The sequence below is a fragment of the Pedobacter cryophilus genome (assembly GCF_005116455.1).
Classification (GTDB): domain Bacteria; phylum Bacteroidota; class Bacteroidia; order Sphingobacteriales; family Sphingobacteriaceae; genus Pseudopedobacter; species Pseudopedobacter cryophilum.
The window spans coordinates 57,672-173,014 of record NZ_SWBP01000003.1 but is presented as its reverse complement, the minus strand read 5'-3'; the positions used below and the strand labels follow the sequence as shown (position 1 = coordinate 173,014).

Annotated in this window: 100 protein-coding genes and 1 tRNA gene (2 of these 101 cut by a window edge); 69 read left to right on the top strand and 32 right to left on the bottom strand. The window is 32.4% G+C overall.

Translation table 11 applies throughout. The features are described 5' to 3' along the window. Both FA046_RS09790 and FA046_RS09785 read left to right on the top strand, forming a co-directional pair. A protein-coding gene (locus FA046_RS09790) for a YciE/YciF ferroxidase family protein (RefSeq protein WP_169303346.1) crosses the window boundary here: on the top strand, positions 1 to 350 show its 3' portion. 175 nt of this gene lie to the left of the window's left edge; only the last 350 of its 525 coding nucleotides appear in the window; the start codon falls outside the window, past its left edge; it ends in the stop codon at positions 348 to 350. Positions 351 to 486: 136 nt separating this feature from the next. After that, positions 487 to 1,161: a BON domain-containing protein gene (locus FA046_RS09785; protein ID WP_136826226.1), complete on the top strand. Its 675-nt coding sequence runs from the start codon at positions 487 to 489 to the stop codon at positions 1,159 to 1,161. A gap of 930 nt (positions 1,162 to 2,091) precedes the next feature. Here FA046_RS09785 and FA046_RS09780 read toward each other — a convergent pair. Beyond that, positions 2,092 to 2,556, bottom strand: a complete 465-nt coding sequence (locus tag FA046_RS09780; protein ID WP_136826225.1) for a hypothetical protein — start codon at positions 2,554 to 2,556, stop codon at positions 2,092 to 2,094. 218 nt (positions 2,557 to 2,774) lie between these two features. Between FA046_RS09780 and FA046_RS09775 the strand changes: the two genes are divergently transcribed. Next, positions 2,775 to 3,056, top strand: a complete 282-nt coding sequence (locus tag FA046_RS09775; RefSeq protein ID WP_136826224.1) for a YtxH domain-containing protein — start codon at positions 2,775 to 2,777, stop codon at positions 3,054 to 3,056. Between the two features lie 45 nt (positions 3,057 to 3,101). Beyond that, positions 3,102 to 4,082 (top strand): 1-phosphofructokinase family hexose kinase, encoded by a 981-nt coding sequence (locus tag FA046_RS09770; RefSeq protein ID WP_225870911.1) that lies wholly within the window; start codon positions 3,102 to 3,104, stop codon positions 4,080 to 4,082. 27 nt (positions 4,083 to 4,109) lie between these two features. Here FA046_RS09770 and FA046_RS09765 read toward each other — a convergent pair whose 3' ends face one another. Then, a complete protein-coding gene (locus FA046_RS09765; protein ID WP_136826223.1) occupies positions 4,110 to 5,171 on the bottom strand; it encodes a response regulator in 1,062 nt (353 codons plus the stop codon). A gap of 251 nt (positions 5,172 to 5,422) precedes the next feature. Between FA046_RS09765 and FA046_RS09760 the strand changes: the two genes are divergently transcribed. The 6 genes from FA046_RS09760 to ppsA all read left to right on the top strand — a co-directional run bounded on the left by FA046_RS09760 (position 5,423) and on the right by ppsA (position 12,552). After that, entirely contained in the window at positions 5,423 to 6,346 is a 924-nt protein-coding gene (locus FA046_RS09760) for a universal stress protein (protein WP_136826222.1), read from the top strand. After that, complete coding sequence (locus FA046_RS09755) at positions 6,333 to 7,169, top strand: universal stress protein (RefSeq protein WP_136826221.1); 837 nt, start codon at positions 6,333 to 6,335, stop codon at positions 7,167 to 7,169. Before FA046_RS09760 ends, FA046_RS09755 begins: the two co-directional genes overlap by 14 nt. Positions 7,170 to 7,295: 126 nt before the next feature. Continuing rightward, positions 7,296 to 7,727, top strand: coding sequence for an Hsp20/alpha crystallin family protein (locus FA046_RS09750; protein ID WP_136826220.1), 432 nt, complete (start codon positions 7,296 to 7,298; stop codon positions 7,725 to 7,727). 105 nt (positions 7,728 to 7,832) lie between these two features. Next, positions 7,833 to 9,233 (top strand): L,D-transpeptidase scaffold domain-containing protein, encoded by a 1,401-nt coding sequence (locus tag FA046_RS09745; RefSeq protein ID WP_136826219.1) that lies wholly within the window; start codon positions 7,833 to 7,835, stop codon positions 9,231 to 9,233. Between the two features lie 4 nt (positions 9,234 to 9,237). Further along, a complete protein-coding gene (locus FA046_RS09740; RefSeq protein ID WP_136826218.1) occupies positions 9,238 to 9,987 on the top strand; it encodes an LOG family protein in 750 nt (249 codons plus the stop codon). A 165-nt stretch (positions 9,988 to 10,152) separates the two neighbouring features. After that, a complete protein-coding gene (gene ppsA, locus FA046_RS09735) occupies positions 10,153 to 12,552 on the top strand; it encodes a phosphoenolpyruvate synthase (RefSeq protein WP_225870910.1) in 2,400 nt (799 codons plus the stop codon). 63 nt (positions 12,553 to 12,615) lie between these two features. Here ppsA and FA046_RS09730 read toward each other — a convergent pair whose 3' ends face one another. After that, positions 12,616 to 12,939 (bottom strand): phosphoribosylpyrophosphate synthetase, encoded by a 324-nt coding sequence (locus tag FA046_RS09730; RefSeq protein ID WP_136826217.1) that lies wholly within the window; start codon positions 12,937 to 12,939, stop codon positions 12,616 to 12,618. Between the two features lie 147 nt (positions 12,940 to 13,086). Beyond that, the gene (locus FA046_RS09725; RefSeq protein ID WP_136826216.1) at positions 13,087 to 13,311 is read right to left on the bottom strand and encodes a hypothetical protein; all 225 of its coding nucleotides are present in this window, start codon (positions 13,309 to 13,311) and stop codon (positions 13,087 to 13,089) included. A 223-nt stretch (positions 13,312 to 13,534) separates the two neighbouring features. Between FA046_RS09725 and FA046_RS09720 the strand changes: the two genes are divergently transcribed. After that, entirely contained in the window at positions 13,535 to 14,371 is an 837-nt protein-coding gene (locus tag FA046_RS09720; protein ID WP_136826215.1) for a universal stress protein, read from the top strand. Positions 14,372 to 14,407: 36 nt separating this feature from the next. Here FA046_RS09720 and FA046_RS09715 read toward each other — a convergent pair whose 3' ends face one another. Together FA046_RS09715 and FA046_RS09710 are read right to left on the bottom strand one after the other, a co-directional pair. After that, on the bottom strand, positions 14,408 to 14,710 hold the full coding sequence (locus FA046_RS09715) for a hypothetical protein (RefSeq protein WP_136826214.1): 303 nt from the start codon (positions 14,708 to 14,710) through the stop codon (positions 14,408 to 14,410). Positions 14,711 to 14,827: 117 nt separating this feature from the next. Beyond that, positions 14,828 to 16,480, bottom strand: coding sequence for a sensor histidine kinase (locus FA046_RS09710; RefSeq protein ID WP_136826213.1), 1,653 nt, complete (start codon positions 16,478 to 16,480; stop codon positions 14,828 to 14,830). Positions 16,481 to 16,996: 516 nt separating this feature from the next. On the opposite strand from FA046_RS09710, the gene FA046_RS09705 reads away from it, so the two are divergent. The 29 genes from FA046_RS09705 (at position 16,997) to FA046_RS09565 (ending at position 52,706) form a co-directional block, all read left to right on the top strand. After that, positions 16,997 to 17,764, top strand: coding sequence for a polysaccharide biosynthesis/export family protein (locus FA046_RS09705; protein WP_136826212.1), 768 nt, complete (start codon positions 16,997 to 16,999; stop codon positions 17,762 to 17,764). Between the two features lie 34 nt (positions 17,765 to 17,798). Then, the gene (locus FA046_RS09700; RefSeq protein WP_136826211.1) at positions 17,799 to 20,102 is read left to right on the top strand and encodes a GumC family protein; all 2,304 of its coding nucleotides are present in this window, start codon (positions 17,799 to 17,801) and stop codon (positions 20,100 to 20,102) included. 283 nt (positions 20,103 to 20,385) lie between these two features. Next, positions 20,386 to 20,916 carry a UpxY family transcription antiterminator gene (locus FA046_RS09695; protein ID WP_136826210.1) on the top strand — a complete coding sequence of 177 codons (531 nt, stop codon included), beginning with the start codon at positions 20,386 to 20,388 and terminating at the stop codon, positions 20,914 to 20,916. Position 20,917: 1 nt separating this feature from the next. Further along, positions 20,918 to 22,219: a nucleotide sugar dehydrogenase gene (locus tag FA046_RS09690; RefSeq protein WP_136826209.1), complete on the top strand. Its 1,302-nt coding sequence runs from the start codon at positions 20,918 to 20,920 to the stop codon at positions 22,217 to 22,219. A 28-nt stretch (positions 22,220 to 22,247) separates the two neighbouring features. Then, positions 22,248 to 23,276: an SDR family oxidoreductase gene (locus tag FA046_RS09685; RefSeq protein ID WP_136826208.1), complete on the top strand. Its 1,029-nt coding sequence runs from the start codon at positions 22,248 to 22,250 to the stop codon at positions 23,274 to 23,276. Between the two features lie 52 nt (positions 23,277 to 23,328). Then, positions 23,329 to 24,426: an acyltransferase family protein gene (locus FA046_RS09680; protein ID WP_136826207.1), complete on the top strand. Its 1,098-nt coding sequence runs from the start codon at positions 23,329 to 23,331 to the stop codon at positions 24,424 to 24,426. A gap of 93 nt (positions 24,427 to 24,519) precedes the next feature. Next, positions 24,520 to 25,962: a lipopolysaccharide biosynthesis protein gene (locus FA046_RS09675; RefSeq protein WP_136826206.1), complete on the top strand. Its 1,443-nt coding sequence runs from the start codon at positions 24,520 to 24,522 to the stop codon at positions 25,960 to 25,962. Beyond that, positions 25,959 to 27,128, top strand: coding sequence for a DegT/DnrJ/EryC1/StrS family aminotransferase (locus FA046_RS09670; RefSeq protein ID WP_136826205.1), 1,170 nt, complete (start codon positions 25,959 to 25,961; stop codon positions 27,126 to 27,128). The genes FA046_RS09675 and FA046_RS09670 overlap by 4 nt, the downstream gene beginning before the upstream one ends. Positions 27,129 to 27,159: 31 nt before the next feature. After that, positions 27,160 to 28,017 carry a glycosyltransferase family 2 protein gene (locus FA046_RS09665; RefSeq protein ID WP_136826204.1) on the top strand — a complete coding sequence of 286 codons (858 nt, stop codon included), beginning with the start codon at positions 27,160 to 27,162 and terminating at the stop codon, positions 28,015 to 28,017. Positions 28,018 to 28,047: 30 nt separating this feature from the next. Continuing rightward, positions 28,048 to 29,145: a glycosyltransferase gene (locus FA046_RS09660; RefSeq protein ID WP_136826203.1), complete on the top strand. Its 1,098-nt coding sequence runs from the start codon at positions 28,048 to 28,050 to the stop codon at positions 29,143 to 29,145. Positions 29,146 to 29,302: 157 nt separating this feature from the next. Continuing rightward, entirely contained in the window at positions 29,303 to 30,544 is a 1,242-nt protein-coding gene (locus tag FA046_RS09655; RefSeq protein WP_136826202.1) for a DegT/DnrJ/EryC1/StrS family aminotransferase, read from the top strand. Between the two features lie 10 nt (positions 30,545 to 30,554). Beyond that, the gene (locus FA046_RS09650) at positions 30,555 to 31,151 is read left to right on the top strand and encodes a sugar transferase (RefSeq protein ID WP_136826201.1); all 597 of its coding nucleotides are present in this window, start codon (positions 30,555 to 30,557) and stop codon (positions 31,149 to 31,151) included. Positions 31,152 to 31,200: 49 nt separating this feature from the next. Further along, positions 31,201 to 32,283 (top strand): glycosyltransferase family 1 protein, encoded by a 1,083-nt coding sequence (locus FA046_RS09645; protein ID WP_136826200.1) that lies wholly within the window; start codon positions 31,201 to 31,203, stop codon positions 32,281 to 32,283. 82 nt (positions 32,284 to 32,365) lie between these two features. Continuing rightward, on the top strand, positions 32,366 to 33,562 hold the full coding sequence (locus FA046_RS09640; protein WP_136826199.1) for an O-antigen ligase family protein: 1,197 nt from the start codon (positions 32,366 to 32,368) through the stop codon (positions 33,560 to 33,562). A 19-nt stretch (positions 33,563 to 33,581) separates the two neighbouring features. Further along, positions 33,582 to 34,370, top strand: coding sequence for a glycosyltransferase family 2 protein (locus tag FA046_RS09635; protein ID WP_136826198.1), 789 nt, complete (start codon positions 33,582 to 33,584; stop codon positions 34,368 to 34,370). A gap of 24 nt (positions 34,371 to 34,394) precedes the next feature. Then, complete coding sequence (locus FA046_RS09630) at positions 34,395 to 35,459, top strand: glycosyltransferase (RefSeq protein WP_136826197.1); 1,065 nt, start codon at positions 34,395 to 34,397, stop codon at positions 35,457 to 35,459. A gap of 47 nt (positions 35,460 to 35,506) precedes the next feature. Beyond that, positions 35,507 to 37,354, top strand: a complete 1,848-nt coding sequence (asnB, locus tag FA046_RS09625; protein ID WP_136826196.1) for an asparagine synthase (glutamine-hydrolyzing) — start codon at positions 35,507 to 35,509, stop codon at positions 37,352 to 37,354. Positions 37,355 to 37,392: 38 nt separating this feature from the next. Then, positions 37,393 to 38,481, top strand: coding sequence for a glycosyltransferase (locus FA046_RS09620; RefSeq protein WP_136826195.1), 1,089 nt, complete (start codon positions 37,393 to 37,395; stop codon positions 38,479 to 38,481). A 148-nt stretch (positions 38,482 to 38,629) separates the two neighbouring features. After that, on the top strand, positions 38,630 to 40,522 hold the full coding sequence (asnB, locus tag FA046_RS09615; protein WP_136826194.1) for an asparagine synthase (glutamine-hydrolyzing): 1,893 nt from the start codon (positions 38,630 to 38,632) through the stop codon (positions 40,520 to 40,522). A 92-nt stretch (positions 40,523 to 40,614) separates the two neighbouring features. Then, the gene (locus FA046_RS09610; protein ID WP_136826193.1) at positions 40,615 to 41,688 is read left to right on the top strand and encodes an NAD-dependent epimerase; all 1,074 of its coding nucleotides are present in this window, start codon (positions 40,615 to 40,617) and stop codon (positions 41,686 to 41,688) included. A gap of 508 nt (positions 41,689 to 42,196) precedes the next feature. Further along, the gene (locus FA046_RS09605) at positions 42,197 to 43,570 is read left to right on the top strand and encodes a pectate lyase family protein (protein ID WP_225870909.1); all 1,374 of its coding nucleotides are present in this window, start codon (positions 42,197 to 42,199) and stop codon (positions 43,568 to 43,570) included. 473 nt (positions 43,571 to 44,043) lie between these two features. Next, a complete protein-coding gene (locus tag FA046_RS09600) occupies positions 44,044 to 45,132 on the top strand; it encodes a glycosyltransferase family 4 protein (protein ID WP_169303353.1) in 1,089 nt (362 codons plus the stop codon). A 47-nt stretch (positions 45,133 to 45,179) separates the two neighbouring features. After that, on the top strand, positions 45,180 to 46,247 hold the full coding sequence (locus tag FA046_RS09595) for a GNAT family N-acetyltransferase (RefSeq protein WP_225870908.1): 1,068 nt from the start codon (positions 45,180 to 45,182) through the stop codon (positions 46,245 to 46,247). Between the two features lie 118 nt (positions 46,248 to 46,365). Continuing rightward, a complete protein-coding gene (locus FA046_RS09590; protein ID WP_136826190.1) occupies positions 46,366 to 47,172 on the top strand; it encodes a phytanoyl-CoA dioxygenase family protein in 807 nt (268 codons plus the stop codon). Between the two features lie 91 nt (positions 47,173 to 47,263). Continuing rightward, the gene (locus tag FA046_RS09585; RefSeq protein ID WP_136826189.1) at positions 47,264 to 48,235 is read left to right on the top strand and encodes a hypothetical protein; all 972 of its coding nucleotides are present in this window, start codon (positions 47,264 to 47,266) and stop codon (positions 48,233 to 48,235) included. Continuing rightward, the gene (locus FA046_RS09580) at positions 48,232 to 48,780 is read left to right on the top strand and encodes a GNAT family N-acetyltransferase (RefSeq protein ID WP_136826188.1); all 549 of its coding nucleotides are present in this window, start codon (positions 48,232 to 48,234) and stop codon (positions 48,778 to 48,780) included. Before FA046_RS09585 ends, FA046_RS09580 begins: the two co-directional genes overlap by 4 nt. 84 nt (positions 48,781 to 48,864) lie before the next feature. After that, positions 48,865 to 49,941 (top strand): GNAT family N-acetyltransferase, encoded by a 1,077-nt coding sequence (locus tag FA046_RS09575; RefSeq protein ID WP_136826187.1) that lies wholly within the window; start codon positions 48,865 to 48,867, stop codon positions 49,939 to 49,941. 249 nt (positions 49,942 to 50,190) lie between these two features. After that, a complete protein-coding gene (locus tag FA046_RS09570) occupies positions 50,191 to 52,140 on the top strand; it encodes a polysaccharide biosynthesis protein (protein WP_136826186.1) in 1,950 nt (649 codons plus the stop codon). A 212-nt stretch (positions 52,141 to 52,352) separates the two neighbouring features. Next, a complete protein-coding gene (locus FA046_RS09565; RefSeq protein ID WP_136826185.1) occupies positions 52,353 to 52,706 on the top strand; it encodes a helix-turn-helix domain-containing protein in 354 nt (117 codons plus the stop codon). 132 nt (positions 52,707 to 52,838) lie between these two features. Here FA046_RS09565 and FA046_RS09560 read toward each other — a convergent pair whose 3' ends face one another. Both FA046_RS09560 and cobA read right to left on the bottom strand, forming a co-directional pair. Next, on the bottom strand, positions 52,839 to 53,909 hold the full coding sequence (locus tag FA046_RS09560) for a response regulator (RefSeq protein WP_136826184.1): 1,071 nt from the start codon (positions 53,907 to 53,909) through the stop codon (positions 52,839 to 52,841). A gap of 360 nt (positions 53,910 to 54,269) precedes the next feature. Beyond that, a complete protein-coding gene (gene cobA, locus FA046_RS09555; protein ID WP_136826183.1) occupies positions 54,270 to 55,004 on the bottom strand; it encodes a uroporphyrinogen-III C-methyltransferase in 735 nt (244 codons plus the stop codon). Positions 55,005 to 55,297: 293 nt separating this feature from the next. Between cobA and nirB the strand changes: the two genes are divergently transcribed. From nirB to FA046_RS09535, 4 genes are all read left to right on the top strand, one after another. Beyond that, complete coding sequence (gene nirB / locus FA046_RS09550) at positions 55,298 to 57,793, top strand: nitrite reductase large subunit NirB (RefSeq protein WP_136826182.1); 2,496 nt, start codon at positions 55,298 to 55,300, stop codon at positions 57,791 to 57,793. Between the two features lie 52 nt (positions 57,794 to 57,845). After that, positions 57,846 to 58,229: a nitrite reductase small subunit NirD gene (gene nirD, locus FA046_RS09545; protein ID WP_136826181.1), complete on the top strand. Its 384-nt coding sequence runs from the start codon at positions 57,846 to 57,848 to the stop codon at positions 58,227 to 58,229. Positions 58,230 to 58,394: 165 nt separating this feature from the next. After that, positions 58,395 to 59,345 (top strand): bifunctional molybdenum cofactor biosynthesis protein MoaC/MoaB, encoded by a 951-nt coding sequence (gene moaCB / locus FA046_RS09540; RefSeq protein ID WP_136826180.1) that lies wholly within the window; start codon positions 58,395 to 58,397, stop codon positions 59,343 to 59,345. Between the two features lie 108 nt (positions 59,346 to 59,453). After that, the gene (locus FA046_RS09535; protein WP_136826179.1) at positions 59,454 to 60,629 is read left to right on the top strand and encodes a molybdopterin molybdotransferase MoeA; all 1,176 of its coding nucleotides are present in this window, start codon (positions 59,454 to 59,456) and stop codon (positions 60,627 to 60,629) included. 1 nt (position 60,630) lies between these two features. Here the strand turns inward: FA046_RS09535 and FA046_RS09530 are convergent, their stop codons facing one another. Next, entirely contained in the window at positions 60,631 to 61,326 is a 696-nt protein-coding gene (locus tag FA046_RS09530; protein WP_136826178.1) for a Crp/Fnr family transcriptional regulator, read from the bottom strand. A gap of 504 nt (positions 61,327 to 61,830) precedes the next feature. On the opposite strand from FA046_RS09530, the gene FA046_RS09525 reads away from it, so the two are divergent. The 13 genes from FA046_RS09525 to mobA all read left to right on the top strand — a co-directional run bounded on the left by FA046_RS09525 (position 61,831) and on the right by mobA (position 76,444). Beyond that, entirely contained in the window at positions 61,831 to 63,429 is a 1,599-nt protein-coding gene (locus FA046_RS09525) for an alginate export family protein (RefSeq protein WP_225870907.1), read from the top strand. Between the two features lie 22 nt (positions 63,430 to 63,451). After that, on the top strand, positions 63,452 to 64,660 hold the full coding sequence (locus FA046_RS09520) for a CmpA/NrtA family ABC transporter substrate-binding protein (protein ID WP_136826177.1): 1,209 nt from the start codon (positions 63,452 to 63,454) through the stop codon (positions 64,658 to 64,660). A 4-nt stretch (positions 64,661 to 64,664) separates the two neighbouring features. Beyond that, complete coding sequence (gene ntrB, locus FA046_RS09515; RefSeq protein WP_136826176.1) at positions 64,665 to 65,453, top strand: nitrate ABC transporter permease; 789 nt, start codon at positions 64,665 to 64,667, stop codon at positions 65,451 to 65,453. Between the two features lie 25 nt (positions 65,454 to 65,478). Further along, positions 65,479 to 66,354 carry an ABC transporter ATP-binding protein gene (locus tag FA046_RS09510; protein WP_136826175.1) on the top strand — a complete coding sequence of 292 codons (876 nt, stop codon included), beginning with the start codon at positions 65,479 to 65,481 and terminating at the stop codon, positions 66,352 to 66,354. Between the two features lie 358 nt (positions 66,355 to 66,712). Then, the gene (locus tag FA046_RS09505; RefSeq protein WP_136826174.1) at positions 66,713 to 68,014 is read left to right on the top strand and encodes an MFS transporter; all 1,302 of its coding nucleotides are present in this window, start codon (positions 66,713 to 66,715) and stop codon (positions 68,012 to 68,014) included. Between the two features lie 44 nt (positions 68,015 to 68,058). After that, on the top strand, positions 68,059 to 71,580 hold the full coding sequence (locus tag FA046_RS09500; protein ID WP_136826173.1) for a nitrate reductase: 3,522 nt from the start codon (positions 68,059 to 68,061) through the stop codon (positions 71,578 to 71,580). A 3-nt stretch (positions 71,581 to 71,583) separates the two neighbouring features. Next, a complete protein-coding gene (locus FA046_RS09495; RefSeq protein ID WP_136826172.1) occupies positions 71,584 to 73,059 on the top strand; it encodes a rubredoxin domain-containing protein in 1,476 nt (491 codons plus the stop codon). Between the two features lie 7 nt (positions 73,060 to 73,066). Continuing rightward, positions 73,067 to 73,798, top strand: coding sequence for a sulfite exporter TauE/SafE family protein (locus FA046_RS09490; RefSeq protein WP_136826171.1), 732 nt, complete (start codon positions 73,067 to 73,069; stop codon positions 73,796 to 73,798). 1 nt (position 73,799) lies between these two features. After that, positions 73,800 to 74,744, top strand: a complete 945-nt coding sequence (locus FA046_RS09485; RefSeq protein ID WP_136826170.1) for a GTP 3',8-cyclase MoaA — start codon at positions 73,800 to 73,802, stop codon at positions 74,742 to 74,744. Between the two features lies 1 nt (position 74,745). Further along, complete coding sequence (locus FA046_RS09480) at positions 74,746 to 74,973, top strand: MoaD/ThiS family protein (RefSeq protein ID WP_136826169.1); 228 nt, start codon at positions 74,746 to 74,748, stop codon at positions 74,971 to 74,973. Further along, positions 74,933 to 75,433, top strand: coding sequence for a molybdenum cofactor biosynthesis protein MoaE (locus FA046_RS09475; protein ID WP_136826168.1), 501 nt, complete (start codon positions 74,933 to 74,935; stop codon positions 75,431 to 75,433). Before FA046_RS09480 ends, FA046_RS09475 begins: the two co-directional genes overlap by 41 nt. Before the next feature lie 162 nt (positions 75,434 to 75,595). Beyond that, a complete protein-coding gene (locus FA046_RS09470) occupies positions 75,596 to 75,874 on the top strand; it encodes a SelT/SelW/SelH family protein (protein ID WP_136826167.1) in 279 nt (92 codons plus the stop codon). 6 nt (positions 75,875 to 75,880) lie between these two features. Beyond that, complete coding sequence (gene mobA / locus FA046_RS09465) at positions 75,881 to 76,444, top strand: molybdenum cofactor guanylyltransferase (RefSeq protein WP_136826166.1); 564 nt, start codon at positions 75,881 to 75,883, stop codon at positions 76,442 to 76,444. Here mobA and moeB read toward each other — a convergent pair. The 10 genes from moeB to FA046_RS09415 form a co-directional block, all read right to left on the bottom strand. Beyond that, positions 76,432 to 77,499: a HesA/MoeB/ThiF family protein gene (gene moeB, locus FA046_RS09460; protein ID WP_136826165.1), complete on the bottom strand. Its 1,068-nt coding sequence runs from the start codon at positions 77,497 to 77,499 to the stop codon at positions 76,432 to 76,434. The genes mobA and moeB overlap by 13 nt on opposite strands. A gap of 269 nt (positions 77,500 to 77,768) precedes the next feature. Next, complete coding sequence (locus tag FA046_RS09455; RefSeq protein WP_136826164.1) at positions 77,769 to 80,177, bottom strand: outer membrane beta-barrel family protein; 2,409 nt, start codon at positions 80,175 to 80,177, stop codon at positions 77,769 to 77,771. Positions 80,178 to 80,318: 141 nt separating this feature from the next. Next, positions 80,319 to 81,707, bottom strand: a complete 1,389-nt coding sequence (gene omp85, locus FA046_RS09450; RefSeq protein ID WP_136826163.1) for an Omp85 family outer membrane protein — start codon at positions 81,705 to 81,707, stop codon at positions 80,319 to 80,321. A 148-nt stretch (positions 81,708 to 81,855) separates the two neighbouring features. Further along, positions 81,856 to 82,278 carry a PepSY-like domain-containing protein gene (locus FA046_RS09445; protein WP_136826162.1) on the bottom strand — a complete coding sequence of 141 codons (423 nt, stop codon included), beginning with the start codon at positions 82,276 to 82,278 and terminating at the stop codon, positions 81,856 to 81,858. Between the two features lie 54 nt (positions 82,279 to 82,332). Next, complete coding sequence (locus FA046_RS09440; RefSeq protein WP_169303345.1) at positions 82,333 to 83,619, bottom strand: sensor histidine kinase; 1,287 nt, start codon at positions 83,617 to 83,619, stop codon at positions 82,333 to 82,335. Next, positions 83,616 to 84,293: a response regulator transcription factor gene (locus tag FA046_RS09435; protein WP_136826160.1), complete on the bottom strand. Its 678-nt coding sequence runs from the start codon at positions 84,291 to 84,293 to the stop codon at positions 83,616 to 83,618. The genes FA046_RS09440 and FA046_RS09435 overlap by 4 nt, the downstream gene beginning before the upstream one ends. 12 nt (positions 84,294 to 84,305) lie before the next feature. Further along, positions 84,306 to 84,899, bottom strand: a complete 594-nt coding sequence (locus tag FA046_RS09430) for an HD domain-containing protein (RefSeq protein ID WP_136826159.1) — start codon at positions 84,897 to 84,899, stop codon at positions 84,306 to 84,308. Between the two features lie 72 nt (positions 84,900 to 84,971). Continuing rightward, entirely contained in the window at positions 84,972 to 85,628 is a 657-nt protein-coding gene (locus FA046_RS09425; protein WP_136826158.1) for a phosphatase PAP2 family protein, read from the bottom strand. An 18-nt stretch (positions 85,629 to 85,646) separates the two neighbouring features. Beyond that, positions 85,647 to 87,311: an LTA synthase family protein gene (locus tag FA046_RS09420; protein ID WP_225870906.1), complete on the bottom strand. Its 1,665-nt coding sequence runs from the start codon at positions 87,309 to 87,311 to the stop codon at positions 85,647 to 85,649. 1,024 nt (positions 87,312 to 88,335) lie between these two features. Further along, positions 88,336 to 88,422: transfer RNA gene (locus FA046_RS09415), tRNA-Ser, on the bottom strand. A gap of 282 nt (positions 88,423 to 88,704) precedes the next feature. Here FA046_RS09415 and FA046_RS09410 point away from each other — a divergent pair. From FA046_RS09410 to ligD, 3 genes are all read left to right on the top strand, one after another. Beyond that, entirely contained in the window at positions 88,705 to 91,293 is a 2,589-nt protein-coding gene (locus tag FA046_RS09410; RefSeq protein WP_136826156.1) for a phosphoenolpyruvate carboxylase, read from the top strand. Positions 91,294 to 91,613: 320 nt separating this feature from the next. Further along, positions 91,614 to 92,381, top strand: a complete 768-nt coding sequence (ku, locus tag FA046_RS09405) for a non-homologous end joining protein Ku (protein ID WP_136826155.1) — start codon at positions 91,614 to 91,616, stop codon at positions 92,379 to 92,381. A gap of 1 nt (position 92,382) precedes the next feature. After that, the gene (gene ligD / locus FA046_RS09400) at positions 92,383 to 94,881 is read left to right on the top strand and encodes a DNA ligase D (protein WP_136826154.1); all 2,499 of its coding nucleotides are present in this window, start codon (positions 92,383 to 92,385) and stop codon (positions 94,879 to 94,881) included. A gap of 57 nt (positions 94,882 to 94,938) precedes the next feature. Here the strand turns inward: ligD and FA046_RS09395 are convergent, their stop codons facing one another. The 3 genes from FA046_RS09395 to FA046_RS09385 all read right to left on the bottom strand — a co-directional run bounded on the left by FA046_RS09395 (position 94,939) and on the right by FA046_RS09385 (position 97,582). After that, positions 94,939 to 95,424, bottom strand: a complete 486-nt coding sequence (locus tag FA046_RS09395; protein WP_169303344.1) for a phosphatase PAP2 family protein — start codon at positions 95,422 to 95,424, stop codon at positions 94,939 to 94,941. Positions 95,425 to 95,666: 242 nt separating this feature from the next. Next, complete coding sequence (locus FA046_RS09390; protein ID WP_136826152.1) at positions 95,667 to 96,797, bottom strand: DEAD/DEAH box helicase; 1,131 nt, start codon at positions 96,795 to 96,797, stop codon at positions 95,667 to 95,669. Positions 96,798 to 96,856: 59 nt separating this feature from the next. Beyond that, positions 96,857 to 97,582, bottom strand: a complete 726-nt coding sequence (locus FA046_RS09385) for a ThuA domain-containing protein (protein WP_136826151.1) — start codon at positions 97,580 to 97,582, stop codon at positions 96,857 to 96,859. A 58-nt stretch (positions 97,583 to 97,640) separates the two neighbouring features. On the opposite strand from FA046_RS09385, the gene FA046_RS09380 reads away from it, so the two are divergent. Next, on the top strand, positions 97,641 to 99,761 hold the full coding sequence (locus FA046_RS09380; RefSeq protein WP_136826150.1) for an FUSC family protein: 2,121 nt from the start codon (positions 97,641 to 97,643) through the stop codon (positions 99,759 to 99,761). Between the two features lie 66 nt (positions 99,762 to 99,827). On the opposite strand, the gene FA046_RS09375 is transcribed toward FA046_RS09380, so the two are convergent. After that, positions 99,828 to 100,052, bottom strand: coding sequence for a CDGSH iron-sulfur domain-containing protein (locus FA046_RS09375; protein WP_136826149.1), 225 nt, complete (start codon positions 100,050 to 100,052; stop codon positions 99,828 to 99,830). A 238-nt stretch (positions 100,053 to 100,290) separates the two neighbouring features. Between FA046_RS09375 and FA046_RS09370 the strand changes: the two genes are divergently transcribed. Continuing rightward, positions 100,291 to 100,833 (top strand): STM3941 family protein, encoded by a 543-nt coding sequence (locus tag FA046_RS09370; RefSeq protein ID WP_136826148.1) that lies wholly within the window; start codon positions 100,291 to 100,293, stop codon positions 100,831 to 100,833. 687 nt (positions 100,834 to 101,520) lie between these two features. Here FA046_RS09370 and FA046_RS09365 read toward each other — a convergent pair. The 7 genes from FA046_RS09365 to FA046_RS09335 all read right to left on the bottom strand — a co-directional run bounded on the left by FA046_RS09365 (position 101,521) and on the right by FA046_RS09335 (position 108,353). Next, on the bottom strand, positions 101,521 to 102,402 hold the full coding sequence (locus tag FA046_RS09365; protein WP_136826147.1) for an SDR family oxidoreductase: 882 nt from the start codon (positions 102,400 to 102,402) through the stop codon (positions 101,521 to 101,523). Then, positions 102,399 to 103,049: a DsbA family protein gene (locus FA046_RS09360; RefSeq protein ID WP_136826146.1), complete on the bottom strand. Its 651-nt coding sequence runs from the start codon at positions 103,047 to 103,049 to the stop codon at positions 102,399 to 102,401. Before FA046_RS09360 ends, FA046_RS09365 begins: the two co-directional genes overlap by 4 nt. A 62-nt stretch (positions 103,050 to 103,111) precedes the next feature. After that, the gene (locus FA046_RS09355; RefSeq protein ID WP_136826145.1) at positions 103,112 to 103,597 is read right to left on the bottom strand and encodes a GNAT family N-acetyltransferase; all 486 of its coding nucleotides are present in this window, start codon (positions 103,595 to 103,597) and stop codon (positions 103,112 to 103,114) included. Between the two features lie 296 nt (positions 103,598 to 103,893). After that, positions 103,894 to 104,886 carry a biotin synthase BioB gene (gene bioB / locus FA046_RS09350; RefSeq protein ID WP_136826144.1) on the bottom strand — a complete coding sequence of 331 codons (993 nt, stop codon included), beginning with the start codon at positions 104,884 to 104,886 and terminating at the stop codon, positions 103,894 to 103,896. 61 nt (positions 104,887 to 104,947) lie between these two features. Next, positions 104,948 to 106,297, bottom strand: a complete 1,350-nt coding sequence (gene mgtE, locus FA046_RS09345; protein WP_136826143.1) for a magnesium transporter — start codon at positions 106,295 to 106,297, stop codon at positions 104,948 to 104,950. A 257-nt stretch (positions 106,298 to 106,554) separates the two neighbouring features. Further along, the gene (gene corA, locus FA046_RS09340) at positions 106,555 to 107,697 is read right to left on the bottom strand and encodes a magnesium/cobalt transporter CorA (RefSeq protein ID WP_136826142.1); all 1,143 of its coding nucleotides are present in this window, start codon (positions 107,695 to 107,697) and stop codon (positions 106,555 to 106,557) included. A 44-nt stretch (positions 107,698 to 107,741) separates the two neighbouring features. Next, the gene (locus FA046_RS09335) at positions 107,742 to 108,353 is read right to left on the bottom strand and encodes a WbqC family protein (protein WP_136826141.1); all 612 of its coding nucleotides are present in this window, start codon (positions 108,351 to 108,353) and stop codon (positions 107,742 to 107,744) included. Between the two features lie 39 nt (positions 108,354 to 108,392). On the opposite strand from FA046_RS09335, the gene FA046_RS09330 reads away from it, so the two are divergent. Both FA046_RS09330 and FA046_RS09325 read left to right on the top strand, forming a co-directional pair. Next, a complete protein-coding gene (locus FA046_RS09330) occupies positions 108,393 to 109,277 on the top strand; it encodes a lysophospholipid acyltransferase family protein (RefSeq protein ID WP_136826140.1) in 885 nt (294 codons plus the stop codon). After that, on the top strand, positions 109,270 to 110,286 hold the full coding sequence (locus FA046_RS09325; protein ID WP_136826139.1) for a glycosyltransferase family 2 protein: 1,017 nt from the start codon (positions 109,270 to 109,272) through the stop codon (positions 110,284 to 110,286). Before FA046_RS09330 ends, FA046_RS09325 begins: the two co-directional genes overlap by 8 nt. Before the next feature lie 212 nt (positions 110,287 to 110,498). Here the strand turns inward: FA046_RS09325 and aroQ are convergent, their stop codons facing one another. After that, complete coding sequence (aroQ, locus tag FA046_RS09320) at positions 110,499 to 110,915, bottom strand: type II 3-dehydroquinate dehydratase (RefSeq protein WP_136826138.1); 417 nt, start codon at positions 110,913 to 110,915, stop codon at positions 110,499 to 110,501. A 36-nt stretch (positions 110,916 to 110,951) separates the two neighbouring features. Here aroQ and xerD point away from each other — a divergent pair, with 36 nt between their 5' ends. Beyond that, entirely contained in the window at positions 110,952 to 111,851 is a 900-nt protein-coding gene (gene xerD / locus FA046_RS09315) for a site-specific tyrosine recombinase XerD (RefSeq protein WP_136826137.1), read from the top strand. On the opposite strand, the gene prmC is transcribed toward xerD, so the two are convergent. Beyond that, positions 111,836 to 112,591 (bottom strand): peptide chain release factor N(5)-glutamine methyltransferase, encoded by a 756-nt coding sequence (prmC, locus tag FA046_RS09310; protein WP_136826136.1) that lies wholly within the window; start codon positions 112,589 to 112,591, stop codon positions 111,836 to 111,838. The two genes, xerD and prmC, sit on opposite strands and share 16 nt — an antisense overlap. A gap of 177 nt (positions 112,592 to 112,768) precedes the next feature. Here prmC and ribD point away from each other — a divergent pair, with 177 nt between their 5' ends. The 4 genes in view from ribD to FA046_RS09290 are tightly spaced (at most 11 nt apart) and all read left to right on the top strand, a layout consistent with a single transcriptional unit that may run on beyond the window. Further along, the gene (ribD, locus tag FA046_RS09305; protein ID WP_136826590.1) at positions 112,769 to 113,821 is read left to right on the top strand and encodes a bifunctional diaminohydroxyphosphoribosylaminopyrimidine deaminase/5-amino-6-(5-phosphoribosylamino)uracil reductase RibD; all 1,053 of its coding nucleotides are present in this window, start codon (positions 112,769 to 112,771) and stop codon (positions 113,819 to 113,821) included. Continuing rightward, positions 113,818 to 114,675 carry a DMT family transporter gene (locus tag FA046_RS09300; protein WP_136826135.1) on the top strand — a complete coding sequence of 286 codons (858 nt, stop codon included), beginning with the start codon at positions 113,818 to 113,820 and terminating at the stop codon, positions 114,673 to 114,675. The genes ribD and FA046_RS09300 overlap by 4 nt, the downstream gene beginning before the upstream one ends. Beyond that, complete coding sequence (locus FA046_RS09295) at positions 114,665 to 115,279, top strand: IMPACT family protein (RefSeq protein WP_136826134.1); 615 nt, start codon at positions 114,665 to 114,667, stop codon at positions 115,277 to 115,279. Before FA046_RS09300 ends, FA046_RS09295 begins: the two co-directional genes overlap by 11 nt. 11 nt (positions 115,280 to 115,290) lie before the next feature. Further along, a protein-coding gene (locus tag FA046_RS09290; RefSeq protein ID WP_136826133.1) for a nucleoside phosphorylase crosses the window boundary here: on the top strand, positions 115,291 to 115,343 show its start. Its footprint extends 814 nt past the window's final position; only the first 53 of its 867 coding nucleotides appear in the window; the start codon lies at positions 115,291 to 115,293; its stop codon lies beyond the right edge, outside the window.

Genomic DNA, 115,343 nt, shown 5'->3' with positions numbered 1-115,343 from the left:
TTAAAAAGATGGAGAAATTTTTTGAAGACGAGCAAATGAGTTCTCTAAGTCTTAACAATCCAGTAATGCAGGCTTTAATTGAAGATGCTGATGAAAAGCTGTCTTATTGTACAGATGCTGAAGTAAAAGATGCTTGTATTTTAGCTTTTATTCAAGTAATTAATCATTACAAAATTAGCTTATACGGTACTGCAACAGCTTACGCCAACATGTTAGATATGGAAAGAGCTGCTGTTGTTTTTCACGAGGCCGAAATTAATGAAAAGCAAATTGACGATCGTTTATCTCAACTGGCCGAGTATGAAATCAATCGTAAAGCTAAAGCGCCTATTAAAATTGATCAGGTTTAAGAATTTCGCGAAACAGAATCAGCGATATTACCTATCACAATCAACAATCAGTTTGATTCTGATCATCTCGCAAAAATTCAATTAACTGTTACTTTGTTCAACAAAATAAATTAACAAAATTTTAAAATTTCAGATTATGAAAACTGATATCGAAATCCAAAGAGATGTAATGGAAGAAATTAAATGGGAACCATTCTTAAATGCTTCGGAAATAGGAGTGGCTGTTAAAAACGGTATCGTAACCTTATCAGGAATGGTTGATAATTATTCTAAAAAAGCATCGGCAGAAAAAGCCGCTAAAAGAGTAGTTGGCGTAAAAGCAGTGGCCGAAGAAATTCAGGTTGGTCTTTCTCCAAGCTTTAAAAAATCAGATACTGAAATTGCCGAAGCGGTATTAAATGCTCTAAAATGGCATACAGCAGTACAAGAAGAAAAAATTAAAATTAAGGTAGAAGATGGTATTGTGAAGTTAGAAGGAGAGGTAGAATGGGAATACCAACGTACCAATGCCAAAACAGCTATTGAAAACTTATCTGGTGTACGGTCTGTAATTAATTTAATTAACGTAAAACCTAAAATTACATCTACAGATATTAAGCAAAAAATTAACGCTGCTTTTCATAGAAGCGCAACTATAGATGCTGGAAAAGTAACGGTAGAAGTAGAGGGCAGTAAAGTTACCCTTACCGGAAAAGTAAGATCATTTGTGGAAAAAGAAGATGCCGAAAGAGCCGCTTGGGCTGCACCTGGTGTGATCAGTGTGATCAGTAAAATAGAAATTGAAGTTCCTGAATTTGTTTTTGAGGAATAAAGAAACATTCTACCTATGAATGAACAGGCAGGGAGTTGGCTTCCTGTTATACATGGAGCTAATTCCCTGTCGAAAAGCTGTCTCATTAGATTGAGGCAGCTTTTTTATGGATTTGCGGTGAAAATTAACCACAAAGTAATCCGTGAAATCCTAATAATCCGTGTTAAAAATTAACCACAAAGCCCACAAAAAATTCACAAAGAGAACAGAGGAAATGTCGGCAATTTAGCATTCGTGAAAATTCGTGAAATTCGTGGCAAAAAATAACCAAATAGAATTAACTCAATAATCTGTGAAATCCTTATAATCTGTGTCTAAAATTAACCACAAAGCACCCAAAGAATTCACAAAGAGAACAGAGGATATGTCGGCAATTTAGCATTCGTGAAAATTCGAGTTGAAAATTAACCACAAAGTACACAAAGAATTCACAAAGCCCACAGAGGGAATGTCGTCAATCTATCATTCGTGAAAATTCGTGAAATTCGTGGCAAAAAATAACCAAATAGAATTAACTCAATAATCTGTGAAATCCTTATAATCTGTGGCAAAAAATCAACCACAAAGCCCACAAAGAATCCGCAAAGCCCACAGAGGGAAGTCGTCAATCTATCATTCGTGAAAATTCGTGAAATTCGTGGCAAAAAACAACCAAATAGAATTAACTCAATAATCTGTGGCAAAAATTAACCACAAAGCCCACAAAGAATTCACAAAGAGAACGGAGGAAATATCGACAATCTAGCATTCGTGAAAATTCGTGAAATCCGTGTCTAAAAATTAACCACAAAGCCCACACAGAAAAAATATATTGCTATTTATCAAACTCAATTTATTTCAACATCTTATCAAATAATAGTGATTTACATCATAAGACGCCAAAATAAATTAAGCTTGATTTATAAATTTGATAGAGAATTAAATACTGATTTATGCGTTTTCTTTGATGCCTAAATTTAGCCTTCTTTTAGTATCTTCAAATTTAAGGCTCCTAAAAAAATCTTTAACTTTTTGTATTAATTGGTTAGGCGTTAATTTATTAGCACTTTCTAAACCTACAATTTTGCATGGAAAATGCCGACCTTCTTTATCAATCAAATTCACTAAGCCTTGTTTTGCTTCACCAGGGCCAAAAATATAGGCGTATTCTTCTTCTTTTAAACGATTGATAATCTTTTTTAAAAATTTATGCTGATTAAGTCGTTCATGGTTTTGTTTATCAGCCTGACTAAAAGGTATATTATTAAGGCGAGTGATATTATTTTCGCCTGTTATATGTTCTTCTGATTTTAACTCTTCAACCAATACTTGATCTGTTAATTTAACTAAATAGGCATGTTTGTAATCCATCCAAACTCCTACAATTCTGTCAGGGTGATAGGTATTTCTTTTCATTTTCTATACTCTAATTAAATGCTAATTGTATTGAATATAAACTTATCATATAGTTAAGATATTGGTATTGATGCAGATCAAATAGACGGTTGATTATGATTTTAAAAAGCATTTTAGCTTAAAAAATCAAAACCATTTTAAATCAAAATTGAGTAAAATCAAATTAACGCTTGATGTAAATCAGCGCTATAAAAACCATCAATCTTTATGTTTGTAACATGAAAAATAACTTAATCACCATGAAAAATTCAGGGAAAATATTGTTGGGTTTTATTATTCTTTTTGCTGCAGGGGCAGCTTTAGGAACTTTGTTTGCTCCTGATAAAGGAAAAAGAACCAGAAGAAAAATTGTTAAAAAAGGTAAAGGACTCTTTAATTCTTTTAGTAATAGTTTAGCCGATGGAAAAGAGAATTTAGAAGAAATTAGAGATGTTTTAAAAGATAATTTAGAACAAGTGAGTAATAAGATTCAGCGTTTTCCAAATAAAATTAATTCGTAAAAACAAGACACTATTTGATTTAAACCCAATAAAATAAGGTGCTTTATGCGAGGTGAAATTTTAACCACAAGACACACAGAGGTTACAAAGCCAGAAATGGCTGCAATTGTTACCATCACCTTTAGTCCGGCAATTGATAAAAGCACTACTGTGGTAAAATTAATTCCCGAAAAAAAATTAACCTGTTCAAACCCAGTATATGAACCCGGTGGAGGTGGTATTAATGTAGCAAGAGCCATCCATAAACTTGGCGGAAACGCCACCGCTATCTATTTTGCAGGTGGCTATACCGGTAAAACATTTAGTAAATTATTGGCCAATGAGCTGGTAGAATCTATTATTATAGAAACTAAAGAAAATACCCGAGAAAATTTAATGGTTTTAGAAACAGCATCTAACCAACAATTTCGTTTTGGTATGCCTTCTACAAAACTGTATAAGCAAGAATGGTTAACTTGTTTAAGCATCATTAAAGGTTTAAAAAATGTAAAATACATTGTCTCTAGCGGCGGCTTATCTCCAAATTTACCCGATGATATTTTTGTACGGTTATCAAAAATTGCTCGTAAAAAAAATGCAAGGTTAATTATTGATACCTCTGGTGAAGCTTTAAAAAAGGCCATAAAAGCAGGCGTTTATTTAATAAAACCCAATTTAAAAGAACTTAGTTCTTTGGTAGGTAAAGAGGAGATAAAAGTGACTGAGGTAGAAGAAGTAGCTAAAGAAGTGATTAATAATAGTAAATGTGAGGTGGTGGTGGTTTCTTTAGGTGCCTCTGGAGCGTTATTAATTACTAAAAATGAAACCATTAGGGTAATGCCTCCAAAAGTTAAAATTAATAGTACCGTTGGTGCCGGTGATAGTATGCTGGCTGGCATTGTTTTAAGCTTGGCTAATCATAAAAATTTAACAGAGGTTATGCAATATGGAGTGGCTTGTGGCACCGCTGCCACCATGAATTTAGGTACACAGCTTTGCAAAAAAAAAGATGTTTTAAGCTTGTTTAAGATGATACAGCTTAAGTAAGCGTTAGAATAACAAAATAGTGAAATTTTAATAGAGTAGATTTCTCAATCTTGCCTCATTTAAAACAACAATTTTGCCTCCATCTTGTACGTCTATCAGTTTTTCGCCTTTAAATTCTTTAAGTGTTCTTATCATAGATTCTGGTGCCGAGCCAATTACATGAGCCAAATCTTCTCTCGACATTTCTATCACAGACATTCCCTTAATCTTATTCTTAAATTTATCTGCTACTTCTATAATACCAAATGCCACTTTTTTTCTTAGCGAATTATAAGCCATATTTAGCAGCTTATCTTCTTTTTCATGTACGTTATGCGATAGCAATTCTATAAATTTTCTGGCTACATTAATATCATGATTAATCAATTCAATAAAATCATTTCTGGGAATTAATATCAATTCAGCATCTTCAATTACCTGAACACTTTCTGTATAATTTATCTCTTCAATAATTGCTCTGTAACCAATAAAATCTCCGCTGGTGTACATGTTGGTAATTAATTCTTTTCCATCCTCATGCAGGCGGTATTCTTTAAGTTTTCCAGAAACCACATAATAAACCACTGAAGGACGCTGATCTTCTGAAAAAAGTAAATGCTTTTTAAGATAAGTTCTTATTTCTCTGTTTTCGGTTTTATGCTCTTTATCTCTTGCACCAACAAGATGTTCTAAAACCTCGGTACTTTTAGCATTATTAGAAAAATTGCTTCTTTTATTGGTTTCAGCTTTTTTCAATCTTAATGATACAGCGTTTAAAAGATCCACCTCATTTAAAGGTTTTACTAAATAATCATCGGCACCTAACTCCATTCCCTTACGTATGTCTATCAAATCTTTTTTTCCACTAAGAAATAAAAAGGGGATAAATTTAGTTTCGGGGTAGCGGCTTAAAATATGTAAAACTCCATAACCATCAATGCCAGGCATCATCACATCACATAATATCAAATCCGGACTTTCTTTTAACGCTTTTTCAATTCCTGCTTTTCCATCTGCAACGGTTATTGCAGTATAATCTGATAATGAAAGTATTTCGGCAATATTCTCTCTCAAAAAATCATCATCTTCTATAATCAGTATTTTTTTCATCAGGATAAATATATTAGGTGACCAAGAATTTCAAATATTTTAAATCCATTTAAATGATTAATTGATAGCATTTTAAAAGAAATATGTCAATTAAAAGATTAATCGTTTTGTAAATAGATAGAAAGAATAAGAATGTTGCAATTTCCTAATTTTAATATCCCTTTAGTTTAATATGAATCAATAGGATGATTGATTTTGATCAATAAACAAATGCTTAAGCTGATAGAACTTTATAGAAAATAATAAGAATTATGAAAACGATATTGTTACTAACAGATTTTTCTGAAAAATCACAAAACGCTGCTGAATTTGCATGGCAATTAGCTTCAAATGCAAATGCTAATCTTATTTTTTATAATGCCTATTACGTTCCTCAAGGGACAGTTTTTGCCGGAATTTATACCTCTTATTATTCAGATTTTACAGGCTTTAAAAAAGAAAGCATGAAAAAACTAAAATTTCAGGCAGAAAAAGTGAAAGAAAAATTTGCACACACCAAAGTAAAGCACATTCCACAAATTAAATGTGAAAATGAAATTGGCGATTTAGGAGATAACATTCATAACTTTTTAGATAAAAAAGATATTTGGATGATTGTTATGGGTGACAAAAGAACTGATGGTTTTTTAAATCATATAATATATACCAGTGATACCAGAGAAGTTATTGCTAAAGCTAAATGCCCAATTATGCTGGTTCCGCAACATGCACAATTTACAGGATTTAAAAAGTTAGTTTTTACCTCGGCAGAATTTGACCAAAATGACTTAAAAACGTTAGATTTTTTAGCCGAATTAGCCGATCCTTTTAAATCAGAAATTATTGTTACTCATGTTTCTCCAAAGCATAAAAAAGAAGATGAAATAACTAAACTGCCAAAAGATGTTTATACAGCTTGGTCTGAAATGAAATATAAGAAACTGTCTTTTCATGAAATGAAATCAGAAGAGGTAACAGAGGCTATTATGAAATATGCTCATGTTGAGGATATTGATTTAATTACCCTTATTCATAAAAAATATCCATTTTTTGAAGATTTATTTCATACCAGTACCACCAAAAAGATGTTAGACTATCATAAAATACCTTTGTTAGTTTTTCCGTCTGATTTTCGTTTAGAAGAAGATACAAAACAAAAAACAACTAAGAAAAAGCTCCAATATGAAAAAAGTTAGTGCTGCTTTTGACGGTTTAAAATTCTCTGAAGGTACACTTCAACATGCAATAGAACTGGCTAAACAAAGTAAATCATTACTTTCTGGAGTTTTTTTGGATGATTTTACCTATCACAGTTATAAGCTATTTGATATGGTTGGTAGCCAAGGTGTATCTAAAGATAAAATGAAACATTTGCTTACTGCTGATAAACAAACCCGACAAAAAGCAACCGATCATTATGAAAATGAGTGTAAAAAGGCTCAAATTAATTATGTTATTCATCATGATAAAAATATAGCCATACATGAATTAATTAAAGAGAGCATTTACTCTGATATAGTTTTAATTAGTGCAGACGAAACACTTTCACATTTTGAAGAAGAGCCACCCACAGGTTTTGTTAAAGATTTTTTAATGCATGTAGAATGCCCGGTAATGATTATTCCTAGAACGTATCATAAAATAGAAAAAGTGGTATTGCTTTATGATGGTAGCATTGCGTCTGTTTTTGCCATTAAAATGTTTAATTATATGATGCCTTGGATGCAAAATTTAGGTACAGAAGTTGTCACCGTTTTAGATCCTGAAAAAGAAAAACATATCCCTCAGGCTAATTTAATTAAAGAATTTGTTGATTGTCATTATCCAAAAGCCATATATACGGTACTTAAAGGTGATGAAAAGAAAGAGATTCCCGCATATTTAAAGAAAATTACCAATAATACACTGGTTGTTTTAGGTGCCTACCAAAGAGGGGCTATTTCTATGTATTTTAAAGCGAGTATGGCAGATTTACTGATGGAAGAATTAGATATTCCTTTATTTATTGCACATAAATAAACATTCAAATAACTCTTAAATTGATCAATATCAGGTATAAACACAACCTCAATCAACTTGGTTTTAAGCTTTACTTAGCAACTTTACATCAATAATAAAATATTAAAAATTCAAAATATTAGAACTATGAACACTTTAATGAAAACATCCACTATGCCTACGTTTAGGTCGCTTTTAGAAGACTTTTGGAACACTGAAAATTTATTTGACCTATCCCTTTTAAGAAAGGATTCTTTACCGGCGGTAAATATTAAAGAAAACGACCAAAGTTTTGAATTAGAAGTAGCTGCACCCGGCTATGAGAAAAAGGACTTTAAAATTGATGTTCAAGATGGTATTTTGAATATCTGTGCTGAAAAATCAGAGGAAAAAGCCGAGGAAGACACCAATTACACCCGAAAGGAGTTTTCTTATTCGTCTTTTAACAGATCTTTTACCCTTCCTGAAAACGTAAATTCAGAAAAAGTACAGGCTAAATATGAAAATGGACTTTTGTATTTAACCTTAAAAAAGGCCGAAATTAAGGAAGCAAAGAAAAACTTGATACCTATTGAATAACATCCAAAATTTTGTGATTAATTTTTTTTAAGGATAGAGTTTAACAGCTTTATCCTTATTTTTTTTATTCAAAAATGAAAATTATACAAACTTGTTTTTTGATACATGGAAACCCCAAATTGCTATTTATCATCCCTAAAAATATTGTGGATTATGGTTTTGTTGCTCACACAAAACTTAATTTCAATACCTGCCCAAGGTTTTCAATTTAACGTAGAAAATCAATTAAATAAAGCTGTAAAAGAGCATCAATTAAAGTTTCCAATACTCACTCAAAAAATTTACCGAGATAGAAACTATCAATCTATTTGGTTTAATATAAATGGTAAAACTCCATTAATATGGGATGCTGTAAATTTATTAAAAGCAGCACCTCAATACGGTTTAAACCCAACAAATTATCATTGCAACCAGCTTTCTATTAACACTATAAATAACGCTATACAAATACCTATTAATGATGATGTTAAACCTATAATTGATGTGTTGATTACCGATGCTATGTTAGCTTTTACAGCGCATTTACGTTATGGAACAATCAACCCATCTACACCATTATTAGCTATAGATAAAGAAACATTTAAGGGTTTTAAAGTAGATTCTGTTTTAGAAGTAGCTATTAAAAATCCAAATTTTAAGAACACCATATTAAGTGCACAACCCAATTATTTAGGCTATAAAACACTTCAGCAACAGCTAGAGAACTTAGTAAAAAACCAAACTGGCGATTGTGTTGGGATAACAGATCATCACATTCAACTTTTTTTTGCAAATATGGAAAGATGGAGATGGTTAAGTCCGGTAAAACAACCTTACATTATTATTAATATCCCTGCTTTTAATCTTACTTATTATGATGGAATTACCGAGCAAAACTTTAAAGTAATTATTGGAAAATCAAATACAAAAACCCCGGTTTTAAGCAGTAAAATCAGATTTTTTACCACCGCCCCAGATTGGACAGTTCCACGAAGCATTCTTGTTAAAGAGCTTTTACCAAGTGCTATCAAAAATAATTCTTACATGGCAAATAATAATTTTAACATCTATGATAAATATGGAAATTACATACCAGCAACCCATAATAATTTGTTAAAGGTGAGGGCTAATCCGTCTGAATATACGGTAAAGCAATCTCCCGGACCCGATAATGCTTTAGGGCAAATTGTATTCAATTTTGATAATTCTTATGCTGTTTATTTACATGATACGCCAAACAGAAGTTTTTTTGATAAATCAGAAAGAGCTTTAAGTCATGGCTGCATAAGGGTAGAAAATCCGGATAAACTGGTAGAGTTTTTTTTAAAAAATGATCAGGCTACTGAAATATTACCCGAGGTGTTAAACGCTATGGAAAAGTACAAAAGGAAAAGGGTTTACCTAAAAAAACCTATTCCAATTACGGTAACCTATTTAACAATGGAGGTGAAAAATGGCGAACTACAAACTTATAAAGACTTGTATCAAAAAGATAAAAACCTAATAAAAGCATTAAAACTTAATTGATTTTATGAAAAGGCAACAACATTCTACTAGTGAAATTAAGTTTTTAGCAGGTCCACAATCCAGATGGAGGGATTTTAAATTTATTGTTGTTACCTTTTTTCAATTTGTAAGAGGATTTAGAATCTTACATTTTGTTGGGCCTTGTATTACATTTTTTGGATCGGCAAGGTTTAAGGAAGACCACGAATATTATAAATTTACCAGAGAAGCAGCCGGAGAAATGGCTAAACTAGGTTTTACTATTCTTACTGGTGGTGGCCCTGGTTTAATGGAAGCCGCCAACAGGGGAGCAAAAGATGTGGGCGGACGATCTGTTGGTTGTAACATTAAATTACCTTTAGAACAACATAGAAACCAATATTTAGATAGATGGGTGAGTATTAAATACTTTTTTATTCGTAAAATATTATTGGTAAAATATTCTTACGCCTTTGTGGTAATGCCTGGCGGTTTTGGTACTATGGACGAATATTTTGAAGCGCTCACCTTAATGCAAACTAATATTATTAAAGATTTTCCGGTAATTGTTTTTTATAAAGATTTTCATCAAGAATTGGTGCAACACATGGCTAAAATGGTAAAAGAAGGAACCATATCAAAACAAGACAGGGAACTTTACCTCATTACAGATTCTTTAGAGGATGCTGTTGCACTGGTGAAAGAAAAATGTATAAAGAAGTTTAAATTAAGAGAAGAGAAAAAATTTAGACCAGCAAAATGGTTATTCGAAAAAAGATTTACCAAACAAGCTTGATTAGAATCATTTTAGTGCTTGATGCCCATCAACACTATAAAAGCTTTAAAAATAGACTTTTATAGTAGAATGTTTTAATGATATCATTGCTTTAAATTTCATCATCAGCCCTTATAAAACATTTAAAAAATCACCAGAAGATATCATTCTACAATTCTAAAAATTTTGAAAATTAAACTTTCTATGATGAGTTATATCAAAAAATTCTCTGAAATTTCTATTAAAGATTTAAGTGAAGTAGGTGGAAAAAATGCTTCATTAGGTGAAATGTATAATAAGTTGGCATCGCAAAATATTGCCATTCCTAATGGTTTTGCAGTTACATCCTCTGCATTTAAGCATTTTATAGCATACAATAAGCTTGATGGAGTACATACCCGCCTGATGGCAGATTTAGATCGAAAAAACTTTTCTAACCTTAAGCAAATAGGAGAGAAAGCCAGAGAATTAATACTACATGCTAGAATATCTAATGATTTGATAGAAGCTATTTCTTTTGCTTATTCAGAAGTTTTTGCAAATAATGATCCGGCTGTAGCAGTAAGAAGTAGCGCCACAGCCGAGGATTTACCCGAAGCAAGTTTTGCCGGTCAGCATGAATCTTATTTAAACATCAGTGGAAACGAAAAATTAATATTAGCGGTAAAAAAATGCTTTGCCTCTTTATATACAGATAGAGCCATAAAATACCGAGAAGATAAAGGTTTTGACCATTCTAAGGTGTTTTTATCTGTTGGTATACAAGAAATGGTAAGGGCTGATAAGGGCTGTTCTGGTGTAGGATTTACTTTAGATCCAGATTCTGGATTTGCCGGGGTAATTCATTTTGAAGGCGTTTGGGGTTTAGGAGAAAACATGGTGCAGGGTACGGTTAACCCTGATGAATTTTTGCTGTTTAAAACATCGCTTAGAAAAAAGAAATTTCCAATTATTCAAAAAAAACTAGGTTCTAAGCAGCAAATGATGGTTTATGCTGATGATACCGCTCAAAATACAAATAACATTACTACACCAAGTGAACTCCAAAATCAATTTATTTTAAATGATGAGGAAATCACCTTATTAGGGAATTGGGCGCTTATTATTGAAGATTATTATAAAAAGCCAATGGATATAGAGTGGGCAAAAGACGGTTTAAGTGGCGAATTATTTATTTTACAAGCCCGACCAGAAACTGTTCACAGTCAAAAAAAATCTTTAGAGATTACAGAATTTAAGCTTTTAGAAACCAAAGAACCTTTGTTAAAAGGACAAGCCATTGGCAGTAAAATTATTTCGGGAAAAGCCCGAATTATTCAGTCTCCAGAAGAGTCTGATGATTTAGAACCCGGAGATATATTGGTTACCAATTTAACCAGCCCAGATTGGGATCCCATTCTAAAAACAGTTTCGGCAATTATTACCAATAAAGGTGGGCGAACCAGTCATGCATCAATTATTGCCCGAGAATTAGGAGTACCCGCAATAGTTGGTACCGCCAATGCAACTGAGCTAATTAAAGATGGCCAAACCATTACCGTAAACTGTGCCGAAGGAAACACCGGATTAGTTTATGATGGGGTTTTAACTTGGGAGGAAAAAGTACTGGATTTTAAAAATGTGCATCTTCCAAATCATCCTCAAATATGTTTTATTCTTGGCGACCCTGAAAAAGCTTTTAACCTCTCATTTTACCCAAATAATGGGGTAGGCTTAATGCGAATGGAGTTTATTATTAGTCATCAGGTTAAAATACATCCAATGGCCTTGGTTAATTTTAATACCTTAAAAAATTTAAAGGATAAAAAAGTTATTAGAGATTTAACGCAACAATATCCAGAAAAGGGCACTTACTTTATTGATAAACTTGCAGAAGGAATAGCCATTATAGCAGCCGCATTTTATCCTAAAGATGTAATTGTAAGGATGAGTGATTTTAAAACTAATGAATACGCTAATTTATTGGGAGGCAAAGAATTTGAACCAGAAGAAGAAAACCCTATGCTTGGTTTTAGAGGGGCATCCCGTTATTATAATGATTTATATAAACCCGGTTTTAAGTTAGAATGTGAAGCTGTTAAACGAGTACGAGATGATATGGGATTGGATAATGTGAAGCTAATGATTCCATTTTGCCGAACCCCAGATGAAGGTGAAAAAGTGATAGAATTAATGAAAACCTATGGCTTGGTAAGAGGAAAAAACAAGCTAGAGATATATGTAATGGCCGAAATTCCTTCTAATATTTTACTTGCGGAAGAATTAGCTGGTTTATTTGATGGATTTTCTATCGGATCTAATGATCTTACTCAACTTATTTTAGGTGTAGATAGAGACTCGGCATTGGTGGCTTCTTTATTTGATGAAAATAATTTAGCCAGTAAAGAGATGATTAAATTATTAATTCAAACAGCGCATAAATGCGGTTCTAAAGTTGGTATTTGTGGCCAAGGACCTGGAGATTCTGTAGAATTTGCACAATTTTTAGTAGAAGAAGGGATAGATAGTATTTCTTTTAACCCTGATATGTTTTTGAAAGGGTTAGATTTAGTTTCTAAACTAGCTTTACAGCATGAAATGAGGTGAAAAATTAGGAGAAAACTATAATTAGTCTTCTCCTAAAATATTCATCCTTCGGTTTAGTTTATGTTAAATTGATAGGTGTAAATGATGGGTTTGCATAATAGTAAAGCTAGGTATGGGTTGATCTTTACTTTGTGTGTTTTCCTTAAAATCGTACAAAATTCCTTTTGTTCCGTCTTTGGTGGTAAGGGCATATAAAATGCTCATGCTCCCTTTTTGATGTACTGATGGAAAAGAATGAGTTTCTTCAATAATAATATCTTTAAAAGGGATTTTTAATCCAAGCGCTAAACTTATTAAAAAATCATTTTGGTGATGAAAAAAATTTAATCTATAACCTCTTTTTCTTAGATCATAAATGGCAGTGTTTAAAGATGAATAAGTTTTCATTATAGTTTTAGGGTTTGTTTTAAACAAATATGTAGAAACCTACTGTCTAATTAAATGATCTTTATCAGGTATTTTATTGATTTTAGTTGGATAATAATCTGCTTAAAATCAATTAATTACATAATTTACTGTCAAAAAAAAGTATAATTAAGAAATGGTAATATCTTTTTTAAACACAAACTCTCTTCCTTCATGTTCCCATTCTAGTAAAATTTTCCATTGTCCTTTTTCAATCCCATCTAAAGGAACCTCTATTACATCTTTTCCTTGGCTATCTACCGGTAAAATGTGTTGAATATTTTTAGCATCTACGCCCATTAAGTGCATGGTTCCTTTTATAGGATGGCAAAATTGCATTTTAAATATGTTCATGATTTCTAAATTTAAGTAAGGTGATTTAATTATTCACTTTTTCAATCTTGTTCTATTAACTAAAAATAACCATCTGCTTTTATATATATTTTGATAAAGATCACGTCATAGATTGATTATGATTGAATTTTAAAGTTTTTTAGAAATCACGATCAACTTTGTAATTGATATTATTCAGCACATTTTTGTTTAAGATTTAAGAAATTTGATTAAAAATTTATTTATGAAAAATATTTTTGTTTTCACTGATTTTTCATTCCGCTCATTTAATGCCGCCAGGTATGCATTAATGTTGGCCAGTACTTTTGAAAGCGCAAAAATTGTACTTTATCATTCTTATGTGTTTAGCCCAACAGATGAAGGTTATTTGCCCTATCCGGTAGATTTAGAAACATTAAGGGCCGAGAGTTTAGCTAAACTTAATGACTTAGAAACTTCATTAACACCATTTATAACTAGCGGAATTACCATGATGAGTGTAACAGACGGTAATCCATTATTAGATGCGGTAGATTTATGTAAAGAAGAAGAAATAGATTTATGCGTAATGGGATGCAAAGGGCATTCTAATGCAGCTCAAATATTATACGGAAGCCAAACTTCTGTACTTATTTATAGGTTTCCACTTCCTTTATTAGTAGTGCCGGCTGAAGTAGTTTATCACCCCATACAATTGGTGGCTTATGCCTGCGAACTTAAAAATATAGAACAAATTCCTGCCGATACTATTATCTCTTTTATTAAGGCTTTTCATAGTAAATTTTATGTGCTAAACGTTGATCCTCATAAAGAAGAGAGAGCCGATATTGAAACCATATTGGCACAAGAAAAATTACATCAATTATTAGATGAAATTAATCCCGAATATTATTATACCAGTGGTAGCCATATTGCAGAAAACATCGAGAATTTTGCGAAAGAAAAAAATGTAGATGTTTTAATAGCCGTTCATAAAAAACATGGGCTATTTCATGATTTATTTTATAGCAGTACCACTAAAAAATTAGCCTTAAGTGGCGTAAAGCCTTTATTAGTGCTCAAAGAAAACAGTTTCACCTAATATCTAATTTTAGGCTGCTAATAAATATAAAATGTTTTAATGATTTTCTTGGTGATGATTATCTTCAGAATCAACTGTTGATTGTAGGTTCACCTCGCCGCTACAATCAAAAAGTATCCCATGTTGTCCTTCTTTAATGCTAATTGCATAAAGCACACTTTTTTTTTCATTTTCATCTGATACTGGGATAGTATGTACCTCATCAATATTAACGTTATCAATAGGCACTACCAACTCTAAAGGGAAACAAATAATATTATCTTCATAATAATAAAAGTTTAACCTATAACCTCGTTTACGAAGATCAAATACAGCATCATTAAGAGTTAAATAGCTCATCTTATTCAAAAAATATCTTTTATCAAAAATGCGAAAAACGAATGCTCCGCTTACTGATTACTGTCAGAATACTAAATGATTATGATTTTTTGTTAGAAATATAAACGGTAAAAAACGCTAGTGATGATCTATTTCGTGGAATGAAACTTCAATTCTTGTACCTATGCCTAATTTGCTTTTACACTCTAATTTACCATCCATTTGTTCTACATATTTACTTACAATGTGTAAACCCAAACCGGTACCTTGTATCTGACTAGCATTAGAACCTCTAAAAAAACGATCGAAAAGATGTTCTTTATCTTCGTCAGAAATACCTACGCCTCTATCTTTAACCACAAGTGTAAATTCACGATCGTGTTTTTTTGTACTTATTGTAATGGCAGATCCTTCTTGAGAAAATTTAATAGCGTTTGATAGTAAATTAATTACAATATGTTTTAGCATACCTGCATCTAAAAATAGGTTTACATCTCCTTCATGCCTGTATATAATAATTTGATCTTTTTTAAGCAAACCATTTAACTCATTAATAATTTCTTTAATATGAGTTTTTAAATTAAATGAGGTATTACGTACTTGTATTTTACCTTCTTCTATTTTACTGATTGATAAAAAATCATTTAAAATATCTTTTAGCAAGTTTGTAGAAGAAACAATACGCTTTACATGTTTTTCTCTTTTATCATGATCTTTGGATTCTTTATATTGAGAAATAATAAAAGCGGAAGAAAGAATAACACTTAACGGGGTTCTAAATTCATGAGAGGCCAGGGAAAGAAATTTAAATCGGAGATCGCTAAGCTCTTTTTCTTTTTCAAGAACTTTTTTCATTTCAATTTCTGCTTCTTTACGTTTAGAAATATCTTTACAAAAACCTATATAACCTTCTTTAGATGAATGAGAACCGCATCCGCCTATTCTGTTTAGGGTAAGTAATACCGGAAACTTAGATCCATCTTTACGTACAAAAGAGAACTCGTACTCGTTTGGTAGTCCCATATCTGTTTTGGCAAATAAAGTAGAAAACCCAGTACCTATTTCCTTTTTAAATTCTTTAGTTAATTCTTTTTGCCTTTCTTCTAGTTCTTCTTTATCAAAAAATATAATAGGAGTAGTTTTATCTATCACTTCATTTGCGTTATAACCTAGGTGTGTTTCTGCACTAGTATTAAACATTTTAATAATACCTTCACTATCTGTTACAAATAAAATAGCTTCTGTAAAGTTTAATATGTTTTTAAGAAAACTATTTACCCTCTTAATTTCTGCGTCTTTAACTTCAGTTTCGGCAATTAACTTGGCCAGGGTTTTAACAGTTTGACTCATGGATTGAGTTCTTTCTTCAATCTTTTTTTCTAGCTCGGCATTTAATTCTATTAAATCCAGTTCTGCTTTTTTACGTTTAGAAATATCATTAACAAGTACAATAATATAATTGCCTTCATTAGAGTTAGAATAATCAAATGAGATTTCTACAGGAAATTGAGTTCCATCTTTTTTAATGGCAGTAACCTCTATTTCTAGTCCAGCATAATCATCAATAAAATTTTGTTTGTTTGTTTTAGCTTCTCTAGGATCGAGAGCTAAAAATTTGTTGGGAATTAGGTTTTCTATAGTTGTATTAATTAACTCATCTTCTGTATATCCAAATTGCTTGAGTAAAAAACGATTCACCATAACAATGACCCCATCATCATTTGTTACAATTACGCCCATAGATACATTTTCACATAATGTACTTAAGCTAAGTTCTATTTTTTTATTCATAAGATATTATAACGGGTAGGTTCTATCAAATTTAATAAAAAAACATTTAAATAATCTAATTTTTAAGGATTGAATACGTACCTAATTACATCGTTTTTAATCATTTATAAATAAGCCAATAAATAAAATACTAGTTTCTTCTTTGGTTTGCTTTTTCTAATAAAGGCTTGTAATAATGTTATGAGTACTTCTCTATAGCTTTAGGTACACCATTAAGAATGATATTCTTATCAAACTGAAATAACCCTCAGAAAAACATCTTAACAATCTATTTACTTTGAGTTAAATGTAATTGGGTGTAGAAACCACGAAAAATTTTTATCGAAAACTTATTTTGGTAAATATTTTTTGTGGGATGTGTGAAATGCAGTACTCAAACCTGTAAAAATACCTGTAAAAATTACACAATTCGATTTACAACCACCTAAAGTCTATCATTTTTCTTGTGATAAGTCTATACATTTAAATCATAATATTTAATAATAGGTTGTTTAATTTTAAATAAAAGTAAATTTTATGAACAGATTTTATATTTTTTATTCGTTCTGCTTAATTTTATTAAGCTCATCATGTGCTCCGAGGAGAAACCTTGTTTATTTTAGTGATTTATCTAACAAAACTGGAAACGACCAGTTAATTATCGCTGATACAGAGCCAAAAATCCAAACCAATGATTTATTAAGTGTAACCATTAATACACTTAGTAGCGAGTCTAACATCTTATTTTCATCAAACACCAACAACATTAACAAAAGTGGTTATTTTGAGAAAGACGGTTATCGGGTAGATAAGGAAGGCAATATCAATTTGCCAGTTGCCGGTCTTATTCCTTTAAAAGGTTTAACCTTAGAACAGGCCCAACAACGAATGGTTAAAACACTAAGTAATTATGTGAAGAACCCCATTGTTAACATCCAATTTCAAAATTTCAGAATCACCGTTATTGGTGAAGTGAATAACCCCGCAACATTTAACATCCCTAATGAACAAATTAATTTATTAGAAGCATTAGGCATGGCCGGAGATTTAACAGTTTACGGAAAACGAGAAAATGTATTAGTCATAAGGGAAATAGATGGTAAACGAACTATCGTACGTATGAACCTTAACAACAGAGATGTCCTTAATTCGCCCTACTTCTACCTAAAGCAGAACGACGTAATCTATGTGGAACCAGACAAATCTAAATCAATAGAATACAGCCCAAATAACCGTTTAATGCCACTTGTAGTCGCCACAATATCTGCAATAGCAGTATTATCTACAGCATTATTATCAAACTAAATTTTTTATTAAAGTACCATTAAATTAAAAAATCATGGCTTTACCATCAAAAAAACATCAGTCTTTTTCAACAAAAGAAGACACCACAGAATCACTGCTAAAATATCTTAAATACTGGTATGTATTTGCAATTGCTATTGTATTATGCCTAAGTGCAGCTTATGCATATATTACTTACGCAACTCCTTTTTACAAAGTAAGCAGCACTTTATTAATCCAAAACGATTTTAAAGGTGATGGATTATTAAAAGGAACAGCTTTTAGCGATTTAGATATGTTTCATGCTGCCAGAACCGTTGATAATGAAATGGAAGTATTAAGATCAAGAGATTTGATCTATAAAACTTTAAAAGATCTTTCCTTAGAAACACGCTATCACCAGGTAGGAAAAATTAACGATAAAGAATTGTATGATCAATCTTTACCCATTAAAGTAGTTATTTACAACTTAAATAATAAGGCCTATGCTCAAAAATTAAACCTTATTATAAAAAATGAAGATACTTTTTCTATCACTAATAATGGAAAAAGAGTGACTTACAGATTCGACCAACTCATTACCGGACCAGGTTATAGCATAAAAGTAATTAAAGGCCCTGCATTTAAAACCAATTTTGAGCCTATTGATATAGCTTTTAAAGATTTATATTCTATGGCAGAATATTATAGCTTAACATCACTTACTATTTTGCCAATTGTTAAAGATGCCAACACCATTGTAATTAGTCTTTTAGATAATGTACCGCAAAGAGGGGTAGACATTTTAAATAAATTGATTGAAAATTATAATGGGCGAAATGTTGATACCAAAAACATAGTTGCAAGAAATACCATTCGCTTTATTGATGATCGTTTAAGAAGTCTTTCTAGTGATTTATCTGTAGTAGAACAAGATGTAGAAGATTACAAACAACGCAACCGAGTAACCAATTTTAATGCTGATGCTGAGATAAATTTAAAAACATCAGGTAATTATGATCAAGAATTATCTCAATCACAAATTCAGTTAGATGTTATACAATCTTTAGAAGAATACCTTAACCAAGAAGATAGCAAATATGAAATTGTACCTAGCACACTTGGTATAGGAGATGTTACTTTAACCAACCTGATAAACAGGTATAATGACATGCAAATAGACAGGCAACGTTTATTGCGTAGTAATAAAAGCAGCAATCCACTTATTGTAAATATTGATGATCAATTGGTAGCGTTAAAATCTAACCTAAAAGAAAACCTAAGAAATGTAAGAAGAGGACTTTCTTTAGCCAGAAACAATTACTTATCAAAATCTAATCAATATGAATCTAGAATAAGGAATGTTCCTACTATTGAGCGTGGTTTAATGGAGCGCAACAGAACGCAAGCTGTGCAGGCTGGTTTGTATGAATATCTTTTACAAAAACGAGAAGAAACAGCCTTGTCTTTATCTGCAACTATTCCAACTTCTCAGGTAGTAGATAAACCAGCTTATAATACCAATCCGGCTAAGCCAAAAGAAGCTTTAATTTACTTATGCTCTTTATTTGCAGGTTTCCTTTTACCATTATTTATATTCTTTGGTAAGGATAAGTTAAATACAAAAGTGCAAGATGTAAATGATGTACAATTGATTGGAGGCACAAGAATTTTAGGCGAGTTAAGCCATAAAGAAGAGAACAATACAGTTGTGATTAAAAAAGGTAGCCGTACCACCATTTCAGAATTGTTTAGATACATCAGATCTAACCTGGGTTTAATGAATAACCATTTACCTAGTCAGGTTTTATTGGTTACATCAGGAAGCAAAGGAGAGGGTAAAACATTTTTCTCTATAAACTTAGGTGTTACCCTTTCTATGGTTGATAAAAAAGTAATCATCATAGAATTTGATTTACGCAAACCCGATTTAATCAAAGGCATCAACATGAAATATGAAAAAGGCCTAACTGATTATTTAGATGATGATAATATGGATTTATCAGAAGTAATTAAACCCTCTGGAGTGTCACCAAATATGTTTGTAATAGGCTGTGGTAAATTACCTGATGATCCATCAGATTTATTACACAGTAGAAAAATAAAAAGCATGTTTGATGAGCTTAGGAAAAAGTTTGATTACATCATTGTAGATACCTCACCGGTTGGCTTAGTATCAGATGCGTTTAGCCTTGCCCAATATACTGATGCTAGTATTTACTTAATCAGATACAATTTTACCAGAAAAATGCAATTAGGTGTATTAGAAGATATTTGTGAAAACAAAAAGCTTAAAAACTTAATGATTGTATTTAACGATGCTAAGAAAGAAAACATGAAATCTTACGGATACGGTGGATATGCTTATGAAGCTTCCTAAAGTTTAAAAAGATTATTCAAAACATTAGACCTGTGAAAAAGCCAGACTGGTAAACCTTATTTGTACCAGTATAGAAATATAATTTACCCGATAGATGCTGTTTGTTTAACAAACAGACGGAAGATAAGTGCGCTAGATTAAAACATGAAAACAGAAGTCTCTACAATAAAAAAGAGGTTTCTAAAGCTAAAAAGAACAAATTTTTAAAAAAAAATAATCATGTAAGTGAGTTAGCGAAGCTGTATCTGAACCACATATCTATCAAATTAGTTTATAAAAAACTATGGAAAACAATATCAATATAAAATCACAAACCATGAGAAACTGGTTTGTGATTTATACCCGAGCCAGATGGGAGAAAAAAGTTGATCAACTATTAAAACAACAGGGGATCAATTCATTTTGTCCGTTAAGAAAAGTAAAAAATCAATGGGCTGATAGAATGAAAGTAGTAGAGTTTCCATTATTCAGCTCTTATGTTTTTGTAAACATCAATTTAAAAGAAGAACAAGTAGTTAGACAAACTCACGGCGTATTAAATTTTATTTATTATATGGGAAAGCCAGCAATCATTAGATCTAATGAAATTGATATGATCAAACAAATTTTAGTAGAAACTCCGGATGTGGAAATAATGAGCTTAAAAGATATTAACGTTGGTGATAGGGTAACCATTAAAAATGGGCTTTTATGTAACCAAGAAGGTAGCATTATTAAGGTAACAGGTAAAACTGTTTTAATGGTGTTTGATAATTTAGAATGCGCTTTGGTAAGTCGTGTTGCGGTTGAAAACCTAGCTTTAATTCCTTCCTAAAATGAAAAATGAGATCGTTAAAAACACCAAAATTGCCGTAGTAGGCTTGGGTTATGTTGGTTTGCCTTTAGCCGTAGAATTTGCAAGATATTATAAAGTATTTGGCTTTGATGTGCATAACAACAGGGTAGATGAGTTAAAAACAGGTTTTGATCATACCAAAGAAATAGAGCAAAACCAATTAGAAGAAGTACTTACTACAGATTGTACTAGCCTTAAAGGTTTATACTGCACCAGCGAATTAGAAAAAATAAGATCTTGTAATGTATTTATTATTACTGTTCCAACACCTGTTGATAAGCATAACCGGCCAGATTTGAATCCACTTTTAAAGGTGAGTAAAATGATTGCATCAGTACTTAAAAAAGGCGATACCGTGATTTATGAATCAACAGTATATCCTGGCGTAACTGAAGATGAATGTGTGCCCATCTTAGAAAAAAACTCGGGTTTAAAGTACAACATTGATTTTTTTGCAGGCTATTCGCCAGAGCGAATTAACCCTGGAGATAAAGAACATTCGGTTACAAAAATCCATAAAATCACTTCGGGCTCTACACCAGAAGTAGCAGAATTTGTAGATAGCTTATACCGTTCAATTATTGTTGCAGGCACCCATAAAGCCGAATCTATAAAAGTTGCCGAAGCGGCAAAAGTGATAGAAAATGCGCAACGAGACATTAACATAGCCTTTGTGAATGAGCTTGCCATGATTTTTAACCGATTAGGTATAGACACTGGGCAAGTATTAAGAGCTGCCGGCACAAAGTGGAACTTCTTAAATTTTAGTCCGGGTTTGGTAGGAGGGCATTGCATTGGCGTTGATCCCTATTATTTGGCCCAAAAAGCACAGGAAGTGGGTTATCATCCCGAAATTATTTTAGCAGGCCGAAGAGTTAATGATGGAATGGGCGCTTATGTGGCAGATCAGTTGGTGAAATCTATGTTAGCTAAAGGCACTCATATAGCTAACAGTGAGGTACTTATTTTGGGCTTTACCTTTAAAGAAAACTGCCCCGATGTGAGAAATACCAAGGTTATTGATATTGTAAAACGTTTAGAAGAATACCAAATAAAGGTAAACATACATGATCCCATGGCTAACGCTTTACAAGTAAAAGAAACTTATGGGGTGATTTGCCAAAATGGCGAATCAAAAAAGAAAACTTATGATGCCATATTACTAGCGGTTGCACACCATCAATTTAAAGACATGGATTTGTCTAAAATGTGCAAAGAAAACACCGTAGTATATGATATTAAAGCCGCCCTGCCTCAGGCCATAGTAGACATTCGTTTATAATTTTTAATCTTCTTAAAAGCAATTTAAAATGTACAATATACCTTATCATGGAGAAAAAGACTTGTCTAAATGTAGTTTTTTAGTAACAGGTGGAGCCGGCTTTATAGGCTCTAATTTGGTGGCTTATTTATTAAAATTTGGTGCCGGAAAAGTGAGGGTTCTGGATAATTTTTCGACAGGATTTATGAAAAATCTAGAAGAATTTTCTTTCTATTCTTCCTTTGAATTGATAGAAGGAGACATCAGAAATTTAGATGATTGTAAAAGAGCGGTTGAAGGAATAAATATTGTTTTTCATGAAGCCGCATTAGGTTCGGTACCTCGCTCTATAGAAGACCCAATTACTACCAATGATGTAAATATCAAAGGTTTTTTAAATATGTTAATCGCATCAAAAGATGCTAAGGTGCAAAGAATGGTTTATGCAGCTTCATCATCAACCTACGGAGACTGCAATCATTTACCAAAAGTAGAAGACAAAATTGGCAAACCGTTATCGCCTTATGCCATTACAAAATATGTTAATGAGCTTTACGCCGATGTTTTTAATCGCCTTTATGGCTTAGAATATATTGGACTACGTTATTTTAATGTATTTGGCCCAAAGCAAAACCCAGATGGAGCTTATGCAGCCGTTATTCCAAAATTCATATCGAGTTTAATAGCTCATGAAGAACCTATCATTAACGGAGATGGAAAAAACTCTAGAGATTTTACCTATATAGAAAATGTGGTGCAAGCCAATATTATTGCAGCCTTAAGTAAAAATTCTTTTGCTGTAAATCAAATTTACAATGTGGCTTATGGCGAGCAAACCTCTTTAAATGAATTGGCTATTTTACTAAGAGACCAATTAGCACAAGTTGACCCAGATATTGCTGGTGTACATTTTAACTATGGAAAAGAGCGTAACGGAGATATTCCACATTCTTTAGCTTCTATTGTAAAAGCCAAACATTTGTTAGATTATTTCCCATACTTCTCTATTAAAGAGGGATTGCAAGAAACCGTAAAATCTTATGTAGATGAGCTTAAAGCAGTAAAGGTTTATAGTTAAACCGTAATAGTTCAAATAAAGCCAATCATAAATATTTATAAATAAATAGGCCATGGTACGTTTAAAAGAATTAGATATTTTAAGAGGTCTTGCTTCACTTAATGTGGTAATTTATCATTACACAAGTAGGTATAAAGAAATTTTTAAGGGTCAATCTTCGGTTAATTTTGATTGGGATTATGGTCATTATGGTTTAGAGCTGTTTTTTGTAATCAGTGGTTTTGTAATTTATATGACCCTTCAAAAGGTATCAAGTTTAAAAGAATTCTCTTACAAAAGGTTTGTTAGATTGTATCCGGCATATTGGATTTGCATTCTCCTAACTTTGATACTCACCAGTTTGTGGAAATCACCCAGGATACAAGAATTTACTATTTCTCAAATACTGATGAACTTTACCATGATACAAGGTGTTTTTGAAATCCCAAATGTAGATGGTGCATACTGGTCGCTTATACCCGAATTGTTTTTTTATGCTTCAATGGGTTTAATTTATTACATGGGTTGGCTAAAAAATATTAGAATTATAGCCGTTATATGGCTTACCATTATGATTTTAAACCGACAAGGTATTTTACCTTATGGAGCCTATTTTCTTAACCTAAAGTATGGGATGTTTCTTTTGGCTGGTATTCTTTTTTATAAATTGAGATTTAATAAAGGAAATTTTATAGAGCACTTTCTCATATTATCATGCCTTTTTACAGCAATTTGGGTAAATAACAGGCCTGGTAGTGCTTATGTTTATCCCTGTATATTTGGTATATTTTACTTATTTATTTACGGTAAACTAAAAAACTTCACCTATTCGCCATTATTGTTTTTAGGCTACATCTCTTATCCTTTATATCTATTGCATCAAGAAATTGGTTATTCAATGATCAACTCATTAAATTTTTATATTCATAATGAGTTTATTGTGTTAATGTTAACGCTTTCGCTGATCTTCTTATTAGCCTGGATTGTTAAAACTTATTTAGAAAAACCAATAGTTAATTATTTAAAAACTAAATATTATGCTAAAGCGGTTACTTTAACTCAGCCAGATTTAATAGAAAAACAGCCAATCTTAACAGAAAAGGAGCCAGAATTAACAGATAAAAATATACCAGTTTTGGTTCCTAATAAAGTGAATAGTTTAACACACTAGGTTTAGCTAAACAAAAAAAGCACCTCCGCATTTCCTTTTTCTAAGCATGATTGATTCATTAATAATTGAATCAACCTGATTTACCTATGTTTTATGAGTTTAAGAAAAAAAACATTATCAGGACTGGTATGGACATTTAGCCAGCAATTTGGAGTGCAGTTAATCAGTTTTTTTATCACCATTATTTTAGCAAGAATTTTGGCTCCGGCAGAGTTTGGTATCATCGCCATGTTATCTGTTTTTATTGCCGTTGGGAGTTTACTGGTAGACGGCGGCCTTTCTTCTTCCTTAATTAGAACAGGAATGGCTAACCAAAAAGATTATTCTACAGTGTTCTTTTTTAACCTGGGAGGTAGCTTAATCATCTACGCCATAGTTTATTTATCAGCACCATATATAGCTTCATTTTATAAACAAGACATATTAACACCCGTAATTAGGGTTTATTCTATTGTATTTATTCTCAATGCATTTTATGAAATTCAAAATGCAAGATTGGTGAAAGTGATGAATTTTAAAACACAAGCACTTATTCAAGTTCCTTCTGTTTTAGCCGGTGGTTTGTTGGGAATTGTAATGGCTTTAAACGGGTTTGGAGTTTGGAGTTTGGTTTGGATGAATATATTTCAATCATTTTTAACCACCATTTTTCATTGGATATACTCTAAATGGCGACCATCTTTAATTTTTGATAAAGCCAGCTTTAAAAAACACTTCAATTTTGGTTATAAAATGACTTTATCAGGTTTGATAGATATCATTTATAAAAATATATATGTACTTATTATAGGTAAAAATTACTCGGCAGCACAATTAGGTTTCTATTCACGAGCAGATTCTATAAGTCAGTTACCAACCAACAACATTTCGGTAGCCATAAGTAGTGTAACCTATCCCATGTTTGCCTCCATTTCTGAAGATAATTTTAGGTTAAAAATGGTGTATAAAAAATTAATGCAGCAGGTAATTTTTTGGAATGCATCTATACTTATGTTGCTAGTTGTAATTGCCGAGCCTCTTTTTAGGTTTTTAATTACTGATAAATGGTTGCCTGCAGTACCTTATTTTCAAATATTATGTTTAGCCGGCATTTTTTATCCCTTACATGCTTATAACCTCAATATTTTAAAAGTAAAAGGTAGAAGTGATCTTTTTTTAAAATTAGAAGTCTATAAAAAAGTACTCAGCGTAATAGGAATTTTATTAGTTATTCCTTACGGCATATACGGTTTATTATATTTTCAGCTATTTTTTAATCTAATAGCCTTTTACATTAACTCCACCTATAGTGGAAAATTAATTAATTACCCGGCTAAAGAGCAATTGGCAGATATTACGCCTGCCATCATTCTATCTGCCTTTACCGCATTAATTTGCTTTTTTCTCGACGTTTTTTTACTGCGCACCTTTCAACTTTCTGATTTAGGAAGAATAATGATTGAACCCATTTTCTTTTTCTCTTTCTATCTCGCATTTGGTCAGTTGTTGCAGTTTAATGCCATGTATGATTTTAAACAATTAGTTCTAAAAAGATGATACCAGTAACCAAACCCTTTCTCCCAAAAGCCAAAGAATATGATGACTATGTACATAGCATCTGGGAGCGCCAATGGCTTACCAATAACGGCCCTTTAGTGAATGAACTAGAGCTTAAACTGAAGAACTATCTCCAGGTAGAGCATTTACTTTATGTAACTAATGGCACCTTAGCTTTACAAATTGCAATTAAAGCTTTAGATCTAAAAGGTGAGATTATTACCACGCCTTTTTCTTATGTGGCCACCACCAGCAGTATTGTGTGGGAGGGATGCAAACCTGTTTATACGGATATTGATCCCGAAACTTTTAACATTGATCCTAAAAAAATTGAGGCGGCTATTACACCTCAAACATCGGCTATTTTAGCTACCCATGTTTACGGTAATCCTTGTGATATTGATGCCATACAGGCTATTGCCGATAAATACAACCTAAAAGTGATTTATGATGGTGCACATTGTTTTGGTACCAAATACAAAAACAAATCTGTTTATGAATATGGGGATATTAGTACCACAAGTTTTCACGCTACCAAATTGTTTCATAGCATAGAAGGTGGCGCTGTGTTTACAAAAGATCCAGATTTACTAAAGAAAATGTCTCACATGCGAAATTTTGGGCATAACGGCCCCGAAGATTATAGTGAACTAGGCATTAATGGAAAAAACTGCGAATTTCATGCAGCCATGGGTTTATGTAACCTAAAATATGTTGATGAAATTTTGAAGAAAAGAAAACAACTTTCTCTTTACTACCTAGATAAATTGCAAAATCTAAAAGCAAGCTATCCTAAACTAAATAAAGATTTTGACTATAACTACGCCTACTTTCCGGTTCTTTTTGATACTAAAGAATTGATGCATAAATGCTTAGTGGCATTAGAAGCAGAAAAAGTTTACTGCCGAAGGTATTTTTATCCATCACTATCTTCTTTACCTTATGTGCAGCAAACAGCACTTCCGGTTTGTGATTCTGTAGTTGAAAGAATTATTTGCTTACCGCTTTACCATGCACTTACGTTTTCAGATTTAGACTTAATTACTAGAGTAATATTAAGAGTACAACATTATGATATTGAAGATGTTATGGAAACACAAGTACCCGTAGGTATTGAAGAAGATATAGCTAATATGTTAGTGAGCGCTAATGAAAATGCATCTTAAACAATTATAATCTGATTATAACATCTTACAAATGAATAACTCTGAAATCATGGTAAGCATTTGCTGCATTACCTATAATCACCAAAAATATATTGCACAGGCTCTAGATGGTTTTCTAATGCAAGAAACCAACTTTAAATATGAGATTATTATTGGCGAAGATTGCTCTAAAGACAACACTAGAGCTATAATTGAAGATTACTGCCAAAAATATCCCAACAAAATTCAATTGTTAACCTATGAAAGCAATATTGGAGGGATAAAAAATCAAATAGAGACTTTTAATATTTCTAAAGGTAAATACGTTGCCATGTGTGATGGTGATGATTACTGGACAGATCCATTAAAACTACAAAAACAAGTAGATTTTATGGAGAGTAACCCTAATTATGTGATTTGTTGCCATTACAGCAGAGTGATTGATGATAATAGCGAATTAATATATGAAAATCCATCGCCGATAAGTTTAGAATTTGATTATGAAGATGTTCTTTTGGGCAAAAAAGATGAAACAAGAATTTGTTCATTAATGATTAAAAACAATTGTGGAATCAAAAAAATATGCTTAGAAAATTGGTATTATAACACTTTTGGTGCCGATACTTTTTTGAAGTTATATGCTATGGCTAATACCAACGAAAAAATTTATGTTTTGCCAGAAGTAATGGCTGTTTACCGTTTACATAAAGATGGTGTATATAGTTTGATAGATGGCCGAGTAAGAAAAAGCAAAATGATTAATGATTTTAATATTTTGATTAACAACTTCAGCTACTCTGCTCATTATAAAAAAGAACTTCTAAAAATATATATCACCCAATATTTTTTGTTTGATATCAGGCATTATAATTTCCAAAAAGCTTTAAATACCATCATTACCTTAGTTTAACCCAATTTCAATAAATAAATTTCATTAAAAATGAGTACCGAAATTCTTTTTGTGATCAATACTTTACAAGGCGGTGGGGCAGAGCGGGTACTAAGTACGCTGGCCACTTACTTTCATCAGCACAAATACCGGGTAGAAATTGTTTGCTTAAATTCGGCTATATCGATTTATAAATTGCCCAATGATATAAATATCACCTATTTGGTAAATCGTAAAAGTGAACACCTGGCATACCGAATATTTTATGCCGCACAATCATTTTTTAGGTTATTAAATTTATTAATGAAGAAAAAGCCAGATTGTGTGGTTTCATTTATGACCACCGCAAATCTTTGGACAGGTTTAACCTGTTTGCTTACCTCAACCACTTACATCGTATCAGAAAGAACAACACCAGACCATACCATTAACCAGTTTACGGGTTTCTTAAAATGGTTTTCTTTTAAAATTTACAGTAAATCTAAAGCCATTGTTCTCCCGGCTAAGGGAATTGAAGACTGTATAAAAAAAAATAAAGCATACCAACAATTGGGCAATTTCAAAATCATAAAAAACCCAGTAAATACGCTTGGAAACGTATCATCTACACCAATACATTCAAAAAAATTTATTTTGGGTGTGGGACGACTTTCTTATGAAAAAGGTTTCGACCAGTTAATTGCTGCTTTTGCCAACTCAAATCTTTATGATACCGATCTTTTAATTGCAGGTGAAGGGGCAGAGCTTGAAGCATTAAACCTTCAAATTGAAGCATTAAATCTTCAAAACCGCGTTAAACTAATTGGGGCTAAACAAAATTTGCAAGACTATTATTCACAAGCGCAACTTTTTGTGCTGCCTTCCAGAAACGAGGGTTATCCAAATGCTTTAATTGAAGCCATGAGCATGGGATGCCCTTGTATAGCCATGGATTGCGAATTTGGTCCATCAGAAATCATCAATCATGAAAATAATGGATTATTAATTGCTGATAAAAATATAGAAGAATTATCTAAAGCCATTGTTAAAGTACTAACAGACCCTGTTTTAAAAAATAAGTTAGCCGCCAATGCCAAACTAATTAACAATACCAATTCCCTAAATTATATTTCTTACCAATGGGAAAAATTAATATTTAGCATTAATTAGTCTTCAAAAAGCACAGTTTTATTTTAAACGATTTGGGCGTTTTAACACGCTGTGCAATATATTTTTTATAAAAATTAACCAACCAAATTGGTTTTAAAAGTTGCATCTAATATTAAAGCATCTAAAACATCTCTCACAACATCTAAAAACTACCTATATGAATATTCCATTCTCACCACCGTTTATTGATCAATCTGTTATAGATCAAGTATTAGATACGCTACAAAACAAATGGATTACATCTGGTCCAAAAGTTAAAGCCCTTGAGTTAGAAATATTAAAACTAACGGGGTCTAAAGCGGCTGTTTGCGTAAATTCTTGGACATCTGGCGCCATTATGATGTTAAAATGGTTTGGAATAAAAGAAGGCGACGAAGTAATTGTACCCGCTTATACTTACTGCGCCACCGCATTAAGCATTTTACATTGTGGTGCTACGCCTGTTATGGTTGATATTTTAGATGATTTAACTATAGATCCCTTAAAAATAAAGCAAGCCATCACCAGTAAAACAAAAGCTATAATAGCTGTAGATATTGCGGGTTTACCTTGCCATTATGAAGCCATTAACTCTATCATTAAAGATCCAGATATCAATCAGTTATTTAATCCCGAAACGGATAAACAAAATTTATTGGGCCGTATATTATTGATTTCTGATGCAGCGCACTCTATTGGGGCAACTTATAGAAATTTGCCGGCGGCTGTAAAAAGTGATATTACTATTTTTTCTTTTCATGCGGTTAAGAATATCACTACTGCTGAGGGTGGTTGTATATGTTTAAACCTACCCGAAGTTTTTGATAACACAGAAGAGTATAACTTCTTGAAAATGTTTTCTTTAAACGGACAAACAAAAGATGCTTTTGCAAAATCTATGGGTGCCAACTGGCGATATGATATTATTTTTAAAGGCCTAAAAATTAATATGCCAGATATTTGTGCGGCTATTGGTTTAGCTCAAATAAGGCTGTATAACGACCATTTATTGCCTTTGCGCAAAAAAATAGCCATGAAATATTGCCACAAACTAAAAATGTTTAACTGGTTTATTCATCCAATTTTAAAAGATAAAACCCGAGAATCATCATACCATTTATTCCCTTTAAGAATCAAAAACATTACCGAAGCAGATAGAGACCAGATTATTGATTTTTTGGTGAGCCGAGGAATTAATGTAAATGTTCACTTTATTCCAATGCCAATGCTTTCTTATTTTAAAAGTATTGGGTATAAAATAGAAGATTATCCAAACAGCTATAAGCAATACGCTTGTGAAATTTCACTGCCTATTTACCCTCAATTAACAGATGAGGAAGTTAATTATATTGTAGAAAACGTGATTGATGGCGTAAACATCAAAGCCAATAAAAGTAAACTATTAGAAGTGGTGTCTTAAATATAAAATAATGGCTGTTAAACGACTTTTTGATGTTATTTTTTCTTTTGTGGGGATCATCATGCTTCTCCCTTTATTTTTTCTAATCTCTTTATGGATCATCATAGATTCTAACGGAGGTGTGTTTTATCAGCAAAATAGAGTAGGTCTTTTTAAAGAGAATTTTAAGCTGCTGAAATTTAGAACCATGAAGATTGGAGCAGATAAAGGCAGTTTATTAACCATTGGTAATTACGATAGTAGAATTACAAGAAGTGGTTACTGGTTAAGAAAATACAAACTAGATGAATTGCCTCAATTGTTTAATGTTTTAAAAGGTGAAATGAGCTTTGTTGGGCCACGGCCAGAAGTAAGTAAATACGTAGCACTTTATGATATTAGGCAGCAAAGAATTTTAAGTGTAAAGCCAGGTTTAACAGATTGGGCTTCTATAGAATTTATAGATGAAAATCAGCTTTTAGCAACATCAGATAACCCCGAGCAGTATTATATTGAAAATATTGTACCTCATAAGATTACCCAAAACCTTAAATATATAGATCATCATAACCTATGGATAGATGTTAAAATCATCTTATTAACCATTAAGAGCATTATTTACAGATAGAAAGCTCACACCGGCTTTAAATAAATTGCTCTAATCTTAATCAATTTGAATGAAAACACTTAAAATATTGGATTGGTCTAAACAACGATATTATTGTGAAACCCACCCTTTTTACAGATGGAAAAAACAACTCCGAGAAAGTGGTTTAGATGTGAAGTGCTACTTTAACCATTTAGATAAAGATTTAAAAGACGCCGATTACCTCATCATTCATTCCAGATATTTTGAAGATGGATGGCAACAATTGAGTACAAGAAATAGCCAAAATGAAGACGAGCTCATTAACTATCTTTTAGAAATGAAACAAAAGGTAGGCAAACTCATTTGGTTTGATGCCGCAGATTCATCTGGTTCGAGTGATTTTTCTATTATCCCTTATACCGATGTTTTTTTAAAGAAACAGGTTTTAAAAGATAAAAAATACTACACAGAACAACCTGTAAAAAATGATTTAAGAATTTGGCTAAACACAGCAAAAGACGGGCATCCAAATACTCCTTTTGATCCTTGCCCGGCAAATCAGTTGGGTAAAATAAGGGTAGGATGGAATCTTGGATTAAATGATTACCGCTACTTTGGTTATAAAATGGCTAGATTAAGTAATTATTTAAGTTATAGCTTATATCCACTTAATTATAAGCAAGTAACAAAAAAAAGAAGTTTAGATTTAACCTTTAGAGGAACACTACCTGTAGAAGAAAATGGGTCAAATAAAGTTTCTTCACAGCGAGATACAATACTAAAACTTCTCCCTCAACTAAGTATGAATGTAGCCAGTGGATTTTCTATTCCCAAAGCCAATTATCTAAAAGAATTAAGAGATTCTAAACTTAGTATAAGCCCTTATGGCTGGGGCGAAGTATGCTACCGCGATTTTGAATCTTTTATAGCTGGTGCTTTATTAATTAAGCCATCAATGAAACATTTAGTGACTTATCCTGATGTGTACTTACCTAACGAAACTTACATCCCGGTTTCTTGGGATTTATCAGATTTAAAAGAAAAAGTAGAACATATAAAAGCAAATTATTCGCAGCACCAACAAATTGCAATAAATGGCCAAGAGTTGTATAAAAAAATTAGCAATGATGCTGATGGATTTGTACATACTGTTTTAAAAGCTATTGTCTAAGTATAACAAAGCCTATATAGTATAACAATAAATAACCACCCTATTAAGCTGTTAAACAGCGCCTAAACTCAAATTTAAACTTATGAAACTAGTTATCATTCTATTTATGATATTGTATATGTATGCATTATCATTTGGGGTTTTTATGACAGAATTGTTCAGAATACCAGCCCCATTATTATTTTGCTTCCCTTTAATATTTCTGTTTAAAGAACGCAACACCACCTTTTATTATGGTAAAGAACTAACTGTATTAATAATAGCCGTATTCGCTTATTACGTAATTGGGCTTTCTAACGTAAAATCTTTTGGTGCCTACGTAATTAGTATTGTAGTTTGTGTATTGTACTTTAACTATTTTGTGAGTACTAACAGAAAGCGTTTCAACTTTTCGGTTTTAATATTCTATTTATTACTCTCGTTCTCATCTGTAATTATGGTTTTAAACCACTTTTATCCACAGGTAAATAGAATTAGAGAGTTAATTATGGACGAAAAAGTACTGCAAAGTCCATCAGGTATTGCCATTTCTCAATTTACTTTTGGCTACCAGTTGGCCGCTTTAGCTCCTTTTATTTTAATCTACACTTTTGTATTTCATAAACCATTTTTAATTAAGGTGGGTGTTTTTCTAAGCTGTTTACTTTTTATTTATTTGGGAATGCAAAGGTCGGTTTTATTAACTTTTGTGTGCTCGGTAGCATTATTTCTATTGTTTTATTATCGTGTAAAAGCAGTATTAATTATAGGAGTGGCAGTAGTATTAAGTTTAATGTTTTACAATTTTGTTTTAAAAGAAAACGTAGATCCTCGTACCAACATTCTTGCTAAAAACATAGATAATGATCCAGATCATAACCGTACTTTATTAGTTGCAGAAAACCTCAGAATTTACGCCGATCACCCATTTGGATTGATATTTTACGGTAAAAATTGGAGCGATGTAATCTATAGAAATCAGGTTTTTGCTTCAGGTATCACCTCTCACAATGCTTATTTAATGTTTATCACCTATTTAGGTCCATTTCTTGGCTTGGGTTTATTAATCATCATCTACATAAAAGTTTTAAGAATTGGCTTTAATGCGATAAAAGAAATCAGATTAAAAGAAAATGCCTTACTCATTTGTTTATGCTTTTCCTTTTTGGGAATATCTATTAATGCGCTTTCTCATAATGCTTGGCTCATAAGTGCCGATGGACCCACTTTATTTCTCTATTTCAGTATTCTTCATTTTAATAAAGTAAAATCTGAAACAAATAGCCAATTGTTAGTATAAAACTAAACCTATAAATAAGATGCTTTTTTCATTTGTAATACCAACTTATAACCGCTCTCATAAAGTAAGCAGAGCCATAGATAGTATCATTAGTCAGCCACAATGGGATCTTTATGCAGAAATAATTGTAATAGATGACGGTTCTACTGATGATACCGAATTGATGCTTCAAAAATATTTATCAAAACATCAAATCAAACTAGTTAAACATTTAAAAAATAAAGGAGTAGCCAGTGCTAAAAACACAGGAATTATACATGCCAAAAATGAATATGTAGTATTACTTGATTCGGATGATTTACTAGATAAAAATGGTCTTATCCATTTAAAAAACTTGGTTTTGCAAAACAAATTTGATTTGTTTTTTTGTGGAACAAGAATATTGAATGAAACAAAGCTGATGTATGATCCTGAATTTAAGGGCCAAAAAACTTATTATGATTTGCTTTCCTCATCTGTTGGGGAATATTTACCTGTTTGTAAAACGCAATTAATGCAAAATAATTTGTTGCGAAACCTTAGAGGATATGAAAGTGTAACCTGGTTAAGTTTAGCAAAAAAAGGCTACAAACTATTTTTTGATAGCGAGCCCATACGTTTGTATGATATGGAAGGTACCGACAGAATATCTAACCGGTTTAGCGGCATAAAAAATTCTAATAAAATGAGAGATGGTTATGCTTTGTATTTAAAAGAATTTGGCTTAGATCTTAAATATGTGAATTACACCGAATACTTAAAGATAAATTTTAAACTGTTTTGTTATTACTTAATGAGTTTCAGCTTTGCAAAAAGCGAAACCGAGTAAATACACTTCCCAAATTTCTATTTTATGAAGAAGAAGAAAGTGTATTTTATATTAAGCCATTTGGGTGCTGGCGGCTCTGAAAGGGTTTTTTGGATTTTGTCTCAGTATTTTAATAAATCTGTTTATGAAGTGAGTTTGGTGTTGTTAGATGCCCGTAACCCGTTTTTCTCAACAGATATTGAAGGCGTAAACATCATCAACTTAAACTCTATTAGAGCCTCTCATTCATTCTTTAAATTATACAAACTAATTAAAGAAGAAAAGCCTTTTGCTATTTTTACTACAGGTGGGCACATTAATACCTTACTTTCTTTTGTGTCATTATTTGTAGAAATTCCAACGCTTATAGGTAGAGAATCTAATGTGATGGATGTGATGACAAAAATGGGCGGCTTTAAAGAAAAATTTTGGGATCTTTTTGTTGGCATCACCTATAAAAGATTTAATATCGCCGTTTGTCAATCCTTAGAAATCAAATACTCACTGGTTAATCACTATCAAATTCCTAAAAGAAAACTAGTGGTAATTCCAAATCCGGTATTATCTATTGATGTACCAGCAATAAATCAACCACAGGATGGGAAAAAAATAATTCTTGTAGCTCGTTTAGCCATAGAGAAAGGAATATTAAGATTACTAAAAATATTTAAAAACCTTCCTGAAGAATATACCTTAACTATAGCAGGAGAGGGGCCGCTTAAAAAAGATATTTTAAAAGAAATTAATCATTTACAATTGCACAACAGGGTTCAATTAGTAGGTTTAATACCAAATATTACAAAACTAATAGCCAACCATCATTTAATGGTTTTACCCTCTTTTACAGAAGGTTTTCCTAATGTGGTGTTAGAATCTTTATCGGTAGGCATACCTGTTGTTTCTTTTCGCGTAAGCGGAGTGCAAGCTATTATCGAACCTAATTTTAATGGCTATATTATAGATCAGGGCGATCTTAACAGTTTTGGAAAATACATTATTAAAGCTTGCAACCAAAAATGGGATCATCAGGCTATAAAACAAGATGTAAACACTCGCTTTAGTGTTCAAAAAGTGGTAAAACAGTACGAAACACTACTGTCTTACAGGTAATTTCTATCTATCATTTTATCTATTCAATAAACTTTAACCATTTACTTATGTGTGGCATTTACGGCTCTACCATCAGGTATAGCGATGAAATTATTCGGGCTAAATTAGCTGTCATCAATTTCCGCGGACCAGATTATACTCATTTCATCAATACAGACGACATTATATTGGGGCATAACCGCTTATCAATTATAGATTTAGATCATCGGTCTAACCAACCCTTTAGTTACCTGCATCTTAAAATTGTATTTAACGGCGAAATTTATAATTATCAAACCATAAAGGCCAGTTTAGAAAAAGCCGGTTATTTGTTTAGAACCACTTCAGATACCGAAGTAATTTGTGCCGCCTATTTAGAATATGGTAAAGAGTGCGTAAATCATTTTAACGGCATGTTTGCATTTGTGATTTACGATGTGGCAAAAAACGAGCTTTTTGGCGCTAGAGATAGGTTAGGCAAAAAGCCTTTATACTATTACCACAAAAGACATTCCTTTGAATTTGCCAGTCAGCCTTCGCAACTTAAAATAGAAAGAAACTTTACGCTAGATCAACAAGCTGTTAACGAATACCTGATTTGGGGATATGTGCCCGAGCCCAGATCTATTTGGCAGGAAGTGAAGCAACTACCTGCTGCACATACTTTTACTTATCATTTTAATTCAGGTGTTTTAACAACAGAAAAATACTGGGATCTGGATTATAACAGAAATAACAACTTTTTAGGCAATTATAATGATGCTAAGAATACCCTTGATGGATTACTATCCGATGCCGTAGGAATACGTATGCATGCCGATGTTCCCTTAGGGGTTTTTCTTTCTGGCGGAATAGATTCTTCTTTAATAGCCGCTATCGCATCTAAAAAAGTAAATCATGTTAAAACCTTCTCTATAAAATTTAACGAAAAAGGTTTTGATGAAAGCCAATACGCCCAAAAAGTAGCTCATCATTTACAAACAGAACACCATACCATAGAATGTAACTACAATGAGGGCATAGCATTAATAGAAAATTTTTCTACTTATTATGATGAGCCTTTTGCCGATTCTAGCGCTATACCTACCATGCTTTTGAGTAAATACACTAAAAAACAGGTAACCGTAGCTTTAAGTGGCGATGGTGGCGATGAAGCTTTTATTGGCTACCAAAGGTATAAATGGATAAATATGGTAAATACCTTGTTTAAGCTACCATTACCAATACGTAAATCATTGGGTTCCGCATTAAATTTATCTCCAAACTATGTCCATAAGTTAATTGCCATGGGGATTTCTATGAAGGATATAGAAGTATTATATATAAAAATGTTTGGTGGGATGGAAAACTCATGGATTACAGATCCCGAAATTGGAATAGGTAATTCTCATACAGAAATTTTTAACCATAAAACCAAATCTCTATTAGAAAAAGTCTCTGATTTTGACATTAAAACCTATTTAAATGGCGATATCAATACCAAAGTAGATAGGGCATCTATGGCTTTTTCATTAGAATCTAGAGCTCCTTTAATGGATTATAGAATTATAGAGTTTAGCCGCAGCTTGCCTACTCATTTTAAATATCAAAATGGCAATCAAAAAAGAATTTTGAAAGATATACTTTATAGCCATTTGCCAGCAGAATTGTTTAAACGACCAAAATCTGGTTTTACCATGCCTTTTAAAGATTGGTTTAGAAATGAATTGAAAGAGTATGTTTTAGATAATTTATCAAAATCAGAATTAGAAAAAATACCAGGCATTAATGTAAAAAGAACTCAAGAAATTATTAAGCAACACATGAATGGTACTTGGAACCGTTATCCACAAATTTGGAAATTATTGGTTTTCTCGCAATGGCTTAAAAAGCAAAAAGAAAGCCCTGCTGTAATTCTTCAACCATCATTGGTGTAGTAAGTAAAATCCTCAAAAAAAATTATCAAACGTTGGTTATGACTAAAAAAGTTTTATTTATTACTTCGGGTATGTGTAAAGGCGGTGCCGAAACACAGCTCATAAAAGTTGCCTTATTTTTAAGATCTCTTCAGTATAACGTCCTCATTATATCCTTAACGCCTATTAATGAATTTGATATAGATTACCAAAAAGAAGGAATCCCTGTGGTTTTTTTAAAAAGCTGGAAACTCCAGGCATTTTCTAATGCTAGCTTACTATATAAAACTGTAAAAGCATTTAAGCCCGATACCGTAATTGCATTCATGTTTATTGCCATCATTTTTGCCCGTTTGTTAAAAAAGATTTTTCATTTTAAACTGATATCATCTATACGCATTGGCGTACTCACCAAAAAATGGTACATCCCTTTTAGAGCTACTACTGGTTTAGATGATGCTGTTGTTTACAATTCGCTGGCATCCAAATTAAATTTTGAAGACAATGGTTTGATAGATAAAAAAGGAATTGTAATTAACAACGGAATTTCTATTCCCGATTTAAAAAACAACAGCAACCTAAGCCTTCCAAAAGGACAATTTGTTTGGGTTTGTGTGGCACATTTTAGGTGGAATAAAGATTATAAAACACTTTTTAAAGCCATTGCTATACTTAAAGGTTTAAATTTTAGAGTAGATATTATTGGAGAATACAACAATCAAAACAGTCCTTTTAACCTCATTAATGAGTTAAAAATACAAGAATACGTAAGGGTTTTAGGCTTTAAACAAAACGCCACACAATATTTAGAATATGCCGATGCCTTTGTTTTATCGTCTTTTTCTGAAGGAATGCCTAATGCACTTTTAGAAGCCATGGCCTACAGCAAACCAGTTGTGGTAACTAATATAGATTGCAATAACGAGTTGCTTCATGGTTCTAAATGCGGCTTCCTTTCTGAAAAAGAAAACGAACAAGATTTAGCAGCTAAAATGCTTAAAATGATGCGAATGACGGCTCAAGAAAGAGCTAACCTTGGCCAAAAAGGAAGAATTCATGTACAAGAAAATTTCTCTGAAGCCGGTGTAATGAATAGTTGGTTAAATATCATTAAACAGCATTCGCCACATGAGGATCTTTTAGTATAAAGAAGATTTGTAAGCGCTATCACCAAATTATTAAAGCGTTGAAAAATCTAATTTCATTAGGTCGTAAATCTTTTATCGCTTAACGCATCTAAAAAATTAAATCTATCAAAAGGCTAAACTGCCTTTCAACCTAAAAAAAACAACATCAATGTGTGGAATATTTGGAACATTAAATCTCGAAATAGCCAATCAAGCTTCAGAGATATTCAACGGTCTGGCTCATCGCGGTCCCGACGAAAAAGGATTTACCATAAAAGACAATGTAGAATTGTATCATACCCGACTAGCAATTCAAGATCTTAGTCCGGCTGGGCAACAACCTATGCACCATCACGGGCTTTCTATAGTATTTAACGGAGAAATATATAACCATTTAGAGCTTAGAGAAAAATATCAGCTTTATGCTGAGTCTAATTCTGATACCAAAACACTTTTAATGCTTTTTGAACGATTAGGCATGAAAATGTTAGAAGAATTAGATGGGATGTTTTCATTTGCTTTGTATGACCAGCGGCAAAAACAACTATTTTTAGCCCGAGACAGAGCCGGCAAAAAACCATTATACACTTATCAAAAAGACAAAGATTTTGCTTTTTCTTCCGAATTAAATACACTTTATCAGATATTTAAACCAGAAATTGATGAATCATCTCTTTCTGCTTACTTGTATTTAGGTTATCATTACCGTAAAGCAACGCCTTATAAAGCCGTAACCGAATTAGAAAATGGTCATTACCTAAAAATTGATACGCAAACAGGTAAAAAAGAAATTGTAAAATGGTTTGATATGAGCACTTGCTACCTCAACAGAAGCAAAATGTCTTATCAGGTTGCACTTCATGAATTAGACCAAAAGTTACAAACTGCCGTAAAAAGAAGGTTAGACAGTTCTGATTTAGATGTAGGATCTTTTTTAAGCGGAGGCATAGATAGCGGCATTGTAACAGCAATGGCAGCAATGCATAAACCATCTTTAAGAACGTTTACCGTTAAAATAGAAGGGGCTTATGATGAATCTTTATTGGCTCAAAAAGTAGCAGATAGGTATAAAACCAACCATACTGTAGTAGATATTTCTTTTGATGATTTGAAAGATGATATCGAAAAAATACTGATTAATTACGGTGAACCTTTTTGTGATAGCTCTGCTATTCCAAGTTATTATGTAGCAAAAGCAGCAAAAAAACATGTTACGGTAGTACTTAATGGCGATGGTGCCGATGAACTTTTTGGAGGTTACCGCCGCTATGTACCCTACAAATACCATGATTTTTTTAACGCAGGAGGCTTTTCTAAAATTGCTGCACAAACTTTATTAAGTATTTTGCCAGTTGCAAATGAGAAAAAAAGCAAATACAATTATATATACAGGTTATTAAAATTTGCCAGTTATAAAGATATTCTTCATCAGTATAGCTCTGCATCATCAGATATATTTGTAGGTTTTGAAAACCAATTTTTACAAAAACCAAACCTAACAGCCATTTATGAAGATTTGGGGCGTATCAATCAATTGCATTTATCTCCTTTAAACAAGCTCTTATTAATGGATTTTCAAACCATTTTGTTTAGTGGCTTACTTCCCAAAATGGATATTGCAACTATGGCGCACTCGTTAGAAGGTAGAAGTCCGTTTTTGGCAAAAGAAATTATAGAATTTGTACCGGGTTTAAGAGATGATTTTAAGATTAACTGCTTAAGCACCAAATTTATCTTGAGAGACTTAGGTCGAAAATATTTACCTGCCGAGTTGATAGATCAGCCTAAAAGAGGCTTTGAAATTCCGCTAAAAAATTGGGTAGATAACCAACTCAAAAATATTATTGGCGATTACCTTTTTTCAAACAACACCATTTATCCAAGCCTTATTCAAAAGAAATTTGTAGAAGATTTATGGGTTAGAAAAGTGAAAATTTCTGAAGAAAGAAGAGCCAAAATTTTGTTTGATGTATTTGCATTAGAAGTTTGGTACAAAAACATAAATAACACAAATAAAAAACCCGCTTTTTCACGAACAGAAACAGCTTCAACATTGGTTTAACCTGTTAAAATCAAGTATTTACCAATCCCAATTTCATCAGGATTTTATACATTTCCTTTTTTAACCTATCTAAAACATTTAATAATTCTATCATGAAAGTATTAGTAACTGGCAGCGCCGGCTTTATTGGTTTTCATTTGGTGAAACACCTTGTAAATCGTGGAGAAGAAGTAGTAGGACTTGATAATATCAATGATTACTATGATGTAAATTTAAAATACAACCGACTAGCAAATACAGGCATTCACAAAGAAGATATTGCTTATGGTAAAGAAGTAAAGAGTGAAAATTTGCCTAATTATAAATTCATAAAACTTGATTTAACCGATCAAGAAGGCTTAAATAAATTATTTGAGAAATATAAATTTGATGCTGTTTGCAATTTAGCAGCTCAAGCAGGAGTGAGGTACAGCTTAATTAATCCAAATGCTTATATAGATTCAAATATTAAAGGTTTTTTAAATATTTTAGAGTGTTGCCGACATCAAAAAGTAGGGCATTTAATTTATGCAAGCTCATCAAGCGTTTATGGCTTAAATGAGAAAATGCCTTTTTCTGTGAATGATAACGTAGATCATCCTGTTTCGCTTTACGCTGCATCTAAAAAAAGCAACGAATTAATGGCTCATGCTTACAGTCATTTATTTAATTTACCCACAACGGCTTTACGTTTCTTTACCGTTTATGGCCCTTGGGGTAGGCCCGATATGGCTTTATTTCTTTTTACCAAGGCCATTATGGATGGTGAAAATATCAATGTTTTTAATAACGGAAACATGAAAAGAGATTTCACCTATGTAGATGATATTATTGGTGGAATTTCAAAAGTATTTGATCATTCTGCAAATAGTAATCCTAATTGGGATGGTCAAAAACCAGATCCAGCAAGTTCTAAAGCGCCATATCGTATTTTTAATATTGGTAGAGGCAATACGGTTAATTTATTGGATTTTGTTTCTGAAATAGAAAAAAACATTGGCATATTGGCAAAGAAAACCTATTTGCCATTGCAAGATGGTGATGTTTCTGAAACCTGGGCTGATGTAGGACAATTAAAATCTGAACTGAATTACGAACCAAAAGTTTCTGTAGCAGAAGGGGTCAAAAACTTTGTAGAATGGTATAAAGAATACTACGCTTATAAAGAACTAGAAGCATTCGCTTAGTTGACCAAAATCAATTGGAATCACAAAATATTTCATTATTTAAAACAACAATATTACAATCAAAGCTGCTTTTAGGAATCCAACAATTGTTTATTGCAATTAAATGACTTAATTATTGCATTACCGTGACTGAATATGACCAAAATCACCAAATTTCCAACCAAAATCAGGTCAGGTATAAGGTGTTTTTTGTAAACTTTAATAAAGTTATTAACATTTCTAACCGCAATAAAATTTCTAATTACTCATAAATTAATCTTTTATAATTTTTAATTAATCTTTTCTTTCAAAATATGTTTATATAAAAAAGTATTTTTTCTTTAAAAGAAATATTTAGTTTTATTTAATTGAGGTTTACCTATTTATTAATAGATTCCTTAATAAAAAAGTACTCTAATCCTACTTTTTTGAATATATCCCAAGCTTTTACCACCCCGTTTAAGCTGATGTATTTAAAAAAATTAGAATTATGAGAAAAATCAGCATCAAAAGTAAAAGCCTAATGTCAATGCTATTACTAGCAATTATCTTGTTTACACAGTGTAAAAAGGACTCTGAAGAAATTGTTCCTCTAAGCACTAACGATTTAAGCGCAACAACAACAACAAGTACAGTGACTTCATCAGGGACTTTGGATATGTCAAAAGCAGTCAAAGATTCTGGCTATGCTTTTTACATTCAACCTAATTTCGCAACTGCCGGAGATACAGAATCTGCCCCAACAACTTCTACCGTTAAACTTTTTGAAAACGGAAAAGAGATTGGTCCTGCTCATTCTGCTCATAAAGCGATAAGAACTTATGGAAAAGGCAGGTTTAGCCATTGGGGTAAAGAATTGTATTTTTCATCTTCTGATAATACAAATCCTAAAAGAAATGGAAGAAAGTACACTTATACCATTAGTACAGTTTCAACCGTAACGGTAGAAGAACCAATAACTGTTACACCAACGCCAACTCCTACACCAACTCCTACACCAACGCCAACGCCAGTACCTGTTTCTACAACCGGGCCAATTGGGTATGCTATGGTAGGTGGTGCCACAACTGGTGGACAAGGTGGACAAACCGTAACCGTAACTAACCTTGCTGATTTTAGGACTGCAGCAAAATCAAGTTCGCCGTTAATTATACAGGTTTCGGGTAATTTTACCGGAACAGGTTCTATAGATGTGGCTTCTAATAAAACTATTATAGGATTAAACGGAGCAACTTTAAATGGTGTTGGTTTAGCACTTTATCGTGTAAACAACATCATTATCAAAAACATGAAGATTAATAAAGTTGTTGGTGGCGATTGTATTACCATTAAAGAAACTACTCACCATATTTGGGTTGATCATTGTGAATTTTGGCAAGATAGAACCCACGGATGGGATTATTATGACGAATTGTTAGAAGTAACAGACAGATCAGATTTTGTAACTATATCTAATAACAAATTTCACGATACCCATATTGCCCTATTAATTGGTAGTGGAGATTTACAAACTACAGATATTGGCCATTTAAGAGTGACTTTATATGGTAACTATTTCTATAACGTATCTGAAAGACAGCCTTGTACCAGATTTGGTTATATGCATGTGTTTAACAACTACATTTCTAATGGAAGTGGTTATGGAATAGGTGTAACAATGAATGCAACTGTAAGAACTGATAATAATTATTTCGAGAATCAGAACATTCCAATTTACACTGAGTTTAATGCAAAACCAGGTTTTGTGAGTGGTGCTTCTACCAATATTTATAAAAATTGTGGAGCTAACCAAATATCTACAAGTGCATCTAGCTGGATTCCTGAATACGAATATAAATCAATATTAATTGGTGCTGCTGATGTACCAGCCAGAGTATTGAGCGAAGCGGGACCTAAGTACTAAATTGCTTTTTTAAATAAGTTAAACTATATTATTGCTTGTAATGATGCGCTATCTCTTAAGAGTTTAGCGCTTCATTATTTATTTGAATTCTACCTTAAAACACCTTCTATCTAATTTTTTAAATCCCTATTTCCCTAATAAGGTTTCTATTTTTTGATTGATTTTTTGATAATTTATTTTTCGGTAACTATTGTTATCATCTGTTTATCGTGAATTAAAAAGGATGAAGCCTTAAAGAGATTTGGAGGGTTTTAAAAGCTCCAACTCGTTATTAATAATGATTATATATCACTCAGCTCTGTGGGCTCTGCGTAAGCTGTGGTTAAAATTTCGCTAATTTAAAATTCAATCTTATCAGGAAATTCACCTAGCCTTTTACATCTAAAAATATCTCTATCGTGGAATACAAAAAAAAACAAATTCTTATCGCTTGCGATTCTTCTCGCTCTCTGCTTGGTTTCAGGGGAAAGCTCATGGAGGCCTTATTAGTTAATAATAAAGTGGCTGTTTTTACGCCAAAAATTCATCAAGATGAGGTTAGAGATCAGCTTGATGCAATGGGAGTAAGTGTTTATGAAAATAATTTAGATGGCAGCAATGTTTCTATATTTTCTGATGTGGTTTATATCATAAAATTATACAAACTCATTAAACAAATTAAACCCGATGTATTTTTTCCTTATACGTTTAAACCTGTAATTTATGGCTCATTAATAGCTAATTATTGCAATGTAAATAATATATCGCCTATGCTAACTGGCTTGGGTTACAACTTTTTAGATCAGAGCAAAAGTAAAGGTCTATTAAAAAAAATTACTCAAACGCTATTAAAATATAGTTTAAAAGCCAACCATAGAACCCGTCTTATTTTACAAAACAAGGATGATTATAATACTTTAATTCAAAGCGGAATTATCAGTAAAAAAAACAAAACCTTTGTAGTAAACGGCTCTGGTGTTGATTTATCTCACTATGAATATTCTAAACCTAAAGCAAACACTTTAAGTTTTTTAATGATTGCCAGGTTAATTAATGCTAAAGGAATTAAAGAATATTATGAAGCCGCAAAATTAATTCGACAAAAATATCCAGATGTAAAATTCAAATTAATAGGTCCTTATGATCATAATGTAGATGCTATTCATTCAGATTTGTACAAAGAAATTAAATTGGGATTGGTGATTGATTATTTAGGCGAAGTTGACGATGTGAGGCCTCATATTAAAGATTCATCAGCCGTGGTTTTACCTTCTTATTACGGTGAGGGAGTTCCCCGGTCTTTACTAGAAGCTATGGCAATGGGCAGGGCTATTATCACCAGTGATTCTGTAGGTTGCAAAGAAACTATTGATTTAACTAATGGTCATCAAAGTGGTTTTTTAATCCCAATAAAAAATATTCAGGCTTTAGCCGAAAAAATGCAACATTTTATTTTAAACCCTAGTGATATCATCTCATTTGGTAGAAATGGTAGAGACTATGCTTTTGAAAAGTTTGATGTTCATAAAGTAAACCGCCACATGCTTTACATTTTAGAAGCCAATACCGTAAGCATCGCTTAATAAAATAAATTCTTCGCCTAAAATCTAATTAATAATCTTAAAACGCTATGATGATTGAAATGACCTACGCTCCAATTGTGGTGACTGCTCAAGAAGAATGGAGTAAATATATTGACCAATCATTTGATCATGATGTTTACCACACTTATGAGTATCATGCCCTAGATAAAAGAGGAACTCCAGTACTTTTTGTGTTTCAAAATGAAAATAATTTTATAGCATTTCCTTTACTTAAAAGGCAAATTGAAAATTCATTTTTATTTGATCTCACATCCATTTATGGTTACTGTGGGCCAATTTCTAATAAAAAAATAGAAGATATTGATGCGCAAACCAAAGAAGATTTTGAAACTTGTTTCAATGATTTTTTAGCTGACGAAAAATGCATTTCCGTATTTGCTCGGCTGCATCCATTTTTTAATCAAACTAAATTACTAAACAACTTGGGTGATATTAAAGCCAATGGAAAAACTATTTATATGGATTTAACTATCTCTTTAGAGGCTCAAAGAGAAAACTATAATAAAAGATTGGCTCGTCAAATTAGACAATTAAGAAAACGCAATTATTTAGTTAAAGAAGCCGCTAATCAACAAGAAATAAGGCTTTTTACAGAAATGTACGCAGATAATATGAACAGGCTATCGGCATCAGAAAGTTATTATTTTAGTGAAGATTATTTTTCTGAAATGCTTAAAAATAGCGCATTAAACTGCAAATTAATACTTGTTTATGATGGTGATGTAGCCATTTGTGGAGCGCTAATTATTTGTTCTAAAAATATCATCAGAAATCATTTATCAGCTACAAATGCCAATTATATTAAAGAATCGCCAAGTAAATTACTTACAGATGAAATAAGCATTATTGGCAGAGAAATGGGCGCTAAATATTTTCATTTGGGTGGTGGATTAAGAGGTCAAAACGATTCGCTTTTTATCTTTAAATCTTATTTCTCTAACCTTTTTTTAGAAGATCATATTTGGTGTTACATAGTAGATGATGAAAGATATCAGGCTATAGTAAATGAAAAAAATATAAATGTTGATGATGGTTTCTTTCCATTATATCGCTCGGTACAGGCAAATAAATCATCTAATATGGCCCTTACTTAGCCACTAAAAGAAAAATAAATTTTCTATTCTAAAGCTAAAGCACTTGCTATTTTAATAGTCTGATTGCTATGCTTTGCCCTTTTTTGTTTCATTAATTTTTAAATAAATATAATTTATCATGAAAAATAAATTTAACTACTCAGATAAAGTTGCTACTGCCGACTTTTTAAAAACTATGGATCGATATGGCTGGATTGTGTATGAGAATGCATTAGAACCAGAATTTGTTGACGAAATAAATAACTCTTTAGAAGATGCTTATGAAAGAAGAAGACAAATTCAAATTTTGAATGGTATAGATCAAAATATGGAGGGTACGCTTCATCACCTTTTAGAGGCTGATAATTTTGCGCTCAAATTTTTAGACCGTTTATATTGCGATGATGAGATGAAACTTTTTTTAGGCGGTAATTATATTATTAACGCTTTTGGAGGAGTAATGAACTCAAAAAATGTACAGCCTTATGTTCAAAATATTCATCGTGATGTGAGAACATTTTGGGGAAAAGAAAAGATGATGGTTCAAATGATGGTTTTATTAGACGATTTTACACCAGAAAATGGCGCCACTCATATCTTATCAGGATCTCACAAAATAGCCGATAAACCTGATGAATTATATTTTTATGAAAACGCAGATAGAGCAATAGCTAAAAAAGGCAGTATTATTCTTTTTGATTCTAACTTATGGCATGCCGCTGGTAAAAATACCACCAAAGAAAATAGGAGAGTGCTCACACTTAGTTTTACTCGTCCGCATTTTAAGCAGCAATTAGATTATCCTCGTTTTTTAGGTTATGAATATGGCGAAACCTTAAGTGATGGTTTAAGACAAGTGGTTGGCTATAAATCTAGAATACCGGCAAATCTTTTTGAATACTATCAGCCTGTAAATAAGCGTATGTACCAACCTGGACAAGGTTAAAAATACCCACCCTTAATTTTTTGCCTTAGCTATTCTACTTTATTTAATTACGCTTTTTTACTCATTTCCCTTTTAAATTAATTTCATTTTAATGCGACATTATCCCAAAAGAACAAAAGCGATTGGTGGATACATAGAACTGCAATTGCCTAAAGGCGAGGAGTATTATCCATCTTTAATTAAATTAAACACTGGTAGAAATGCTTTAGAGTATATTCTTAAGGTTAATAATTACTCGTCTATCTATATTCCTTATTTCACTTGCGAAGTAGTATTAGAGCCTATCAAAAAACTAGGTATTCAGTACTATTTTTATACCATTGATAAAAATTTAGATCCGGTAATAGATTTTCATATCGCACCCACAGAATGCTTTTTGTACACCAATTATTTTGGAATTAAACAATTAACAGTAAACAGGTTAAGTAAAGAAATTCCTAATCTTATTATTGATGCCTCACAAGCTTTTTTTTCAAGACCCTTACCACAAATAGATACTTTTTATTCGTGTCGAAAATTTTTTGGAGTAGCTGACGGGGCTTATTTACAAAGCAATATTTTGAGTACTGCAAAATTTGAAAAAGATATTTCTTATGATAGAATATCACACCTCACAAAAAGTATTGATTTAAGTGTAGAGGAAGGATATAAAAATTTTGTTGAAAATAATTTAGTTTTAGACAAAAACCCTATTAAAAGGATGTCTTCTTTAACAAAAAGAATTCTTTCTAGCATAGATTATGAAGATTGCCGAAGAATAAGAAATCAAAATTTTAAAACGCTTCATCATGCGCTTTCCGATAAAAATAATTTAGAAATTAACTTTGCAGATGATGACGCCCCCATGTGTTATCCTTTGCTATTAGAAAAAGAAACAATCTCAAAAAAGCTAATTAGTAAAAGAGTTTATATTCCAACGTTTTGGCCTAATGTTTTAAGATGGACTACCACTAAAATGTTTGAAAATTATTTAACTCAACACTTGGTTTCTCTGCCCATAGATCATCGTTATGATGATGACGATATGCAACGTTTAATTAATTATCTAAAACAAATTATATGAACTATTCAATTTACTTAAGGCCACTAAATTTAGAGGATGCAGAGACATCATATAGGTGGCGTAACAATCCCGAAATTTGGAATTTTACAGAGTTTAAACCTAATAAACACATTACTGTAGAAATAGAAACCGAATGGTTATACCGCATTTTACAAAACAAAGACGAATATCGTTTTGCAATTTGTTTAAAAGAAACAGGTCAATATTTAGGAAATGTTCAATTACTAAACGTGAATAATAAAACGGCTTGTTTCCATATTTTTATTGGAGAAACTTCTTTTTGGGGCAAAGGTATAGGTAATAAAGCAACAGCACTTTTATTGGAGCATGGCTTTAACAATCTAAAATTAGATTTTATAACTCTAAGAGTTCATAAAGACAATTCTTTTGCATTATCTGTTTATAAAAAAATGGGCTTTCAAATTATTGATAAAAACGGCGACTTTATGGAAATGGCGCTTGCTAAAGATTATTATTACAGACTACAAAAATTAAGCAGATTACAAAAAACAACTCTACAAAAACCTGATTTAATCAAATCATAATTCATCATAAACTATTTTAAAATTTGATGTTATTCTTTCTACCCAAAAATTAAAATACAACCACACTTATTAAAAACTAGCGTTATGATTCAAATAATAACCATCCACCAAAAAAATGAATGGAAACAGTTTGTCGAAAAATCAAACCAATATGATTTTTATCATACTTGGTATTATCACAATATGGATAAAACTGGCGATCCTATTTTATTTGTTTACACGAAGGATACAAATTTTATAGCTTTTCCATTAATTAAACGAAATATTCCAAACTCAAATTTATTTGATTTAACAAGTGTTTATGGCTATTCAGGCCCTATATCTAACTTACCATTTGAAAACATTCCCACTCAAATGAAAGAAAATTTTAAAACAGAATTTTCTGTTTTTTTAAAAAAATACGGGAGTGTTTCTGTCTTTTCACGCTTTAATCCATTATTAAATCAACTTTCGTTAATGGATAAATTTGACGGAATTTATGATAACGGACTTGTGGTAGTAATTGATTTACAAGTATCTATTGAAGAACAACGAAGCAATTACAACAGAAAATTATGGCGTCATATTAAAAAATTAAAGAATGAAGGGTATTATATGAAAGAAGTAAACACCCTTAAAGGAATAAAAGATTTTACCCACATTTATATTGCAAACATGAAGCGTTTAGGTGCAAGTGAGTTTTATATGTTTACCGAAGATTATTTTCAAAATTTGCTTAACGCCGAAGAATTTAAAGCCAAATTATTTATGCTTTATTATGAAGATGAACCTGTAGCAGGCGAGCTAATTATTTGTACTCAAAAGATAATGCAATCTCATTTACTGGCCGCTAGTGATAAGTATTATCGAAATTCTCCAGCAAAATTATTAACAGATGAAATTACAATTTTAGGCAGAGAATTGGGGATGCATTACTTTAATTTAGGTGGCGGTTTAGGTTTTAAAGAAGATTCGCTTTTCGCTTTTAAATCTACCTATTCTAAATTATTTATGGACTTTAAAAGTTGGAGATATATTGCAGATCAATACACCTATAATTTACTTCTTCAAGAATCAAATATAGACCCAAACAGCAACGTAGATTTTTTTCCTCTTTACCGCTACAAATCATTTAAAAAGTGCTCATTAACTAAAGAAAAAGTTTTAGAAGTAGAAGTTTAAATTAATTCAAAAAAAAACAATTATTTTCTTGCCTCTACCGTCTCAAATTCTAAATTTTCTTATCAGTAAAAATTCGTGAATTCATGGCATTTTTATAATGTAATGTTTAAAATATAAGAGCTATTACAAGAAGGTAATAAAGTTCTTCTCCTGTAAATTTTAAAATTCAAATCCCTAATCCTTTCTTGCCAAATGGCTGTTTAAACGTTTCCCAACAAATTATCTACCCTTATTTTATTCATACTACCTATGAAAAAGTTACTATTTTGTGATCAAGCACATTCAAGATGGCTGGTTTTATTAATTGATCTTTTTATCATCACCTGGGCATTTTCCATATCATTTCTTATTGCTCATAAATTTCAATATCAAGAAATTTTTCAAAGTGATTTTACCATCTTCTTAGCCACTTACAGTGCCGTAACCATGCTAATTTTTGTGGTCATGCGCATCCATACAGGTATCATCAGATACTCTAATACTGAAGATATTTTTAGAATATTTAAAGCAGTTATGTTAAGCAGTATTTCCTTTTTTATGATCAGTAAATTGCTCATCATTCCGTATTTAAATTATCATTTAAAATGGCTAAATATCATTTCTATTTTAAATTTCTTTATTGCTGCGTCATTGCTTATTGTTTTAAGAATTATGGTGAAAAGCCTTTTTGCCTATTTAAAAGATTTAGAATCAGAAAATATAGAAAACGTAATTATTTACGGTTCTGATAAGAAAGCCATTCTTATTAAACAAGCCTTTGAATTTTCACAAGAAAAACAATATAAAATTATTGGTTTTGTTGATGATTATCCTGATAGAATCAATAAAAATATAGAACAAATAAAAGTTTATCCTTCATCTGCAATTGAGTTTTTAAGACACAAATATGCGGTAGAAAAAATGGTAATTATGGATGATCATTTAAATGAAGATGGAAAAAAAAATGCGGTTGAGAAATGTATTAATTTAGGAATTAAGGTGATTTCTGTGCCTCCATCTACACAATGGATAAACGGCCGCTTAAGCTTAAATCAAATGCGAGATCTTAAAATTGAAGATCTTTTACAACGTGATCCTATTATTTTGCAAAAAGACAATATTTTTAGAGAACTTTCTGGAAAAAGGGTTTTAATTACTGGTGCGGCAGGTTCTATAGGATCTGAAATTGTAAGACAATTATTGCGCTATAATCCAGAATTGGTGATACTTTGCGATCAAGCAGAAACGCCTTTGCATGAGCTACAGTTAGAAATTGAAGATTATTTTTCTAAAGCACCAACAAAAATTTTTATGGCTAATATTCAAAATGCCAAGCGACTTAAAACACTGTTTTCTACTTATAAACCTCAAGTTGTTTTTCACGCTGCGGCATTTAAACATGTCCCAATGATGGAAAATAATCCTGCCGAGGCCATTTTAACTAATGTTTTAGGAACAAAAAATTTGGCTGATATTTCTCTGGAGCATAAAGTAGAAAAATTCATTATGATTTCTACAGATAAAGCAGTAAACCCAACTAATATTATGGGGGCTTCAAAACGCTTGGCCGAAATGTATATTCAATCCTTAAATTTTCATCAAGCCCGAGAGCTTCCGCTCGATGAAATTTATCAAATATCTGGTTCTAAAAATGGTCATACAAAATTTATTACCACAAGGTTTGGTAATGTTTTAGGTTCTAACGGCTCTGTTGTTCCTCGCTTTAAAGAGCAAATAGAAAAAGGAGGCCCAATAACCATCACTCACCCTCAAATTACAAGATTTTTTATGACCATTCCAGAGTCCGTTCAACTGGTGTTAGAAGCTTCGGCAATGGGTAATGGTGGCGAAATTTTTATTTTTGACATGGGAAAACCTATCAAAATTTTTGATATGGCTGTAAACATGATCAGACTGGCAGGTTTAACTCCTGATAAGGATATTAAAATTATTTATACCGGCTTAAGACCAGGAGAAAAACTATACGAAGAGCTTTTAAATAAAGAAGAAAGCGTAATACCAACTTATCATTCAAAAATTAAAATTTCAAAAGTAATTAATTGCCATTTTTACTACGTAAAGAAGGTAATTGATGAATTAATAGAGCTGAATGAGTTGGATGATAACATAGAAATGGTTAGAAAAATGAAAGAAATTGTACCCGAATTTAAAAGCAATAATTCAATCTATAATAAACTAGATAAAATGGTCATGAATTAGTAAAAAAACTTGATAAATGTCAAGTCCTTACCTGACCAACCTCAACAAGAAAATAAGCATTAAAGCTTTTCTTTGTTAAGAGATTCAATAAATGAATTTTATTTACATCAACCGTTGGGAAATTTTATAAAAAGATAAAATAAGGGAATGAATGGCAGGGACTTAAAGTGATGTGAATTTAAAAATTAACAAATTTTAAATTTATAAAGGTTATGAATAATGGTGAAATTGTAGAGCTTGTAATTCGCAGAAACAACCTAAGCATAAGCGAATTATCAAGAAGGCTTCATGTAAGTAGAAGGTCTATTTACAACTGGTTTACGCAACCAAATTTAAGTTTTGATATCATTTGTAAAATAGGAGACACCTTAGGGTATGATTTTTCTTCTGATTTTCCGGATTTATTTAACGGAAGAGAAAGCCGGATGATTAAATATATCACAACAGATAGAAATTTAGAAGAGGCGCAAAACTCGGCAAGTTACTGGAGAAGTAAGTATATTAATTTGCTAGAAAAACATAATGAAATTTTAAGTTACAACCCCATGGCATCACAATATGTATAAAATTTACACTTTCAAATAAAATTTAAAACCCTAAAAAAGGAATAATATTTCCTGTTTTAGGGTTTCTTTATTTCAAAAAAAATCAACAATAAAAATTGTTGATTAGTTTAAAATCAGATCTCTTAATTTGTGTTAATATTTTAACGTTCTAATTTTAGACTCATTAAGCACTATAATTCTACCGCTTTCTCCAACATCTATCAATTTCTCGGTTTTAAACTCTTTTAAAGTTCTAATCATTGATTCCTGAGACGAGCCAACTACACTCGCTAAATCTTCTCTAGAAATATCAATAATGTGCTTACCATCTTTGGTATCTTTAAATTTGTCTATAATTCTAGTAATTCCTTGGGCTACTTTTTTCCTTAAAGAATTGTAAGCCATATTAATTAAAACCTCTTCGTTTTCACTCACATTATTAGACAAAATGCTAATAAACTCCCTGGCAATAATAGAATCACTATGCACTTTTTGTAAAAACTCTTCTTTAGGAATTAAAACTAAAGAAGCATCTTCTATTACTCTTGCACTTTTACTATAATTAGCATCTTTAAATATCTCGGTATATCCAAAAAAATCTCCTTCAGAGTAAATTCCTGTAATCAGTTCTTTACCATCTTCGTTAATTAAAAATTCTTTAATCTTCCCTTTTTTTACATAGTATAAAACAGATGGGCGCTGCCCAAGTGTGTAAAGTATGTGCTTTTTCTTATAATTCTGATGCTCGTGTTTATCTTTAATAAGGTCTATATGTTGCTTTTTCTGGTTAACAACATTTTTAAAATCATTAGCCCCAGCATCTACTTCGTAACTATGAAATTTTCTCTTTAAATTTTCATTTTTTAATAACCTAATGCTTATCGAATTTAATAAATCAGTTACATTAAAGGGTTTAATCAAATAATCATCAGCGCCCAAAGTCATCCCTTTTCGTTGATTTTCAAATTCGGCACTTCCGGTAAGAAAAATAAAAGGAATAGCAGATGTTTTTGGGTGATTACTCAAAATATGAAGTACCCCATAACCATCTAACTCGGGCATTTTAATATCACAAATAATAAGATTTGGATTTTCTTTTAAGGCTAATTCAACACCTTTCTTTCCGTCGGTGGTGCTTATAACTTTGTAACCAGAAAGGTTAAGTAAAAGGAATAAGTCTTCATTTAAAGCTTCATCATTTTCGATAAGTAAGATTTTCTTCATAGAACGTTTAATTAATAATCTTAAGATTAGTTTTAATAAACATTATTGAGTATTATAAATCTCTATTTATTTCATAAATAAAAATAATACATATAAAGATATATTTTTATTTACGAAAACAAACTATTATCAAATTAAAACTCCTTAAGCTTAATTAATTAGAAAAAGACATATCAATAATACTTAATACTTTTTTATTGGTTTATAATTTAGTATCATAAAACTATCAAATTTTAACAGTTAGATAACTGATAATAATCAGGTAAAATGGTGACTATCATCACTATTATAAAAATGAGTAAAATCATAATTTCTTTCATTCAGAACAACCTAAAAGCAAAGGTTTGTTCATTTATAGATTTAAGCAATTTCTATATTTTCTAAATTGGTAACCTCACCAATAACAATTAAAGCTGGATGAGTAATTTGGTGGTCATTTGCTAATTTTTGAAGTTGAGAAAGCGGCCCTTTAACAATTTTCATATTTGGTAATGATGCATTTTGTATCAATGCCGCAGGAGTTTCTGGCTTACCACATTTTATACTTTCTTCTATTATATAAGGTAAATTTTTCATCCCCATATAAATTACCAAAGTTGTTTTACTTTGTAAAGCCAAACAAATATCTCTAGAAAGACTCCCGTCTTTTTTAGTCCCGGTAATCATCCATAAACCTTCGCTTACGCCTCTATGCGTTAAAGGAATATCACATAAGCCAATGGCAAGCATACTGGTAATACCAGGAATGTAGCTGGCTTTTATTCCTAATTGCCGGGCAAACATAATTTCTTCCATCCCTCGTCCAAATATAAATGGATCTCCACCTTTAAGCCTTACTACAATTTCATTGTTGGCAGCATAATGTTTAATCAGCTCATGTATGGTTTCTTGGGTTGTATATTCCTGGTAGGGCGTTTTCCCAACATAAACTAATTCACAATCGCTTTTAGCATAATCTAATAACTCTCTATTCGCTAAATTATCATACAAAATAACATCTGCAACTTTCAAAGCTTTAATCGCTTTAAGAGTGATTAACTCAGGATCTCCGGGTCCGGCACCTACTATTATGAGTTGAGATTCTACTTTATTCATATTTTTTGATTTAAAAATGCCTTCATATTTCTGTATTTTTTTGTGTTTTAATGTTTTTTATTAAAATTTTATCAAAAAACACACATTATTTATGTTTAATATTTAGATAATTATAAAAATTAAACAAAATCTAATATAAATATGATTAAAGATATACTTTTTTATAATTTTATTAAATAAAATCAATCATTTTTATTGTTAAAATAATAAATAAACAAATTATTAACAACTTTTTGAATGACTTTATATAAAATGAAGTAACATTTAGCTTCAAAAACTAAAAAATATTGAAAATGGCAAAGAAAAATGTAGTAATTATTGGAAATGGAATGGTTGGTCATAAATTTTGCGAAAAATTGATTGCCAAAACAGATGAATATCAATTAGTAGTTTTTGGAGAAGAACCACGCATTGCTTATGATAGGGTTCATCTTAGTTCTTATTTTGATGGCAAAACTATAGAAGACTTAAGTTTATCTACTATAGGTTGGTATCAAGAAAATAATATACAGCTACATCTTGGAGATGCCGTTACAGAAATCAACAGAACTGATAAAATAGTTCATACGCATAGCGGAAAAACTCAATCTTATGATTACCTCATTTTAGCTACCGGTTCTGCTCCATTTGTACCCAACATACCTGGCGTAGAAAAAGACGGTGTTTTTGTATATAGAACCATTGAAGATTTAGATAAAATGAAAGCTCATGCCTCTAAATGTAAAACCGGCGCTGTATTAGGCGGAGGTTTATTAGGCCTAGAAGCCGGTAAAGCTTTATTAGACTTAGGTATGCAAGAAACACATATTGTAGAGTTTGCCTCTCGCTTAATGCCTCGTCAAATTGATGATGCTGGTAGTAAATTATTACAGGGGAAATTAGCACAGTTAAATCTTCAAGTTCACTTAAATAAAAATACTTCTTCCATAATGGGAGAAAATGAAATTACAGGTTTGGCTTTCGCCGATGGTTCTGTACTTGAATTAGATATGCTGGTAATTTCTGCAGGCATTCGCCCACGAGATGAAATTGCCAAACTTTGCGGCTTAGAAGTAAGCTCAAGAGGCGGCATTATGGTTAATGAGTTTATGCAAACCAGTGACGAATCTATTTTAGCTATTGGCGAATGCGCCTTATTTAAAAGCATGATTTATGGCTTAGTTGCACCAGGTTATGAAATGGCTGATGTTGCCGCATCATTGTTATGCAACATAGATAAACAATTTAAAGGCTTTGATATGAGCACCAAACTAAAGCTAATTGGTGTTGATGTTGCAAGTTTTGGAGATGCTTTTATATCCGAACCAGATTGTACTTCTATCATTTTTGAGGATACCCATAAAGGCATTTATAAAAGAATTAACATTAGTAATGATGGTAAGCAATTATTAGGTGGAATTTTAATTGGCGATGCCGATGCTTATAACATGCTTTTGCAAACCGTTAATAACAAAATTATATTACCACCAAATCCAGAAGATTTAATTTTAGGCTCTAGAGGTGGTGCAGCGGCTGAAGGTGCTGGCGTAATGAGTTTACCTGACGATGCTTTAATTTGCTCTTGCGAGGCCGTTACTAAAGGCGCTATTTGCGGTGCCGTAATAGAACAAGATATTACCACCGTTGATGGGATGAAAAAATGCACCAAAGCCGGTACTGGTTGTGGAGGTTGCGTACCTATGGTAAAAGATTTAATTAACGGAACCTTAGCCGAAAATGGCAAATACATTAAAAACGTACTCTGCGAACATTTTGATTATTCACGCCAGGAATTACTGGATTTAATTAAAATGAATAAGATTAAAAACTACGACCAAGTGCTAGATACTTTTGGTAAAGGTGATGGTTGCGAAACTTGCAAACCTGCCGTAGCCAGTATTTTGGCCGGTTTATGGAACGATTTAATTTTAAAACAAGACACCATACAAGATAGCAACGACCGCTTTTTGGCAAACATTCAAAAAGGAGGCACTTATTCCGTTGTTCCTCGTATTCCGGGTGGCGAAATTACTCCTGATAAATTGATAGTGATTGGACAAGTGGCTAAAGAGTACAACCTCTACACTAAAATTACAGGCGGCCAACGTATAGATTTATTTGGAGCACATTTAAGTGATTTGCCTATTATATGGTCTAAATTAATTGATGCTGGTTTTGAAAGCGGACATGCTTACGGAAAATCTTTACGTACAGTAAAAAGTTGTGTAGGCAGTACCTGGTGCAGATTTGGGCTACATGATAGCGTAAGTTTTGCCATAGAAGTAGAAGACAGATACAAAGGTTTACGCTCTCCGCACAAACTAAAAGGTGGTGTTTCTGGCTGTATTAGAGAATGCGCAGAAGCCCAATCAAAAGATTTTGGAATTATAGCAACAGAAAAAGGCTGGAATTTATTTGTGTGTGGCAACGGAGGTTCAAAACCTCAACATGCTCAATTAATTGCTACAGATATTGATAATGCAACTTGTATAAAATACTTGGATAGATTCTTAATGTTTTATGTAAGAACGGCTGATCCACTTACCCGTACCGCAACTTGGTTAAATAAAATGGATGGCGGAATAGCTTACCTAAAAAATGTAATTGTGAATGATAGCTTGGGTATTGCTGCTGATTTAGAAGAAGAAATGGCATTTTTTGTAAACACTTACACATGCGAGTGGAAAGCGGCAATTGAAAACCCTGAAATGAGAAAGAGATTTAATCATTTTGTGAACGCTCCGGAAGAAAAAGATCCAACCGTAAAGTTTGAAGAAATGAGAACTCAAATTAAAGCAGAAGCGTGGTAATTTATTAGGTAAAAAACTAACCATTTAAAAAACTAACAAAAAAACTAACATTATGAGCGAGATTATAGATTTAAAACAAGAAATTCAGAAATCAACTTTATCAGCTAATTTGTTCTTTGCTTGCTACACAGATGATGTTCCACAAAATGGTGGCGCTTGTGTGAAATACAAAGATGATCAAATTGCAATTTTTAATTTCACCAGAAGAGGCGAGTGGTTTGCAACTCAGAATCTTTGTCCGCATAAGCAACAAATGGCTTTATCCAGAGGAATGATTGGTAGTTCTGGTGATGATTGCGAACCTAAAGTAGCTTGTCCGTTTCATAAAAAGACTTTTTCTTTAAAAACAGGGGAGTGCTTAAGCGGAGATGATTATCAACTAAAAACCTATCTGGTTGTTATTAATGATGGGAAAGTTTTTATTAAAATAGATTAAGAAAAAGCCGAATTATCTTTTGTTAGAAATACAGGTTTTGCTTTTCTAAAAATATTTATAAATTTCAGTAGGGATAATCCTCGGATTATCTTTTCTAAAAATATTTAGACATTTTAGTTTTTGTGGGGATAATCCTCGGATTATCCCCAAATTAGCACAATCATTATGCGAGACATTACCAGCAAACAAATTACTTTAAGAACCGCAAAAGCTATAGGAATTGTATTTTGTTCTGAAGAAACTATTGAGTTGATAAAAACCGGGCAATTACCTAAAGGAAACTTGTTTGATGTGGCAAAGGCTGCCGGTTTTATTGGCGCTAAACTCACTCCGCAATTATTGCCTCATTGCCATCCGGTACAAATTGATGGGATGGATTTACAATTTGAGTTTTTAGATGCAGATATCCATAGTGATTTTTTTGATGAGAACGTTTTTATTAAAACGGGTATTGTAATTAGTGGAAATGCAAAATCTATAGGTAGAACAGGTATTGAAATGGAAATGTTAACCGCAATTTCTGTGGCGGCTTTAGAAATTTATGATATGCTGAAGCCAGTTGATAAATCATTAGAAATTGGAAATATCAGACTTTTAGATAAAAAAGGCGGAAAAAGTGATAGGAGTAAGTTTTTTGCTACTTCGCCAATTTGTGCAGTTTTGGTTTGTTCTGATTCTACTGCTGAAGGAAAAAGAGAAGATAAAAGTGGTGTTTTGATTAAAAAAATGTTGGAAGGTGTAAATGCAACTGTTAAATACTATAAAATTTTACCCGATGAAAAAGTTCAAATTCAAAATCAAATTTTAGATTGGGTTAAAGAAGACGTTCATTTTATTTTTACTACCGGAGGGACAGGTTTAGGGCCAAGAGATTTAACGGTAGAAGCTGTAAAAGAAATTTTAGAGCGTGATGCTGATGGAATTACGGAAGCGATGCGAAATTTTGGTCAGCAAAGAACACCAATGGCCATGATGAGTAGGGCAGTAGCCGGCTCCATTGCGCATACTTTAGTGGTTACTTTACCCGGAAGCACCGATGGTGCAAGAGAATCTTTAGAAGCTATTTTACCCGGAATTTTTCATGCTCGTAAAATGATGAAAGGTGGGGGACATTAAACTAGATAGTTAGTTTTTTAGTTTGTTGGTTTGATAGGCTTATCAAATTTTTAAATCAATAATCATTTTATACCCATCAACAAGCATCATCAAATTTCAAATCAAAACATGATCTCATTTCAAGAAGCTCAATCTATTATTTTATCAAAAGCAAAATCTTTTGGTGTGGAGTTGGTGATTTTAGACGATGCTTTAAATAGGGTTTTAGCAGAAGATATTTTTGCGCAAAGAGATTATCCGCCATTTAACAGATCGGCGATGGACGGTATTGCCGTAAGGTTTGATGATTTACAAAATGGCATTAATCAATTTAAATTCATCGAAATTATTTTTGCCGGACAAGCAAATATAAATCCTTTAAAAACCGGAGAATGTTATAAAATTATGACCGGCGCTGCGGTACCAAAAGATGCCAATGTGGTTATTAAACGAGAAGATATTTCTGAAGAGAATGGCTCTTTTATTTTGAATAGCGAATCCTATAAAGAGTATCAAAATATTGCATTGCAAGGGCAGGATTTAAAAAAAGGAGATATTGCAGTTTTAAACGGCACTTTAATTAATATACCAACTATTGGTTTACTGGCATCATTGGGAAAATCTCAAATTAGTGTTCAAAAATTACCTAAAGTAAATATCATTACTACCGGAAATGAAGTGGTTGATTTAAATCATTCGACTTCGTCTTTTCAAATTCACAATAGTAATTTATATGTTTTAAAGGCACTTTTAACGCAAAACCAAATTAAAAACCAAAACTGTTCGCATGTAAATGATGATGTTAATGAATTAGAAATAGCCATTAGCGCAAATTTGGATGCTGATATTCTAATTTTAACTGGTGGAGTTTCTGCCGGCGATGCAGATTATGTGCCTGAAATTTTAGCGAAAATTGGCATTGAAAAACTGTTTCACAAAGTGGCTATTAAACCCGGGAAACCAGTTTGGTGCGGTAAATTATCTAATCAATTAATGGTTTTTGCACTTCCAGGCAATCCATTTTCTTGCATGGTTACTTTTAAGTTATTTGTTGAGTTATACATAAAAGCTTCTACCAGATATAAAAAGGAAGAAATGCTGCAATTACCTATAGATTTTTTACGAAGCAAAAACTCAAATCTAGATGAGTTTTTTCCGGTAGAAGCATCATCCACTTTAAAAGCCATCAGCATTAATGGCTCTGGCGATATCAGATTAGGGAATTTAGCCAATGCTTTAGCTATGCAGTCAGCAGCACAAAAAAAGCTAGAAAAAGGGACAATGGTTTCTTATTTTCCGCTCTAAATTATTCTTCGGTTTTAGAATATACTAATAATTTTTCTTCATCTAAAATAGTGATGTTTCTTTTAGAAACTTCTATTGCTTTATCTTCTGTAAGCTCATTAATTATTCTAAATAAGGTTTCATAAGTTGCACCTACATAAGAAGAAATATCTTGTTTAGAAAGCTCTATTTTTAAAGTTCCATCTTCTGAAATGCCAAATTGGTTTTTAAATGAGATTAAAGCTCTTGATAATCTTCCTTTTACAGACATGTGCGCAATGTTTCTCATTTTTCTTTCTGATTCTTGCAACTCATCAGCAAAAAACAGCAATAACTTATAAGTAAACTGAGGATTCACCTTTAAAGTACTGTTAAAAAAATCCATAGATATATAACATACTATACCGTTTTCTAAAGCTGTGGCAGAAATAGGGTAAATATCACTAACGGTGCTTAATCCTCTATGTCCTAAAATACTTCCGTCGGTTGCAAATCTTAAAATCAATTCTTTATCTGCACCCCATTTTTTATGAACCTTAACATTTCCTTTATAAACAAAGTAAATTCCTTCAACTTTATCACCTTCTTCAAAAATTAGTTCGCCTTTTTTTACCTCATAAATCTTTTTATTGGCTTCAATGGCTGGCCACCATTCTGCAATACAGTTATTAGTTAAATAACAGTTGGTAACATCATGTTTTTTCTTTGTTAATTTCATTTTTATCGAATAAATAACCTAATCAGGCAATATAAATTTACTAATATTCAAATCTCGTCTATTCTTAATAATAAAACCAAAAACAGCAATTAATTAATTACATAAATGATACTTTTTATAAAAAGTTATACAATTAAAGTATTTTTTCATAAATAAATAACATTTTATATAAAAATGATACATAAATAATGTGTTTTAGTTTAATTTTTATTGTTAAAAATATAATTACATAAATATTTACTAATAATATTTTAACATTTTACTTAAAAATTGATGTTTTTTTGGTATAAATCATATTAATTGTCTTTTTTAATCGTACAATTTATATTTAATATGATATTTAATATATTTAAATCACAAAACAGAGACATAAATAAGATATTTAAAAAGGAAAATCATGATCAACACTTCATAATGATTTAAAAACAAAAAAACCCACTAAGAAGTCGAAATTCTTAATGGGCGATTAGTTCAAATTGCGTTCACAACCTTAAACTTTAACAAATGTATAAAATTTTATCCAACCCAATTCAATCTGTAAAATCAGGTTCTCGATTCACCAAATCGAAGAAGAAAATCACAAAAACCTTTTTATCTAAAATGCTTTTTGTGTCACTTTTAATTATTTCATCTATAAAAACTCAGGCTCAGTTTTCTTTAACCGGTCAATTAAGAGCCAGGGGAGAAGTAAGAAAGGGCTTTGCAAATCTTGTTCCTTTAAATACTAAAACCGCAGCTTTTATTTCTCAAAGAACTCGTTTAAATTTTGGCTATAAATGGGATAGATTAACTTTTGGTGTTACCGCCCAAGATGTTAGGGTTTGGGGACAAGATGCTTCGTCTATTTCTAACGCAGATGGTAGCCGTTTAATGTTACATGAAGGCTGGGCCGAAGTTACTTTAGCTAATAAGGCTGATACCACCATTAAGTTTAAATTATTAGACAACTTATCTCTTAAAATTGGCAGGCAAGAACTTATTTATGATGATGCCCGCCTAATTGGAAATTTAGACTGGCTACAACAGGGTAGGCGCTTTGATATGGCTTTATTAAAAGCAATGCATCATGGCTGGCAAATAGACTTAGGTTATGCTTTTAATCAGAACAATGAAAACTTAGCAAAAACCAGTTATGTACCCGCAAATATCCCTCAATATGTAAAAAATGATATTGGTGTTTTAGTACCTACACCTGCTAATTTTATTCCTTTAATCAATGGCGCTGGAAATAGCGCTAAAGTAGGCAATCCTACCTTTACCAATCCTCCTAATACCAACGGAGGAAATCAAGATTATAAAAACTTTACCAGTTTATATATTTCCAAAAAGTTAAATCAAACCAAAGTTTCATTCCTGTTTTTTCATGATGAGTTTGGTAAATATAAATTAGATAGTGTGGCAGCCGGAGGTGGTAAAGTGTACGGAAGATCATTTGATGTAACTGGCACAAACAACAGAAATACTTTTGGTACCATGGTTTCTCCAGTATTTGGTAACTCGTCTGGCTTTGGAAAAGTAGCTGTTCAGGCTGCTTATTATCAACAAACAGGAAATGACAGAGACGGAAAAGATTTAAAAGCTTATCACTACACCATTGCGGCAAATTACAGCAAAGGCAAATTTACTGTAGGTCCGGGTTTTGATTATTTATCAGGAAATAAAACCACCACTACAGCAACAGAAAGTAAAAGATTTGATCCCTTATATGGCACACCTCATAAGTTTTGGGGAAGTTTAGATTATTTCTACGCTCCAACAGGTTCTCCTGCAGCTGGCTTAAAAGATTATTATTTTAAAACCAAGTTTACTGCAAATACTTTTTACATCATCGCTGATTATCATTTATTTGAAACTGCAAATGCAATAGCAGTAAGCAATACCAAAAAACTAGGTGATGAGGTAGATTTAGCCATCAATTATACGGTAAACAAATTTACAACTATAGAATTAGGCTATTCTATAATGAAAGGCACTAACACTTTAGTAGCTACAAAAGCACAAGCAGGAGCTGCTTCTACTTATAATAAAACTGGTCAGTTTGGATATGTGATGTTAAATATTCGTCCTGATTTCTTATACACAAAACCAGTAGCCATTAAATAATTCACTCTTTAAACTTAAAATCATGAAACCAAATCAAAAAATATACAAAAACTTATCATTTTGCGCTTTAACTATAGTAGTATTAGTGCTGTCTAATTTTCAGGCATCAGCAAAAAAAATAAAATTAGGCTTTATTCCCCTTACAGATTGCGCCCCATTAGTGGTTGCCAAAGAATTAGGCCTATTTGCCAAATATGGTGTAGATGTAGAACTTTCTAAAGAAGCTTCTTGGGCAAACATCAGAGACAAAATTCTAAACGGCGAATTAGATGGCGCTCATTGCTTATTCTCTATGCCGTTTTCGGTTTATACCGGTATAGGCGGTAAAGCTGGCTCAGAAATGAAAATAGCCATGGTTTTAAATAATAACGGACAAGCTATTACCTTATCAAAAGATTTTTGTGGCCTGCTAGGGTACAAAGAAATAGCCAAAGTTGGTGCGGCTATTAAAAAGCTTCAAGCTAAAAAAGAAGTGACTTTTGCCATGACTTTCCCCGGTGGAACTCATGATATATGGTTACGTAACTGGTTGGCGGCTGCTGGTATAAACCAAAAATCTGTAGGGATTATTACTATTCCTCCTCCACAAATGGTAGCTAATATGAAAGTAGATAACATGGAAGGATTTTCTGTTGGAGAACCTTGGAACGGAGTTGCAGCAGCTCAAGGAATTGGCTTTACTCATATTGCTTCACAAGATATTTGGAAAGATCACCCAGAAAAAGCATTAGTGGTAAATTCTGCTTTTGCAAATAGCGATAAAGCCGATCTTAAAAAAGTGATGAAAGCTATTTTAGAAGCCTGCAAATGGCTTGATGTAATGGCCAACAGAAAAAAAGCAGCTGCTTGGTTAACAAAGCCATATTATGTAAATGCGCCACTTGCAGTAATTGAAGCCAGATTAATGGGTTCTAGCGATTTAGGTTGCGATTTAGGTGTAAAGCGGTATAAAGATGATTTTATGACTTTTTATAAAGGCGGTATTGTTAATACACCAAAAAAATCAAACGGAATGTGGTTTTTAGCTCAATTTGTAAGATTTGGAATGCTTAAAGCAGAACCAAATTATGCAGCTGTTGCCGATAAATTAATATTAGATGATTTGTTTGCTGAAGTTGCCAAAGAAATGGCTGTTCCTGTACAGCCAGATATGAAACCTTTTAAAACTACTTACGATGTAATGTTTGACCCAGCAAATATCAGTGCTTATCTAAAAACCACTAAAAAATAACCACATGAAAAAGATATTTAACATACAAAGTTTATACAGCATCCTGTTTTTCACAGGCAGCATCATCATATTAGGTTTAATATGGCAATTGGTTTCTATCATCACAGAAAAAGAAATACCCGGCCCTTTGCAAACATGGGTGGTTTGTAAAGAAATGTTTACCACTCCATTTTATGATAACGGCCCAAATGATAAGGGCATTGGCAACCAATTAATGAGTTCTTTATGGCGAGTATTTATAGGTTTTGGCATTGGAAGCTTAATTGCAATTCCTTTAGGGGTCATCATGGGATCTTCAAAATTTATGATGCGCCTTTTTGATCCTATTGTTCAAATTTTAAGACCAGTTTCTCCATTGGCTTGGTTCCCTCTAGGATTATTAGCTTTTAAAGCTGCCGCTGGTGCAACTATTTTTATCATCACCATTACCTCTTTATGGCCAACATTAATCAACACTTCTTTTGGCGTATCTAGCATTCCTCAAGATCATAAAAATGTAGGTAAAGCTTTTGGATTTTCTAAGCTTAAATACCTTACCAAAATACTTATCCCTTACTCATTACCTCACATTATTACAGGTTTAAGATTATCTATTGGCATTGCCTGGATGGTAATTGTGGCTGGCGAAATGTTATCTGGTGGATCAGGAATTGGCTTTTTTGTTTGGGATAGCTGGAATGGACTTTCGCTTGAGAAAATATTGGTTGCCATTTTAATTATTGGAACCGTAGGCTTACTGTTAGATAAACTATTTAACGTAGTACAACATGCATTTGCATGGGAAAACAAATAATTTATTGATTTAAAAACACAGGATTATGAAAAGTTTATCATTAGAAGAAATACAAACATTAAACGATTCTGAAATAGAAACTTCAAAAGCAATCGAAAAAATTCTTGGGCCATCTGCCATTAAGATAGACAATGTAACGGTTTCATTTAAAAGTAAAAACGGCATTTATACGGCTATCAAAGACATCAGTTTAGACATAAAAAAGGGTGAGATTGTTTCATTCATCGGGCATTCTGGTTGTGGTAAATCAACCTTAATGAATACCATTTCTGGAATGAATACGCCATCACATGGAGAAGTAATTGCTAATGGAAATGTAGTTAAAGGTCCCGGACCTGATAGAGGGATTGTTTTTCAAAACTATTCTTTACTGCCTTGGCTAACCGTTTTTCAGAATATTTATGAGGCTGTTGATTCTTCCTTTAAAAATATCTCTAAAAAAGAGAAAATAGAAATGGTAGAGAAAAACCTTAAAATGGTAAATCTTTGGGAGCATCATCATAAACTACCCGGGCATCTTTCTGGCGGAATGAAACAACGTGTTGCCATTGCAAGAGCATTTGCTATCAATCCTAAAATATTGCTTTTAGACGAGCCTTTTGGCGCTTTAGACGCTCTAACAAAAAGTTCTATGCACATAGAGCTCTTAAAATTATGGAATTTAGATCATCGCGAAAAAACAATTGTAATGGTTACCCATGATATTGAAGAAGCTATATTTTTATCAGACAGAGTTGTGGTTTTAAACAACGGACCGGCATCAACCATTAAAGAAATTGTTGAAGTAAACTTAGAACGCCCAAGAAACAAAAAAGATATTGTTCATGATCCTAAATACATGGAGATACATGATAAGCTACTTAATTTGTTAATAGATAAGTTCTCTATTGCAGATTATTAGATTAATCAATTAAAATAAGATCAATTTTATCTGTTTTAATTAAAAAACAACTCAATAACACAATAATATAGTGCTATTATTTATAATTTATTGATTAAATTAAAGATAATAGCACTTTTTAATTTATAAAAATCATAATAAACACTAATAATTTAATAAAAAGCATAAAAAAGCAGTTAAATTTTATTAAAAACCAAGTATTTTTTGAAAAGTTATCAAAATATATAATCTATATAACATAATATGCTATTTTTATAATCAAATAATCGATTTAAATATTGTTTTAAATATTTTTAATATAAAAATCAAAAACTACACCGAATAATTTCTTATAAATAATAGCTTAATTTTTTTTAAAATGAATTTAGATCAAAAACCACTTCAAAAACTCAATATTTTCTCTGCAAAAGGCGTTCAAATGAAAACATTCCATATTACATGGTTAATGTTTTTTGTGTGTTTTTTTGGATGGTTTGGCTTAGCACCACTAATGCCAACTATTAGAGCAGAGTTAGGCTTAAGTAAAGCACAAGTAGGGAATATCATTATCGCATCTGTAACTGCAACTATTATTGCCCGTTTAATTATAGGCAAGTTATGCGATTATTGGGGCCCTCGTAAATCTGCAACTTTATTATTAATTATTGGTTCTATCCCGGTTTTCTTAGTGGGTTTAGCGCATAGTTATGAAACCTTCTTGTTATTTAGATTAGCTATTGGAGTAATAGGGGCATCTTTTGTAATTACGCAATACCATACTTCTATGATGTTTGCTGCCAACATAAAAGGGACAGCAAATGCCGTTACCGGCGGATGGGGAAACCTTGGTGGTGGAATTACAAACATGGTAATGCCTTTAGTTTTTGCCACCATTGTGGGTTTTGGTTATACCTCAGCAGAAGCTTGGCGTTATGCCATGATTTTACCAGGCGTAATGATGCTTGGAGCTGCAGTTTTGTATTGGAAATACACCAAAGACACTCCTCAAGGTAACTTTGATGAAATTAAACATGTTACAGCAAAATCTAGTAAAACCGATTGGACTGTTTTAGCCGATTGGAGAGTTTGGGCATTAACTTTAGCTTATGCCATGTGTTTTGGAATGGAAATCACTTTTGATAACGTAGCTTCTTTACATTTTGTTGATGCCTTTGGATTATCGCAAAGTAGCGCTGGTTTTTGGGCAGGCATATTTGGTTTCATGAACATTTTTGCCAGAGCCTTAGGCGGCATTGTTTCTGATAAAGTAGGTTTAAAATTTGGAATGAAGGGTAAAGGAATGCTTTTAGCCTTAATGCTTTTATTAGAAGGCTTTGGAATTATTTTGTTTGCGCAATCAGGCTCATTTGTTATTGCAATTGTTTCTATGCTATCATTCGCCTTGTTCCTAAAAATGTCCAACGGTGCAACTTATGGAATTGTACCTTTTGTTGACGAAAAAAATGTAGGTTTAGTAAGCGGCATTGTTGGCGCTGGTGGAAACCTTGGAGGAATGGTTTTTGGATTTCTGTTTAAATCTGAAAGCATCACTTATGTGCAAGCATTTGAATATATCGGCATCATGGCCATAGCAGTATCTATCATCATTTTTATCACAAAATTCACCATAAAGAATGCCGATGAAAAGTTAGTTTCTCCAGATCTTTCTTTCAACCGTTAAACCTAATTAATCGTTTCAATTACAGATTGATATAAAAACTTCTAATGTCTAATCCTAAAAATTCATCACACAATTTTTCTTCTACCTGCAGCTATTGCGGGGTGGGTTGTGGTGTAATTGTTAGTAAAGAAAAAAATAATACGCTTAATTTAAAAGGTGATACCCATCATCCTACAAATAAAGGAATGTTATGTAGTAAAGGCTTAAACCTGCATTATACCGTAAACGACCGTTCTGATCGGTTACTTTACCCACAAATGCGCTACAACAAAAATATGCCTTTACAAAAGGTAAGTTGGGATGATGCATTAAACCGTACAGCAGCTGTTTTTAAAACTTTTATTCAAAAATACGGTCCAAATTCTGTTGCATTTTATGTATCAGGCCAATGCCTTACCGAAGAATATTATGTAGTAAATAAGCTAATGAAAGGCTTTATTGGCAGCAATAATATTGATACCAACTCTCGTTTATGCATGAGTAGCGCAGTTGTGGGCTATAAAATGTCTTTAGGAGAAGATAGCGTTCCTATTTGTTATGATGATATTGAACTGGCAGACTGCTTTTACGTAACCGGCGCAAATCCGGCTTGGTGCCATCCCATTTTATGGCGAAGAGTAGAAGCTCACAAAGCCTTAAATCCCGATACAAAAATCATTATTGTAGATCCAAGAGTTACAGACACTTGTTCTATTGCAGATTTACATTTACAGCTCAACCCCGGGACTGATGTTACCCTTAACCACGCTATTGGAAGATTATTGATAGAAAATGGAGATATAGATATTGATTTTATCACCAACCATTCAGAAGGTTTTGAAGCCTACAAACAAATGGTTTTCTCTAAAACTTTAGAAGAATCGGCTTTAATTTGTGGTTTGGCTATAGCCGATATTCAACTAGCGGCGCAATATATTGGCGAAGCAAAAGGCTTTATTTCTATGTGGACAATGGGATTAAACCAAAGTTCCATCGGTGTAAACAAAAACCTAAGCTTAATTAACCTCAATTTAATTACTGGTAAAATAGGCAAACCAGGTTCGGGCCCATTTTCTTTAACTGGCCAACCTAATGCAATGGGAGGACGAGAAGTTGGTGGTTTAGCAAATATGTTAGCAGCTCATCGCGATTTGCAAAACCCTATTCACCGTAAAGAAGTGCAAGATTTTTGGGGCGGTACTCAAATTGACCCAAAACCAGGTTTAACGGCTACAGAAATGTTTGATGCCTTAGATAATGGCAGCTTAAAAGCCATTTGGATTATTTGTACCAATCCACTTTTGAGTTTACCCAATGTAAGACAAGCAGAGCAAGCACTTAAAAAAGCAAAATATGTTGTTGTTCAAGAAATTAGTAATAAATCAGAGTGTTTGGCTTACGCCGATGTGATTCTACCAGCAGCAGGATGGGCAGAAAAAGAAGGCACCATGACCAACTCTGAGCGTAGAATTTCTTACCTGCCCAAAATAGTTGATGCGCCTGGTGAAGCGCTTCCCGATGCAGAAATCATTTATAAATTTGCTCAAAAAATGGGTTTCTCCGGTTTTGATTATAAAAATCAGGAAGAGATTTTTATTGAACATACTCGCTTAACTGCAAATACCAATATAGATATCAGCGGTTTAACTTATGATATTCTTAAAAAAGAAAAAACGGTTCAATGGCCCTATATTAAAAAGAAAAATAAAGGAACAGAAAGGTTATTTACCGATAAATCCTTTTATACTCCATCAAAAAAAGCCATTATTAATACTGTACCAGATGTAAATAAAAGTGAAGCTCCAAATGAAGATTTCCCTTTTATTTTAACCACCGGAAGAATAAGAGATCAATGGCACACTCGCAGTAAAACCAGTAAAGTAAACAAGCTCAATCAACATATTAAGCAATCTTTTTTAGAGATTCATCCAGATGATGCCTTTAAACTTCAAATTAAGGAAGATGATGTCACCATTATTCAATCTAAATTTGGCGAGGTAAGAGTTAAAGCTAAAATTACCAAATCTATTAAACAAGGCGTGGTGTTTTTACCCATGCATTATGGTAAAATTTTAGGAAATGATTTAAATAGAACAAATAATGTAACCAGTACTTTAGTTGATGCTATTTCTAAAGAGCCTGATTTTAAATATTGTGCCGTTCAGGTATCAAAATATAAAAAACCCAAACAACATATTGTAATTATTGGTGCTGGCGCTGGTGCTTTTGGCTTTGTAAAATCATACCGAGAACTTAACTCCGAAGATGATATCACCATTTTTAGTAAAGAAAATCATCCTTTTTACAACCGGGTAATGTTGCCAGATTATATTAGTGGCGAACAAAAGTGGGAGCAATTGGTAAAAATGACCGATGAAGAAGAACCAGAGTACAATATTCATCTAAAAAGAGGCATCGGCGTAAGCAAAATAGACCGAGAAAATAAATTTGTTACAGATGATTTTGGCAAGAAAACCTATTACGATATTTTAATTATGTCTACCGGTAGTAGAGCTGCTATTCCTAAAAATGTGCCTAAAATTCCAGGTATATTTTCTATGAGAACCCGTACTGATGCTGATAACTTTAAAAAACACTTACCTAAAGAAAGTCATGTTTTAATTATTGGTGGTGGTTTATTAGGATTAGAAATGGCTGCTTCTCTCAGAGAAATGGGCGTTAAAATCACCATTGTTCAACGTATTTCCAGATTTTTAAGTCGCCAATTAGATGCTTTGGGGAGTCAATTATTGCATGAAGAAATGACCGACCAAGGTTGTGATATTTATTATGACGATGAGGTAGAACTTTTCTACGGTCGTTCTAAATTAACAGGAGTAAGCCTAAAAAGTGGTCGTAAAATAGATTGTGATGCCGCAATTATTGCTATTGGTACCAGCCCAAATATAGAATTAGCTAAAGATTGTGGTTTAGATTGCAAAAGAGGAGTAGTGGTTGATGAACATCTTAAAACCAGTGATTCTTCCGTATTTGCCATTGGTGAAATTGCCGAATTTAAAGGCACTTTATACGGCATTACAGCCGCTGCCGAACAACAAGCTGATGCTTTGGCTAAATATTTAAACGGAGATGTGGCCAGCTTTTATGAAGGCAGTGTTTTTATGAATATCATTAAAATTCATGGTTTTGACTTATGTAGTATCGGTTTACCTGAATGTCCTAATGATGATCATTATGAGGAGATTGTGTTTATTGATAAAGCAAAAAGATACTATAAAAAATGCATTATCCACCAAGATAGATTGGTTGGAGCTATACTAATAGGTGATAAAAATGAATTTCAAGAATTTAGAGAACTCATCTCCAATAAAATTGAATTGAGCGATAAAAGGCTCTCATTATTAAGAAGCGGTAAAACACCAGAACCCGTTATTGGTAAATTGGTTTGTAGTTGCAATAATGTGGGGGAAGGGAATATTAAAATGGCTATTCAAAACGGCTGTAAAGATTTAAAAAACTTATGCAACAGTACAGGTGCGGGTACAGGTTGTGGCTCTTGTAAACCAGAGGTAAAGAGAATTTTAGATGATATAGAAATTTCGGATCAATCGTTAGTAATACTTTAAATAATGAAAGAGCCAGAACAATTAAATACGCAGCTTATCAAAATAAACTTACCTGGTGGCATTGTATCTCCCGGAGATTTATTAGATATATTAACTATTGCTGAAAAAGCTGGAGTAGAAAATGTAAGGTTTGGTAACCGACAGCAATTACTTTTTTGGGTAAATCAGCCACAGCTAGAGGATTTTGAAGATTCCCTTTTAGTTGCCGATGTTAATTATGAAATTAATGATGATAAATATCCAAATATTATTAGTTCTTATGTTACCGAAGAAATTTTTAATCCTTCTAATTGGTTACGAGAAGGCGTTTATAAAGATATTTTAAACGGCTTTAATCATCAGCCACAGCTTAAAATAAATATTGTAGATTGTACGCAAAATTTAATTCCATTTTTTACTGGTCACCTCAATTATATATCCTCAGAAACCAGTAATTTTTGGTATTTATACATCCGTTTTCCAAAATCAAATATCATGTATCGCTGGCCAACATTGGTGTATACAGAAGATATTTCAATCATCAGTAAATCTTTAGAAGATAAAATTTTAGGTAATCCTGACGTTTACTATCAGCAAGAAGAAATTAATGGAGAACAACTTTACTTACAAATAAACCAAGAAAATAAGTTTGTAACTCAAGAATATCAAAATCCATTGGTTCATACAGATTTTCAACTTCCTTATTACGAAGGGCTTAATAAATATGGAGATCATAAATTTTGGTTAGGCATTTATCGCCGTAGGGAAGAATTTTCTATTTCCTTTTTAAAAGAAATTTGCGATATCTGTGCAAAAACAAGGCTGGGTCAATTATATACAACTGCTTGGAAATCAATTATCATCAAAAATATTCATGCTGATGATAGAATATATTGGAGTCAGCTTTTAAACAAATACCGGGTAAATGTAAGGCATGCAGCAAATGAGCTTAACTGGCAAATAGAAGATCTTTGTGATGAAGCTGTAAATTTAAAAACCAATTTGGTAAAATGCTTTGAAGAAGCAGATTTAAGAACCTATCGTTTATGTTTTGCCATAAAAACTAAACCCAATACTGGTTTATTTGGTTCGGTAATTATTCGTAAAAGAAACCAAACCAACCAAAGCGGAAAGCATTTATATGAATTATTACACACCAAAAATTTCAACCCTAATAATAAAGAATACATAATTTTTAATAAAAGTTGTACAGAAGAGCAATTGAGCGAAAGTTTAATAGCACTAACAGAACATTATTACAGTTTACAAAACAACCTCACTTTACCTAGTTTAAATCCCGAAAAAACTAATGAAAAGAAAGAAAATTGGTTAAATGTTTATCAGTGTAAACATTGTGAAACCATTTATGATGATACCTTTGGGGATGATTTTAATGAAGTGGCCGTTGGCGTAAAATTTGAAACTATTGAAAAATATTTATGCCCAACTTGTGAAGCTCCAAAAGAAGATTATATCTTAAAAAAATTAAAAACTAATTAAATCAAAAATGTATGTAGATCTATTGATAGCATTAAGCCTATTTATTTTAGGATTTCTTTATGCCTCTGTGGGTCATGGCGGTGCAAGTGGCTATTTAGCCATATTTTCACTTTCGGGCATTGCATCTTTTGTTTACAAACCATTGGTTTTATTATTAAATATAATCGTTTCGTTTTTTGCGTTTATACAGTTTAAAAAAGCAGGTTATTTTAAATGGAAACTCATTTGGCCTTTCTTAATCACTTCTATTCCTTTTGCATTTTTGGGCGCTAAATTCCCAATAAAAGGAGAGATTTACAATGTATTGTTAGGAATAGCTTTGGTATTTCCTATACTTAGGCTTTTACAAATAAGCCCTGCAGAAAAGCAGGAAACTAAAGAGATAAACTTTGTTGGTGCATTAATAACAGGAGCTTTTTTAGGGTTTGCCGCTGGATTATTAAATATTGGTGGTGGCATTTTTTTGAGTCCGGCTTTAATACTTATGGGCTGGGCAAACGCAAAAGAATCTGCTGCGGCATCAGCCTTTTTTATACTTTGTAATTCTATTGCAGGGTTAATCTCTATAAAAAGTCAATCTTTTTTTGTGTCAGAATACGCTTATTTATGGTTTTTTGCTGCAACTTTGGGTGGCTTAGCCGGAGCTTACTTTGGTAGTAATTTATACAAACAAAAAACAGTGAGATACGTGTTGGCATCAGTAATGAGTATAGCTTGTGCTAAACTTTTATTTTTTTAAAATGATAGTAGATCAAAGCAAACGTACATTTAAAAATTTAAGAATCAGCTTGCTAAATTCCTGTAATTTCGCCTGTATTTACTGTACTGATGATGAAAATGGCACCTTTCCTTTAGAAAATAAAAACCTCAGTTTATCAGAATTATTAGAAATAGTAAAAAACCTACATACTACTTTAGGCTTAGAATCTGTAAGATTAACCGGCGGAGAACCTTTATTATACCCTCAACTAGAAGAATTAATACAAGGTTTAAACACCATAGGAATTCCTCAAATTAAAATGACTACCAACGCTTTTTTACTTGGTAAAAAAGCCTTAGCACTTAAAACAGCTGGTTTACAAGAACTCAATATTTCTTTAGATGCTGCAGAAGATGCTGCTTTTTTTAAAATGACTCGCAGAGATAAGTTGCAAGAAGTTTTAAACGGAATAGACGCTGCATTAGCTGCTAATATCATTATTAAATTGAATGCTGTGATTATGAAAGGTAAAAACGATGATCAGATTTTGCCATTGCTGCATTTAGCGCAACAAAAAGAAATTACCATTCGTTTTTTAGAAGTAATGGCCATGGGGCATTTGCATCAGCAAAAAGAGCAATACCTTTTTTCGCAACAAGAAATTTTAGATTTAATAGCTTCTAAATATCAATTTGAACCTTTAAATAGGAAAACATCGGCAACAGCCAACTATTGGAAAACTAAAGAAGGCTTTACTTTTGGAATTATAGCCAATACTAGCCAACCTTTTTGTCATGATTGTAACCGTTTAAGATTAGATCAGGAAGGAAATATTTACGGCTGTTTAAGTTCAAACAAACCCGTAAATATTAAAAATAAACCTACAGAAGAGGCATTTAATGATGCTTTGCTAGAGGCGCTAAGTCATAAACAACAAGTCAGTTTTACGGGTAGCAATTTAAGTATGCTACAAATTGGAGGTTAAAATGAAAGTAAAAGTGTACGCCGTACTAAAAGATTATTTTGCAGCAGAAACAGAAATTGTGGCTCAAAACATTACAGATTTAAAAGAACAATTGCTCCAACTTAATCCATCAGCAAAAGAAGTAATTAACCTATCTAGATTTGCCGTAAACGATGCTTTTGTAGAAAACAATCATCAAATTAATGAAAATGACACCATCAGTATCATCCCACCCAGCAGCGGCGGATAAGCCAACATATATCACCAATCAAATTATTGATGTGGCTGCTTTGCTATCGCAATATGAAGATGAGGCTGCCGGAGCCGTAGTTTTATTTAACGGAACGGTTAGAAATCAAAGTTTAGGCAAGCCTGTTGACTATTTATTTTATGAAGCTGCAGAAACCATGGCGTATAAAATGATTAACGATTTATTGCAAGAAGCGCAAGAAAAATGGCATTTAACCACTGTTTTTGCAGTCCATAGAATAGGGAAGGTGTACGTTGGCGAATCTGCAGTTGTGGTAATTACATCGTCTCCGCACCGCAAAGAAGCTTATGACGCCAACCAGTACATCATTGAAAAAATTAAGCATGAGCTCCCTTTATGGAAATGTGAATATTTTACAGATGGAACAAAAAAATGGGGTGGAAATTGCAGTTGCCAAGAAATTACAGGCAATCCAAACCAACATATTTACGATATTTAATTGGGCAACGGCCGGGCTTTCTCAGGCTCGCTATCGCTCGGTACTCCATTGCATTTCGTAATTAGCCTGCGGCTAAACCTTGCCAATCCCTGTTGCGGGCAGTGCATTTAAAAACTGATCTACAAAAAAACACTAAATTAATGCTTCTAAAATCATCATTAAATGAAACCAACAATCAGCATAGAATATTGCCCAAAATGTGGCTGGCTTTTACGCTCAGCTTATATGGCGCAAGAACTTTTAACCACTTTTACAGACGAAATTAAAGGCTTAACATTAATTCCCAGTGAAATGGGCGGCACTTTTATCATTAAAATTAACGAAACACTTATTTTCGACAGAAAGGAAATGCAACGTTTTCCAGAAATTAAAGAGCTAAAAAAACTGGTAAGAGATATAGTGAGTCCCGAAAAAGATTTAGGCCATACCGATCATAAATAGCAGATCATGATAAATTTAAAAGGTTTAGTATTAGCTGGCGGAGAAAGTAAAAGAATGGGGACAGATAAAGGCCTCAAATCAAAAGACGGAGAATATTGGGTAAACATTGTGGCAAATAAACTCGCCAATATCACCCTTCCAGTTAAGGTAAGTATCAACATTACTCAGTTAGAAAGCTACCAAAACTTGTTTCAAAAAGATGACCTCATCCTTGATCAAATCACTATTCCCGGACCGCTAAGAGGCATTTTAAGTGCTCATTTAAAGTATCCCGAACAAAATTGGTTGGTTTTAGCTTGTGATATGATTGATATGGACAAACAAACCATTCAAAATATGATAAATGCTTATGAAACCCATGAAGATTTTGATTTTTACGTTTACCAAAACGATAAATTTTACGAACCTTTTTGTGGCATTTATACTGCCCAAGGATTAGCGAAACTTCAAGCTTCTTATCTAAATAATAACCTAGATAATTACAGTATGCAACATGTTTTTGAAACCTACAAAACCTATGTCATAAATCTTAAACAAGAAAGTACAGCATTTAATAACTACAATAAATAAGTACTTAAACCACCTTTTAAATGATAAATTTCTATAGAAGGGTAGTGGTTTAAAATAATTTTTAATCCTTTTTTAGAGCGAACTCCAGATTGGCAAACTACCACCGTTTTTTGTTTGCCATCAATTTTAGAAAGTGTTTTTTCTAAAATGGATAAGGGTAAATTTAATCCTCCAATATTAGTATTTTCGAATTCAAAATCTTCTCTAACATCAATAATCTGAATATCATCTTCATCCATCCAATGTTTTAACAAATAATTATCTACTTCTTGATTTTTAGCATCTTCAATTTTGAAAAAATGGTTTAAGCTGTCTTTTTCCTTATTTTTTGGGTTGGTTTTAAAACTAATGGTTTTCACTTCATTAGAAAGCGCATGAATCATTAATAATTTACCACTTAAAACATCGCCAATTTGTGTAATTACTTTTATAGCTTCCAAAGCCTGCCAATTACCAATAATTCCGGGTAAAACACCTAAAACTCCAGCTTCTGCACAATTATTAATCACACCTTCCTTAGGCTTCTCTGGAAATAAACAACGCAAAGTTGGGCCATCATGGTAATTAAAAGTACTTACTTGCCCTTCAAATTCAAATAAAGCTCCAAAAACCAAAGGCTTTTTAAGTATTACACAAGCATCATTTAATAAATAGCGAGTATTAAAATTATCACTGGCATCAATCACCAAATCATAATTTTTTAGAATTTCTAAGCAGTTTTCTTCGTTAATATAAACAGAATGCGTAATAATTTCAACATTTTCATTCTTAGAAATCAGCTTTTCTTTAGCTATCTCGCACTTACTTTTATCAATATCAGCGGTGCCGTATAAAACCTGTCGGTGTAAGTTTGATAAACTCACCTTATCAGCATCAGCAATACCAATTTTACCAACACCTGCAGCAGCTAAATAAGTCAAACAGGGGCAACCTAAACCTCCGGCACCAACAACTAAAACCGTCGCAGCTTTCAATTTTAATTGAGCTTCTAAACCAAAGCCCTTTAAAATTATCTGTCGGTGATACCTGTCTTTTTCTTTCTTAGATAAAGTCATACTCTAAAATACGGTATTCAAAGGCTAAAAAATATTTTGAAATGATTATTAAACAAAAAAACCTTAGTTTTTCAACTAAAGCTTTTCTTTGATTTTCATCAGCGGAGAGTAGGGGTTGTGATTTTGTATTTAATTCCACAAAAATCTCTTTATCCTTGATACTTCATGCTACAAATTGAATAAACCAAATCTCTATGTCCTGTGGCTGAAATTGCACAGAGAATATCAAACAAAAAATAATTATACTTACTAATTTGCATCATATCATTTTAAAATTTTCTGCTATAGCCTAGCCTAATTACTTGTGTTTCGTAATAGTCTTTGCTGGTATATTTAAAATCGCTTCCGAAGATTTCACGGTTAATAACCATGGTGTTTAGAATGTCGGTAGCGTTTAAAAAGAATTCATCTTTCCCATTTTTTAAGCCCTTCTTTAAACCTAAATCTAATGAAAAGCGAGCTCCAATTTTTCCTTGGGGAATGATATCAGCAGCTAAATAGGTTGCTGTTAATTGGGTATCAAAATTATTCTTCATTTTAAAACTTTGATTCAGTTTCACGTTTCCTGATATGATATCATCCTGACCAGCGCTAAAAGTATTGGGCGTAGGATAAAGATTTTGAACCGTAAAAGCGTTGATTTGATTACGATAAACGTTTACATTCACGTTTAAATCGTACCAAAAAGATGGCTTTTGAGAAAAAACTACTTCTAAACCCGAGTTGTAGCTTTTACCTGCATTTTGGAAAATGTTATAAATGATATTGCTGCCGCCAACTGTGCTGCCAATACGGGTGATGGTGCCATTTGCAAAACGATGATATGCTGCCGAATAGAAATAACCTTTTGTCCAGCTGGTTTTAAAACCCAACTCTAGGCTGTTGGTGAATTGTGGTCGTAAAGCCGGGTTACCCACTTTAATAATTTCGGCATCATCATATTTAGGAAAAATCCTGATATCAACCTCGTTTGGTCTATCCACTCGGCGGTTATAAAAAACAGAGATTTTATTAGCGTCGTTAATTTTATAGGCTAATCTTAAATTTGGGAAAGGTTGGGTGTAGCTATTTCCATCGCTTTTATAAGTAGGATGATCTGGGTTTACAAAGTAATCTAGGTTAAAATACTCGACTCTTAAACCAACCTCTGCTTCATATTTTTGAGTTTCAAAAATATACGTTCCGTAAACGGCAGGTATAGTCTCACTATAAGTTGCTGCTCCGCCAGCATCAGCATCAATAGGAGAATTAACACCCGGAAAAAACTGCATGTTAGTTGGAATGTTTCGTCTCCTAAACTTCAGCCCAGTTTCAAATCGGCCATATTTTAAAGGTTGGATATAATCTAAATTGAAATCATAAACGCTTTCATCTGATAGTAATTTAAAAGCATCTCTCCCAGTAGTAGTGGGCAAAATATTATCAAAAAAGTATTGCTCATCCTCTCTGTGAAAAGTGTAATTAAAGCCTGCGTTTAATACTTTACCGGGTTCTTTAAATTTATGCTGATAAATTACAGAGCCAACAACGGTGGTTTTTAATTCGTCTTCTAAAAATTGCCAAAGCCTGTAACGGTTATTTAAATTGTCTTCAAAAAAGGGTTGATCTCCGTTATCAATAATTTTTTCAGTACCAAACAATCCAGAAACGGTAAATAAATTATTGTCATCCAAATTATAATCTAAACCTGCTTTTGTGGTGATAAAAGTGGTGTTTCTATTGCGCTTTAATTGCTGAAAAACGATGTCTCCATTATCATAGGTACGTTCAACAAACTCGTTTTTATTTAGCGTTTCGGTGTATAAATAATCGCCATTAAAGAATAAATTGACTTTATTTTTTCTGTAATTAAGCGATAAAGAAGGGTTAACTTTTGGAGTGGCTTGATATTGTGGGCGAATGGTTGGATAATTAGCTCGCTTCTCCCATAAGGCACCTAAGCCAGATGCTAAACCCAATTTGCCATTAAAACCTTCTTGTTTTTCTTTTTTATAAATGATGTTGATGATGCCAGCATTTCCGTTTGCATCATATTTCGCTGATGGATTATTGATAATTTCGATTCTATCAATTGCTGATGCTGGTAGGTTATCCAAACCTGTTTGACTTCCAAATCCTGTTAAGGCTGATTGTTTACCATCAATCAATACCACAATTTTATCGCTTCCTCTTAAATTCACTTTCCCATCTTGTACGGTTACGCCTGGTAAATTTTGCATGGCTTGTAAAACCGACCCTCCTTTTTGGCTAATGTTATCATCAACTGAAAAGGATTTTTTATCCATTTTAGAACTCACATCTTCTGCTTGGGCGGTTACCACCACTTCGCCTAATAATTGTTTATTCTCTTGAATTTCAATAGCAGGAATGTTTAAAAATTGGGTTGAACTCCCAATAAATAAGCTTTGCTTTTTAGCGATGTAGCCTACATAAGATAACTCGATGCTATAATTCCCAGGCTTTACATTGGTAAGGGTAAACAATCCTGCATCATTACTTACTGTACCCGTTACAAAACTTGCATCTGCAGCGTTTTTTAGCTGAACGTTTACAAAAGGTAAATTTACTTTTGTGGTGCTATCTTTCACTGTACCAGAGACGGTTACGGATGTGTTTTGGGCTATTGTTATACCTGTAATAAAGATAAATAGGATTGATAATATTAATTTTAATCTCATAATTTCTCCCTTTGTTACCTAAAACAAATTGAACTAATAACGGTATTTTTTTAGTGTTTAAACTATAATATTGGTAATAAATTAAATACTAAAGATGATTAATTAGTTAAAAAAATTACAAGTACTAATTAAAAGCAATTATTAAAACGCTTGACCAATTCCTATGTAAAATAATTTATCTTCTTTTGATGCGCCATAATCGAATGAAATGATTGTTGATTGATTCCAAGCAACTCTAAGACCAGCTCCATAAGATGTTTTGATATTCTTTAAATTTAAATCTTGCCAACGGTCTCTAACTGTACCTGCGTCAAAAAACGGCGCAACACCAAAAGCGAATCTTTGCTTTTGGAATTTAGCTTCTGCAAATCTGTAACGTAATTCTATGTTTGTAAACCACATAGAACGGGCTAAAAATCGGTTTGCTCTATAGCCACGTAAAGATTGTCTCCCTCCAAGAGCGTTGATGCTTCCTTCTGGACTCCATTGGTCTTGAAATTCAAAAAATGGAGCATTATTTCCAAAAATATTACCAACACCTAAACGCCCAGCCAAAACTGTTCTATTACCAAAAGGTAATTTTTTATATAAACGCCCTTGTAAAAAAAGTTTGTTAAAATTGAATTGAGAACCAATTATTGGATTAGAAAACTCATTAGCAATTTCAAAATACGTTCCTTTTGTAGGGTCGGGCTCAAAATCTCTAGTGTCAAAAATTAAAGCTGTTTGTAAAATAGAAATCCAGCCACCATCAAGGCCTGAAATAGCTGCTTGATCAAAATCTCTTCTCAATAATGAGAATCCATTAGGGGAATTAGTGTTTTGACCTGTTACCGGATTTACAGACTCTGCTTCCCTTCCTTCAAAAGTGGCATATTGTAAATTCTGAATTTCATAGCCTCCCATTATTCGCCATTTCCCATTGCCTAAAGCATAATCTGCTTTAAGATTTAGCATAAACTCAGTTTCCCTAAAACGATTCGACAGCGCATCCGTAACAAAAGATGCTTCACCGGGTTCGCCTGGACGTAGTGTTTTTCTCGCTTCGTCATATTCATCATAAGTAGGAAAAGTTGTGTTCTCATCAGAGGGTAATCTTAAATCTCCAAGAGTAGCTTGTGTTGAACCGAAATACAAGTTAGAAGGATTTTGCTGAGCTTTAAAATCTACTTTAAAACGCCAACGAGTGCCTTTATAATACGGAATATCTAATGATAAAATAAGCTCACGGGCATTAGAAGTATAGTAAGCTGCATTTGCTTTAAGCTTGGCAAGGTATGGTGTATATGGAAAAAGAGGGTTTGTTTTCTCTCCATTCCAATAAACATTGCTCCTCAATCCAAAACCAAAACCAGTAACAGGGTCTGAAGAAAAATCGGGTATGCCTGTAAAAAAAGTTCCTTCCTTCTTTTTCTCTAAGTCGGCATCAGACATTCTTTTTGATTTGATAAAAGAAAGACTATCAATTTCTTGCGCATTTATGCTTAGTGTTGAAATTAAAAATGATAATATTAACGTTAAATGTTTCATTAGATTTTTTTCTGTTTTTATAGATTATAAATTGTTCAATGCGTTAGAACATCATTTATAATTATTAAATGTTAGTAGATAAAGTATTTAAGACTGAGCCGATGTTATTCTTCTTGCTATATTTTGAAATATAAAATTTAAAGTATTTCTACTTTTTTATCTCTTTTAAAAACGCCCCTTTACTATCAAAAATTAAATCTTTTCCTTTAATTTCTGCTTCATAACTTACTTGACCTTTTGCATTTGTAATTTTAGCTGATTCTGTAATTTTTTGATTTGGATATTTCGCTTTAATATAGGCTAATATTTCTTTTGGCAATTCTTTTATCTCCGTTTCAGTTTCTAAAAGATTTCCTTTTGCATCAAATAATGCAGAATTATCTAAACCATTTAAATCAAAACTTGCCTCAAAATCAGTTTCTTCTTTATCCCATTTTACACTTTTTACTGTAGGATATTGCTTAGTAAAAGCATTTTGAACTACTGCAGGGATGTTTTTATTGGGCTTGGTTTGAGCCAACAAACCTGTTGTTGTTAGTAAACCAAAAATTATTAATGTTGTCTTTTTCATTTCTTTAAATTTTAAGCTCAAAGATGAATAGCAATTTTGAAGACATTTTGAATTTTAGAAAACTACAGAAAATTGATGCATTTGATTTTTAAAATCATAGGCTATTTTCCAATGGTATCTATTTGCTATTTCTTTTACAATAGCTAAACCCAAACCACTATTACTTGGCTCATTTGAGTTGATCAAAAATCTATTAAACATTCCTTCGTGGTTTAAGGGTGTGATGCCACTGTTTTTAACTATTAAAATTCCGTTTTTGAGCTCAATTACTATTTTACCACCATTTTCTGTATGCTTGATGGAGTTGATTAATAAATTATTAACCAATACCTCTATTAAAACTTTATTAGTTAACAGTTGATCATTGTTTTCAAATGATTGTGAAATACTTAATTGTTTATCAATAATGTAATCTTCTAAAAGTGTTAAACTATCTGTTAAAACAGATTCGAAATTTATAACTTCTTTATCTTCAAACTGATGATTTTCTATTTTAGATAATAGCAGTAAATTTTTATTTATTCTCGATGCTCTAGCTAGAGGAACATTTATTTGGTTAATTAAATCAAGCTGATCACTACTTAAATTCTTGCTTTGAAGTAAGGAATCAATTTTAGATTTTAGAACAGCTAGGGGTGTTTGTAATTCATGAGAAGCATTTTCTAAAAAAACTTTTTGTTGATCAAAAACAGATATGTTTTTTAAAATGAGTTTACTCAGCTCTTGATTCAGTTGTTCAAACTCTTCAATATCGGTTTTAATAAACTCGATACTTTTATGAGTGCTTAAATCAAAGTTTTTAAGTTTTTCTAGTGTATTTTGAAAGGGTAACCAAATTTTCTTAGAGATACGTTTATTCAGTAAAACAAAACCAACTACCAATAAACTAAAAAAGATGAAAGTAACTATTGCGATAGCTAAGAGGGTTTCATCCGCTTCTTCCACATTTGTTTCTACCGATAGGAAGTAGTTTTTTTTATTAATTTTTAAGTAGCTTTCTAATACCCTAAACCTATCTTTTTGAGCATCATTGGTATAATTTGAAGCTTTTGTAATCGTGTAAACACTATCCTTTTTTATTACATTTTCATCAACCTTTATAAGTTTTGTGCCTGGTTGTAAAATATTCCATAAGACTAAAGTCTTACCCAACTCTTCATCAGATGTTTTAATGAGTTTAAAGTTTTCAACTATACGTTCTTTTACAATCTGGTTGTGTTCATCTAATTCTTGTTGCCATATAAAATCGACCACCAAAAAATAAACTGGAATACTGCAAACTAAAATGATTAGTGCATATAGCGTGAAAGCTTTTAACGGTTTATTTAATAGTTTACTCACATTTCCCATTTATAACCAGTACCATAAATTGTTTTTAAATAAGGTTTACAGCCTGCATCGGTTAATTTTCTTTTTAGATTTTTAATATGTGCATATACAAAATCTTGGTTTTCAAACATATCTGCAATATCGCCAGATAAATGTTCTGCCAGTGCGTTTTTAGAAATCACTTTGTTTTTATTACCTAAAAATAAGAGTAAAAGATCATATTCCTTTTTAGTAAGCATCAATATAGTACCGCTCACTTTTACGGTTTTAGCCAATAAATCAACCGTTAATTCATTATGTTCTAATAGGTTGGTGTGGTCAAATTGCTTTCTTCTAATTACCGAATAGATGCGGGCAGAAAGTTCTGCCAAATGAAAAGGTTTGGCTAAATAATCATCTGCACCAATTTTAAGTCCTTTAATTTTATCCTCTAAAGAGTTTTTGGCCGATATGATGATAACACCTTGTTGATTATTTTGATGGTCTAGATTCTCCAATAAGTTTAATCCATCAGCTCCGTTGGGCAACATTAAATCTAATAGAATGCAATCATAATTATAAAGAGCAATTTTTTCTTGCCCTTGTTGATAAGTGGAAGCAATTTCACATAAATAACTTTCTCCCGATAGATAGTTAGATATATCTTTAGCTAGCTCTTCCTCGTCTTCAACTATTAAAATTTTCATGCTACTTTTTAATTAAAATCTACATTGCATTTTATTAATGTTAATCTCTTTTTTTTCTTGCAAAATAGTTTTACCATAATCTGTAAAATATTGATGCAAATGTAACATCTCACAATTTTCTTTTGCCCACTCTTTATCTGAATAATTCTTATTAAAAAATTCTTCCCATTCTATTCTTAGGCGTTGCTCGTGTTTATCATAATCCTCACAAGAAAGATGAAACAAATCAGCATCACATAAAATCATCTCAAACAAATTTGTTGGTTTTTGAGGATACTTTGTTGACTCAATAAGCGTCATGATAGCTTCTATCTTGGGTTTTGGATACCCTTCAAAACCTAAAAAATCAAATGCTATTTTTTTACTCTCCTCTTCATGACCAACATATGCTTTACAATATCCAGTATCATGAAACCAAGCAGCAATTTCTATTATTTCTAAATCATTTTTGCTTAATTGTTGAGTATTACCAATTTCTCCAACTGCATTTACCACATCTTTGGTGTGAGATAAGTTATGAAAATGTAAATAAGAAGGAAGATGTTGAGTAAGTAAATGAATCACATACGCCGAAACTTTTGTAACCATGTTTTGATCAATATTCATGCAAACAAATATCAATTACAATTTTGTAGAAATTCTGAACTATGAGGCTCATGATATTATTAAGATTGAATTTCAGATAAAGTGCTGTCTTTTATAAAAAGTGGATTCTTTAAAATAAAACATTAAAAGAATTGTTAGATAAGCCGCACCAATAAAAAAACCGCCTAAAACATCAGTAAACCAATGAGCTCCTAAATATATTCTTGAAATAGGTACTAAAAAAATTAAACTCATTAACGTACCTATTAATGATATTCTATAGCTCTTTTTAAACCATTTATGATGGTAAATAAAAAAGGAGATTAGGCCAAAGAAAACCACATAAAAAGAAGTGTGCCCACTAGGAAAACTTTGATATTTCGCCTCTGTTAACACTTTTACTATATCACTGTTGGGCCTTGGTCTATTTATAAATACTTTAATAGAATAAGTTAAAACACCTATTCCCAGTGTTAAGAAACAAAAAAAAGCCTCTCTTTTGAATTTGAAAAGTAGAAGTAATATAGTTGTAATTACAACCACACTTATGGATTCCCAAGTATTTCCAAACCAGCTTACCACCTTCATAAAAAAATAAAGAGATTGGTTTTGGTGTTCTTGTATTTCTTCGGTAAACTTTAAATCTATCCAAGATGTGGGAGAAGTAATTACTAGTAATGTGAGGATTAAAAAGCCAACGCATATTATGATTAAAAATTGAACAATTCTTTTGTAGGCTAAGTCTCTCATCACAATAAAAATATATTTTTACTTTATTTTTAAACCGTCATTTTTAAATAAATCATAAGCTGTTTGATAATTAGCAATGGCATGCTTGATTATTGGTTTTGGAAAATGGGCCGGCTTTTGCTCGTTACTTTCTTTATTATAAATATATGTTTCTACTTGGCGTTGAGGACTCAAAATCACTAAACTATCTTTTTTCATATAGGCTAATTTTTGATAAGTACCTAAAATTATTCTTGGCGAATAATTTTGTACTAAAGCGTTTAAACCATAAAAATTACTATCATAATTCCATCCTAATAAATCAAACAGAGTTGGATACAAATCTATTTGAGAAGTCATTTGGTTAATGTTTTGATGAGCTGTGCCTTTTAAGTTATAAATCATACACGGAATATGATATTTAGAAATATCTATCTCGTTTTTACCCGCACTACTGGCACAATGGTCGGCAACAAAAATGATTACAGTATTTTTAAACCAAGCTTTGTTTTTAATTTTATTGATGAAATCGCCTATGGCATAATCAGTATATTTTACTGCTCCTTCTCTTCCGCTACCTGATGGGATATCAATTTTTCCTGATGGATAGGTAAATGGCCTGTGGTTAGAGGTGGTCATCACAAAATCATAAAACTTTTGGTGGTGGCTAAACTTTAAATCAGCATCTTTAATTACTTGATTGTATAAATCTCCATCACTTATACCCCAAGCGTTTTCAAAACTCACTTCTTCATCGGGTATCAATTTTCTATTAGTCTCGTATTTATCGCCTACCGTTAAGTTTCTTCCTCTATCAACAATATCATACCCATTGCCACTAAAATATTGGTTCATGTTATCAAAATAGCCGTCGCCCCCATAGAAAAAAGTAGATTGATAACCTTTGTTTTCAAAAACAGAGCCTATAGTAAATAAATGATTGTTGTTTGGGCGTCTAACAATACTGCTCCCTGGTGTTGGTGGTATAGCCAATGTCAATGCTTCCATCCCTCTAACTGTACGCGTACCAGTTGCATACATGTCGGTAAACAAAATGCTACTATCTGCCAGCAAATCTAAATTGGGTGTGATGTTTCGTGTATTCCCAAAATGATTCATAAAATCAGCACTGAAACTTTCAATGGTAATCATGATTACATTGGGCTGCTGTTCGGTATGTGTACTTTTAATATAACGATGGATAGATTTAGCTTTGAATTGATTTTCCTGTTGGATATTCAATTGCGCTTTAATATCCCTAAAGGCTTCATCATCATTTAATAAAGAATAAAATTCTTGATAGTTTAATTCGTTGTTTTTGAAAGCAGAGAAGAATGAATAAACGCCAGCTTTAGCCAATTCATTTTTATATCGGTTATCACCTTTTTCTGCCCAAGAATTAGTGATAAAAAAGGAATAGCAAAATAGTGTGATGAGTATGATTGAAAAAGCAACAAGCCTAGGTTTAAATCTGGTTTCGCTTTTAAAAGTAAAATCGAATAGATGCAATTTACTAAAGGTATAAAGCACAATAATGGTTAAACCGATAACAGATCCTATTAAAATAGGAAGTGGATAAGATTCATTGATGTTATTAATTACTTCATATGTATAAATTAAATAATCAACAGCTATAAAATTAAAGCGACTTTCAAATTCTTGCCAAAAAGTAAGTTCAGCAAAAAAGGTGAAAAGACTAATCATTACCATTAAAAAAAGGAAAAAGTAAGTGCCTATTTTATTGAATAGCGAGTTGTTAAATTTTTGTGGAATAAGAACGATAAAGCAGATATAAAAAAAGGAAAAATAAAGGCTTACACCAAAATCATAAATAAAGCCTTTGGTATAAATTTCTAATAGATTTAGAATTATAAAATCAGCTTTGCTATAGGAAATAACTAATAATATACTCCTAACAATAAATGAAAAGCTTAAAAAGAAAATTGCAAATGAAATGAATAAACTGAACCGGTTTTTTAGAATTGAATTGAACATCCTTTTTAAGGGTAAATATGCAACTCAATTCTGAATTAATTTAGAATTTTTAGGTCTTAGAATAATCCTTTATATGATAAAGAGATAAAGACTTTGATGTTAACTTTAGATATTTAATATTTTTGTATATCCGAATTACTAATAATCCTATAATATTGTAAATAACAAGCCTATAAAAGAGTTTATCTATAAATATCTAATATTAAGTTTTTACATTAATTAATTGAGATAAAGAGGAAAATATTTTCCTTTTATCTCTTGAATTGAAACTGATAAATAAAAGCATTGAGGGTTCTAAAGAACTCACTTTTACCTTAAGCTCTGTTGGCTTTTCTAGACCATAAATGCGGTTCGCATTCTCGACCTAAAGAGAGCTCAGCTCTTTTTTTTATCGATGGTAATCCTTAAATAGACAGGTTGAGAACCATATTGATAGTTTTTTGGCTTTTTCAAGTAGAAAAGTAGACACATTAATTTACTCACTTTTGTACAGTTTAAATTAAACAAATTTACCCTTGTAGCCTAAGTAATTCAAGATGATCAAGCAATTAAAATGTTGATAAACAATATGTTACACGCTTTCTGGTGAGCAGATGATAAACAATCAGTGAACTCTCTTTAAAATCCATTTTTTAGCTAAAAAAGAGTATATTTCTTGATAGTTCTGATTAAACAAAAAAGCCTGCAATCATTTGATTTGCAGGCTTTTGGCGTGTTTTGATACACATTTTAGCGGAGAGTGGGGGATTCGAACCCGCGGACCCTTTAACAGATCAACAGTTTTCAAGACTGCCGCAATCGACCACTCTGCCAACTCTCCGCGACAAAAGTACAAAAGGGAATCATTATCACAAATATTTTTTTCAATTCGTATACTATTTTCTCACTTATGGGAGGTAAACAATTCAACATCAGAATATTAATTTTTAAAAAAAAAATTACAAAACACTTTAAATAGCGTTTAATCGCTTAATTATAATACCATCATTATTGCCTTCATATCTATCTTAAGCAATAAAACTACCATAGTCCGAAATCGTTCTCGGTCTTTTTTATTGTTTTATTTGCTTAAAACTAAAGATTAGTGTATTTTTCACACATCATGTCGAAACTTATCACTCCATTAGGTTCAAAAAAAATGGTCTTCAAAAATGAGGTCACCACAAAATTTGAACTTTACAATAGTCTGTTTTTAACTTTACCATTTTACACGGTAAAAAATACGGGTTTAGCATTGCCATATTTCTTTAACCATTGTGAAGAAGGAATTGAACAACATTTAAGACCCGATGAAATTATTTCAACTTTTTTTACCAAACAAAAAGGGTTAACAGATCAACAAGAGATTATTGATTTATTATTTCGCTTTATACAATACATAGAACGCCAAGTTGTATTGTTTGATGCGGTAGAAGATGCCGCATTTTCAAAAGTAAACGGTTTTGATGAGGCGGGTTCATTAAGCAACTTAATGAGTAAGGCTTTAGAAGATGAAAATCTGTACAAAAGAATTCAAGATTGTTTAAGCGAGTTTAAGTTAAGATTAGTTTTAACCGCTCACCCCACTCAATTTTATCCCGGTCCGGTTTTAGGAATCATGACCGACTTAACCGAGGCTATCAAAATAAATGATGTAAGTGCCATTAATTTACTTTTACAGCAGCTTGGCAAAACTCCTTTCTTTAAAAAGAAAAAACCAACTCCAGTAGATGAAGCCATCAGCTTAAACTGGTATTTAGAAAATATTTTATATCAAACAGCCTCTAACGTTCATAGCAATTTAGAAGAAGTTTTTAAACTTAATTTAGGTAACCATAGTTTAATTGAATTAGGTTTTTGGCCAGGTGGCGATAGAGATGGTAACCCATTTGTAACTGCCGACACTACCAGACAAGTTTCTTCTTTTTTAAGAAAAGCTTTGTTTAGATGCTATTACCGAGATTTTAAAAACATGAAACGCCGCGTTACTTTTAACGGGGTAGACAAATACATGGATGTTTTAGAAAAACTCATCTATAAAAACGCTTTTGATTCTCAGCCTGAAGAAAAAGATATCAAAGAAGAACTTTTACAAAATTTAAGAAACATTAGAGAAGTTTTAGCCACTTATCACGATAGCTTATTTACTGATATAGTAGATGATATGATATGGAAAGTGAAACTTTTTGGATGTCATTTTGCGTCATTAGATATCAGACAAGATAGCCGTGTCCTAAGAGCGTTATTTGAAGAATGTATAGCAACAGATTTATTAAAAGATAAAGTTCCGGCAAATTATTCTTCGCTTTCTGAAGCAGAAAAGATTGCTGCCATACCATTACAAACCGCTGATTTTAAATCATTTGATCACTTTGCTGATTTAAGCATTGATAGCTTAGAAGTGATTAGACTAATTAAAGAAATGCAAAGCAAAAATGGCAAAAGAGCTTGTCATCGTTTCATTATTAGCAATTGCCAAAAAGCATCTGATATTTTACAATTAATGCAGCTTTTTTTATGGAGCGGTTGGCAAATGGACGAGTTAGATATAGATTTTGTTCCACTTTTTGAAACCATTGATGATTTAAAAGTGGCTGATGAAATTATGAAAAGCTTGTATCAGCATCCTGTTTATCAAAAGCATTTAGAGATCAGAAAAAACCGTCAGGTAATTATGCTTGGCTTTTCTGACAGTACTAAAGATGGCGGTTATTTAATGGCTAATTGGTCTATTTATGATGCAAAAGCTAATTTAACAGCAGTTTCAAGATCAAACGGGATAGATTTAGCATTTTTTGATGGGAGAGGAGGTCCGCCGTCTAGAGGTGGAGGTAAAACACATAAGTTTTATGCTTCTTTTGGTAAAGATGTAGCCAATAAGCAAATACAAATTACGGTTCAAGGGCAAACCATTAGCTCTCATTTTGGCACATTTGAAAGTTCTACCAATAACATGGAACAGTTAATTCATGCTGGTATTACTTCGGCCTTAGAAAGGCAAAATGTAAATACCATGGCTGAAGATGAAAAGCAACTTTTTGCCCAAATGGCAGATAAGAGCTACGCATCTTTTATGGCCTTAAGAAAGCATCCTTTATTCTTAAAGTTTTTAGAGGTTCAAAGTCCGCTAAAAATGCTTTCTGAAATCAACATCAGCAGCAGGCCAGTAAAAAGAAATACCGATACAGAACTTAAATTAGAGGATTTAAGAGCCATCAGTTTTGTAACATCATGGAGTCAGTTAAAACAAAACATTCCAGGTTTTTATGGAGTAGGGACGGCTTTAAAAGCCATAAAACAAGATGGAAACTGGGAAAGTGCAAAAAGTTTGTACAAAAATTCGGGCTTCTTTAAAACAGTAATAGACAATTGTATGATGTCTATGAGTAAAGCTGATTTTAGATTAACTGCTTATTTAAAAGACGATGAAACTTTTGGCGAATTTTGGACAATGCTTAAAGCCGAATATGATTTAACAGAAAGCTTAGTATTAGATTTAACAGATACTACAGAATTGATGGAAAAATATCCAACAGACAAGCAATCCATCTCTGTTAGAGAGAAAATAACCTTACCATTAGTAATTATTCAGCGTTATGCTATTATAAAAAGTTTAGATCCTAAAACTACCGAGAAAGAGAAATTGGTTTACAATAAACTTATTTTACGTACACTTTACGGAATTGTAAATGCAGCAAGAAATTCGGCATAAGCCAAATAATTAGGTTATTTTATTAATACTGATTTGGGCGTTTTAACACGCTTTTCGCTACCTGCCTGCCGCAGGCAAGGTATCTTTTTATTGTCACCCTGAGCGGAGTCGAAGGGCGCACAATAAAAAGGATGGCGCTTCAATCGTTAACGCAAAACTTAAAACATGAAAAAATATTGAAAAGATTTGTCAACTCTCTTGCCACATAATTAGAGAGTTGACAAATCTAAGCATCAAAAAAACACAAAAGCGCCCAAAAATGGACGCTTTTTTTTTGGAATAAATATTGAGTCAGGTAATCATCAAACAGCTCATTTACTATGCGTTCTATCTGGAATGGCTCTATTAACTTTGGTTTAGTTAATATCCCAATTAAACTTTATTCGGCTATAGAAAGTAGCGGTTTAGATTTAGATATGTTAGATGGCCGAGATCATTCTCGCATTAGATTTAAACGAGTAAATGAGAAAACTAATGAGGAAGTTCCTTATGAAAAAATTGTTAAAGGCTATCAATTAAAAGAGCAATATGTGATTTTAGAAGAGCAAGATTTTGAAGATGCAAGCCCAGAAAAGACAAAAGTAATAGACATTCAAAGCTTTGTTAAAAAGGAAGATATTAACCCCATGCTTTTTGAAACTTCTTATTATGCCGAACCCAGCAAACAAGGACAAAAAGCTTATTCTTTACTAGTAAATGCACTTAATAAATCAAAATTAGCTGGTTTGGGATCTTTTGTACTTCGACAAAAAGAAAATTTATGTGTGATTTATCCTCAAAATAATGTCTTAATTATTTCCCGAATCAGATATGCTCAAGAAATAAAAAGTCCTTCAGAAATTAATTTACCCGATCAAATCACTATTCCTAAAAGAGAATTAGATGTTGCTTTAACCCTAATTAATCAATATACTTCAGATTTTGACATCAGTAAATTTAAAGACAATTATCAGGATGAGCTATTGAATATCATCAAATTAAAAGCACAAGGAAAACGTCCAACCATTAAAAAAATTAATCCAAAAAAGGCCAAAAGCGACGATTTGTACGAACAATTGTTGGAAAGCTTAAATAAGAAAGGAGCTTAACATGAACACAAAAACCTATGATGAAAAACGTGATTTCACTAACACTTCTGAGCCTAAATTTCAAAAATCAAAACCAAAAAAAGGGTTAAAATTTGTGGTTCAAAGGCATGATGCTTCTCATTTACACTACGATTTTAGATTAGAAATGGGTGGCGTTTTAAAAAGTTGGGCCATTCCTAAAGGTCCATCACTTAATCCAAAAGACAAAAGATTGGCGGTAATGGTAGAAGATCATCCTTATGAATACCGAACTTTTGAAGGAGAAATTCCTAAAGGAAATTATGGTGCCGGCACTGTTTATATTTTTGATGAAGGAGAATATGAATCTTTACAACAACAGCATGAAAATGATGAAGAGGAGCTACTCAAAGGATTAGAAACAGGAAGTTTGAAATTCAGATTAAAAGGAAAAATATTAAAAGGAGAATTTGCATTAGTTAAAATAAAAAGTGAGGAGCAAAATAGTTGGCTTTTAATTAAACACCAAGATAAGTTTGCAGTAGCTGATAAATTTGATATTGAAAAGCTTATCCCCAAAGAAATTATAGCCAACGGAAAAGCTTTTAAAAAAAAAGTTAAAAATATAGCGATCATAAAAAATGAGAACCTCATTATTGAAAAAACTAAGCATGATTATAAACCCATGTTGGCAAAACTTTCATCAGCAATTTTTGATGAAAAAGATTGGTTTTTTGAGCGTAAGTTAGACGGTTACCGTATAATTGCTTATACAGGTGAAACGGTTGAGTTATTATCCAGAAATGGAATAAAATATACTGAAAATTTCAAATCTATTAGTGAAGAACTTAATAAAATCAAAGAAATTGCTGTTTTAGATGGCGAAATTATAGCCGAAAATGATGATGGCGAGCATCAATTTCAATGGTTACAAAATTATTTGAATGGTGATAAAACCAATCACTTAAAATACTTTGTTTTTGATTTATTGAGCTTAAATGGAAATGATATTACACATTTAACACTCGTTAAACGTAAAGAACTGCTGGCAAAACTCTTGAGCAATTATTCCTTTTCACAAATTTTTTACCATCCGCACCTCCCAGAAAAAGGGATTGAACTTTTTGAAAAAGCAAAAAAGGAAAAGTGGGAGGGTATCATCGCAAAAAAAGCAAATGATGTTTATTATGCCGGAAAAAGAACAAATTCATGGTTAAAATTCAAATTAAACAATAGTCAGGATGCTATTATTTGTGGTTATACCGCTTTGGCAGGATCTCGAAAATATTTTGGCGCATTGGTTTTAGGAGTATATGATAAAAATAATGAACTTAAATACATAGGTAATTGTGGCACAGGCTTTAACGACCAAAAATTAAAAGACATTTATGGGAAATTAAGTGTCCTTAAAACAGATAATAAACCCTTTAAAGAGAAAGTAAATCAAGAAAAAAACGTGACATGGGTAACTCCTCAATACGTTTGCGAGGTAAATTATGCTGAATGGACAAAAGATGGGCTTTTAAGACATCCGGTATTTAAAGGTTTAAGAATTGATAAAACACCTTCAGAAGTGATGAAAGAAGAAAAAATTGAATCTAATGATTTTCCTGAAAAAGCGAATGAAGAAGAAAGAATTTACGACGGTAAAAAAGTTAAATTAACCAACGTTCTGAAAGTATTTTGGAAAAAGGAGGGATACACCAAAGGAGATTTAATTCATTATTATGAGGCTGTTGCCGATTATATTTTGCCATTTTTGATGGATAAGCCACTTTCTTTAAACAGGCATCCGAATGGGGCCGAAGAACCCAGTTTTTTTCAGAAAGATGTTGAGGTAAAGCATTTACCCAGTTGGGCAAAAACAGCCGTAATGCACTCCGAAAGCAATAATAAGGATATTGATTATTTGGTTTGTAATGATAAAGCTTCTTTAATTTATATGGCCAATTTAGGTTGTATTGAGATTAATCCTTGGTTAAGTTCTTACAAAAAACCAGATCATCCTGAGTTTATGGTGATTGATTTAGATCCTGATGGAAATCCATTTACGGAAGTTGTAGAAGTAGCGTTGGCTGCAAAATTGGTATTAGATGAAATGGACATTACATCTTTTATAAAAACCTCTGGATCAACGGGATTACATATTTATATTTATTTAGCAGCAGAATATGAATATAGTTTAGTTAGAAAATTTGCTGAATATATAGCCAATAAGGTTAATGAGAATTTACCCGAATTAACAAGTGTGGTGAGAAGTCCGGCTAAGCGTAAAGGATTGATTTATTTAGATTTTATGCAAAATAACAGAGGTCAAACCATTGCAGCGCCATATTCTGTTCGGCCAAAACCAGGTGCAACAGTTTCAATGCCTTTAAAATGGGATGAGGTAAATGAGCATTTAGATTTTCATGAGTTTAATATCGTATCAGTCCCAAAAATTATTAAGCAACGAGAAGATCACTGGAAAGACATCAAAATGAATAAAACAGACTTATCTAAAGCTTTAAAACAGATGGATAGGATAAGTACTAAAGATTAGCGAAAATATTACTTAACATAATATTAATTATAAGACATTTATTTCAAAACAAAAAGACTAGGTTTTGTTGGTATTAATTGTTCTTATTTTTAAGCTATAAATAACCATAAGACAAAACATTAACCAAATTAATCCGGCAAAGTATCCACCTAAAATATCTGATGCATAATGAACACCTAAGTATATTCTGCTTAAGCCAATTATAAAACTAATAAACACAAAAATTAAGGTGAACAGATACTTTAAAAATGGTTTAATTTCTAAAGAGAAAACAATGTGAATTAAAAAACCATAAAATACCATGGCACTCATGGCATGGCCGCTTGGAAAACTATAGAAACTTGCATAAACCAATGAATCTTCAAATGGCCTTGGTCTGGCTACAAATCCCTTTAATAATATATTTAAGCCAGATGCAAGAATGAGTATTAAAACGCCTTGTAGAGCTAATTTCCAAACCTTTTTAAAAAATAAAATCATAGTTGTAAGAAAAACTATGAATAAGTAGCCCAAAGCATCTCCTGCTTCGCTTATAAATTTCATTATTTTAGTGCCAAAAGGCGATCTTAGCGACACAAAAGCGCTGGAAACCTGCTCATCAAATTCATTTAAAGAATTGAAATACAGCAAAATGTATAAACTAACAAAGGATATTAAACTGATTAAAAAAGTGACTGAACAAATTGAAATTTTAAAATAATAAGGCTTTAATTCCTTATCAGAAACGTATTTATCAATAAGTTTATCGACGCTTTTTTTTATCATCAACTCAAATAAATATCAATTTATGATCTAAATGAAATATCAATTTTCTCAAATGAGATGTGTAAAGCATTAGAAATTTCTGTCACTTTACTTAATTCTGAAGGTGCTACAAAAGCCAAAGAAAAACCTTGTTTACCGGCTCTTGCTGTTCTACCGCTTCTATGTGTATAATATTCTAACTGATCAGGTAACTGATAATGAAGCACATAAGATAGGCTATCTACATCAATACCTCTAGCAGAAATATCGGTAGCAATTAAAATTTGCAAGCGTTTATTTTTAAATCCACGCATTACTTTTTCCCTGTCTCTTTGCCCCAAATCACCATGAATGGCTTCGGCTAAAATATTCTTAGCAATAAGTTGTTTGGCTAAAGTTTGTGCGCCAGCTTTAGTTCTACAAAAAATAATTCCTCTTTGGTCTTTCATCTCCTGAAGAAATTTACTCAAAACGTTTACTTTATCTTTAATATCACAAATCACATATTGATGGCTAATATCTTGATTTACAATAGATTCTTTATCAACCTCAATTCTAAAAGCATCATCAGCCATAAATTCGTCTATGATTTCTTTTAATGCCAAAGGAATAGTAGCAGAGAAAAGCCAAGTATTACTTTTTCCGGATGTGAAAGTTAATATCTTATCAATATCAGCTTTAAAGCCCATACTTAACATTTCATCAGCCTCATCTAAAACAATAGTTTTTACTTTGCTTAAATCAATGGCTTTTCTTTCTAATAAGTCTATTAACCTGCCTGGCGTAGATACAACAATATGAGTTGGACGCTTTAATTTACCAATTTGAATATCAATTTTTTCGCCACCATAAACTGCTTCAGTAAATATTTTATAATCGGCGTATTTTGTGAATTTAAAAAGCTGTTTAGCAATTTGTTGTGCCAATTCGCGAGTCGGACAAATCACTAAAGCTTGTATTTTTTGCAGTTCAGGGTCAATTCTGCTTAATATAGGTAAGCCAAAAGCAGCAGTTTTGCCGGTTCCGGTTTGTGCCTGACCAATAAAATCTGTTCCAGTTTTTAATAAAAATGGAATTGCTTTTTGCTGAATTTCTGTGGGTGTATTAATATGATTTTCTTCTAGCGCTTTAACAAACTGACTAGAAATTCCTAAATCTTGGAAAGTATTCAAAATATTGAGATTTTATAATAAACGCCAAAGATAGCCAATTAATAAAACTCATTTAATTATTATTTTAAGACGTAGGCAATTCCTCCGGCTAAATGTTTTAAAAACAAAGCATCTTTATAAGATTCTTCGGTATGGCCTAAACCTGTATAAAAAGATTTTCCTCCATCAAATTTATGATACCAAGCTATTGGATGCGATGCGCCCATGGTTCCACCTGTATAACTTTTTTCATCTAAATTGATTAAGACATTTACACTAGGATTCATTTTTTTGAAATTATACCATTCATCAGTTCTTATCCAAGGATTTTTTAAACCATTTGTAGCTAAATGTTTATCATCTAAAATCTCCAGTTTAGCTTCCTGAATTTTTGGATGTTTTTGAAAATAACCCCCTACTAATTTACCATACCACTCCCACTCATAATTACAATCTGTGGCGGCATGAATTCCAATAAAACCACCTCCCCTGTTGATATAGTTTTTAAAAGCTGCTTTTTGCTGATCGTTAAATAAACTATCGCCCGTTGGGCTCAAAAAAATTATTGCTTTATATCTTTTTAACTGTTCTTCATTAAAATAACTTGGATCTTCGGTAGCAATCACTAAAAAATTTTGCGCTAAACCAATTTTTCTAATGGCTTCAATACCTTTTTCGATACTTTTGTGTCGGTATTTTTTAGTGAGTGAAAAAACTAATACTTGCTTTTCATTTTTTTTAGCATGAAATGAAAAAACGGAGATTAATACCAATAAAGCACAAATACAAAGGGTAATTTTTTTCATAAAAAAAGGTTATCATTTACAAGGTAGTTAAATAAACATTATATTGGATTAATTAATAATGACAAAACCCCTAGATGATTTTAAAAACTTTGTTTATACCCAGTATTTCTCTGATGGTATAAAAATCACTTTAGGCGCACTTCTCCCCTCCTTAATTTTCTTTCAATTTGATTTATTAGAAGTTGGCATAACCCTTTCTCTTGGCGCATTATGTGTGAGTATTGCTGATAGTCCGGGGCCTTGGTTACACCGTAAAAACGGGATGATCTATACCAATATCTTCATATTTTTAACTGCCTTACTTACTGCTTCTATAAACCATAATGCATATTTACTGGCCATTGAAATATTTGCTTTATGCTTCCTGTTTTCTATGTTTAATGTGTACGGAGTGAGAGCTGCATCTGTAGGAACTGCGGCTTTGCTTGTTATGGTTTTAAACGTAGGCCCTGATAGAACTTCGTTAAAATTATTTGAACATTCCTTTTTAATTTTAGGAGGCGGCATTTGGTATTTATTGCTAAGTACTTTGTTTTCAACCATTAGACCTTACCGATATGCTCAACAAACTTTAGGAGAATGCATTGGCGAAATTGCTGAATATTTAAAATTAAGGGCTAGGTTTTACACCGATGCTGTTACGGTAGAAAATAATTTTAAAGATTTAGTAGACCAACAAGTTAAGGTAAATGAGCTTTTGGATAATGTGAGAGAAGCCTTATTTAAGACTCGAAAATTAATGAACGAATCTACCAATGCCGGTAGATTGATGATCATGATTTTTATTGACATGGTTGATCTTTTTGAGCAAACTATGGCCACTCATAATGATTATGAAACCATTAGGCAGAGGTACAAAGGCGAAACCATTTTATTAGATTTTGCTGCCACCATAGAAAAATTATCGACTGAAATAGATTATATAGGTTTTTGTCTTATTCACCAAGAAAAACCTCAAAGACATGCCATCTCTATTAAAGATTTAGACGATTTAAAACTGAAGTTAGATGAATTAGAAAAAACTGGAGTTTCCATTTTTATTCTAAAAAAAATATTAATCAATCTTAGAAATATCTTTAACAGAACCGAAGTTATTTTCAACTATTTTGAAAAGGAAACAAACGATTTAAAAAGTACTTCAACGCCCTTAGAATTATCAAGATTTGTGAACCATCAAAGCTTTGATTTTAAAATATTCAAAAATAATTTGAATTTAAAATCTGGAGTTTTTAAGTTTTCTTTAAGATTGGCTATTGTTTGCTTAATTGGTTTTTTTGTGGGTAAACTTTTTTCATTAGGCGACCATAGCTACTGGATTTTACTCACCATTTTGGTAATTATGAAACCTGGTTTTAGCAATACCAAACAAAGAAACTATGAAAGGGTAATTGGAACTTTAATTGGAGGAATTTTAGGAGCCATTATTTTAACTTTTATTCATGATGAAACAGCTAAATTCATCATTTTACTGGTTTCTATGCTCATCACCTATAGCTTTATTAGAGTGAAGTACATTGTGAGCGTTATTTTTATGACGCCTTTAATTCTGATATTTTTTAGCTTCATAAATAATACCGATAATTCTACTGTAATAGCAAGCGAACGTATTATTGATACTTTAATAGGCTCTTTTATTGCCATCGTATTTAGCTATTTCATATTCCCGCATTGGGAATCTTTCCAAATTAAAACTCACTTATCAAAAATTCTAAAAGCTAATTTGGGCTATTTTGAACATATTATTTTGAGACAATCTCTACTTCCAATTACTGCTATAGAATATAAATTATCAAGAAAAGAAGTTTATGTGCATACGGCAAACTTGGCGGCGGCTTTTCAAAGAATGATGAATGAGCCTAAAAATAAGCAGCATAAAATTAAAGAGGTTCACAAGTTTGTGGTACTTAACCATATCCTTTCTTCTTACTTGGCTAATTTATCAGCAAGTTTTGCAGAAAACACATTTTCTATAAATTCAGAGCAATTAAAGTTGATTAGAAAATGTAGGTTTTACTTGGAAGAAGCCATTGAAAAGGTAAATAAGATGCCAGCAGAAGAAAATAAAACCAAATTACATATTCACTTATCAGAAAATAAATCTGACCCACATATTACAGAACAGTTAGAGATGATTACCAAAATTTCTAATGATATTTCTAAAATTAGTGAGAAACTGTGATAAAAAAAACGGTAAACCAAATAGTTGATTTACCGTTACAAATATTTTGAAAAAATTATTTAAGACTTAAACTTTTTTTGGAGGCAAAGCAAATGCTACAGCTTCATGCTCAAAATGACCTTTGTGAGAACCATCGCAAAACGGTTTGTTTTGTGATAAGCCACAACGGCAAATAGAAACTATTTCTCTTCCTTGCAAATTATATACGTTTCCTTCTTTATCTACAATTTCGAAATCTCCCTCTACCTTTAAAGAGCCATTGTTATTTACCGTAAGTTTTGTTTTAGACATGTTATTTGATTTTTAACAAAAATAGGTTTTTTAACCGCAATGAGCACAAAGAAATTTCGCAAAGTTTACAGAGACAACTGTTGGGTGAAGCCATACAGCAATTTTAATTAAAAGAAAATTAAGCAGCTTAAATATTTAAAATCAATTGATATATTGCATCACATATATGAAAAATATGCGCTATAGGTAGCGTATATCTACTAGTTATGTGCAAGCTTAAAAAACGACACTACAAGTAATGACTTACTATAAAACGACTACAAATTTTTACTTCCATCCAATAGTTATTCCTTCTTATTTATTGTTTCCATTTGTAATGTCAATACCCATTATAAGTTTGTTGACAGTAGTGACATCATTTGAAGGTTACGCCTTCATTTTATTTATGACAATACTGACTGTTATTCTTGCAATAAGAATTATAAAATACTTTATTCGATTAGTTACAGGCCGACCTGCATTATCATTGACTGAAAAAAGTTTAATTGACTATCAAACTGGGCTGAAAATCGACTGGACAGATATAAAGGATCTAAATTTAGGCGGAACAAGAACGACATATATTTCAATTAAACTGTTAGACCAAGAGAAATACATTTCACTATTTAAAAATCCTTTGACAAAAATATTTTATCGACTTAAATCAAAAATATTTCACGGGACATTTACTGTGAATGTTAGTTTAATTAAAGGCAATAACGACAAGATATTTGAAAGTGCAAAACATTACTTAACGACAATTTATAACGAAAAAAAATATGAGGAAAAAGCCAGCACATAACAGCTAAGGTTTCGTTGGGCTCGGAGAGCCAACAATGAAACCGTGGTTGAACGGAACCGGACATATTCACATTTGTTATGGACTTATCGTTGGTAGAATTCTATTTCAGCAATCAATTTCAGGCTGTTCGTTTTTTCAGGTAGTTCATCAACTCATTTTCTCATCATTTCCGATTTTTTGGCACATAGCATCCCTTACCCACAAATCTAGTTGAGCGAGGGAAATGTATTTTGGCTATTACCGATGTAATAAACAGGCGGCCCACGACTATCAAACAAAGCAATGGTATGTAAATTCCCTATTTTACAGCAGCTACATTTTCTATATTGTTGGCCTTTTTCTGGTTTTTGGATGAGTACCCAAGCTGTTCTAGATGTTAGCTTAAGCGCATCTCGAACTAGCAAATGAAAAGGATTTGTAATCCGCTTTAAACCTCTGTTGCGTGATTGTTAAAACAATTAAATTTTGTCTAAGTGAATTTGCAAATCCACTTAATTAATAAATTCGGCATGCGCTTACACTAACATATAAGATAGCAGATAACTGAGTGAAGCTTGTTTTTTAATAACCATTGCATTTACTTAAATAAACCCAACAGCAGCGTTTACCGGCCTTTGCGCCTAATGCCTGTGGCGTATGAGCGTATGGTGGGACTAGCGGAACGAGAGCACTACGGGTATTGCTTTTCTAACCTTTTCCTTTTTGAATTCTTAAGGTATAATCTTTAATGGTTTCGGTAGGTTTACCTAATTCGTCCCATGATTGCTGAGAGACAAATTTTTCGGGATACTTATTGAGCGCTTCTAAAATATGTGCTATATAATTTACTTTTTTAAATACTTTACCCATAATTTTTAGCAAACCAATAGGCACTTTCACAATCTTTAGTTTTTTAAGCTGGTAATTTTTTATAAAAATCTTTACGGCTTCTTCTGAAGTATAAGCCTCTAAACCTTGTATTGGGTAATCTCGGTTTTCATCTGTTAAAACTTCAAACGATTTTGCCACTTGTTTTCCGTAATCTGAGGCGCTAATCCAATACAATTTAACGTTAGATTTACCTGCCAAATTCATTCGGTTACCGCTCATAAAACCTCCTTTATCAAAGTTTTCCATAAAGCTGGAAGGGTAAAAAATAGTGGAAGGAATGCCTGCTCCTTTTAAAATTTGAACGGCTTTTTTCTTTACCTCAAAAACCCACCAATTAAATCCGTTTTGCCCCTGGTAATCTTTCACCAAGGATGATAAATAGGCAATTCTTTGAATATGGTTAATTTTTGCAGCCTCTATTAAATGGAGTAAGCCATCGGTTTCGGGCATAAAATCTTTAGGACTAGCATTTTGAGGAATATGCAGACTTAAATAAACCAGCTCCTGCCCTTTTAAGGCTTCAAAAAGGCTCATTTTATCTTCTAAATCGCCGTAAACTATATGTGCATGTGGAAATAAATCTCTGGCATTTTCTATATCTCTGGCAATTACCGTGACATCAAAACCAGCTTTTATTAATTCTTGTGTAACGGGTTTTCCTAGCAATCCGGTGGCACCAATAACGGCTATTCTTTTCATGCTGATACTTCTTTAAGTACGTTTTGAATACGTAATTCCATGGTTTTTATATCAGCAAAACCTTTGGCTATCATGTGGAAGTTACGTTCGCCAGTTTTAATAAAAGCTGCCGGATAACCTGTTGCCTGAAGTTGACGAGCTAAAGCAAAATCATAATAAGCGGCTTGTTTAAATTCATCAGTATTTAGCTTTTGAATAAATTCATCGCCATTAATCCCGTATTTTGAGGCTAAACTGATATAGTTTTCATCTTTAGAAAGATCTAAACCTTGCTCATAAATGGCTGATTGTAGATCATGAGCGAAAAGTATGGCTTGATTTGGCAGATAATGTTTAAAAACACAAAGTGCAATAGATGGTTTTTCTGAGCTAAAATAAGCTGTTCCTTCTTCTAAAGCATTTAAAAAAGGTTGTCCAAATACTACTCCAGCAGTTTCTTCTACCCTTGGATAATGGCTTTTTATTAAATCAGCCATGCCACTTAAAGGTCCGGCTCTTTCGCCTAAAACCATGCCGCCAGAGATCACTTCAAAGGTAAAGTTGTCTTGATATTTTTGATAAATATGCTTCATTACCGGGCTAAAACCATAGCACCAACCACATAAAGCGTCATAAATATAAATGATACGAAATTTGCCGTTTTCCATAAAACAAAACTAAAGCAAAGGGTTTCAACTTATGTTTACAGACCGTCAAATTAGAATTGATTTTACAAAACTATTGTCATTTTTAAAATTTGATAAGTTTTGTCTTTATAAGAAATAGAAAAGTTGTTTGGAATAAAATTGAATCCGCTTTTTAAATAACAATTTATGGCCGGAGTATTTCCATCCAACACAAAAAGATCCATATTTTTAATTTGCAAATGGCTTTTAGATTCATTATTTAAGGCTTGTATTAATTTTTGTCCTAATCCTAAACCTCTATTTTGGCTTTTGCCGATGATTAAATGCCCCAACCTTGCAGAGTTTTCTTCTTGCGGTATAATTTCGCCATAGCCTACCGGATTTTCTTGGTCATCTAAAGCTAAATAAAGTTTTCTATCAGGATATTTAGCAATGTATTGATCTAATTGTTCTTGGGTTAATGGATATTGAAAGCCTATTCCTGCAAATTTAAGTAGGATTTCTTCATCTATAATCCAGTTAATTAGGGTTTGATAATGATTTTTTGTGAAGGGAATAAGGTGTAACATGAGAGATGATTTTTGTGACACGAATTAACACAAATTTTAAACTATTCTTTTTGACACGGATGATAAGGATTTCACGGATTCTAAGTGGAGATTTTTAACATGAATTTCACGAATGAGCACTAATGCTGGATGTTTCATTTTTGACACGGATGATAAGGATTTCACAGATTCTGGACGTATTATAAAAACACAAATTTCACAAAGTAGCACAACATTAATCCGTGTAATCTGTGAAATCCGTGTTCCAATTCGTTTTTAATTAGTGAAATTCGAGAAATTCGTGTTCTATTCCGTGTTTATTGAGTTACTTCTTCTTTTCCTTGTGGTCTGCCGTTTTTAAAAGCTTTACGAGTAGTTAAACCTAATAATTCAAACATGGCCATATCATCTTTAAACTCGGGGTTTGGAGTGGTTAAAAGTTTATCTCCTGCGAAAATGGAGTTTGCGCCTGCCATAAAACAAAAAGCTTGGTCTAAAACACTCATCTCATTTCTTCCTGCTGATAAACGTACGGCGGTTTTTGGCATTATAATTCTTGCAGTGGCAATCATCCTCACCATATCCCAAATTGGCACTCGGGGTTGCTCGGCTAATGGCGTTCCTTTTACGGGCACTAAAGCATTTACAGGAACAGATTCTGGGTGTTGGGGCATATTAGCTAAAACTCTTAACATGGCTACCCTATCATTCACGGTTTCACCTAAGCCTATAATTCCACCGCTACAAACCGTTAATTTTGCTTTACGTACATTTTCAATAGTTTTTAATCTATCATCATAAGTACGGGTAGAAATAATTCTCTTATAATCCTCTTCTGAAGTATCTAAATTATGGTTGTAAGCATACAAACCAGCATCAGCTAAACGTTGTGCTTGGTGAGCATTTAACATTCCTAAAGTACAGCAAACTTCCATATCCATTCCGTTTACAGCTTTAACCATGTCAATCACTTTATCAAAATCACGGTTATCACGTACTTCACGCCAGGCAGCGCCCATACATAATCTAGATGCTCCACCATCTTTAGCTTTTTGCGCAATCTCAATCACTTCATCAACCTTCATCATGGCTTGCACTTCCACATCGGTATGGTAACGGGCAGCTTGTGGACAATAAGAACAATCTTCAGGGCAACCACCAGTTTTTATAGAAATTAACGAGCTAATTTGTACCTCCGAGTAATCTTTATTTTCACGATGTACAGTTGCTGCTTCAAATACTAAATCTAAAAATGGCTTATTGTATATGTTCAGAATTTCTTCTTTTGTCCAATTGTGTTTTGTTTGCATGTTGTATTTTTTATAAGGTCCATGGACTATGGTCGATAGTCCATCAACTAAATCTTTGCAATTATAATAATAATTTGGAGGCCAGACCAAGTAAAAGTAAGAATCCAAACACATCTGTAAAAGTGGTAATAATGATAGATGAAGCAATTGCCGGGTCTATCCCCACTCTTTTTAAGAGTAAAGGAATACCTGCCCCGGTGACTCCTGCAATTAATAAATTCCCTGTCATGGCGATAAAAATTACCAAACCTAATAGCAGGTTATCATCATAAAAATAGGCAAAGGCAAAAACAATTAAACCGTTTACAGCGCCATTAATTAAACCAACAGTAAGTTCCTTTAATACAGTTTTATAAGCTTGGTTATCTGTTAAATCACTTAAAGTAATTCTTCTAACGGTAACCGCCAAAGCTTGGGTAGCAGCATTACCTCCCATACCGGCAATAATGGTCATGTAACCAGCCAAAACCACAATTTTAGTCATGGTAGGTTCAAAATATCTAATGACTGATGAAGCTAAAAAAGCTGTTCCTAAATTTAAAATGAGCCAAGGCAAACGAGATTTTACCGCTTCCACCCAGTTACCACTCAATTCTTCATCTTCAGAAACCCCAGATATTTTTAACATATCCTCGGTACTTTCTTGCTCTAATACGTCAATTACATCATCGAAGGTTACCCGCCCCAACAATTTCATATTAGCATCAACCACCGGAATACTGGTTAAATTATACTGAGAAATTAAATCGGCTACCTCTTCCTGATCCACATCTGCCTTCACATACACAAAATCTTCGTTCAGCAAATCGGCAATTGTTGCGTTGGCTTTAGATTTAATAATGTCTTTTAAGGATACTATTCCCATTAAAACATCATCAGAATCTACCACATAAATGGTGTAAAATTCTTCAATTTCTTCACTTTGAATAATGATTTGGTCTATTGCCTGTTTTTTAGACATTTGCGAATTAACCTTAATCACCTGGGTGTTCATCAAACCACCGGCTGTATCTTCGTGGTAGGTTAAAAGGTTTCTGATGTTAGAGGCATCTTCTTTGTCTAAGTCTTCCAGCAATTCATGCTGATCATCCTTATCCATTTGAGAAATGATATCCGCAGCATCATCATAATCTAATTCTTCAACAATTTCCTGACGTCTTTCGGGTTCTAATTCAATCAATAATTCCTCTGGATGCGCCTCCGGATTCATCTCCGAAATAATTTCGGAGGCCAGATCTATTGGTAAAAGATTGATAATTCTCTTTTGAGATTCTAGCGGTAGAGATTCAAAAATGATGGCAATTTCTGAGGCATGGTAATCCTCTAAAAGCAGCAGTAAATCATGCTCCTCTCCTTCTAAAGCTTGTTTAATCTTTAGGATATCGGTTTTATCTAGCTCAAAAGATTGCATCGCAGCTAAATTAAATTAAAACCATTAAGAAAGGGCAATATCTGGGATATTAATTTAAGTAAATTGATTTCTGTTTTTAGAAAAGCAAGGTTCATCGCTTTTTTTAAAGGCAGTCCTGCTAAACGCTCATACGCCTTCAGGCCTTAAGCTCATTGGCCGGTATCCGCTTATATCAGGTTTAGGTACTTCATATGTTGCTAAAAACAACCGACTAAAAACCTAACCAATCAACCAACCAACCAACCAACTGAAAGCAACTAATCCCCAAACCAACCTCTTCTCACAAAATACCAAATTTGAGCCACCACAATAAACAGCATTACTCCTAAAACATATAAATAGCCATTTGGATGATACAATTCGGGCATATTGTTCTCTAAAATCGCACCTGTTACGGGGTCTTGGTTAGCGAAATTCATTCCGTAAACACCTACAATAAAGGTTAATGGAATAAATATGGCCGAAATTATAGTGAGGGTTTTCATCACTTCGTTCATTTTATTACTCATGAGCGAAAGGTATAAATCAAGCAAACTGGTAGCCGTTTCCCGCATACTTTCTATCAAATCTATAATTTGAATGCTATGGTCATAGGCATCTCTAAAGAATACTTTAGTTTCTTGATGGATTAAAGGATTGGTGGAGCGTAAAAAATCGTTTATTTTATCTCGCTCAGGCCAAGCCGCTCTTCGCATCGTAATCATTAATTTTTTGACGCCTTGAATGCGGTACATTAATAATTTTCGTGGTTTTTGATAAAGATGATCTTCTACAATTTCTAATTCATCGCCCAATCTATTCACAATGGTAAAATAATGATCTATCACGGTATCCATTAAAGCGTAAATCATATAAGAAGGACCTAATTTCCTCATATTACCATTTACATTTTTGCGCAAACGGGTTCTTACAGGCTCTAAAACATCATCGTCATCTTCCTGAAAACTGATCAAAAGATTATCAAAAAGCAAAAAAGAAAGCTGTTCATTTTTAAGCTGTAAACCTTTACTCAGCTCAATCATTCGGCTAATTACAAATAGATAATGACCGTATTCTTCATTTTTTGGGCGTTGGTAAGTATTCACAATATCTTCCATCACCAAAGAATTGATGTTGTATTTTTCTTTAATAAAATCTAATACTTCTTGGGTTCCTAAACCCTGTACATCCAACCAATGCGTTCTATCTGGAAATTGATCCATAAACTTAATAGCCTCTTTTATATCGTTGGTTTTAAATTCGTCTAAAGCCAAAGCTTCATAAGAATACACCGACATTTTACTGGGCATAGCAGTTTCATTGATCTCAAATGAACCTGGCACTTTACCTGGCTCACTTTTTCTTTTAGGCTGTGTGATGCTAATGCGATGAGTACCTATAATAGGAAGTGTAAATTTCATAATTAGAAAGCTGAAATGTAATGGATTGAATATAAATAAAGTAATTAAAAAAACCTCACCGCTTGCGGACCTTGGTTAAACAATAAATCTACAATACTAATATTATTGATATATCCATTTCTATCTTCAAAAACCTGAAAATACTTCTTATTTTGGTAATCAGAACCTTTATTGGGAGTAATAGCCGATCTTAAGTCTGTAAAATTTTCATACTCTTTTTCATAAGTTTTAGTGAGTTCAAAAGCTACAGGCATTTTTAAAAGCTTTAAAATCACTTGTAAAAGCTCTAAATTATAATCAAACAAAAAATCATACTTTTTATGGTAAAATGGTGCAAAAGCATCTTCATAAAACTCAAAATAAGCCGAACTTCTGTAACTGGTTTCTAAACTTAACCAGTGAATACGTTGCCATTTATCTTCATTACTAATCCTTACATCTTTAAATGCGGTACGGGCATTACTACCTTTTTGTACAGGCACTGTTAAATCTAATTGCCCATTAGGCCCCGCAATAGATGTTCTGTTTCTAAAAGTTTGCTTAGGATAATGCTCTTGCTTTTCTATAAATAGGCCAAGATCTTTATACTGATATAGATTTTTAAAAAATTCTACATTGGGAAGATAAAACAAAGGAAGTACAGCACCTTTTTCCATTTCAAAATTTTTATGTTTGCAAATAATTCCTCGAAATTAATGATAAATAAAGGGCTTTCTAAAGTAGCTATATTTTTTTTATACCTTATTTCTCTACTTCCACTCGGCTTGCTCTATATTCTTTCAGATTTTATTTTCTTTATTTTATTCTATGTTATCAAATACAGAAGAAATGTGGTGTTTGATAATCTTAAGAACTCTTTTCCGCTAAAAAGTGAGGAAGAATTAAGATCCATCGAAAAAACATATTTCAGTTATTTGGCAGATTTAATGGTAGAGACCATAAAAATGCTTTCGGCATCTCCTCAATTTCTACAAAAACGATACAGCTTAACCAATAAAGATTTAATAGATAAATACGAAAGTCAGAATAAAAGTTATCTTATTGCTGTTGGACATTATGGAAATTGGGAATGGAACACCGTTGTTACCCCTTTAACATTAAAAGCGAAACCTTTAATTATTTATAAACCCATGAATAATGAAGATTTTGACGATTTCTTTAAAAAAGCCAGGGAAAAAAGCGGAACGCTAATGATTAGGATGAAATTGGCTTTAAGAGAAATAGTAAAACGTAAAAGCGAACTCACCGCAACAGTATTTGCATCTGATCAAACTCCGGCACATGGAGACGCACAAGATTGGATTCAATTTTTAAATCAACCTACTTCGGTATTTGTTGGTTTAGAGAAAATAGCCAAATCAACCAATTTTCCAGTTGTTTTTTGTGATATCAGACGAGTAAAAAGAGGATATTACTCTTGCGATTTTAAAAGTGTTTGTGAAAACCCTGCTGAAACTGCTGATTTAGAAATTACTAAAAAACATGTTTCTTTGTTAGAAGACAGAATTAACCAAGAACCAGCTTATTGGCTTTGGTCTCATAAAAGATGGAAATATAAACCTCAAAAAGTTAATGAATAGCCCTAAAGTTGCCATTGTTATTTTAAACTGGAACGGCCAAAAATATTTAGAGCAGTTTCTTCCGTCGGTTTTTAATACTGATTACCCAAATTTGGAAATCATTGTTGGAGATAACGACTCTACCGATGAATCTTTAAACTATTTAAATGATCATTATCCTTTAGTAAAAGTCATCAGAAATGAAAAAAACTTTGGTTTTGCCGAAGGTTATAACAAAGTTTTAAGCCAGGTTGATGCTGATTATTTTATTCTATTAAACTCTGATGTAGAAGTTACTCCAAACTGGATTCAGCCCGTTATTGATTTAATGGAAACAGATGAGCAAATTGCGATAGCACAACCAAAAATTAAATCATTTTTAAGACGCAGCCATTTTGAATACGCTGGAGCAGCCGGTTGTTTTATAGATTATTTAGCTTATCCTTTTTGCCGGGGAAGAATTTTTGATACCGTTGAAGAAGATAAAGGACAATATGATGGAAATAAAGAGATTTTTTGGGCAGCAGGTTGTGCTTTATTTATCAAATCATCTGTTTGGAAAAGAGTAAATGGCTTAGATGAAAACTTTTTTGCTCACATGGAAGAAATTGATTTGTGTTGGCGAGTAAAAAACTTAGGTTATAAAGTGATGTATTGTGGGGCTTCTACAATTTATCATGTGGGTGGTGGCACCTTAAATGCCGAAAGTCCGTTTAAAACTTATCTTAATTTTAGAAATAATCATTACCTTATTAAGAAAAACATTGAACCAAAAAGAGCTAATTTTTTAATTCCTTTAAGGTTTTGCCTCGATCTTTTAGCCCTCTTAAAGTTCGCCTCTGAAGGAAAATGGAAAAATGCAATGGCCATTTCTAAAGCCCACCAGCATGTTATAAAAGCATTGTGGGATAAAAAAATAAAGTACAATAAAGATATATCAGCCCAGCCAAACTTAACGGGAATGTATCAACAGAGCATAGTTTGGAAGTATTTTGTGAACGGGAAGAGGAAATTTAGTGAGCTGGATTAAGAAAGGTTTTTAGCCACGAATTTCACAAATTAATCGAATGCTGGGTGGCGATAATATGAGCACAAATTACAAGTTTTTTTACACAGATTTAAACGATTTCACTAATTAACGCTAATCTGACGAGATTTTTAACACGGATTATAAGGATTTCAGGGATTTCTCTCTGCAAACTCTGTGAAATTTCTCTGTTTCTCTGTGGTTTTATAAAAAGACTATCCCATAAAGCTCAACAACCCCAATTCGTAAGATTTTAATCCAAAACCAGTAATAATCCCTTTGCAGTTTTTAGCCATCATACTGTGGTGACGAAATTCTTCTCTTGCATAAACATTAGAAATATGAACTTCAATTACAGGAGTTTTAATACCCGCAACAGCATCGGCAATAGCTACTGAAGTATGCGTATAAGCACCTGCATTTATAATTATTCCATCGAATTCAAAACCAACTTCATGTAATTTGTTGATGATTTCTCCCTCCACATTACTTTGGTAATAACTCAATTCTATTTGAGAATATTTTGCTTTTAATTCTTCAAAAAAAGTTTCAAAACCTTCACTTCCGTAAATACCAGGTTCGCGTTTTCCAAGTAAATTTAAGTTGGGACCGTTGATAATTTGTATCTTCATGCATTCAAACATAACCTTAAAATTTCAAAAGATAAAGTGGATTGGGTTTCAGCTAAAAAAGGATTTAAAAATTATTTGAAATTAGAGCGTTCGCTTTCGGCAAATTCCATTGAAGCTTATTTAAGAGATATTGATAAAATCACTCAGTTTTTAGACGCTTCTGAAAGAAAAGTTAATCCGTTAAACCTACAAGCTCAAGACCTTAAAGATTTAATTCAATGGATTAACGAATTAGGAATGTTAGCCACCAGTCAGGCTAGATTGATTAGCGGAATTAAAGCTTTTTATAAATATTTAATTTTAGAAGATCTAATTAAATCTGATCCATCTGCATTAATTGAAGCCCCAAAAACCGTCAGAAAGTTACCCGATGTTTTAACCGTAATTGAAATTGAGGCATTAATTAATGCTTTAGATTTAAGCAAATTAGAAAACATCAGAAATAAAGCGATGCTAGAAGTATTATATGGTTCTGGCTTAAGGGTGAGCGAATTAATTAATTTAAAAATATCAAACTACTTTCCTGATGAAGAGTTTTTAAAAATCACAGGTAAGGGAAATAAAGAGCGTTTAGTACCCATCGGAAATTCGGCTATGAAATTTATTGCCATTTATTTTGAAGGCGTTAGAAGGCATCAAACGATTCAAAAAGGAAATGAAGATTTTATATTTCTTAACCGCCGAGGAACTAAATTAAGCAGAGTGATGATTTTTATGATCATTAAAGATTTAGCTTTAAAAACCGGGTTAACAAAAACCATTAGTCCGCATACTTTTAGACATTCTTTTGCTACTCATTTAATAGAAGGTGGAGCTGATTTAAGAGCCGTACAAGAAATGCTGGGGCATGAAAGCATTACCACCACAGAAATTTACACCCATTTAGATAGAGATTTTTTAAAGCAAACCATTCAACAATTTCACCCCAGAAATTGAGCAGAAATCATTCGGTCATTATTATTGATATCTTTTATAATTTGTGCTTTAAAGCCTTTTTGCTCTAACAAAATTTTTGTTTCTTCGGCCAAAGCCTGATTGATCTCGAAATAAAGAAAACCTTGTTTATTTAAATTAGTTAAGGCAAAATCAGCAATTCTATCATAAAAAATTAAAGGATTTTCATCACTTACAAAAAGTGCTAAATGCGGCTCATAAGCAATCACCGTGTTTTCCATATCACTTTTTTCGCTTATTGCGATGTAAGGCGGATTACTGACGATAACATCAAAAACAGGATAATTGGATGTTAAAAGGTTTAAGGCATCATCTTTCAAAAAAGATACTTCTACCCTATTTAATTGTGCGTTTTGCTTGGCAACTTTCAAGGCATCTTCACTGATATCTATTGCAGAAATATGTGCCAAAGGCAAATTCCTTTGAAGACTAATAGGAATACATCCGCTTCCGGTTCCTATATCTAAAATATTGAGGGATTGATTTTTATGATTTTTAATAATCAAATGTACCAATTCTTCGGTCTCTGGTCGTGGAATTAAAACACTTGAATTTACTTTAAACTTTAAGCCATAAAAATCAGCCTCCTCTAAAACATATTGAATTGGAATTTGCAGGAGTAATTTTTGGATTTTCTCCTCAAAAGCTGCTTTATCAGTTAAGGATAATTCTACTTCTTGGTTAACTAAATCATTTCTACCAATGATGTTTTCTATCATCATTTTAAAAATAATATTTAGCTCTTCATCTGAGTAAAGATGATTTAGGGTATTCTTAAAAATTTGCTTCAGCTGCTTCAAAAATTCAGATTATGTCCCAAAGGTAAGTATAATGACTTTTGTAGTGATCAAAAATTATTTTGGTAGCATGGCATTAAGCTATTTATTTACCTTTGTTTGGTGTTAGAACATGAAAACTATCTAAAAAGAGCCATAGAGCTTGCAAAGCTAGGTTTAGGGAACGTAAGTCCTAACCCAATGGTGGGCAGTGTGGTTGTTCATCAGGACAAAATTATTGGTGAAGGTTACCATCAAAAATATGGCAAAGCACATGCAGAAGTCAATGCTATCCAGCAAGTTTTAGAAAACTTCACAAACGCCGAAGAATTATTGAAGAATTCTACTCTATATGTCACTTTAGAGCCTTGTTCTCATTTCGGCAAAACCCCACCTTGTGCAGATTTGATCATTAAACATCAAATTCCACAAGTTGTAATTGGCTGTTTAGATCCCTTTGAAAGTGTAAATGGCAAGGGTGTTGAAAAACTAAAAGCTGCTGGAATAAATGTAATTACCGGAGTTTTGGAGGAAGAATGTATTGATCTTAATAAACGTTTCTTTACTCGTGTTAAACAACAAAGGCCTTATGTGATTTTAAAATGGGCCCAAACCGAGGATGGTTATTTTTGCCCTGCAGATGGTGATCAAAAATGGATTACAGGCGAAGAAGCCAAACGTTTGGTTCACTTGTGGCGCTCTCAAGAAGATTGTGTTTTGGTAGGAAAAAATACCGCATTGATAGATAATCCTCAATTAAATGTGAGATTAGTTAAAGGTAGAGATCCAAAAAGAGCAGTTATTGATAGAAACCTCGATCTTCCTAAAAATCTAAATTTGTTTGATAATAGCTTAAATACATTTGTTTTTAACGCCACTAAAACCGATTTAGAAAACAAAACAACCTATATTGGAATAGAAGATTTTGATCATTTTTTACCTCAATACATTTTGTTTCAATTGTATTTACAAGATGTGCAATCGTTAATTATTGAAGGCGGCATTAAAACTTTGCAAACATTTATTGATGCAGGTTTATGGGATGAAGCAAGAATATTTACAGGAGATGTAAATTGGGGCGAAGGCAAAAAAGCACCGCATATTAAAGGAAATACAACAGAAAAGTACCCAATTGGAAAAGATAAATTAACCATTATTAAGCCCTTAAATTCATGATTTTTGTATTAATTGCTATTGTTTGTAGCGTTTTGGTAAGTATCAATTTTAAATTATTAAATAGATATTACACCAATGCTTATCAAGCTATTGTGTTTAATTATCCAACCGCTGCTTTATTTTGCTATTTCTTTTTTAAGCCAAATTTATCAGTAAAACCAAATAGTGAGCACTGGGTTTTATATCTCGTTTTAGCAATTTTATTAATCTCTATCTTCTATTTTATCGGAAAAAGTATTGCCACTTCAGGCATTGTATTAACCGCAATTGCTCAGCGACTTTCATTGGTTATTCCGGTTTTATCTGCTTTTTTAATTTTTTCAGAAACTCCAACTGCCTTAAAAATTATTGGTTTAGGCGTTGGATTAATCGCTATTTATGCTTCAAAACCTACAGGTAAAGGTAATTTAAAGGACATCATCAGTTGGTATCCTATCATCGTTTTTTTAGGTACAGGAATTATTGATGTATTGTTTAACCAACTTACGTTATTAGAAAATATCTCATTTACGGCTTCTTTGTTTTACATATTTTGCATTGCTAGTGTATTGGGTTTTTTAAGTTTAATTTATCAGCAAATTAAGGGTACTTTAAAATTTCAACCAAAAGCGGCCTTAGCCGGCATTGTGTTGGGATTATTTAATTTTGGATCTATTTATTTCTATATCAAAGCTTTACAAATAGAAAAAGATCAGCCTTCCGTTGTCTTTTCTTCTTTAGATATTGGTGTAATTGTATTGGGTTCTATAGTAGGTATTTTACTTTTTAAAGAGAAATTAAGTAAACTAAACTTATTGGGTATAGGTTTAGCTATTGTTGCAATTGTAATTCTTAATTTACCCAATGCTATTTGACGATACTTATAAAACTATTCTTGCACCTAGCGAAGGTGTTTTTAAAGATAAAGGAAGTAAGTTTTTAGCTTATGCTTTTCCGTTTACTAAGGAAGATCAACTCAAAGAAATTATCATCAGGCTTAAAGCCGAACATGCCAAAGCCCGACATTGGTGTTATGCTTATCGTTTAACTCCAGATCGCTCTGTGTTTAGGGTAAATGATGATGGTGAACCCTCTGGAACAGCGGGCAGACCTATTTTAAACACTTTATTATCTAAAGAAATTACCAACGTTTTGGTGGTAGTAGTAAGGTATTTTGGTGGTACTTTATTAGGGGTTCCTGGCTTAATAAATGCTTATAAATTAGCTACTGAAGATGCCATTAATCAAGCACAAATCATAGAGAAAAAGGTAAAAGATATTTATGAAGTAAGTTTTGAATACTTACAAATGAATGAAGTGATGAAATTGATTAAAGATGAACATTTAGAAAGCTTTGAACAGGAATTTGATTTAACCTGTAACATAAAAATAGCAGTAAATCAATCTGATGTAAATAGAATAATTGATAAATTAGGGCAACTTCAAAATATAAAAACCAATTTTCTCCAAACAGTATAAAAATTTAGGATATGTCTATTCAAAAAATATCAGAAGCCGATTTAATTATTAATCCCGATGGAAG

Bases quoted from the DNA above. Each gene is read 5' to 3' on its own strand.
- FA046_RS09785 (WP_136826226.1), top strand. From the start codon at position 487: ATGAAAACTGATATCGAAATCCAAAGAGATGTAATGGAAGAAATTAAA.
- FA046_RS09780 (WP_136826225.1), bottom strand. From the start codon at position 2,556: ATGAAAAGAAATACCTATCACCCTGACAGAATTGTAGGAGTTTGGATG.
- FA046_RS09775 (WP_136826224.1), top strand. From the start codon at position 2,775: ATGAAAAATAACTTAATCACCATGAAAAATTCAGGGAAAATATTGTTG.
- FA046_RS09770 (WP_225870911.1), top strand. From the start codon at position 3,102: ATGCGAGGTGAAATTTTAACCACAAGACACACAGAGGTTACAAAGCCA.
- FA046_RS09765 (WP_136826223.1), bottom strand. From the start codon at position 5,171: ATGAAAAAAATACTGATTATAGAAGATGATGATTTTTTGAGAGAGAAT.
- FA046_RS09760 (WP_136826222.1), top strand. From the start codon at position 5,423: ATGAAAACGATATTGTTACTAACAGATTTTTCTGAAAAATCACAAAAC.
- FA046_RS09755 (WP_136826221.1), top strand. From the start codon at position 6,333: ATGAAAAAAGTTAGTGCTGCTTTTGACGGTTTAAAATTCTCTGAAGGT.
- FA046_RS09750 (WP_136826220.1), top strand. From the start codon at position 7,296: ATGAACACTTTAATGAAAACATCCACTATGCCTACGTTTAGGTCGCTT.
- FA046_RS09745 (WP_136826219.1), top strand. From the start codon at position 7,833: ATGGAAACCCCAAATTGCTATTTATCATCCCTAAAAATATTGTGGATT.
- FA046_RS09740 (WP_136826218.1), top strand. From the start codon at position 9,238: ATGAAAAGGCAACAACATTCTACTAGTGAAATTAAGTTTTTAGCAGGT.
- FA046_RS09730 (WP_136826217.1), bottom strand. From the start codon at position 12,939: ATGAAAACTTATTCATCTTTAAACACTGCCATTTATGATCTAAGAAAA.
- FA046_RS09725 (WP_136826216.1), bottom strand. From the start codon at position 13,311: ATGAACATATTTAAAATGCAATTTTGCCATCCTATAAAAGGAACCATG.
- FA046_RS09720 (WP_136826215.1), top strand. From the start codon at position 13,535: ATGAAAAATATTTTTGTTTTCACTGATTTTTCATTCCGCTCATTTAAT.
- FA046_RS09715 (WP_136826214.1), bottom strand. From the start codon at position 14,710: ATGAGCTATTTAACTCTTAATGATGCTGTATTTGATCTTCGTAAACGA.
- FA046_RS09710 (WP_136826213.1), bottom strand. From the start codon at position 16,480: ATGAATAAAAAAATAGAACTTAGCTTAAGTACATTATGTGAAAATGTA.
- FA046_RS09705 (WP_136826212.1), top strand. From the start codon at position 16,997: ATGAACAGATTTTATATTTTTTATTCGTTCTGCTTAATTTTATTAAGC.
- FA046_RS09700 (WP_136826211.1), top strand. From the start codon at position 17,799: ATGGCTTTACCATCAAAAAAACATCAGTCTTTTTCAACAAAAGAAGAC.
- FA046_RS09695 (WP_136826210.1), top strand. From the start codon at position 20,386: ATGGAAAACAATATCAATATAAAATCACAAACCATGAGAAACTGGTTT.
- FA046_RS09690 (WP_136826209.1), top strand. From the start codon at position 20,918: ATGAAAAATGAGATCGTTAAAAACACCAAAATTGCCGTAGTAGGCTTG.
- FA046_RS09685 (WP_136826208.1), top strand. From the start codon at position 22,248: ATGTACAATATACCTTATCATGGAGAAAAAGACTTGTCTAAATGTAGT.
- FA046_RS09680 (WP_136826207.1), top strand. From the start codon at position 23,329: ATGGTACGTTTAAAAGAATTAGATATTTTAAGAGGTCTTGCTTCACTT.
- FA046_RS09675 (WP_136826206.1), top strand. From the start codon at position 24,520: ATGAGTTTAAGAAAAAAAACATTATCAGGACTGGTATGGACATTTAGC.
- FA046_RS09670 (WP_136826205.1), top strand. From the start codon at position 25,959: ATGATACCAGTAACCAAACCCTTTCTCCCAAAAGCCAAAGAATATGAT.
- FA046_RS09665 (WP_136826204.1), top strand. From the start codon at position 27,160: ATGAATAACTCTGAAATCATGGTAAGCATTTGCTGCATTACCTATAAT.
- FA046_RS09660 (WP_136826203.1), top strand. From the start codon at position 28,048: ATGAGTACCGAAATTCTTTTTGTGATCAATACTTTACAAGGCGGTGGG.
- FA046_RS09655 (WP_136826202.1), top strand. From the start codon at position 29,303: ATGAATATTCCATTCTCACCACCGTTTATTGATCAATCTGTTATAGAT.
- FA046_RS09650 (WP_136826201.1), top strand. From the start codon at position 30,555: ATGGCTGTTAAACGACTTTTTGATGTTATTTTTTCTTTTGTGGGGATC.
- FA046_RS09645 (WP_136826200.1), top strand. From the start codon at position 31,201: ATGAAAACACTTAAAATATTGGATTGGTCTAAACAACGATATTATTGT.
- FA046_RS09640 (WP_136826199.1), top strand. From the start codon at position 32,366: ATGAAACTAGTTATCATTCTATTTATGATATTGTATATGTATGCATTA.
- FA046_RS09635 (WP_136826198.1), top strand. From the start codon at position 33,582: ATGCTTTTTTCATTTGTAATACCAACTTATAACCGCTCTCATAAAGTA.
- FA046_RS09630 (WP_136826197.1), top strand. From the start codon at position 34,395: ATGAAGAAGAAGAAAGTGTATTTTATATTAAGCCATTTGGGTGCTGGC.
- asnB (WP_136826196.1), top strand. From the start codon at position 35,507: ATGTGTGGCATTTACGGCTCTACCATCAGGTATAGCGATGAAATTATT.
- FA046_RS09620 (WP_136826195.1), top strand. From the start codon at position 37,393: ATGACTAAAAAAGTTTTATTTATTACTTCGGGTATGTGTAAAGGCGGT.
- asnB (WP_136826194.1), top strand. From the start codon at position 38,630: ATGTGTGGAATATTTGGAACATTAAATCTCGAAATAGCCAATCAAGCT.
- FA046_RS09610 (WP_136826193.1), top strand. From the start codon at position 40,615: ATGAAAGTATTAGTAACTGGCAGCGCCGGCTTTATTGGTTTTCATTTG.
- FA046_RS09605 (WP_225870909.1), top strand. From the start codon at position 42,197: ATGCTATTACTAGCAATTATCTTGTTTACACAGTGTAAAAAGGACTCT.
- FA046_RS09600 (WP_169303353.1), top strand. From the start codon at position 44,044: ATGGAGGCCTTATTAGTTAATAATAAAGTGGCTGTTTTTACGCCAAAA.
- FA046_RS09595 (WP_225870908.1), top strand. From the start codon at position 45,180: ATGATGATTGAAATGACCTACGCTCCAATTGTGGTGACTGCTCAAGAA.
- FA046_RS09590 (WP_136826190.1), top strand. From the start codon at position 46,366: ATGAAAAATAAATTTAACTACTCAGATAAAGTTGCTACTGCCGACTTT.
- FA046_RS09585 (WP_136826189.1), top strand. From the start codon at position 47,264: ATGCGACATTATCCCAAAAGAACAAAAGCGATTGGTGGATACATAGAA.
- FA046_RS09580 (WP_136826188.1), top strand. From the start codon at position 48,232: ATGAACTATTCAATTTACTTAAGGCCACTAAATTTAGAGGATGCAGAG.
- FA046_RS09575 (WP_136826187.1), top strand. From the start codon at position 48,865: ATGATTCAAATAATAACCATCCACCAAAAAAATGAATGGAAACAGTTT.
- FA046_RS09570 (WP_136826186.1), top strand. From the start codon at position 50,191: ATGAAAAAGTTACTATTTTGTGATCAAGCACATTCAAGATGGCTGGTT.
- FA046_RS09565 (WP_136826185.1), top strand. From the start codon at position 52,353: ATGAATAATGGTGAAATTGTAGAGCTTGTAATTCGCAGAAACAACCTA.
- FA046_RS09560 (WP_136826184.1), bottom strand. From the start codon at position 53,909: ATGAAGAAAATCTTACTTATCGAAAATGATGAAGCTTTAAATGAAGAC.
- cobA (WP_136826183.1), bottom strand. From the start codon at position 55,004: ATGAATAAAGTAGAATCTCAACTCATAATAGTAGGTGCCGGACCCGGA.
- nirB (WP_136826182.1), top strand. From the start codon at position 55,298: ATGGCAAAGAAAAATGTAGTAATTATTGGAAATGGAATGGTTGGTCAT.
- nirD (WP_136826181.1), top strand. From the start codon at position 57,846: ATGAGCGAGATTATAGATTTAAAACAAGAAATTCAGAAATCAACTTTA.
- moaCB (WP_136826180.1), top strand. From the start codon at position 58,395: ATGCGAGACATTACCAGCAAACAAATTACTTTAAGAACCGCAAAAGCT.
- FA046_RS09535 (WP_136826179.1), top strand. From the start codon at position 59,454: ATGATCTCATTTCAAGAAGCTCAATCTATTATTTTATCAAAAGCAAAA.
- FA046_RS09530 (WP_136826178.1), bottom strand. From the start codon at position 61,326: ATGAAATTAACAAAGAAAAAACATGATGTTACCAACTGTTATTTAACT.
- FA046_RS09525 (WP_225870907.1), top strand. From the start codon at position 61,831: ATGTATAAAATTTTATCCAACCCAATTCAATCTGTAAAATCAGGTTCT.
- FA046_RS09520 (WP_136826177.1), top strand. From the start codon at position 63,452: ATGAAACCAAATCAAAAAATATACAAAAACTTATCATTTTGCGCTTTA.
- ntrB (WP_136826176.1), top strand. From the start codon at position 64,665: ATGAAAAAGATATTTAACATACAAAGTTTATACAGCATCCTGTTTTTC.
- FA046_RS09510 (WP_136826175.1), top strand. From the start codon at position 65,479: ATGAAAAGTTTATCATTAGAAGAAATACAAACATTAAACGATTCTGAA.
- FA046_RS09505 (WP_136826174.1), top strand. From the start codon at position 66,713: ATGAATTTAGATCAAAAACCACTTCAAAAACTCAATATTTTCTCTGCA.
- FA046_RS09500 (WP_136826173.1), top strand. From the start codon at position 68,059: ATGTCTAATCCTAAAAATTCATCACACAATTTTTCTTCTACCTGCAGC.
- FA046_RS09495 (WP_136826172.1), top strand. From the start codon at position 71,584: ATGAAAGAGCCAGAACAATTAAATACGCAGCTTATCAAAATAAACTTA.
- FA046_RS09490 (WP_136826171.1), top strand. From the start codon at position 73,067: ATGTATGTAGATCTATTGATAGCATTAAGCCTATTTATTTTAGGATTT.
- FA046_RS09485 (WP_136826170.1), top strand. From the start codon at position 73,800: ATGATAGTAGATCAAAGCAAACGTACATTTAAAAATTTAAGAATCAGC.
- FA046_RS09480 (WP_136826169.1), top strand. From the start codon at position 74,746: ATGAAAGTAAAAGTGTACGCCGTACTAAAAGATTATTTTGCAGCAGAA.
- FA046_RS09475 (WP_136826168.1), top strand. From the start codon at position 74,933: ATGACACCATCAGTATCATCCCACCCAGCAGCGGCGGATAAGCCAACA.
- FA046_RS09470 (WP_136826167.1), top strand. From the start codon at position 75,596: ATGAAACCAACAATCAGCATAGAATATTGCCCAAAATGTGGCTGGCTT.
- mobA (WP_136826166.1), top strand. From the start codon at position 75,881: ATGATAAATTTAAAAGGTTTAGTATTAGCTGGCGGAGAAAGTAAAAGA.
- moeB (WP_136826165.1), bottom strand. From the start codon at position 77,499: ATGACTTTATCTAAGAAAGAAAAAGACAGGTATCACCGACAGATAATT.
- FA046_RS09455 (WP_136826164.1), bottom strand. From the start codon at position 80,177: ATGAGATTAAAATTAATATTATCAATCCTATTTATCTTTATTACAGGT.
- omp85 (WP_136826163.1), bottom strand. From the start codon at position 81,707: ATGAAACATTTAACGTTAATATTATCATTTTTAATTTCAACACTAAGC.
- FA046_RS09445 (WP_136826162.1), bottom strand. From the start codon at position 82,278: ATGAAAAAGACAACATTAATAATTTTTGGTTTACTAACAACAACAGGT.
- FA046_RS09435 (WP_136826160.1), bottom strand. From the start codon at position 84,293: ATGAAAATTTTAATAGTTGAAGACGAGGAAGAGCTAGCTAAAGATATA.
- FA046_RS09430 (WP_136826159.1), bottom strand. From the start codon at position 84,899: ATGAATATTGATCAAAACATGGTTACAAAAGTTTCGGCGTATGTGATT.
- FA046_RS09425 (WP_136826158.1), bottom strand. From the start codon at position 85,628: ATGAGAGACTTAGCCTACAAAAGAATTGTTCAATTTTTAATCATAATA.
- FA046_RS09420 (WP_225870906.1), bottom strand. From the start codon at position 87,311: ATGATTAGTCTTTTCACCTTTTTTGCTGAACTTACTTTTTGGCAAGAA.
- FA046_RS09410 (WP_136826156.1), top strand. From the start codon at position 88,705: ATGTCGAAACTTATCACTCCATTAGGTTCAAAAAAAATGGTCTTCAAA.
- ku (WP_136826155.1), top strand. From the start codon at position 91,614: ATGCGTTCTATCTGGAATGGCTCTATTAACTTTGGTTTAGTTAATATC.
- ligD (WP_136826154.1), top strand. From the start codon at position 92,383: ATGAACACAAAAACCTATGATGAAAAACGTGATTTCACTAACACTTCT.
- FA046_RS09395 (WP_169303344.1), bottom strand. From the start codon at position 95,424: ATGAAATTTATAAGCGAAGCAGGAGATGCTTTGGGCTACTTATTCATA.
- FA046_RS09385 (WP_136826151.1), bottom strand. From the start codon at position 97,582: ATGAAAAAAATTACCCTTTGTATTTGTGCTTTATTGGTATTAATCTCC.
- FA046_RS09380 (WP_136826150.1), top strand. From the start codon at position 97,641: ATGACAAAACCCCTAGATGATTTTAAAAACTTTGTTTATACCCAGTAT.
- FA046_RS09375 (WP_136826149.1), bottom strand. From the start codon at position 100,052: ATGTCTAAAACAAAACTTACGGTAAATAACAATGGCTCTTTAAAGGTA.
- FA046_RS09370 (WP_136826148.1), top strand. From the start codon at position 100,291: ATGACTTACTATAAAACGACTACAAATTTTTACTTCCATCCAATAGTT.
- FA046_RS09365 (WP_136826147.1), bottom strand. From the start codon at position 102,402: ATGAAAAGAATAGCCGTTATTGGTGCCACCGGATTGCTAGGAAAACCC.
- FA046_RS09360 (WP_136826146.1), bottom strand. From the start codon at position 103,049: ATGGAAAACGGCAAATTTCGTATCATTTATATTTATGACGCTTTATGT.
- FA046_RS09355 (WP_136826145.1), bottom strand. From the start codon at position 103,597: ATGTTACACCTTATTCCCTTCACAAAAAATCATTATCAAACCCTAATT.
- bioB (WP_136826144.1), bottom strand. From the start codon at position 104,886: ATGCAAACAAAACACAATTGGACAAAAGAAGAAATTCTGAACATATAC.
- mgtE (WP_136826143.1), bottom strand. From the start codon at position 106,297: ATGCAATCTTTTGAGCTAGATAAAACCGATATCCTAAAGATTAAACAA.
- corA (WP_136826142.1), bottom strand. From the start codon at position 107,697: ATGAAATTTACACTTCCTATTATAGGTACTCATCGCATTAGCATCACA.
- FA046_RS09335 (WP_136826141.1), bottom strand. From the start codon at position 108,353: ATGGAAAAAGGTGCTGTACTTCCTTTGTTTTATCTTCCCAATGTAGAA.
- FA046_RS09330 (WP_136826140.1), top strand. From the start codon at position 108,393: ATGATAAATAAAGGGCTTTCTAAAGTAGCTATATTTTTTTTATACCTT.
- FA046_RS09325 (WP_136826139.1), top strand. From the start codon at position 109,270: ATGAATAGCCCTAAAGTTGCCATTGTTATTTTAAACTGGAACGGCCAA.
- aroQ (WP_136826138.1), bottom strand. From the start codon at position 110,915: ATGAAGATACAAATTATCAACGGTCCCAACTTAAATTTACTTGGAAAA.
- prmC (WP_136826136.1), bottom strand. From the start codon at position 112,591: ATGATGATAGAAAACATCATTGGTAGAAATGATTTAGTTAACCAAGAA.
- FA046_RS09300 (WP_136826135.1), top strand. From the start codon at position 113,818: ATGATTTTTGTATTAATTGCTATTGTTTGTAGCGTTTTGGTAAGTATC.
- FA046_RS09295 (WP_136826134.1), top strand. From the start codon at position 114,665: ATGCTATTTGACGATACTTATAAAACTATTCTTGCACCTAGCGAAGGT.